This window comes from Streptomyces sp. NBC_00647, from assembly GCF_045207245.1.
Taxonomy (GTDB): domain Bacteria; phylum Actinomycetota; class Actinomycetes; order Streptomycetales; family Streptomycetaceae; genus Streptomyces.
In genome coordinates this window covers 1428195-1542702 of sequence record NZ_CP109040.1, presented here as the reverse complement: position 1 = coordinate 1542702, position 114508 = coordinate 1428195, and the positions used below count along the sequence as shown (strand labels likewise).

Annotated in this window: 99 protein-coding genes, 11 pseudogenes and 1 riboswitch (2 of these 111 only partly in view); of the genes and pseudogenes, 48 read left to right on the top strand and 62 right to left on the bottom strand. The window is 70.1% G+C overall.

The features are described 5' to 3' along the window. From dhaL to OG788_RS06770, 8 genes and pseudogenes are all read right to left on the bottom strand, one after another. Positions 1–159 (bottom strand): annotated as a pseudogene (gene dhaL, locus OG788_RS06805) (dihydroxyacetone kinase subunit DhaL); it reaches 440 nt to the left of the window's first position. Positions 160–237: 78 nt separating this feature from the next. Beyond that, positions 238–1230 (bottom strand): dihydroxyacetone kinase subunit DhaK, encoded by a 993-nt coding sequence (dhaK, locus tag OG788_RS06800; RefSeq protein ID WP_406369538.1) that lies wholly within the window; start codon positions 1228–1230, stop codon positions 238–240. Between the two features lie 326 nt (positions 1231–1556). Then, positions 1557–2738 (bottom strand): acyl-CoA dehydrogenase family protein, encoded by a 1182-nt coding sequence (locus OG788_RS06795; RefSeq protein WP_406369537.1) that lies wholly within the window; start codon positions 2736–2738, stop codon positions 1557–1559. 525 nt (positions 2739–3263) lie between these two features. Continuing rightward, positions 3264–3836: a TetR/AcrR family transcriptional regulator gene (locus tag OG788_RS06790; RefSeq protein ID WP_266755556.1), complete on the bottom strand. Its 573-nt coding sequence runs from the start codon at positions 3834–3836 to the stop codon at positions 3264–3266. A 294-nt stretch (positions 3837–4130) separates the two neighbouring features. Further along, positions 4131–5150 carry a Gfo/Idh/MocA family protein gene (locus OG788_RS06785; protein ID WP_406369536.1) on the bottom strand — a complete coding sequence of 340 codons (1020 nt, stop codon included), beginning with the start codon at positions 5148–5150 and terminating at the stop codon, positions 4131–4133. Positions 5151–5196: 46 nt separating this feature from the next. Beyond that, complete coding sequence (locus OG788_RS06780) at positions 5197–6123, bottom strand: ATP-binding cassette domain-containing protein (protein WP_406369535.1); 927 nt, start codon at positions 6121–6123, stop codon at positions 5197–5199. 8 nt (positions 6124–6131) lie between these two features. Beyond that, positions 6132–7208: an ABC transporter permease gene (locus OG788_RS06775; protein ID WP_406369534.1), complete on the bottom strand. Its 1077-nt coding sequence runs from the start codon at positions 7206–7208 to the stop codon at positions 6132–6134. Next, positions 7208–8227 (bottom strand): substrate-binding domain-containing protein, encoded by a 1020-nt coding sequence (locus tag OG788_RS06770; RefSeq protein WP_406369533.1) that lies wholly within the window; start codon positions 8225–8227, stop codon positions 7208–7210. The genes OG788_RS06775 and OG788_RS06770 overlap by 1 nt, the downstream gene beginning before the upstream one ends. Positions 8228–8519: 292 nt before the next feature. Here OG788_RS06770 and iolC point away from each other — a divergent pair, with 292 nt between their 5' ends. The 5 genes from iolC (at position 8520) to OG788_RS06745 (ending at position 14551) form a co-directional block, all read left to right on the top strand. After that, a complete protein-coding gene (gene iolC / locus OG788_RS06765; protein WP_406369532.1) occupies positions 8520–9512 on the top strand; it encodes a 5-dehydro-2-deoxygluconokinase in 993 nt (330 codons plus the stop codon). 37 nt (positions 9513–9549) lie between these two features. Further along, positions 9550–10434 (top strand): deoxyribose-phosphate aldolase, encoded by an 885-nt coding sequence (locus tag OG788_RS06760; protein ID WP_351554848.1) that lies wholly within the window; start codon positions 9550–9552, stop codon positions 10432–10434. Positions 10435–10900: 466 nt separating this feature from the next. Next, the gene (iolB, locus tag OG788_RS06755; protein ID WP_406369531.1) at positions 10901–11785 is read left to right on the top strand and encodes a 5-deoxy-glucuronate isomerase; all 885 of its coding nucleotides are present in this window, start codon (positions 10901–10903) and stop codon (positions 11783–11785) included. Continuing rightward, on the top strand, positions 11785–13656 hold the full coding sequence (gene iolD, locus OG788_RS06750) for a 3D-(3,5/4)-trihydroxycyclohexane-1,2-dione acylhydrolase (decyclizing) (RefSeq protein WP_406369530.1): 1872 nt from the start codon (positions 11785–11787) through the stop codon (positions 13654–13656). The genes iolB and iolD overlap by 1 nt, the downstream gene beginning before the upstream one ends. Before the next feature lie 91 nt (positions 13657–13747). Further along, complete coding sequence (locus tag OG788_RS06745; RefSeq protein ID WP_406369529.1) at positions 13748–14551, top strand: GntR family transcriptional regulator; 804 nt, start codon at positions 13748–13750, stop codon at positions 14549–14551. Positions 14552–14786: 235 nt separating this feature from the next. Here OG788_RS06745 and OG788_RS06740 read toward each other — a convergent pair whose 3' ends face one another. Continuing rightward, positions 14787–15947, bottom strand: a complete 1161-nt coding sequence (locus OG788_RS06740; RefSeq protein ID WP_406369528.1) for a Gfo/Idh/MocA family protein — start codon at positions 15945–15947, stop codon at positions 14787–14789. A 127-nt stretch (positions 15948–16074) separates the two neighbouring features. On the opposite strand from OG788_RS06740, the gene OG788_RS06735 reads away from it, so the two are divergent. Continuing rightward, complete coding sequence (locus OG788_RS06735; RefSeq protein ID WP_406369527.1) at positions 16075–17076, top strand: LacI family DNA-binding transcriptional regulator; 1002 nt, start codon at positions 16075–16077, stop codon at positions 17074–17076. On the opposite strand, the gene OG788_RS06730 is transcribed toward OG788_RS06735, so the two are convergent. The 3 genes from OG788_RS06730 to OG788_RS06720 form a co-directional block, all read right to left on the bottom strand. Then, positions 17024–17752, bottom strand: a complete 729-nt coding sequence (locus OG788_RS06730; RefSeq protein ID WP_406369526.1) for a TetR/AcrR family transcriptional regulator — start codon at positions 17750–17752, stop codon at positions 17024–17026. The genes OG788_RS06735 and OG788_RS06730 overlap by 53 nt on opposite strands. Before the next feature lie 43 nt (positions 17753–17795). After that, on the bottom strand, positions 17796–18491 hold the full coding sequence (locus OG788_RS06725; RefSeq protein ID WP_406369525.1) for a type 1 glutamine amidotransferase domain-containing protein: 696 nt from the start codon (positions 18489–18491) through the stop codon (positions 17796–17798). A gap of 218 nt (positions 18492–18709) precedes the next feature. Beyond that, complete coding sequence (locus OG788_RS06720) at positions 18710–19273, bottom strand: PadR family transcriptional regulator (protein WP_351554826.1); 564 nt, start codon at positions 19271–19273, stop codon at positions 18710–18712. A gap of 82 nt (positions 19274–19355) precedes the next feature. Here OG788_RS06720 and OG788_RS06715 point away from each other — a divergent pair, with 82 nt between their 5' ends. Next, positions 19356–19748 carry a nuclear transport factor 2 family protein gene (locus OG788_RS06715; protein ID WP_356749940.1) on the top strand — a complete coding sequence of 131 codons (393 nt, stop codon included), beginning with the start codon at positions 19356–19358 and terminating at the stop codon, positions 19746–19748. A gap of 52 nt (positions 19749–19800) precedes the next feature. Beyond that, complete coding sequence (locus OG788_RS06710) at positions 19801–20175, top strand: ferredoxin (RefSeq protein WP_406369524.1); 375 nt, start codon at positions 19801–19803, stop codon at positions 20173–20175. A 32-nt stretch (positions 20176–20207) separates the two neighbouring features. Here OG788_RS06710 and OG788_RS06705 read toward each other — a convergent pair whose 3' ends face one another. Next, complete coding sequence (locus OG788_RS06705) at positions 20208–20807, bottom strand: histidine phosphatase family protein (protein ID WP_406369523.1); 600 nt, start codon at positions 20805–20807, stop codon at positions 20208–20210. 179 nt (positions 20808–20986) lie between these two features. Continuing rightward, positions 20987–21077: riboswitch (cobalamin riboswitch) on the top strand. A gap of 62 nt (positions 21078–21139) precedes the next feature. Between OG788_RS06705 and OG788_RS06700 the strand changes: the two genes are divergently transcribed. Together OG788_RS06700 and OG788_RS06695 are read left to right on the top strand one after the other, a co-directional pair. Further along, positions 21140–21361: a CbtB domain-containing protein gene (locus OG788_RS06700; RefSeq protein WP_351554814.1), complete on the top strand. Its 222-nt coding sequence runs from the start codon at positions 21140–21142 to the stop codon at positions 21359–21361. Positions 21362–21504: 143 nt separating this feature from the next. Further along, positions 21505–21798, top strand: a complete 294-nt coding sequence (locus OG788_RS06695) for a hypothetical protein (protein WP_406369522.1) — start codon at positions 21505–21507, stop codon at positions 21796–21798. A 26-nt stretch (positions 21799–21824) separates the two neighbouring features. Here the strand turns inward: OG788_RS06695 and OG788_RS06690 are convergent, their stop codons facing one another. Together OG788_RS06690 and OG788_RS06685 are read right to left on the bottom strand one after the other, a co-directional pair. After that, positions 21825–22550, bottom strand: a complete 726-nt coding sequence (locus OG788_RS06690; protein ID WP_406369521.1) for a HEAT repeat domain-containing protein — start codon at positions 22548–22550, stop codon at positions 21825–21827. Positions 22551–23027: 477 nt separating this feature from the next. Beyond that, positions 23028–23543, bottom strand: coding sequence for a MarR family transcriptional regulator (locus OG788_RS06685; RefSeq protein WP_351554808.1), 516 nt, complete (start codon positions 23541–23543; stop codon positions 23028–23030). A 154-nt stretch (positions 23544–23697) separates the two neighbouring features. On the opposite strand from OG788_RS06685, the gene OG788_RS06680 reads away from it, so the two are divergent. From OG788_RS06680 to OG788_RS06670, 3 genes are all read left to right on the top strand, one after another. Beyond that, positions 23698–24213, top strand: a complete 516-nt coding sequence (locus tag OG788_RS06680; RefSeq protein WP_406369520.1) for a YceI family protein — start codon at positions 23698–23700, stop codon at positions 24211–24213. Positions 24214–24386: 173 nt separating this feature from the next. Further along, positions 24387–24719 (top strand): hypothetical protein, encoded by a 333-nt coding sequence (locus tag OG788_RS06675; protein WP_406369519.1) that lies wholly within the window; start codon positions 24387–24389, stop codon positions 24717–24719. Between the two features lie 86 nt (positions 24720–24805). Further along, positions 24806–25996: an acyl-CoA dehydrogenase family protein gene (locus OG788_RS06670; RefSeq protein ID WP_406369518.1), complete on the top strand. Its 1191-nt coding sequence runs from the start codon at positions 24806–24808 to the stop codon at positions 25994–25996. A gap of 19 nt (positions 25997–26015) precedes the next feature. On the opposite strand, the pseudogene OG788_RS06665 reads toward OG788_RS06670, so the two are convergent. From OG788_RS06665 to OG788_RS06650, 4 genes and pseudogenes are all read right to left on the bottom strand, one after another. Then, positions 26016–26123, bottom strand: a pseudogene (locus OG788_RS06665) (IS630 family transposase); the annotation flags it as partial. 193 nt (positions 26124–26316) lie between these two features. Next, positions 26317–26586 (bottom strand): transposase, encoded by a 270-nt coding sequence (locus OG788_RS06660; RefSeq protein ID WP_406369517.1) that lies wholly within the window; start codon positions 26584–26586, stop codon positions 26317–26319. 101 nt (positions 26587–26687) lie between these two features. After that, positions 26688–27524, bottom strand: coding sequence for an oxidoreductase (locus tag OG788_RS06655; protein WP_406369516.1), 837 nt, complete (start codon positions 27522–27524; stop codon positions 26688–26690). A 41-nt stretch (positions 27525–27565) separates the two neighbouring features. Further along, positions 27566–28537 carry a TetR/AcrR family transcriptional regulator gene (locus OG788_RS06650; RefSeq protein WP_406369515.1) on the bottom strand — a complete coding sequence of 324 codons (972 nt, stop codon included), beginning with the start codon at positions 28535–28537 and terminating at the stop codon, positions 27566–27568. 782 nt (positions 28538–29319) lie between these two features. On the opposite strand from OG788_RS06650, the gene OG788_RS06645 reads away from it, so the two are divergent. Then, positions 29320–32409 carry a glycosyl hydrolase gene (locus tag OG788_RS06645; RefSeq protein WP_406369514.1) on the top strand — a complete coding sequence of 1030 codons (3090 nt, stop codon included), beginning with the start codon at positions 29320–29322 and terminating at the stop codon, positions 32407–32409. A gap of 747 nt (positions 32410–33156) precedes the next feature. Here the strand turns inward: OG788_RS06645 and OG788_RS06640 are convergent. The 5 genes and pseudogenes from OG788_RS06640 to lgt form a co-directional block, all read right to left on the bottom strand. Continuing rightward, positions 33157–33732 (bottom strand): rhodanese-like domain-containing protein, encoded by a 576-nt coding sequence (locus tag OG788_RS06640; RefSeq protein WP_406369513.1) that lies wholly within the window; start codon positions 33730–33732, stop codon positions 33157–33159. Positions 33733–33922: 190 nt separating this feature from the next. Then, positions 33923–34666 carry a sulfite exporter TauE/SafE family protein gene (locus OG788_RS06635; RefSeq protein WP_406369512.1) on the bottom strand — a complete coding sequence of 248 codons (744 nt, stop codon included), beginning with the start codon at positions 34664–34666 and terminating at the stop codon, positions 33923–33925. Then, entirely contained in the window at positions 34663–35028 is a 366-nt protein-coding gene (locus tag OG788_RS06630) for a rhodanese-like domain-containing protein (RefSeq protein ID WP_406369511.1), read from the bottom strand. The genes OG788_RS06635 and OG788_RS06630 overlap by 4 nt, the downstream gene beginning before the upstream one ends. 47 nt (positions 35029–35075) lie before the next feature. After that, on the bottom strand, positions 35076–36434 hold the full coding sequence (locus OG788_RS06625) for a rhodanese-like domain-containing protein (RefSeq protein ID WP_406369510.1): 1359 nt from the start codon (positions 36432–36434) through the stop codon (positions 35076–35078). 1064 nt (positions 36435–37498) lie between these two features. Further along, positions 37499–38389, bottom strand: a pseudogene (gene lgt / locus OG788_RS06620) (prolipoprotein diacylglyceryl transferase). A 167-nt stretch (positions 38390–38556) separates the two neighbouring features. Between lgt and OG788_RS06615 the strand changes: the two are divergent. Continuing rightward, a complete protein-coding gene (locus OG788_RS06615) occupies positions 38557–39063 on the top strand; it encodes a MarR family winged helix-turn-helix transcriptional regulator (protein ID WP_406369509.1) in 507 nt (168 codons plus the stop codon). Between the two features lie 279 nt (positions 39064–39342). On the opposite strand, the gene OG788_RS06610 is transcribed toward OG788_RS06615, so the two are convergent. From OG788_RS06610 to OG788_RS06590, 5 genes are all read right to left on the bottom strand, one after another. Continuing rightward, positions 39343–39747: a DUF302 domain-containing protein gene (locus tag OG788_RS06610; RefSeq protein ID WP_406369508.1), complete on the bottom strand. Its 405-nt coding sequence runs from the start codon at positions 39745–39747 to the stop codon at positions 39343–39345. A gap of 243 nt (positions 39748–39990) precedes the next feature. Next, a complete protein-coding gene (locus OG788_RS06605) occupies positions 39991–40278 on the bottom strand; it encodes a metal-sensitive transcriptional regulator (protein ID WP_151468840.1) in 288 nt (95 codons plus the stop codon). A gap of 323 nt (positions 40279–40601) precedes the next feature. Then, the gene (gene trxA, locus OG788_RS06600; protein WP_406369507.1) at positions 40602–40964 is read right to left on the bottom strand and encodes a thioredoxin; all 363 of its coding nucleotides are present in this window, start codon (positions 40962–40964) and stop codon (positions 40602–40604) included. 372 nt (positions 40965–41336) lie between these two features. After that, positions 41337–42623: an MFS transporter gene (locus tag OG788_RS06595; RefSeq protein ID WP_406369506.1), complete on the bottom strand. Its 1287-nt coding sequence runs from the start codon at positions 42621–42623 to the stop codon at positions 41337–41339. Then, positions 42620–42832, bottom strand: coding sequence for a hypothetical protein (locus OG788_RS06590; protein WP_406369505.1), 213 nt, complete (start codon positions 42830–42832; stop codon positions 42620–42622). The genes OG788_RS06595 and OG788_RS06590 overlap by 4 nt, the downstream gene beginning before the upstream one ends. A gap of 70 nt (positions 42833–42902) precedes the next feature. Here OG788_RS06590 and OG788_RS06585 point away from each other — a divergent pair, with 70 nt between their 5' ends. Beyond that, a complete protein-coding gene (locus tag OG788_RS06585; RefSeq protein WP_406369504.1) occupies positions 42903–43580 on the top strand; it encodes an ArsR/SmtB family transcription factor in 678 nt (225 codons plus the stop codon). Positions 43581–43809: 229 nt separating this feature from the next. Here the strand turns inward: OG788_RS06585 and OG788_RS06580 are convergent, their stop codons facing one another. Together OG788_RS06580 and OG788_RS06575 are read right to left on the bottom strand one after the other, a co-directional pair. Continuing rightward, positions 43810–45507 (bottom strand): aminotransferase class V-fold PLP-dependent enzyme, encoded by a 1698-nt coding sequence (locus OG788_RS06580; RefSeq protein ID WP_406369503.1) that lies wholly within the window; start codon positions 45505–45507, stop codon positions 43810–43812. Beyond that, entirely contained in the window at positions 45504–45956 is a 453-nt protein-coding gene (locus tag OG788_RS06575) for an OsmC family protein (RefSeq protein ID WP_406369502.1), read from the bottom strand. The genes OG788_RS06580 and OG788_RS06575 overlap by 4 nt, the downstream gene beginning before the upstream one ends. A 289-nt stretch (positions 45957–46245) precedes the next feature. Here OG788_RS06575 and OG788_RS06570 point away from each other — a divergent pair, with 289 nt between their 5' ends. From OG788_RS06570 to OG788_RS06550, 5 genes are all read left to right on the top strand, one after another. Beyond that, positions 46246–47487: an NAD(P)/FAD-dependent oxidoreductase gene (locus tag OG788_RS06570; protein ID WP_406369501.1), complete on the top strand. Its 1242-nt coding sequence runs from the start codon at positions 46246–46248 to the stop codon at positions 47485–47487. Between the two features lie 34 nt (positions 47488–47521). Further along, positions 47522–47839: a TusE/DsrC/DsvC family sulfur relay protein gene (locus OG788_RS06565; protein WP_406369500.1), complete on the top strand. Its 318-nt coding sequence runs from the start codon at positions 47522–47524 to the stop codon at positions 47837–47839. A 40-nt stretch (positions 47840–47879) separates the two neighbouring features. After that, the gene (locus OG788_RS06560) at positions 47880–48353 is read left to right on the top strand and encodes a DsrE/DsrF/DrsH-like family protein (RefSeq protein ID WP_406369499.1); all 474 of its coding nucleotides are present in this window, start codon (positions 47880–47882) and stop codon (positions 48351–48353) included. 1 nt (position 48354) lies between these two features. Then, positions 48355–48648: a PIG-L family deacetylase gene (locus tag OG788_RS06555; protein WP_406369498.1), complete on the top strand. Its 294-nt coding sequence runs from the start codon at positions 48355–48357 to the stop codon at positions 48646–48648. A 597-nt stretch (positions 48649–49245) separates the two neighbouring features. Further along, the gene (locus OG788_RS06550) at positions 49246–50151 is read left to right on the top strand and encodes an alpha/beta fold hydrolase (RefSeq protein WP_406369497.1); all 906 of its coding nucleotides are present in this window, start codon (positions 49246–49248) and stop codon (positions 50149–50151) included. Positions 50152–50156: 5 nt separating this feature from the next. Here the strand turns inward: OG788_RS06550 and OG788_RS06545 are convergent, their stop codons facing one another. The 19 genes and pseudogenes from OG788_RS06545 to OG788_RS06455 all read right to left on the bottom strand — a co-directional run bounded on the left by OG788_RS06545 (position 50157) and on the right by OG788_RS06455 (position 69947). Next, a complete protein-coding gene (locus tag OG788_RS06545; RefSeq protein ID WP_406369496.1) occupies positions 50157–50609 on the bottom strand; it encodes a hypothetical protein in 453 nt (150 codons plus the stop codon). Then, entirely contained in the window at positions 50606–51064 is a 459-nt protein-coding gene (locus tag OG788_RS06540) for an RNA polymerase sigma factor (RefSeq protein WP_406376689.1), read from the bottom strand. The genes OG788_RS06545 and OG788_RS06540 overlap by 4 nt, the downstream gene beginning before the upstream one ends. A 537-nt stretch (positions 51065–51601) precedes the next feature. Then, complete coding sequence (locus OG788_RS06535; RefSeq protein ID WP_406369495.1) at positions 51602–54160, bottom strand: alpha-amylase family glycosyl hydrolase; 2559 nt, start codon at positions 54158–54160, stop codon at positions 51602–51604. A 172-nt stretch (positions 54161–54332) separates the two neighbouring features. Further along, complete coding sequence (locus tag OG788_RS06530; protein WP_406369494.1) at positions 54333–54815, bottom strand: carbohydrate-binding module family 20 domain-containing protein; 483 nt, start codon at positions 54813–54815, stop codon at positions 54333–54335. A gap of 431 nt (positions 54816–55246) precedes the next feature. Next, positions 55247–55726, bottom strand: a pseudogene (locus tag OG788_RS06525) (class I SAM-dependent methyltransferase); the annotation flags it as partial. Positions 55727–55988: 262 nt separating this feature from the next. Further along, positions 55989–57370: pseudogene (locus tag OG788_RS06520) on the bottom strand (rhodanese-like domain-containing protein). Positions 57371–57492: 122 nt separating this feature from the next. Then, positions 57493–57705 (bottom strand): annotated as a pseudogene (locus OG788_RS06515) (pyridine nucleotide-disulfide oxidoreductase); the annotation flags it as partial. A 459-nt stretch (positions 57706–58164) separates the two neighbouring features. After that, on the bottom strand, positions 58165–58686 hold the full coding sequence (locus OG788_RS06510; protein ID WP_406369493.1) for a DinB family protein: 522 nt from the start codon (positions 58684–58686) through the stop codon (positions 58165–58167). Between the two features lie 146 nt (positions 58687–58832). Continuing rightward, positions 58833–59039, bottom strand: a pseudogene (locus tag OG788_RS06505) (IS5/IS1182 family transposase); the annotation flags it as partial. Positions 59040–59124: 85 nt separating this feature from the next. Next, positions 59125–59874, bottom strand: coding sequence for an SDR family oxidoreductase (locus OG788_RS06500; RefSeq protein ID WP_406369492.1), 750 nt, complete (start codon positions 59872–59874; stop codon positions 59125–59127). Between the two features lie 54 nt (positions 59875–59928). After that, a complete protein-coding gene (locus OG788_RS06495) occupies positions 59929–60348 on the bottom strand; it encodes a CBS domain-containing protein (protein WP_406369491.1) in 420 nt (139 codons plus the stop codon). 506 nt (positions 60349–60854) lie between these two features. Beyond that, positions 60855–61733, bottom strand: coding sequence for a potassium channel family protein (locus OG788_RS06490; protein ID WP_406369490.1), 879 nt, complete (start codon positions 61731–61733; stop codon positions 60855–60857). A 96-nt stretch (positions 61734–61829) separates the two neighbouring features. Further along, positions 61830–64241, bottom strand: coding sequence for a glycoside hydrolase family 65 protein (locus OG788_RS06485; protein ID WP_406369489.1), 2412 nt, complete (start codon positions 64239–64241; stop codon positions 61830–61832). Positions 64242–64288: 47 nt separating this feature from the next. Next, positions 64289–65188, bottom strand: a complete 900-nt coding sequence (locus OG788_RS06480; RefSeq protein WP_406369488.1) for a universal stress protein — start codon at positions 65186–65188, stop codon at positions 64289–64291. A gap of 373 nt (positions 65189–65561) precedes the next feature. After that, on the bottom strand, positions 65562–66467 hold the full coding sequence (locus OG788_RS06475) for a pyridoxamine 5'-phosphate oxidase family protein (protein WP_406369487.1): 906 nt from the start codon (positions 66465–66467) through the stop codon (positions 65562–65564). A 161-nt stretch (positions 66468–66628) separates the two neighbouring features. Beyond that, the gene (locus OG788_RS06470; protein ID WP_406369486.1) at positions 66629–66916 is read right to left on the bottom strand and encodes a DUF1876 domain-containing protein; all 288 of its coding nucleotides are present in this window, start codon (positions 66914–66916) and stop codon (positions 66629–66631) included. Between the two features lie 11 nt (positions 66917–66927). Next, on the bottom strand, positions 66928–68316 hold the full coding sequence (locus tag OG788_RS06465) for a nicotinate phosphoribosyltransferase (protein WP_406369485.1): 1389 nt from the start codon (positions 68314–68316) through the stop codon (positions 66928–66930). Between the two features lie 39 nt (positions 68317–68355). Beyond that, complete coding sequence (locus OG788_RS06460) at positions 68356–68961, bottom strand: hypothetical protein (protein WP_406369484.1); 606 nt, start codon at positions 68959–68961, stop codon at positions 68356–68358. Between the two features lie 164 nt (positions 68962–69125). Then, positions 69126–69947: a universal stress protein gene (locus tag OG788_RS06455; protein ID WP_406369483.1), complete on the bottom strand. Its 822-nt coding sequence runs from the start codon at positions 69945–69947 to the stop codon at positions 69126–69128. A gap of 207 nt (positions 69948–70154) precedes the next feature. On the opposite strand from OG788_RS06455, the gene OG788_RS06450 reads away from it, so the two are divergent. The 8 genes from OG788_RS06450 (at position 70155) to OG788_RS06415 (ending at position 79311) form a co-directional block, all read left to right on the top strand. Then, entirely contained in the window at positions 70155–71024 is an 870-nt protein-coding gene (locus tag OG788_RS06450; protein WP_406369482.1) for a universal stress protein, read from the top strand. A 37-nt stretch (positions 71025–71061) separates the two neighbouring features. Next, entirely contained in the window at positions 71062–72537 is a 1476-nt protein-coding gene (locus tag OG788_RS06445; RefSeq protein ID WP_406369481.1) for an AAA family ATPase, read from the top strand. An 88-nt stretch (positions 72538–72625) separates the two neighbouring features. After that, positions 72626–73645, top strand: a complete 1020-nt coding sequence (locus OG788_RS06440) for an alcohol dehydrogenase catalytic domain-containing protein (RefSeq protein ID WP_406376688.1) — start codon at positions 72626–72628, stop codon at positions 73643–73645. Between the two features lie 69 nt (positions 73646–73714). After that, on the top strand, positions 73715–75505 hold the full coding sequence (gene acsA / locus OG788_RS06435; protein WP_406369480.1) for an acetate--CoA ligase: 1791 nt from the start codon (positions 73715–73717) through the stop codon (positions 75503–75505). Then, positions 75502–76593, top strand: coding sequence for a pyruvate dehydrogenase (acetyl-transferring) E1 component subunit alpha (gene pdhA / locus OG788_RS06430; protein ID WP_406369479.1), 1092 nt, complete (start codon positions 75502–75504; stop codon positions 76591–76593). Before acsA ends, pdhA begins: the two co-directional genes overlap by 4 nt. 2 nt (positions 76594–76595) lie before the next feature. Further along, positions 76596–77594 (top strand): alpha-ketoacid dehydrogenase subunit beta, encoded by a 999-nt coding sequence (locus tag OG788_RS06425; protein WP_406369478.1) that lies wholly within the window; start codon positions 76596–76598, stop codon positions 77592–77594. Positions 77595–77596: 2 nt separating this feature from the next. Further along, positions 77597–79063 carry a 2-oxo acid dehydrogenase subunit E2 gene (locus OG788_RS06420; protein WP_406369477.1) on the top strand — a complete coding sequence of 489 codons (1467 nt, stop codon included), beginning with the start codon at positions 77597–77599 and terminating at the stop codon, positions 79061–79063. Beyond that, on the top strand, positions 79060–79311 hold the full coding sequence (locus tag OG788_RS06415) for an acyl carrier protein (protein ID WP_406369476.1): 252 nt from the start codon (positions 79060–79062) through the stop codon (positions 79309–79311). Before OG788_RS06420 ends, OG788_RS06415 begins: the two co-directional genes overlap by 4 nt. Before the next feature lie 25 nt (positions 79312–79336). Here the strand turns inward: OG788_RS06415 and OG788_RS06410 are convergent, their stop codons facing one another. After that, a complete protein-coding gene (locus tag OG788_RS06410; protein WP_406369475.1) occupies positions 79337–79657 on the bottom strand; it encodes a CBS domain-containing protein in 321 nt (106 codons plus the stop codon). Between the two features lie 138 nt (positions 79658–79795). Here OG788_RS06410 and OG788_RS06405 point away from each other — a divergent pair, with 138 nt between their 5' ends. From OG788_RS06405 to OG788_RS06395, 3 genes are read left to right on the top strand one after another with little or no spacing between them, the layout of a single operon-like run. Further along, positions 79796–79996, top strand: coding sequence for a hypothetical protein (locus OG788_RS06405; protein WP_406369474.1), 201 nt, complete (start codon positions 79796–79798; stop codon positions 79994–79996). Beyond that, the gene (locus OG788_RS06400; RefSeq protein WP_406376687.1) at positions 79975–80211 is read left to right on the top strand and encodes a hypothetical protein; all 237 of its coding nucleotides are present in this window, start codon (positions 79975–79977) and stop codon (positions 80209–80211) included. The genes OG788_RS06405 and OG788_RS06400 overlap by 22 nt, the downstream gene beginning before the upstream one ends. Then, positions 80208–80828 carry a V-type ATP synthase subunit D gene (locus tag OG788_RS06395; RefSeq protein ID WP_406369473.1) on the top strand — a complete coding sequence of 207 codons (621 nt, stop codon included), beginning with the start codon at positions 80208–80210 and terminating at the stop codon, positions 80826–80828. Before OG788_RS06400 ends, OG788_RS06395 begins: the two co-directional genes overlap by 4 nt. 4 nt (positions 80829–80832) lie before the next feature. Here the strand turns inward: OG788_RS06395 and OG788_RS06390 are convergent, their stop codons facing one another. The 4 genes from OG788_RS06390 to OG788_RS06375 form a co-directional block, all read right to left on the bottom strand. Further along, complete coding sequence (locus OG788_RS06390) at positions 80833–81489, bottom strand: potassium channel family protein (protein ID WP_406369472.1); 657 nt, start codon at positions 81487–81489, stop codon at positions 80833–80835. Then, complete coding sequence (locus tag OG788_RS06385; protein WP_406369471.1) at positions 81486–82145, bottom strand: potassium channel family protein; 660 nt, start codon at positions 82143–82145, stop codon at positions 81486–81488. The genes OG788_RS06390 and OG788_RS06385 overlap by 4 nt, the downstream gene beginning before the upstream one ends. Beyond that, entirely contained in the window at positions 82142–84964 is a 2823-nt protein-coding gene (locus OG788_RS06380; protein ID WP_406369470.1) for a cation-translocating P-type ATPase, read from the bottom strand. Before OG788_RS06380 ends, OG788_RS06385 begins: the two co-directional genes overlap by 4 nt. A 219-nt stretch (positions 84965–85183) precedes the next feature. Beyond that, positions 85184–86056, bottom strand: a complete 873-nt coding sequence (locus OG788_RS06375; protein ID WP_406369469.1) for a universal stress protein — start codon at positions 86054–86056, stop codon at positions 85184–85186. Between the two features lie 267 nt (positions 86057–86323). Between OG788_RS06375 and OG788_RS06370 the strand changes: the two genes are divergently transcribed. Beyond that, positions 86324–87223, top strand: coding sequence for a universal stress protein (locus tag OG788_RS06370; RefSeq protein ID WP_406369468.1), 900 nt, complete (start codon positions 86324–86326; stop codon positions 87221–87223). Between the two features lie 503 nt (positions 87224–87726). Here the strand turns inward: OG788_RS06370 and OG788_RS06365 are convergent. Continuing rightward, the gene (locus tag OG788_RS06365) at positions 87727–88602 is read right to left on the bottom strand and encodes a universal stress protein (protein WP_406369467.1); all 876 of its coding nucleotides are present in this window, start codon (positions 88600–88602) and stop codon (positions 87727–87729) included. A 257-nt stretch (positions 88603–88859) separates the two neighbouring features. Between OG788_RS06365 and OG788_RS06360 the strand changes: the two genes are divergently transcribed. Continuing rightward, positions 88860–89678: a universal stress protein gene (locus OG788_RS06360; RefSeq protein ID WP_406369466.1), complete on the top strand. Its 819-nt coding sequence runs from the start codon at positions 88860–88862 to the stop codon at positions 89676–89678. A gap of 334 nt (positions 89679–90012) precedes the next feature. Here OG788_RS06360 and OG788_RS06355 read toward each other — a convergent pair whose 3' ends face one another. Both OG788_RS06355 and OG788_RS06350 read right to left on the bottom strand, forming a co-directional pair. Continuing rightward, the gene (locus OG788_RS06355) at positions 90013–90690 is read right to left on the bottom strand and encodes a CBS domain-containing protein (RefSeq protein ID WP_406369465.1); all 678 of its coding nucleotides are present in this window, start codon (positions 90688–90690) and stop codon (positions 90013–90015) included. Positions 90691–90714: 24 nt separating this feature from the next. Next, positions 90715–91116: a Crp/Fnr family transcriptional regulator gene (locus OG788_RS06350; RefSeq protein WP_406376686.1), complete on the bottom strand. Its 402-nt coding sequence runs from the start codon at positions 91114–91116 to the stop codon at positions 90715–90717. Between the two features lie 543 nt (positions 91117–91659). Between OG788_RS06350 and OG788_RS06345 the strand changes: the two genes are divergently transcribed. The 10 genes and pseudogenes from OG788_RS06345 (at position 91660) to OG788_RS06300 (ending at position 104741) form a co-directional block, all read left to right on the top strand. Beyond that, on the top strand, positions 91660–92730 hold the full coding sequence (locus OG788_RS06345; RefSeq protein WP_406369464.1) for a zinc-dependent alcohol dehydrogenase family protein: 1071 nt from the start codon (positions 91660–91662) through the stop codon (positions 92728–92730). Positions 92731–93412: 682 nt separating this feature from the next. Continuing rightward, the gene (locus OG788_RS06340; protein WP_406369463.1) at positions 93413–94393 is read left to right on the top strand and encodes a universal stress protein; all 981 of its coding nucleotides are present in this window, start codon (positions 93413–93415) and stop codon (positions 94391–94393) included. Further along, positions 94354–94902 (top strand): annotated as a pseudogene (locus OG788_RS06335) (cation-transporting P-type ATPase); the annotation flags it as partial. The gene OG788_RS06340 and the pseudogene OG788_RS06335, both read left to right, overlap by 40 nt. 124 nt (positions 94903–95026) lie before the next feature. Further along, positions 95027–95404 carry a cation transporting ATPase C-terminal domain-containing protein gene (locus OG788_RS06330; protein ID WP_406369462.1) on the top strand — a complete coding sequence of 126 codons (378 nt, stop codon included), beginning with the start codon at positions 95027–95029 and terminating at the stop codon, positions 95402–95404. Positions 95405–95729: 325 nt separating this feature from the next. After that, on the top strand, positions 95730–96455 hold the full coding sequence (locus OG788_RS06325) for a hypothetical protein (protein ID WP_406369461.1): 726 nt from the start codon (positions 95730–95732) through the stop codon (positions 96453–96455). 10 nt (positions 96456–96465) lie between these two features. Continuing rightward, positions 96466–96696: a hypothetical protein gene (locus tag OG788_RS06320; protein WP_406369460.1), complete on the top strand. Its 231-nt coding sequence runs from the start codon at positions 96466–96468 to the stop codon at positions 96694–96696. Positions 96697–96786: 90 nt separating this feature from the next. Continuing rightward, positions 96787–97937, top strand: a pseudogene (locus OG788_RS06315) (IS3 family transposase). A 51-nt stretch (positions 97938–97988) separates the two neighbouring features. Next, a complete protein-coding gene (locus tag OG788_RS06310) occupies positions 97989–98321 on the top strand; it encodes a DUF6308 family protein (RefSeq protein WP_406369459.1) in 333 nt (110 codons plus the stop codon). 1124 nt (positions 98322–99445) lie between these two features. Further along, positions 99446–103984, top strand: a complete 4539-nt coding sequence (locus tag OG788_RS06305) for a DUF6531 domain-containing protein (protein WP_406369458.1) — start codon at positions 99446–99448, stop codon at positions 103982–103984. A 13-nt stretch (positions 103985–103997) separates the two neighbouring features. After that, positions 103998–104741: a hypothetical protein gene (locus OG788_RS06300; RefSeq protein WP_406377035.1), complete on the top strand. Its 744-nt coding sequence runs from the start codon at positions 103998–104000 to the stop codon at positions 104739–104741. A gap of 234 nt (positions 104742–104975) precedes the next feature. On the opposite strand, the pseudogene OG788_RS06295 reads toward OG788_RS06300, so the two are convergent. The 3 genes and pseudogenes from OG788_RS06295 to OG788_RS06285 form a co-directional block, all read right to left on the bottom strand. After that, a pseudogene (locus OG788_RS06295) lies at positions 104976–105690 on the bottom strand (PP2C family protein-serine/threonine phosphatase); the annotation flags it as partial. Positions 105691–106059: 369 nt separating this feature from the next. Further along, the gene (locus OG788_RS06290; RefSeq protein ID WP_406369457.1) at positions 106060–107232 is read right to left on the bottom strand and encodes a serine hydrolase domain-containing protein; all 1173 of its coding nucleotides are present in this window, start codon (positions 107230–107232) and stop codon (positions 106060–106062) included. Between the two features lie 73 nt (positions 107233–107305). Next, positions 107306–107795, bottom strand: a pseudogene (locus OG788_RS06285) (transcriptional regulator); the annotation flags it as partial. Here OG788_RS06285 and OG788_RS06280 point away from each other — a divergent pair. After that, positions 107747–108400 (top strand): RNaseH domain-containing protein, encoded by a 654-nt coding sequence (locus OG788_RS06280; protein WP_406369456.1) that lies wholly within the window; start codon positions 107747–107749, stop codon positions 108398–108400. The pseudogene OG788_RS06285 and the gene OG788_RS06280 overlap by 49 nt on opposite strands. Before the next feature lie 368 nt (positions 108401–108768). Here OG788_RS06280 and OG788_RS06275 read toward each other — a convergent pair whose 3' ends face one another. Continuing rightward, complete coding sequence (locus OG788_RS06275; RefSeq protein ID WP_406369455.1) at positions 108769–110454, bottom strand: ribonuclease J; 1686 nt, start codon at positions 110452–110454, stop codon at positions 108769–108771. 519 nt (positions 110455–110973) lie between these two features. Here OG788_RS06275 and OG788_RS06270 point away from each other — a divergent pair. The 3 genes from OG788_RS06270 to OG788_RS06260 all read left to right on the top strand — a co-directional run. Further along, positions 110974–111771 carry an oxygenase MpaB family protein gene (locus tag OG788_RS06270; RefSeq protein WP_406376685.1) on the top strand — a complete coding sequence of 266 codons (798 nt, stop codon included), beginning with the start codon at positions 110974–110976 and terminating at the stop codon, positions 111769–111771. A 65-nt stretch (positions 111772–111836) separates the two neighbouring features. Further along, the gene (locus OG788_RS06265) at positions 111837–114116 is read left to right on the top strand and encodes a tetratricopeptide repeat protein (RefSeq protein ID WP_406369454.1); all 2280 of its coding nucleotides are present in this window, start codon (positions 111837–111839) and stop codon (positions 114114–114116) included. 119 nt (positions 114117–114235) lie between these two features. After that, positions 114236–114508: the start of a phytoene desaturase family protein gene (locus OG788_RS06260; protein WP_406369453.1), read on the top strand. 1293 nt of this gene lie beyond the right edge of the window; 273 of the gene's 1566 nt are visible here — the first part of the coding sequence; its start codon is at positions 114236–114238; its stop codon lies off the right edge, out of view.

Here is a 114508-nt window from a genome sequence, read left to right as displayed (position 1 = left end):
CTCCAGCGTGGCGGTCACGGCGGTGAATCCGCGCTGCAGATTGCTGCCGTGGTCGGCGTCACCGATGGGCGAATCCAGGTCGGTGAGCCACTGCGCCTCGCGGTTCACCGACGCGGCGGTCACCGTCATCCAACGGCGGAAGAAATCGGCGTCGAGCACGGAATCTCCTTGCGTCGTACGAACGTTGCCCTGGTGCCGGTTGACGCCGGGCGGCAGCCGGACTCGCGTTGACCGGATTCACACGCCCCAGCGCAGTCCCGGCGTCTTCACCGGCGCGTCCCACAGGCGCAGCAGCTCCTCGTCCACCTGGCACAGGGTCACCGACGCGCCGGCCATGTCGAGGGAGGTGACGTAGTTGCCGACCAGGGTGCGCGCCACGGGGACACCGCGCTCGGTCAGCACCCGCTGCACCTCCGCGTTGAAGCCGTACAGCTCCAGCAGAGGGGTGGCGCCCATCCCGTTGACGAGGACCAGCACCGGATTGCGCGGCACGAGATCTTCCAGGACGGCGTTCACGGAGAAGTCGGCGATCTCGCTCGAGGTCATCATCGCGCGCCGTTCCCGGCCCGGCTCGCCGTGGATGCCGACGCCCAGTTCCAGTTCCCCGGGCGGCAGGTCGAACGTCGGGCTGCCCTTGGCCGGAGTCGTACACGCGCTGAGCGCGACGCCGAAGCTGCGGGAGTTCTCGTTGACCTGCCGGGCCAGCGCCTCGACCCGCTCCAGGGGCGCGCCCTCTTCGGCCGCAGCTCCCGCGATCTTCTCCACGAACAGTGTCGCGCCCGTTCCGCGCCGCCCGGCCGTGTACAGGCTGTCGGTGACGGCCACGTCGTCGTTGACGAGGACCTTGGCGATCCGGATGCCCTCGTCCTCGGCCAGCTCCGCCGCCATGTCGAAGTTGAGGACGTCGCCGGTGTAGTTCTTCACGATGAACAGCACGCCCGCGCCGCTGTCCACGGCGGCCGCCGCCCGCAGCATCTGGTCCGGCACCGGGGAGGTGAACACCTCGCCGGGGCAGGCCGCCGACAGCATCCCGGGGCCCACGAATCCGCCGTGCAGCGGCTCGTGCCCGGACCCGCCGCCGGAGACGAGGCCCACCTTCCCCGCGACCGGGGCGTCCCTGCGTACGATCACGCGGTTCTCGACGTCCACCGTCAGCTCCGGATGAGCTGCCGCCATGCCTCGCAGCGCGTCCGCGACCACCGTCTCCGCCACGTTGATGAGCATCTTCATGGGAACCTCCTGGTGAGAAGAGTCGCCGGGCCCCTGTCCTGCACTGCCCACGTTAGAAGTGGGTCCGCCACATCGGCTACCGCGGGGCGGCGCCGCTTCGGGGAACGGGCGCCCAAGGGGCCCGTGCCCGTCCGTCGCGAACGTGGCCGACCGGCCGGACTGCCTGGCCGGCGAGCGGGTCGGCGGTGCGAGGAGCTCACTCTGGGAAGTATCGGCTCTCGGGCGGCGCTGGTCACGTGCGGAGACGTTCTTCGGTGGAGAAGGCGCCTCGGTGAGTACGCGCTCACCGAGGCGCGCACTCACCGGTCCCACGAGCTTCGGGCGCGCTAGCTGCCCGTCTTCCGCACCCGGAGGCTGCCGCGCTCGTCCTCCTTCAGCGCGCGGCCGATGATCAGGCGCTGAATCTGGTTGGTGCCCTCGAAGATCTGCATGACCTTGGCCTCGCGCATGTAGCGCTCGACCGGGAAATCGCGGGTGTAGCCGGCGCCGCCCAGTACCTGCACCGCGTCGGTGGTGACCTTCATGGCGTTGTCGGTGGCGATCAGCTTGGCGATCGAGGCCTCGGACTGGAAGGGAAGCCCCTCGTCCTTGAGACGGGCGGCGGCGAGCGTGGTGGCCCGGGACACCTGTACCGCCGCGGCCATGTCGGCGAGGACGAAGGCCAGGCCCTGGTGCTCGATGATGGGACGGCCGAAGGTCTCGCGCTCCCGCGAGTAGCGCAGCGCGTGGTCCAGCGCCCCCTGGGAGAGGCCGGTGGCCACCGCCGCGATGCCGAGCCGTCCGCAGTCCAGCCCGGCGAAGGCGATACGGAGCCCGTCGCCCTCCTCGCCGATCCGGCGGTGGGCGGGGACGCGGACGTTCTCCAGGCGCACGGTGGCGGTGGCGGACCCGGTCAGGCCCATCTTGTGCTCCGGGGGATCGGCCACCACGCCCGGCGTGTCGGCCGGGACGAGGAAGCAGGAGATGGCGCGCGAGCCCGTGTCGGCCGTACGGGCCATGACCGTGTAGAAGTCCGCGTGCCCCCCGTGCGTGGTCCAGGCCTTGGCGCCGTTGAGCACATAGTCGTCGCCGTCCCGGACGGCCCGTGTGCGCATCGCGCCCGGGTCGGAACCGGCATGGGCCTCGGACAGGCAGTAGGCGCCGAGCAGCTCGCCTCCGAGCATGTCCGGGAGCCATTCCTTCTTCTGCTCCTCGGTGCCGAACGAGGCGAGGGCGAAGCAGGACAGCGCGTGCACCGAGACGCCCACCGCGACGCTCGCCCACACGGCGGCGATCTCCTCGACGACCTGGAGGTAGACCTCGTAGGGCTGGTCGCCGCCGCCGTGCTCCTCGGGGTAGGGCAGGCTCAGCAGCCCGGCCCGTCCGAGCGTGCGGAAGACCTCGCGCGGGAACCGCTCCTCGGCCTCCGCCTCGGCGACGCGCGGGGCGAGCTCCTTCTCGGCGAGCTCGCGGGTCAGGGCGATCAGGTCGACGGCTTCCGGTGTGGGGAGCGTGCGGGTCGCGGGCATGGCGTGTCCTCGGGGTTACGGGTCGCGGCCCTGACGATTTTGATACGCCAGGCGATACAACAGTATCGTTTTTGGTACCGCCGGGCCATGGCGTCCCCCGATGGATCCACCGGTCCTCCGGCCGGCTCACGTGTTCGGGCACTCGCGGGGCTCGGACCCCCACGCGGTCAGGTGCCGGCCGGCCTCGGCGCCGACGTGGTGCGCGTCGAGCGCCCGCCCGGCCGGAGGCCGCGGCTCGCCCCCGACGGCCCGGCCGACATCGTCCGGCGCGACCGAGATCGTCCGGCGCGGCCGCCGGCCGGTCCTCGCCGATCTCAAGGAGTACGCGGGCGCGCGCTGATCAGGAATCGGCCGCGTGGGCCGACGTCCTCGTCGAAGGACTGCGCCCCGGATTCGGACCTGACGACCGCGGCGAGCGGGATCCAGGGCTCGTCCACGCCCGGGGCACGGGCGCCGGCCTGGGGCAGGAGGGCCGCGGCTGTCCGCCGGGCCGGGGTGTCCGCTGGGAGGCCGTCCGTGCCGAGGTCAGGGGGAAACGGCGTGGACGATGAGTGACGCCAGCTCGGCGTAGGCCTCGGCGTCGCTCAGCCCGGTGCGGGCGGCGACCTCGCCCCGCTGGATCTCCTGCATGGTGGCGGCCACGACCTCGCCGACGAACGCGGCATGCACGTCACGGAACGCCCCCGCGGCCACGCCGTCCGCGATCAGGTGTCTGATCCTGCCCGCGGCGAGGCGCGTGTTGGCCTCGTACACCTCGCGGGCCGGCTCGAACTGGGCCATGTCGTCGAGGAACTGCCGGGACAGCGGTCTCAACTGATGGGCGACCGCGTTCAGGTAGACCACCACCCGCTCGGAGGGCGCGGAGGTGTCGGCCACCTGCTTCTCGACCGCCTGGGCGGCCTCGCGGAAGTAGTGCTTCACCGCTTCCCGGACCAACTCCTGCTTGCTGCCCGCCAGCTGGTACAAGGTCGTCTTCGAGCAGTGGAGCCGCTCGGTCAGCTCGTCGAGGGTGAACGCTGCGAAACCCTCCGCCACCAGCAACGCGACCAGCCGCTCGAGCAGGTCGGTCTGGCGCGCTGTACGACGTGTGGACGGCATGATCTCAGCGTAACCGTTCCTACTCGCCCGTAACCGTCCCCCCTCGGGGGCTGTGATCCGGGGCGGGAGGCGCCGACCGGCGGTGGCCCCGGACACACGCTCCTTGCTCGCCGCGTACGACGCCGGGTCAAGGACTTCCTCGGGTACGTGCCGAGGAGGCGGCCGGATGGAGCGGCCCACCCCGGCCGACCGGTGCGGGGCGGGGCAGCGTGGTCGAGTGCGCCGGGGGCGTTCGTCCGGGCGAGCGGACCGCCGGCGCACTCGATGACGTCCCCGCGAACAGGGCGGCCCGGCTCAGCGGTAGAGGGCTGGCCGCTCGATCAGGTCCACCTCCGTGCGGCGGCCCTCGGCCTGCGCGCGGACGCCCGCCTCGCAGACGGCCGCCGCCGCGTACCCGTCCCAGCAGCTGGGCCCGGTGACCTCGCCGCGCAGCGTGGCGTCGACCCACGCCTGCACCTCGCGGTCGTACGCCTCCATGAACCGCTCCACGAAGTCCGGCGCGATCGAACCTCCCCACCGTCCGGCCGAGTTGACCAGCATCCCGTGGGCCTCGCCGATCCGTGCCGTGCCGTTCTCGCAGACGGCCTCGGCCTGCACCTGGTACCCGAAACGGCAGTTGGCGTAGATCTCCACGTCGACGAGCACACCTCCGTCCGTCTCCAGGACGACGAACTGCGGGTCCGGGAGTCCCTCGGGCGCGTTGCCGGAGGACCTCGGCTTCAGCACCGTGACCGCGGTGATCTCCTGCCCGAGCAGCCAGCGGGCGGCATCCATCTCGTGCACGACGGAGTCGTTGATGAGCATCTGCTCGGTGAAATAGGGCAGGACATCGGCGTTGCGATGCTGGTTGTGCAGCATCAGCGGGCGCCCCAACTCGCCCCCGTCCAGGAGTGACTTGAGCCTCAGGTACTCGGCGTCGTAGCGCCGCATGAACCCGACCTGGACCCGCCGGTGCCCGAGTGCGCGCTCCGCCTCCATCACTCGCAGCGCTGAGGCCGCGTCCGGGGTCAGCGGCTTCTCGCACAGGACCGGCAGGTCGTGCTCGAACGCGGTGAGCAGCGCCGCCTCGTGAGCGGGGCCGGGGGAGGCGATGACCACGGCGCCGACGTCGTCCGACGCCAGCGCCGAGGCCGTGTCCGTGTACGCGGTGCAGCCGTCGATGCCGTCGGCGAGCCCTTTGGCCCGCTCGGCGTCGATGTCCACGACCGCGCTCACCCGCGCCCCGCTGATGACCTCGGTGATCCGGCGGACATGGTCGGCCCCCATCCGGCCGGTGCCGATGACGGCGACCCCGAGTGTTCCGTGCTGGGTCATGTGGTCGGTGGTCCCTTCGCTGGTTCAGGTGCCGCGGCGGCGGAGGTCAGGAGGTTCCGTCGGGGGAGGCCGGTGCCGGTGCCGCCGTCGGGGCACGGAGGTCCTCCGCCTCAGGGAGCTCCTCGACGTCGACCCCGCGCACTTGAGCCAACTCGTGCTTGAGCGCGGCGAGTTCGGCTCCGCCCGCCATATGGTTGGTGAGTTCCTCCAGGCTCACCTCGCCGCGGTCGGCGCTGAGTTCGAGCGTGCCGAGCCGCAGCACGCTGAAGTGGTCGCCGACCATGTAGGCGTGGTGCGGGTTGTGGGTGATGAAGATGACGCCGAGACCGCGGTCGCGGGCGGCGGCGATGTACTTCAGCACGACACCGGACTGTTTGACGCCGAGCGCGGCGGTCGGTTCGTCGAGGATGAGGACGCGGGCGCCGAAGTAGACCGCGCGGGCGATGGCCACGGACTGGCGCTGGCCGCCGGAGAGCGTGCCGATCGGCTGGTCGAGGTCGTCGAGGACGATGCCCATGTTGCGCAGTTCCTCGTCGGCGGTCCGCTTCATCCGCGCGATGTCGAGACGGCGTACGGGCCAGGGTCCCTTCGTCATCTCGGAGCCGAGGAAGAAGTTCCGCCACACCGGCATCAGCGGCACGGTCGCGAGGTCCTGGTAGACGGTGGCGATGCCCTTGGCGAGGGCCTCGCGCGGGGTGCCGAAGCGCACCGCCGTGCCGTCCACCAGGAACTCGCCCTCGCTGTGCCGGTGCAGCCCCGAGATGATTTTGATGAGGGTGGACTTGCCGGCGCCGTTGTCGCCGAGGACGCAGGTCACCCGGCCGGGGCGGACGGCCAGCGAGACGCCGTGCAGGGCGCGGATGTTGCCGTACGACTTGCCGGCGCCGCGCAGTTCCACGATCGCCGCGGTGCCGTCCCCGGGCGGGGCGTCCGGGAGAACGGCGCCCGCGGTTCCGGATCCGTTGGTTGTCATGGGTCGGTTCACCTCCGGGTCGCCGTGCGGCGGACCCACAGATTGATGAGCGTGGCGCCGAGCAGCATCACGCCGAGGAAGGCCTTGAACCAGTCGGGGTTCCAGCCGGCGTAGACGATGCCCTGGTTCACCATGCCGAACATGAAGGCGCCGAAGACCGGGCCGATCGCGGAGCCGTAGCCGCCGGTGAGCAGACAGCCGCCGATCACCGCCGCGGCGATGTAGATCAGCTCCTGGCCGACGCCCTCGCCCGACTGCACCGTGTTGAACGAGAACAGCTGGTGCATCCCGACGAACCAGGCGCCGAAGCCGACCGTCATGAACAGCGTGATCTTGGTGAAGTTCACCGGCACGCCGACCGCGCGGGCACTGTCCTGACTGCCGCCGACCGCGAAGACCCAGTTGCCGTACTTGGTGCGCAGCAGCACCCAGGTGGCCAGCGCCGCGAAGACCAGCCACCACACGACGGTGATCTTCACCTGGACGCCGCCGACGTCGAAGGACGAGGCGAAGACCTTCCTCGCCTGGCCGAAACCGTCCATGTCGCTGATGTCGTCGGTGGCGACGTTGCCGGTGACCAGCTTGGTGACGGCGAGGTTCACGCCCTGCAGGATCAGGAAGGTCCCGAGGGTCACCAGGAAGCTGGGCAGCCCGGTGCGGATCATCATCCAGCCGTTGAACGCCCCGATCGCGAGGGAGACGACGAGCGCGACGATCACACCGGCCCAGACGTTCATGGTCAGTTGGTAGCTGAGCATGCTCGCCGTCAGCGCCGAGGCGATCACCGCGACACCCGCGGACAGGTCGAACTCGCCGCCGATCATCAGCAGCGCCACGGGCAGCGCCATGATCCCGATCGTCGACGACTGGTAGAGCACGGTCGCCATCGAACTGCCGGAGCGTACCGACGGCGCCGCGATCAGGAAGAAGACGAAGACGGCGACGGCGCCGAGGAACACCCCGACCTCGGGCCGGGCGAGCAGTCGCAGCGCCAGGGAGCGCTGCGCCGTCCGCCCGTCGGTCTTCCGGGGGCCGGGAGCCGGCGGTGCGGTCACCGCCGGACCGGCCTGTTGGGCCATGCCCATCACCGGGTGCCCTTCGAGGCGAACTTGGCGACGGTGTCGACGTTGCTCTTGTCGACGAAGGCGGGACCGGTCAGGACCGGCTGCTCCCCACCACCGCTGTAATTGCCGTTGTTCTTGTAGAGCCACAGCGAGTCGATCGCCAAGTAGCCCTGCAGGTAGGGCTGCTGGTCGACGGCGAACTCGATGGTCCCCTTGCTGATGGCGCCGGTGAGGTCCTTGTTGAGGTCGAACGTGGCGATCTTCGCCTTGCTCCCGGCGTCACCGATCGACTGCACCGAGGTCAGGGCGTACGGGGCGCCGAGCGTGACGACGTAGTCGATCGCCTTGTCCTGCTTGAGCTTCGCGGTGATCGTGGACTTCACGGACGGCATGTCGGTGCCGTTGACGTACAGGTTCTCGGTGGAGCCGCTGAAGGTCTTCTTCACGCCGTCGCAGCGCTGGGTGAGGCCGATGTTGCCCTGTTCCTGGACCACACAGACGACCTTCTTGGCCCCTTCCGAGTTGAGCCGCTTGCCGAGCGCCTCGCCCGCGACCGTCTCGTCCTGGCCGAAGAACTCCGTCAGTCCGAGCTTCTTCCAGTCGCTCAGACCCGAGTTGAGCCCCACGACGGGTATCCCGGCCGAAGTCGCCTTGCTCACCACGTCCTTCATGGCGTCCGGTTTGGCCAGGGTGATCGCGATGCCGTCGACCTTCTGGTCGATCGCGTTCTGGACCAGGTTGGCCTGAGCGCCCGCGCTGGGGTCGGCGGAGTAGACGAGCCTGATGTTGTCCTTGGCGGCGGCGGCATCGGCGCCCTTGCGGACGATGTCCCAGAACGTGTCGCCGGGCGCCTGATGGGTCACCAGGGCGACCGTCATTCGGGGCGTGTTCGCCTTGCCCGCGGCGGCACCGTCCCCGTTGTCCTCGGACTTCTTCCCGCCCGAGCTGCTGGAGCAGCCGGCGGCGAGCAGTGCGGACGCCGCGGCCAGGGCCACGAGGGGGGCGATTCTCCGGGAACGGGGGTGGAACGTGCGATCCATCTTTCCAGCACCTCACTGTGCGACCGGGGGAAAGGGAACGGGACGGCGCGGGGCGCGGGGCCCGTGCGGGACCCGGACGGCAGGTCCGGGCGTGACGCGTTGATGCGGCGGATTCGTTGGGACGGGATACAAGTCCCTGTCGCACCCCCGTGTCAATACTTTGTTAAGACATCATTTCAGGAGCAGGTCCGAATGTCCGTACAAAGTCTTGACAGAGGGGAGCCGGGAGTCCTACACCTAAGGGGCACCGGGCGCCCCGTTGCCCACATCCCCCGCATCAGGAGCGTCACGCATGCCTGAGTCCGCTCTACCCCGGGTCGTCGCCGCCGAGTCCGCAGAAGCCTTCGACCTCATCACCATGGGACGCATCGGCGTCGACCTCTATCCGCTGCAGACGGGTGTGCCGATCGCCCAGGTCGACTCCTTCGGAAAGTTCCTCGGCGGCTCGGCCGCCAATGTCGCCGTCGCCGCCGCTCGCCTGGGCCGGTCCACCGCGGTGATCACCCGGACCGGGCAGGATCCCTTCGGCTCTTATCTCCACCAGGAACTCAAGGAGTTCGGCGTCGACGACCGCTGGGTCACCCCCGTCGCCGCGTACCCGACACCGGTCACGTTCTGCGAGCTCTTCCCGCCGGACGACTTCCCGCTGTACTTCTACCGGCAGCCCAAGGCGCCGGACCTGGAGATCCGCACCGACGAGCTGGACTACTTCGCCATCCGCGCGGCCCGCATCTTCTGGATCACCGGGACCGGCCTGAGCGAGGAACCCAGCCGCTCGGCCACCCTCGCCGCGCTGAAAGCCCGGGCCAGGACCGGCATCACGGTCTTCGACCTCGACTGGCGCCCGATGTTCTGGAACAGCCGCGGAGCGGAGACGGCCCGCCCGTACTACGCCGAGGCCCTGCGCCACGCCACGGTCGCCGTCGGCAACCTCGACGAATGCGAGATCGCCACCGGAGTACGCGAACCACGGGCCTGCGCCGAGGCCCTCCTCGACGCGGGAGCCGAACTCGCCGTCGTCAAACAGGGCCCCAGGGGTGTGCTGGCCGTCCACCGCGACGGCACCGAGGCCGAGGTCCCGCCGGTGCCGGTGGACGTCGTCAACGGCCTCGGAGCGGGCGACGCGTTCGGCGGGTCCCTCTGCCACGGCCTGCTGTCCGGCTGGGAGCTGGAGCGGACGGTCCGGTACGCCAACGCCGCCGGCGCGCTCGTCGCCTCCCGCCTCGCATGCTCCTCCGCGATGCCGACCGGGTCCGAGGTCGAGAACCTCCTCGCGCGCGCCTGACCGGGCTGACCGACGCCACCCCTGAACGGAGCCTGACTTGAGTATCAGCATCCCCGACCTCGTCGCGGTGCGCGCCCGGCATCCGGAGGCCATCGCCGAGGCGGCCGCCCGCCGGGTCCGCCGCCCGCTGATCGGCGACACCGGCCGCCTGATGATCGTGGCCGCCGACCACCCGGCCCGCGGCGCGCTCGGCGTCGGCGACCACCGGCTCGCCATGGCCAACCGCGCCGACCTCCTCGAACGGCTCTGCGTGGCACTGTCCCGGCCCGGCGTCGACGGGGTGCTCGCGACCGCCGACATCCTGGAGGACCTGCTGCTCCTCGGCGTCCTGGAGAGGAAGGTCGTGATGGGCTCCATGAACCGCGGCGGGCTCGCCGGCGCCTCCTTCGAGATGGACGACCGCTTCACCGGCCACCGCGCCGAGGACATCGACCGGCTCCGCTTCGACGCCGGAAAACTGCTGCTGCGCATCGACTACGACGACCCCGGCTCCCTCACGACTCTGGAGAACACCGCCCGCGCCGTCGACGCGATGGCGGCACACCGACTGCCCCTGTTCGTCGAGCCGTTCATATCCCACCGCGACAAGGCCACGGGGGCGGTCCGCAACGACCTGAGCGCCGAAGCCGTCACCCGGTCCATCGCCATCGCCTCCGGCCTCGGCGGAACCTCCGCGTACACCTGGCTCAAACTGCCCGTCACCAGTGACCCCGACGACATGGCCGAGGTACTGGAAGCGTCCACGCTGCCCGCCGTGCTGCTCGGCGGGGAGGTCGGCACGGACCAGGAAGGGGCGTACGAGAGATGGCGCAAGGCGCTGCGACTGCCCACCGTGCAGGGAATGGTCGTAGGCCGCTCCCTGCTCTACCCCGCCGAAGGCGACGTGGAAACCGCGGTGGACACCGCGGTCGCCCTCCTCTGACCCCGTTGCGCAGCCGAACGGACAGCGGAGCCGGCTCCCCGCCCCTCGCATCACCCGGGATCCCCACACCGCCCGTTACTCCGCCCCCGGGGTCCGGGCCGGCCCTACAACCTTCTTTCGCCCCCTCCGCCCCTACCCGACCCGTACCTGGGGCTCCGCCCCAGACCCCGCTCCTCAAACGCCGGAGGGGCTGAGACTGCCGTCCGCCGGAGGGGCTGAGATTGCCGACCGGCGGAGGGGCTGAAAAGGGGAGACGCACCCGCAGCCGAAATGCGGCCGGAGGGGCCGTGCCGGTACATCCCTGATGTCCGTCGCTTACGTTCGGATCGAGCAGCGGCTCCCTCATGCACTCACGTCTGATCCAGCGGCGACGGACTGGGATGTACCGGCACGGCCCCGACCCACCCACCGGACCCGAACCGGACCCGAACCCGACCCGAACCCACCCCCGTAGAGGAGCCAGCCGATGACCACCACGCACCACCTGCCCGCCGGCAAGGCCCGCACCGACGCCTACGCCGTCGAGGTCACCCCCGCGACGGCAGGCTGGGGTCACGCCGGCCTGCGGGTGCTGGAGCTGGCGCCCGGCGGGAGGCACGTCCTCGACACCGGCGACGGCGAGTGGATCGTGCTCCCGCTGGCGGGTGCCTGCACCGTCGCCGTCGACGGCGAGACCTTCCGGCTGACCGGCCGGGCGAGCGTGTTCGCCGGGGTCACCGACTTCGCGTACCTCCCCCGCGACGCCGAGGTTTCGATCACCTCCCGCGACGGCGGCAGGTTCGCGCTCACCGGCGCCCGCTGCACCCGCAGGCTGCCCGCCCGCCACGCGCCCGCCTCCTCCGTACCGGTCGAACTGCGCGGCACCGGCGCCTGCTCCCGTCAGGTCAACAACTTCGGCGCGGCAGGAGTCTTCGACTGCGAGAACCTCATCGCCGTCGAGGTGATCACACCGGCCGGCAACTGGTCCTCCTTCCCGCCGCACAAGCACGACGAGCACCACCCCGGCGAGGAGTCCGAGCTGGAGGAGATCTACTACTTCGAGTTCACCGCCCACGAGGGCACCCCCGGCCTCGGCTACCAGCGCGTCTCGCCCTCCGGGAACGGCACCGGCACGGACGTCCTCGCCGAGGTGCGCGACGGCGACGTCGTCCTCATCCCGGACGGCTGGCACGGCCCCTCCATGGCCGTGCCGGGCCACGACATGTACTACCTCAACGTCATGGCGGGCCCCGACCCCGACCGCGCCTGGCTGATCCGCGACCACCCCGACCACGCCTGGATCCGCACCACATGGCCCGAGCAGCCCGTCGACCCCCGACTGCCCCTCTACACCGCCCCCGAGAGGTCATGATGAGCCCGACGACCCGCCGTCTGACGACAGCCCAGGCCCTGGTGCGCTTCCTGTCGGCGCAGTACAGCGAGCGCGACGGCGTACGCCACCGGCTCATCACCGGCACCTGGGGAATCTTCGGCCACGGCAACGTGGCGGGGATCGGCCAGGCGCTCCTCGAGGCAGGCGAGGACGCCATGCCGTTCCACCAGGGCCGCAACGAACAGGCCATGGTGCACGCGGCGGTCGGCCACGCCCGCCACCTCAACCGCCTCTCCGCCCAGGCCGTGACCACGTCCATCGGCCCCGGCGCCACCAACCTCGTCACCGGCGCGGCCCTCGCGACGATCAACCGCCTCCCCGTGCTCCTGCTGCCCGGCGACTACTTCGCGACGCGCCCCGCCGACCCGCTGCTCCAGCAACTGGAGCACCCCGTCGAGGCCGACGTCTCCGTCAACGACACCCTGCGCCCCGTGTCGAGGTACTTCGACCGTGTCACGCGCCCGGAGACGCTGATCCCGTCCGCGCTGAACGCGATGCGGGTCCTCGCCGACCCGGCCGAGACCGGCGCGGTCACCCTCGCCCTGCCGCAGGACGTGCAGGCGGAGGCGTACGACTGGCCCGAGGAGTTCTTCGCCGAACGCGTCTGGCCCGTACGCCGTCCCGCGCCGGACCCGGTCGAACTCGCCGCCGCCGTCCGGGCGATCCGCGCCGCGCGGCGCCCGCTGATCGTCGCCGGAGGGGGAGTTCACCACAGCGAGGCGGAGGAAGCGCTCAAGGCGCTGGTGGACACCACCGGCATCCCGGTCGCCTCGACCCAGGCCGGCAAGGGATCGCTGCGCCACGACCACCCGGCCGACCTCGGCGGCATCGGTCACACGGGGACCGCCGTCTGCGACGACATGGCCCGCACCGCAGACCTGATCATCGGCGTCGGCACCCGGTACAGCGACTTCACCACCGCCTCCACCACGCTGTTCCAGGAGGCGGGCGTGCGGTTCGTCAACCTCAACATCACGGCCTTCGACGCCCACAAACTGGCCGCCCGCACCCTGGTCGCGGACGCCCGGACCGGCCTCAGGGCCCTCACGGAGGCGCTGTCCGGCCATCGCGTCGACCCGGCCTACGAGGCCGAGTACCGCGCGGGCGGGGCGCGTTGGGACGCGGTGGTCGAGGCGGCCTTCGCGGCGGACGACTCCGCGGTGCCCACCCAGACCCAGGTCCTCGGCGCTCTCGACGCGGTCGTCGGCGACGACGACGTGATCATCAACGCGGCCGGTTCGCTCCCGGGCGACCTGCACAAACTGTGGCGGGCGCGCAGTCCGCGCCAGTACCACCTCGAGTACGGCTACTCCTGCATGGGCTACGAGATCCCGGCCGGCATCGGCGTCCAACTGGCCGCCCCGGGCACGCCGGTCTGGTCGCTCGTCGGCGACGGCACGTATCTGATGATGCCGACCGAGATCGTCACCGCCGTCCAGGAGGGCCTACCCGTCAACCTGGTCCTGATCCAGAACCACGGATACGCCTCCATCGGCGGCCTGTCCGAGGAGACCGGCGGCGAACGCTTCGGCACCGCCTACCGCTACCGGGCCGCCGACGGGACCTTCACCGGAGACCCGCTCCCCGTCGACCTCGCCGCCAACGCCGCGAGCCTGGGCATGGACGTCATCCGCGCCAAGACCGTACGGGAACTGCGCGACGCGCTCGCCGCGGCGCGTGCCTCGGACCGGCCGACCTGCGTCCATGTCGAGACCGACCCGGCGCCCACCTCGCCGCCCGCCGCGGCCTGGTGGGACGTCCCGGTCGCCGAGGTCGCCTCCCGCGAGGCCGCGTCGGACGCCCGCGAACGGTACGACGGTCATGCCGCCGACCGCCGGCGCCACCTCTGACCTCTCCCGCCGCCCAGGAACGGCGTTCGGCGCGGGGGCTCCCCGGCCTCGCGTGCCGACCGTCTCCGGGGCCGACCGTCAGGACGATGCGATGGCACAGGTTCCCGACCGCCGGAGCGCCCGATCGACAGGGGTGCCGGCCGCCCCGCCCGAGGGCCTCGACCTCGACCTCCTGCTCGACCGCAGCAGCCCTGTCCCGCTCTACTACCAGCTGGCGCGGCAGTTGGAGACCGCCATCGAGCGCGGCGTGCTCGTCTCCGGGAGTCTGCTGGGCAACGAGGCGAAGCTCGCGGCCCGGCTCGGCCTGTCCCGGCCCACGGTCCGCCAGGCCATCCAGACCCTCGTCGACAAGGGGCTCCTGGTCCGCCGTCGCGGCGTGGGCACGCAGATCGTGCACAGCCGGTTCAAACGCCCACTGGAACTGAGCAGCCTCTACGACGACTTGGAGAAGGCCGGGCAGAGCCCGACGACCCGCGTGCGGCACAACGCCCTCGAACCGGCGTCCCCCGAGGCCGCCGTCGCGCTCGGCATAGCGGAGGGCAGCGGCGTGCACCGCCTGGAGCGGCTGCGGCTCACCCACGGCCGGCCCGTGGCCGCTCTGCGCAACTACATCCCGGAGGGGCTGCTCGACGTCGACACCGTCCGGCTGGAGTCGACCGGCCTCTACCGGATGATGCGCGCCGCCGGTATCACCCTGCACAGCGCCCGCCAGTCCGTCGGCGCCCGCTCCGCCACGGCGCAGGAGGCCGGCCTCCTCGACGAGCCCGTGGGCGCGGCCCTGCTCACCATGCGGCGCACGGCCTACGACGACACCGGCCGCGCCGTCGAGTACGGCACCCACATCTACCGCGCGACGCGCTACGCCTTCGAATTCCAGCTGCTCGTCCGCCCATGAGACTTCGGCACCTGTGAAGCGGGCCCACCACGCGGCCCGTGAACCCGCTTCACCGGGCCGTTCGTGACCCGGGCTCACAGGGCCCCAACTGGAGCTTCCCGGAGCGGGCTTCAGGTTCGGCGCTTCCCGGAGCGGGCCCCGACCGGAGCCTTCCGGAGCGGGCTTCCGGAGCGGGCTTCCGGGGCGGACCTTCCCGGAGCGGGCCCCGGCCCGGGTCCGCCCTGGACGCCCCGGATCACTCGGCCCCGAGCGTCACCCAGCCGCCCGACTCCGCGGAGCGCGCCATCGCGTCCAGCGCGGTCGCGCTGCGGACCGCGTCGACCAGCGTCGCACCGTACGGCGTGTTGTCGGCGACGGACCGCAGGAAGGTGTGCGCCTCGACGACCTTGAGATCGTCGTAGCCCATGCTGTTCGCCGCTCCCGGCTGGAAGGCGGCGTAGTCCCCGGCCCCCGGACCGACGTACACGGTGCTGACCGGCTGGTCCTGGTACGTCGTGCCCCGGCTGACCCTCAGCTCGCCCATGCGACGGAAGTCCCAGAACACGGCGCCCCTGGTGCCGTGGATCTCGAAGCCGTAGTTGTTCTGCTCGCCCACCGAGACCCGGCACGCCTCCAGGACACCGCGCGCACCGGAGGCGAAGCGCAGCAGGCAGTTGACGTAGTCCTCGTTCTCCACGGGGGCCGGCTCGCCGCCCGTCGCGCGCGCGTGGCCCGCGGTCGCGCCGGCCGGGCGGGCCCGGAGGGGGAGGAAGACGGCCGTGTCCGCCGCCAGTGCGTCGATCTCGCCCAGAAGGAAACGGGCGAGGTCGACGCCGTGGGAGGCCAGGTCGCCGAGGACTCCGCTGCCGCCCCGCTCCCGCTCGTAGCGCCAGGTCAGCGCGCCCTCCGGATGCGCCGCGTAGTCACTGAGGAGACGGACGCGCGCGTGGGTGACGTCGCCGATGTCGCCGGAGGCGATCAGTTCGCGGGCGGCCACGACGGCGGGCGCGTTCCGGTAGTTGAAGCCGACCGTGCCCCGGACACCGGCCCTGGCCACCGCGTCCGCCACGGCCCGGGCGTCGCCGGCGGTCAGGCCCACCGGCTTCTCGATCCAGATGTGTTTGCCGGCCTCGGCCATGGCCACACCGATCTCACGGTGCAGGAAGTTCGGCGCGGCGATGCTCACGGCCTCGACGCGCGGGTCGGCGGCGATCTCACGCCAGTCGCGCACGGCGGTGGCGAAGCCGTACCGCGCGGCGGCCTCCTCGGCCCGGCCCGGCACCTCGTCGGCGACGGCGACCGGTTCGGGCCGCAGCGCGAGGTCCGGGAAGTGGTGGGGCACGCGGGCGTACGCCTGGGTGTGCACCCGTCCCATCCAGCCGAACCCCACGACGGCGACACCGAGCGTACGCACCATGACTGCCCTTCTTTGGACCGGTCCAACTGCCTCTCGATTCAGATTGAAGCCCACATAAGGACGCGTCAACCCCTTTGACAGGCTCACCAACCCTGTGGAACGGTCCAGAGGTGGAACGGTCCAGGTCATGAGAGCTCCGACGATTCGCGACGTCGCGGAACGAGCCGGAGTGTCGAAGTCGCTCGTCTCGCTCGTCCTGCGCGGCTCGGACCAGGTCCGCGAAGAGAAGCGGCAGGCGGTGCTGGCCGCCGTCGAGGAGCTCGGCTACCGGACCAACGCCGCGGCGCGCAGCCTCAGTGAGCGGCGCACCCGAACGGTCGGCGTGCTCCTCAACGACATGCGCAACCCCTGGTTCGTGGAACTGCTCGACGGGCTCAACTCCCGGCTGCACGACGCCGGTCTGCACATGCTGCTCGCCGACGGCCACCTCAACCGACGGCTCGGCGAGGACCTCACCCGGACCTTCCTGGACCTGCGCGTCGACGGTCTGATCGCCGTCGGCACCCTCCCGGCCTCCGAAGCGCTGCGCACGGCCGCCGGACGGATTCCGACCGTCGTCGCGGGCGCCCGGGAGCCCGAGCTGTCCGGCGTCGACATCGTCGCGGGCGACGACGAGCACGGCGCCCGCCTCGCCACCGAACACCTCGTGGGCCTCGGCCACCGGCGCATCGCGCACATCGCGGGCCATGGAAGGGCGGGCACGCTGCGCCGGCGCGGCTTCGAGGCGGTCATGCGCGAGCACGGACTGACCGGGACGGCCGTCGTCGAGCAGGGCGACCTGACCGAGGAGGGCGGCTACCGGGCGACGGTACGGCTGCTCAGCGCGCCCGAACGCCCCACCGCCGTCTTCGCGTTCAACGACATCGCCGCGATCGGCGCCCTCTCGGCCGCCGAGGAACTGGGCCACCGGGTGCCGCGCGACCTCTCCCTGGTCGGGTACGACAACACCTACCTCGCGCGCCTTCGCCACGTGTGGCTCACCACCGTGGACAACGCCGGCCAGGACATCGGCCGCCGCGCCGCGCATCGTCTGCTGGACCGTATCGAGGACCCCGCCCGCCCCGGCGAGGTCGTCCTCACCGCTCCGGCCCTCGAAGTCCGCGGCACGACGGGACCGCCGGGCGCCTAGGGCCGTCGATCGGATCAGGTCGCAGGGCGCGGACAGTGTCGCGGACGGGCGTGCCGGCCCCCACGTCCGCGGCATGATCCGGACGACAGCCCCAGGGTTCGCCGGCCGCATCCGCGGGTGTGCCGAGCAACCCCGTCAGCAGGGCGTCCGCGGCCGGAGCGAGCAGCCGCCCGCCGTCGGGCGCCGACTCCAGCCCGGCCACCAGCGCGAGACAGATGTCCGCGGCCTCGGCAGGCTCGACACCGGCCGGTGACCGGGCTCCCGTGTCCGCCGCGGTGAACAGCGCGATCAGCAGCCCCCGCAGATCACCGGTGAACGCGTGGCAGATGTCGCCGAACAACCGGGCCTTCTCGTCGAGGAGTTCGGCGGTGTGGGGGGAGTCCCCGGCCAGACCGCGCGCCAGGTCGAGCTTGGCGGCCAGGACGCCCCGGACGCGTTCGGCGTACGGGGCGTCCTCGGCGCCGGCCGCCCGGCGGGCCCGTAGGAGCGCCCGCTCGTGCAGGCGCCCGGCGAGGCGCCGGAAGGCGTCGTCCTTGCCGTGGACGTACTGGTAGACCGCCGACCGGGACACCCCCATGGCGGAGGCGATGTCGTCCATCGTCGTGCGCCGCACGCCGTACCGGGTCAGGCAGACGTAGGCGGCGTCGAGGACCTCGTCCAGCCGGTCACCGGGCATCGCTGGGACCGGCCGGGCTTCGCGGGCCGGGGCGTGTCATGGCTCAGGCCAGCTTCTTGAGCAGTTCCACGGCGAGCGGGGCCGACGAGGCCGGGTTCTGGCCGGTGACGAGGTTGCGGTCGACGACCACCTTCGGGGCCCACGGCTCGCCCTCCTGGAAGTCCACGCCCGCCTCGACGAGCCGGTCCTGGAGCAGCCACTTGGCCCGGTCGGCGAGACCGGCCTGGGTCTCCTCGGCATTCGTGAACGCCGAGATCCGGTAGCCCGCGAAGGAGTTGGAGCCGTCCTCCCGGGTGGCGGCCAGCAGCGCCGCCGGGCCGTGGCACACCACACCGAGCGGCTTGCCCGACTCCAGCGCGAGGGTGAGCAGCCTGCCGGAGTCGGCGTCGGCCGAGAGGTCCTCCATCGGGCCGTGGCCGCCCGGGTAGAAGACGGCGGCGTAGTCGTCGAGGTTCACCTCCGACAGCTTGAGCGGCTGCTGGAGCTCGGTCATGGACGCGAGGGTGCGGGCGACCTTGTCGGCGCCTTCCTGGCCGCCGTTGTAGTCGGGAGCCAGGCTCCCCTTGTCCACGGTCGGCACGACGCCGCCCGGGGTGGCGACGACGACGTCGTGCCCGGCCGCCTTGAAGGCCTCGTACGGTGCCGCGGCCTCCTCGGCCCAGAAGCCGGTCGGGTGCAGGGTGCCGTCGGCGAGCGTCCAGTGGTCGGCGCCGGTCAAAACGAAAAGGATCTTCGACATGGTGCGTTTCTCCGAGGGTGCGGGCCCGGACGGACCGGGGAGGGATCTTGGCCGTACGCCCTGACGTTCTGTGCGCGGATCGTCGGGGCGGCGATGTCTTCGACCGTATGCGCGCCGGACATAGGTGACCAATAGGGAACCCGCTCGCAGCCATAGGCCATCCGATGGGGGCGCGGGAATACCCGCCGGCCGCGGCGGCGGCCGGGGCCCGCGACCGCCTAGCGGGGCACGGACGCGCGCCGCTCCAGGACCCGCAGCGCCTGCTCGGCCCAGTCGATGATCGCCTGCTCGAAGGCGCGTCCCCCCAGGAGAGTGAGATACGGGCCGACGCGCTCGGCCCCGGCGAGGTACTCCTCCTCGGTACGGCCGTCGAGGAGGCGGGCGCCGATCCGGTCGTAGTGCGCCAGCTTGGCGCGCGCCGACTCCAGCCGCTCGGCGATCGCCGCCCGGACGGCGTCGGCGTCCCCCTCGTCGAGGGCGTACACCTTGACCATCAGCTCGTCGCGGATCGCGGTGGGCCTGGCGGGACCGGCGGTGAAGGCGGCCAGGGTGCCGAGGCCGGCCTCGGTCAGGGAGAAGACCCGTTTGTTGGGCCGGCGTTCCTGCCGCACGAGCCGGGCCTCGATGAGCCCGTCCGACTCCATGCGGTCGAGTTCCCGGTACAGCTGCTGCGGGGTCGCCATCCAGAAGTTGGCCACCGAGGCGTCGAACCCCTTGGCCAGGTCGTAGCCCGACGCCTCGCCCTCCAGGAGCGCGGCCAGAACTGCGTTGCGCAATGCCATCCTCCAAGGCTAGACGGCATGCACCCGCACGACTAATCTGATCCGCACCTAATCAATTAGTTGAGTATGAGAGGTGGGCGCGATGAACTCCTTCCGCAAGGCCGTGGAGGCCGGGGACCTCGGCGCGGTCGAGGAGCTGCTGGCCGACGACGTCGTGTTCACCAGCCCGGTCGCCTTCAAGCCCTACCCGGGCAAGGCGATCACCGCGGCCATCCTGCGCGGCGTCTGGCGCGTCTTCACCGATTTCCGCTACGTGCGCGAGATCGCCGGCGCCGACGGCCGTGACCACGCGCTGGTCTTCACCGCGAAGGTGGGCGACAAGGAGATCAACGGCTGCGACTTCCTGCACTTCGACGAGGACGGACTCATCGACGAATTCACCGTGATGGTGCGTCCGTTGACGGCCGCGCAGGCGCTCTCCGAGGCGATGGGAGCGCAGTTCGAGCAGATCTCCCGCGAAGCGGCCGGCGCCTGAGGTCTCTGCCCCCGCGCTGTTTGAACCGACTCCCTCCGGCTACCCGGCCGTTGTGACGACGACGACTTCCCAGCAGGAGCTCTTCCGGTTCCTCGAGGACCGCTTCGCCTGCGCACAGGCCTGCGCCGACTGCGCGCTGGCCTGTGCGCTGGGCGCGAGCCTCATGGATCCGGACGGGCCGAAGGAACACGACCTCGCGCGGCGCAAGGGCATCCAGTGCGCGGAGGCGTGCGAGGCGACCTGCCATGTCCTGTCCGGGCAGCCGGAGCAGAGCGAGCGGCGCATCCGCGCCCAGCTGGAGTGGTGCCGTGATGTCTGCCTGGAGTGCGCGGACGTCTTCGACAGGCACCCCGGCGCGGAGATCGCGGCGAAGACCAGTCGCACGTGCGCCCAGGCGTGCGCGGACTTCATCGCCACGTTGCGCTGAGGGCGCGGGCCCTCGGGTCCGGTCGACTCAGCTCAGTTCGGTTCGGCTCGGCTCGGCCAGACGAGCGGACGCCCGGCGCGGACGTTCCAGCGCCCCGCGCGTCCGCTGAACTCCGTGACGGTGAGCGGCGGCACGTCCACACGCCAGAACGCCGACTCCGGCGCCCCCAACACCCGTACCACCAGGGCCCGTACGACCTCCGGCTCCACGACCGCGACGGTGCGGCCCCCGTACTCCGCCGCCGAGTCCAGGCGCTCCGCGACCCGGTCGCAGAACGCCCGCACCGACTCCCCGTCGTGCGGTGCCGACGCCGGATCGGCGAGCCACCGGGCCACCGCCTCCGGTTCCTTCGCGCTCACCTCGGCCAGGGTCGCACCGCACCAGCGGCCCACGTCCAGACCGGCCAACTCCGGTGCGTCGACGCCGTCGTCGAGCCCGAGGGCTTCCGCGGTCTGCTGGCACCGCGCGGTGGGGGAGACCCACAGCCGGCCCCCGGCGGGCACGGCGCCCGCAGCGGCCGCCGTCCGGGCGGCCCGCAGGCCCGCGGCGTCCACCGGAGACCCGTCGTCGAAGCGGGCCTCACGCAGCGCCTCGCTGATCGCCGCGGAGATCAAGATCACTCGGCTCGTCATGCCATCACTCTCATACGTTCCTCATACGTTCTGGACCGTGCCCGGAGGCAAATACCTGATCCGGCAGGGCGGTTGCCGTGCTGCCCGGCGCACGGGGCGCACATGGTGCGGGGCGTGCGCGCCCTTGGCCGGGACCCGGCTTCGCGGTACGGTCGCGTGGATATTGACGACGGTTCGGCGGAAGCCCGGTGGAAATCCGGCACGGTCGCGCCACTGTAAGCCCAGCACACGTCGCTCCGGCCAGGGGTGATGGGTCGGGCCAAGTCAGACCCGTGGCTGTCGTCCTGTGCACCACCGAGATGGGACGCGAGTTCCCCAGGAGGTTCTGCCCCATGGCGCAGTCCGTCGCTCAGCCGACCGTCACCCCCACCGTCGTTCCCGCCAAGCTGCCGATCGGGTCGATCGTCCCCTGGGCGGCCTTCTTCGGCATCCTGATGCTGGTCCTGCTCTACTTCGTCGGCGCCGAACAGGGCGCCACCTCCCTCGTGTCGGGCGAGAACGTCCACGAGTGGGTCCACGACGCCCGCCACCTGCTCGGTTTCCCCTGCCACTGACGGCGACGAGGAACGCGCGGGCGGGCCCCGCCCGGACCGGCACCTGCCGGGCTCCGCCTCCCGCGGCGGCGCCCGGCCCCGGACGCGCCATTGACGGACCGCGGGCGGGTCCGGACGATGGCGTCCCTGCGGTTCTGCTGCGTGTGCGGGCCGTTCTCTCCGCCGGAGAGAACCTGGGGATCTGCGTCACGGCCCTGCTCCCGCTGACCTCGGCCGTGCTGGGCGCTCTCGACGCCGCGAGCGGCAAGGCGCTCTCCGCGGCCACGCTCGCGACCCTCGCCCTGCCGGCCGGCGGCCTGCTGGGCAGCAGGCGGCAGGTCGGGGAGTTGGCGGCCGAGGTACGGGCGCGTGCCGCCGGAGACGTCTCGTTCATCGGTGTGGTGTCCGGCTCGACGAGTCGCGGATGGCACGCTTCGCCGTCCGGGTGGGAAAGTTGACGACCACCCGGTCGGGCCGGGGGCCATCACAGATCCGAGGCGTCGATCCAACAAATCGTCGCTACCAGATCGGGAGCCTTGTCAGTCGCCTCGGCTGCCAGAAGTGCCCAATCCCGGCAGTCGGCCACGATCTGACCCCAGGACAACTGGCGGTCGATGTCCCAATCGATGCCCGGGCCGTGGCCTCCGAAGGCCCCGTTGTCCTGCCTGATCCGCCATACCTGGAAAGAGAGCACCGCCTGATCGTGAGCGGCAAGATCCTCGATGACTTCGGCAAGGTGAGCCGTCGGCCATGCCGGATCCAGGTTGTCCAGCGAGGCCCGCAGTGCAGCGGCCCGAGGCGGGATCACGATCTCGCGGGCTCCGAGATCGGCCAGTGCCCAGCGAAGTGCCACTCCTTCGCTGTCGTCGGGGGCCTCGCCTCGCTGCCGGAAGGCTTCATAGGCTCGTTGAAGAGCCGGCACGGCACGCTGGATCTCCAGGTCCGCCAAGGCTTCGGCCGCCCATTGGCGGACGGTGGCGTTCTCGCTGTCCAGCAGGTCGACAAGCACGTCTCCCGGCCGCGTGTCCTTCAGCGCTGTGAAGACCTCGATGGCGCAGAGCTGCCCGAAGGCCCCGAGGTGAGGCGCTGCCGCGATCAGCTCGTCCAGCACCTCTGGCCCCATGGCGATCAGCGCATGCTGGGCATCTTCTGCCACCTCGCTCGAATCCGCATCGAGCTCGCCGACCCGCTGAGTGACCGTGCTGTCCATGGCCACGAAGTCTGGCTCATCTCATCCACCCCGACCACTCAATAGTCCAGACGCCTCGTGCCCGCGACAGATGCGAGCCCTCGGTCCAGCCCGCTGGGACTCTCGGCTCGCGAGCACCGAGTGGCACGTGGTGGACACTGTCAGCCACACGAAAGCGCAGGTGAAACCGGCCTACCGCAGCGACAGATACAGATATCCGTCTGCTCATCCGTCGGAAACTCAACCGGCACCCCGGCGCTCCGGACAGTCGATCAACAACGACTGCCGAAGGCTCCGCCCAACCAGAAGCCCAGGTCAACGCCTCCCCAGGGCCCTCGTGGGTTTAGCGCCGGTTTTTGTTCCGATGTTCCTCAACCCCCGTGCCGGCCGTCGTGCTGGGCGCCGGCGCCGGCGTCGATGTTCGGCGGGTTCGCGTCGTGCCGCTGTCCGTAGGCTCCGTCCCGACTTCTGGCGAGCTCCGGGTTCGGTTCCCTGTTGCTACTTCTTCTGCTGGGTGGTGTGCTCCTCGGAGCCCTGGCTCGTCGGTAGCAGGTACTGCAACTGCGTGTACCGCTGGGCGCAGGCCGTTCGTGCGATGGCCTCGGCGACCGCGTCGGCGAGCGGGCGGGATGATTCGCTCAGCAGGATGCGGGCCTTGTCGGTGAGGGCCACTTCGACGCCGCGTCGGTCGCCGCATGCGGAGTTCTTGGTGATCAGTCCCGAGTGCTGCAGGCAGGCCACCTGGTAGGTCAGCCGCGTCTTGGGGCGGCCCAGCAGTTCCGCGATCCGTGTCATCCGCAGGCTGGAGCCGGGCTGATCGGCGAGCAGGCACAGCACCAGGAACTCGTCGTGTGAGACCCCCGTCGCGTCCTTCACCCGCGAGCGGAGCTGCTGCTCGATCGTGCCGGCCGCGGCCAACAGCCGCATCCAGGAGCGCAGTTCGGCGGGCAGCAGCCCGGTGTCGTCTGACGGCTCGCGTTCGGGGTGATCGGCGGGGGCGGGAGAGTCGGCCATGGTGTCACAGTCTAACGGTTGTCCATTTTTGGATAACCCGCTAGCGTGCGAGCAGTCATCCAAATTTGGACTACCGGAGCGGCGCAGTCCCGGCGCTCCGGTCGCGGACGTGGCTTCCCCGCTCCTTCCTCCTCACCCCTTCTGGAGAACTCCCATGACCGTCGTCATCGAAACCGGCCTGTGGCAGCTGGATCCCGCCCGGTCCACCGTGGCCATCGCGCATCGGACCATGTGGGGCCTGGTCACGGTGAAGGGCGTCTTCGGCAGCGTCACGGGAGAGGGTGAGATCAGGACCGACGGGACCGCCCACGGCGTTGTCAGCGTGGACGCCACGTCCCTGGACACCAAGAACGCGAAGCGAGACGAGCACCTGCGCGGCAGCGACTTCTTCGACACCGGAAACCACCCGACCATCTCTTTCGCCGTCCACGACGCAGCGGTGCCCCAGAACGACACCGCCGAGATCACCGGCCAGTTGACCGTCCGGGGTGCCAGCAGCCCGCAGACGGTCACCGCCCACGTCGCCGCGTCGAGTGACGACACGATCGGCCTCGCCATGGAGTTCACCGTGGACCGGGAGCAGTTCGGGATGGGCTGGAACCAGCTGGGCATGATCCGCGGCCGGGCCACCGTCACTGCGACACTCACCTTCGCCCGTACGGTCGCCTGAAGAGCCGGTGGGCCCGCCCCCTGAGCCGGACACGCGCAAGGGTGGCAGTGGTCCGCCAGGACGGCACCCGGTTGGGTCCTCGGTCTTCCGGCCCGCTTCGACGGCTTCCAGCAACGCCCGGGTCCGTGAGCGCTTTTGGGCGCATACCACACGGACACCGGTCGGCGCGACCGGTGGAAGCGGGCGAGGCTGCGCTTCGGCAGACGGGGCTGCGCCCCTCGATCGACCTGCTGCGCGAGCTGATGGAGAGACCGGGGGCCGGGGTCCGGGTCGAGGTGCGATTCCTGCCGTTCGTGCCGGCCTTCGGGCTGGTGGTGCTCGATCCGCGGCGGCCGGGCGGCATCATCCACGTCGACATCTCCTCGCACAGTCCCGCGAGCGGGGACGCGGTGTTCACGCTGCGTCCGGATCGCGACGGGCCCTGGTTCGGGCATTTCCACGCCGAGTTCGAGCGGGTAGGGGAGTACGGCCGCCCGGCCGGGCCCTCCGACGGGTTCCCGGGCTGAGCTTCCCCGTCATCTGCATTCCCAATTTCTGAAACACGTTCTACGGTGTGCGCCGTCAGGTCGGGCTCGGGGAGGCAGGAGGCGCCGTGCATCTCGAATACACGCCGGAGCAGCAGCGGTTGCGCACCGAACTGCGGGTCTACTTCGCTGAGTTGGTACCGGACAACGCCTACGCTCGGTACGGCGATCCGGCGGCGCAGAAGCGGTTCTACCGCGAGACGATCCGTCGGCTCGGCACGGACGGCTGGCTTGGGGTGGGCTGGCCCAAGGAGTACGGCGGGCGAGGTCTGAGCCCGATGGAGCAGTTCATCTTCTTCGACGAGGCGGCGCAGGCCGGGGTGCCGCTGCCGCTGATGGCGCTCAACACCGTCGGGCCGACCATCATGCAGTTCGGAACGGAGGAGCAGAAGTCGTTCTTCCTGCCGAAGATCCTCTCCGGCGAGCTCGACTTCGCGATCGGCTACAGCGAGCCCGACGCCGGGACGGACCTCGCCGCGCTCCGGACCAAGGCCGTCCGGGAAGGCGACGAGGAGACCGGCCATTACACGGTCGACGGCCAGAAGATCTGGACGACCAACGGCGACACGGCCGACTGGGTGTGGCTCGCCGTCCGCACCGATCCGGAGGCCCCGCCCCACAAGGGCATCACCATGCTCCTCGTACCGACCTCCGACCCCGGCTACTCGTGCACCATCATCAACACGCTCGCCTCGCACGACACCACGGCGAGCTACTACGAGAACATCCGCGTCCCCGTCACGCGCCGGGTCGGCGAGGAGAACAAGGGCTGGCGGCTGATCACCAACCAGCTGAACCATGAGCGCGTCACCCTCGCGGCGCACGGCACCATGGCCATCCGCGCCCTGCACGACGTCCAGCGCTGGGCGATGGAGACCAAACTCGCCGACGGCCGCCGCGTCGTCGACCTGCCCTGGGTTCGCCGCCTCCTCGCCCGGACGCACACCAAACTGGACGCCATGAAACTCCTCAACTGGCGGATGGTGAACGCCGTCCAGGAGGGCACGCTCACCCCGCAGGACGCCTCCGCCGTCAAGGTGTACGGCTCCGAGGCGCGCCGGGACGCGTACGCCTGGCTGATGGAGATCGTCGCGGCCCCCGGTGTCCTCAAGGAGGGCTCCGCCGGGGCCGTCCTGCACGGCGAACTCGAACGCGGCTACCGGTCGGCGGTGATCTTCACGTTCGGCGGCGGGAACAACGAGATCCAGCGGGAGATCATCTCGTGGATCGGACTGGGGATGCCCCGGGTGCGGCGCTAGCGCGCTGTGACCACAGACGTTACTGAGGTTGTGGCCGTGGTGTCATCAAGGTGAGGCCGGTTTCGGCGAGACATCCGTCGATGAGGTTGCTGCGGTACTGGATCTGGCGGAGACCGTGCCGGAGCGTGCAGCAGTCGGCACAACAGAGCAACATTGTGGGTGGTCTTCTCCGCCTCGATGAACGCGTACACCTCGCTCATCGACCGCTCTCCTGCGCGAAGAAGACCGCCGCTTTTCGCAGCACCTCGATCGTCTCCCGCCTGCTCGGCGGCCAGCCTCCGCAGCCGGCGCAGCTCTTCACGCTCGACCGTTGTCAGCTCTCACGGCATCCCCTGCCCGCGGTCGACCGTGTCCTGCTTGACCCAGTTCCGCAGCCCCTCGGCACTGACCCCGAGCTCCCGGGCCACCTCGGTGACGGTCTTCCTTGAAGAATGCACGAGCGCGACCGCGTGCCGTTTGAACTCCTCCGTGTACCGCCTGCTGCGGTTGCTCTTACGTCCGATCGCGCGGACGATCTCGGAGAAGAATGGCTCGGCGAACAGTCGCCAATCCGGAAGGGTTCGCCGTTGCTGCCGGGCCTCCCAGGGCATGCCGATGTTCTCGTGTCTCTCACCTGGGCGGATGAGATCGTTTGGCGGGCGAGGGGCCCCAAGGGGGCGTGGTGACCGGCGTCGAGTCGGCTGGCCGGTGGTCAGGTGGTGGTCCTGAACTGCATGCGCAGGTAGGCGTCGAAGACGCGGGCGCCCAGCAGGCGCCGGATGTGGATGAGGGCCTTCGCGGCGGGGGTGACCACATAGCGGGCCTTGGGGTGGGCGGCGGTGACGGCGCGCTCTATGACCTCGGCCACGGTCTCGGGCGGTGCGGACAGGGCCTTCGAGTCGTACGACCGGGCCATCTGCTGTTCGGCGGCCGCGTTCAGCGCGGCGTACGGACCGGTCGGGGCGGCGGATTCCGCCAGGGTGTCCGCTGCGGTGTCGCCGAAGGAAGTGCGGATCAGACCGGGCTCGATCAGGCTGACCTTGACGCCGAAGGGCGCGACCTCGAAGCGCAGAGCGTCACTGAGGGCTTCCACCGCGTACTTGCTGGCGTGGTAGTAGCCGCCCACGGGGAAGACGATTCGTCCGCCCATCGAACCAACGTTGACGATCCGGCCCCGGCCCGCCTGGCGCATGCCCGGCAGGACGAGTTGTGTCATCCGGGAGAGGCCGAAGACGTTTGTCTCGAACTGGCGTCGCACGCCGTCCAGGCCGGTCTCTTCCACTGTGCCGTACTCGCCGTAGCCGGCGTTGTTGACGAGGACGCCCACCGAGCCGTGCTCGGCCTCCACGGCCTCCACCGCCTGCTTCATGGACGTCTCGTCGGTCACGTCCAGGGGCAGGATGCGGGCTCCCGCATCAGCCAGGTCGGTCAGAGTCTCGGAACGGCGGGCGGTGGCGTAGACGGTCAGCTCCGGGCGGCGCGCCAGTCGCAGGGCTGTGGCGCGGCCGATGCCCGAGGAGGTTCCGGTGATCAGTACGGAGGTGGTCATGACGTTTCCTTCAGGGGTGTGGGGTGTCTGGGCGTGGTCGTTCATTCGAGTTGCTCGCCCGCGTGGTCCAGGCCGGCGACGATCAGTGCGACTCCGTGGCGCAGGCGCCGTACCGGAGCGTCGGTGTCGGTGAGGTCGGCCTCCAGCCCGCGGGTGAAGGCCAGGAGGAGTTCGGCGACTTCGAGGGCGTCCGCGTCCGGGTGGTCGGCGGCGACGGCAGCGCCGATCATGTCGCGCATCGCGGTGTTGTAAGCCTCGACCTGCTCGGCCGAGAGGCGGGTGTCGACGCCCAGCAGCTCCGCCGCGTGTGCGGGACTGTCGTGCCACAACCGCGTCGCCAGCCCCAGCTTCGCCTCCAGTGCCGCGGTCAGTCGGGCGCGCAGGGTTCCCCGGGTGTCGATCGCCGCGTGGGCGTCGGCCAGTGCGCCGTCGAGCAGGCGCGTCGCCAGTCGCCGGAAGGCGTCTTCCTTGTTGCGTACGTACTGATAGACCCCGGGGCGGGACATGCCCGCTTCACGCGCGATGTCGTCCATGGTCGTGCGCCTGACGCCGTGCCGCGTGAAGCACGTGTACGCCGCGTCCAGGATCAACTTGAGTCGCTCGTCCTCCAACATGCTGACAAGAATTGCATAGAATGTCAGAGTGTTCAAAATGTTCGTCGGCGCTGTGGCGTACCCACCCGATCCAGGCAAACCGAGGATCATGTTCCTCACCATGGCGCCCGCGCGGACCGAGGCGGAGCCTCGACCCTCCACCAACACCTGCTGCAGCACAGGCCGGAGCGTCGCCGATGGACGACGCCCGGGGGAGGTGAACGAGACCGGGCCCGGGGCCGGTTGCAGCTTCTCGGCGACGATTGTGGCCGGGACCAGCCGTTCCAGATTGTCGACGTCCGAAGCGAAGTCGGTGACCTGCCGGCAGCGGATGACCGACCAGTAGTGCCGGGAATATGCTTCTGGGCTGGCCTTTTTCTCCAGTATGTCCTGGCCGACACCATTGCGATGACCTCGCACGTGGAGTGCGTGGCGATTCTCCAACCTGCCCAGAAGGGCCTCTGACCTGCAAGTTCATCGCATGGCAGGAACTGCGCCGGTGGCAGTGTCCAGCATCGGTGAGAATTCCTGACGCTCACGAGACGCTTGATCCCGGTGTTCAGGTTCCCCTCTTCGGTCTTTGAGGACTTCGTCCGCGTCGCGCTCCCTGACGCCCTGGCGAGAGGTGGGCGGAGCACAGGGCTGTTGCCGACGACTCGAAGGCACTCCGCTCGTGATCGACCGGACGCAGGGCGGTGACTGAGTGTGAGGGCAGTCGGGCGGAATGGCGGACCACCTCGACGACAGGCTCCGCCAGTCGTCCACGCGCGGACAGGTATGTCCTCCCGCTCTCGGCAACCCCTTCGCGGCGCTGCCGACCGGAGTCGCGAACTGCCCCGAAGGGGAGCGGCTCGCCCTGAACCGGCTGTTCGTGTTCTTCTGCTGCTTCGGTCTTCAGGTGCGGCGGAAGCGGTCGGCGGGGTGGAGGGCTTCACCTGCGTGGACGTTCTGAATCCGCTGCTCGGGCCGGTGGACAAGTCGACCGTGGCAGTTGGCGGTTCGCCTTGCCGTACCCCGTGCAGCCTGTTGAAGAGGCGGCCCACGTACACCTTGCCGGATGAGACGTCGCACAGGGTGATGTCCTGGGCCCCTGGCGCGTGATTGCTCGGGTACCCGCGTCGGCTTGCCGCGAAGTATTGACCGTCAACCATCGGGGTCCTACGTTGACGCCGTCCTTGAGAGCGCTCTCAGAAAGGTTGATCATGAGATTCCGAAGACGCCTCGTCTTACTGTCGGTAGCCGCCGTGGCCGCCTCGGGCCTGTCGGTGACCGCCGGTGCCGGTGTTGCCTCCGCCGCCACCATCGGTGTGGGTAAGGGGAGTTACAGCGACGTTCGTCCGGCGGGGAGGCAAGGGCCCTCCGACAACGGCGGTCAGTCGGTCAAGCCGAAGGTCACGCCGGCCATGGCGGACAAGCCGGTGCCGACCAACGACTGGTGGTCCTCGCTGATCTTTCAGCGATTCTCCAGCAACCCGTGGTCCGAGAACATGTACGGCCACCCCCTCACCTACAAGGCGGTGTCCGGCGGTCTCGAGGTCGGCTACCCGACCACCCACCAGATTGTGGGCGGCGGCCGCCAGTACGAGTTTCCGCACCAAGCCGACCTGACCCTCGGCCTCGCGGGTCTCAACTCACCCGACGCCAAGGCGGACGGGTGGAGCGACTGGACCGTCACCCCCTACTGGAAGGACGGTGCGCGCACCCTGCGGGCGACCATTGGCCACGGCTCGCCGTACGTGTATGCCGAGGGCACCGGCGGCGCGGCGCAGATCACCGCGGCGGCCCCGCCGGCCGTCTTCGCCGACCGGGGCAACGTACTCGGCGTCACCATCTCCGGCCACGACTACGCGCTGTTCGCCCCGAGCGGCAGCGACTGGACCGTCTCCGGCAACGGGATCCGGGCCGACCTCGGCACCAAGGACTACTTCTCCCTCGCGGTCCTGCCCAGCAAGGAGGCGCTCGCCGACTACACGAAGTACGCGTTCAGTTTCGTCACCGGCTCCACGACCAAGTGGGACTACCAGGAAGGCGAAGGCAAGATCAAGGCGACCTACTCGCTGACCACCGAGGCGAAGGAAGGCGACGAGACCGGGACCCTCCAGGCGCTCTACCGCCACCAGTGGCTGCACACCACCGACGAGTTGACCGACTACACCTACGTCTCGTCGCGCGGTGAGATGAAGGTCCGAGAGGGCACCTCCTTCACGACGGTCCAGGACGTCAACGGCGTCCTGCCGGGGCTGCCCAGCGCCGCCGGCGTCGACAAGGCGAAGCTCAAGACCTACATCAATGACGTGCTGACCCAGGGCGACCCGCTGAGCGGCGCCGTCGACACCTACTGGACCGGCAAGGCCCTGGGCAAACTCGCCCAGCTCGTACCGATAGCCGACCAGATCGGCGACACCGCCGACCGCGACAAGCTCCTCGACCTGATCAAGGGACGTATGGAGGAGTGGTTCACCGTCGGCGGCCCCTCCGAGTTCTCCTACGACAAGGACTGGCGCACCCTCATCGGCTACCCAGCCTCGTACGGCAGCGACCTGGAGCTGAACGACCATCACTTCCACTACTCGTACTACGTGATGGCCGCGGCCATAGTGGCGCAATACGATCCTCAGTGGGCCGCCGACTCCGAATGGGGCGGCATGGTCAAGGAACTCATCAAGGACGCCGCCAACTCGGCCAGGGACGACGCCAGATACCCGTTCCTGCGCGGCTTCGACGTCTACGCCGGCCACAGCTGGGCCGCCGGCCACGAGTCCTTCGCCGCGGGCAACAACCAGGAGTCGTCCTCGGAGTCGATCAACCTCAGCGCGGGGCTGATCATGTGGGGCTCGGCCACCGGTGACAAGGCGCTGCGCGACCAGGGCGTCTACATGATGACGACCGAGTCGGAGTCGATCGCGCAGTACTGGTTCGACACCGACCAAAAGGTCTTCCCCGAGGACTTCACCCACGATGTCGTCGGCATGGTCTGGAGCAGCGGCGGCGCCTACTCCACCTGGTGGACCGCCAACCCCGAAGAGATCCACGGCATCAACTTCCTCCCTGCGACAGGTGGGTCGCTGCACCTGGCCCGCGAGAAGGGCATGCTCCGCCGCAGCATCGCCGAGATGGAGACGGAGAACGGCGGCCCGGCCGTCGAGTGGCGGGACATCCTCTGGGAGGCCCAGGCCCTGGCCGACCCGGACAGGGCCATGACGTTCTGGAACCAGTGGAACGGCGGCTACGTCCCCGAGGAAGGCGAGACCAAGGCCCACACCTACCACTGGATCGCCACGATGAACTCCGTCGGTGCGCCGGACATGACCGTCACGGCCAACATGCCATCGGCCGTGGTCTTCGAGAAGAACGACACCAAGACGTACGTCGCGCACAACTACGGTGCCGAGGCGTGCTCGGTGAAGTTCTCCGACAGCGGCGTCCTCAACGTTCCGGCAAGGTCCACCGCGTCCGGAGCGGGCGACGACACGCAGCTCGAAAATCTCTGCGGAACGGGCGGCGACACCCCGCCGCCGGACGACAGGAAGCCCACCGCACCCGGCACCCCGGTCCCGAGCGATGTCACCGACAACTCGGTCACCCTGACGTGGGCTGCCGCCGAGGACGACAAGGGCGTCAAGAACTACGACGTCTTCAGGGGCAGCGCGAAGGTCGCCACGGTCACCGAGCCCGCCTACACCGACACCGGGCTGACCCCAGGCACCGCGTACACGTACAGCGTCAAGGCCCGCGACACCGCCAACCAGGTCGGCTCGGCCAGCGGCACCGTGACCGTCACCACCACCGGTGACACTCCACCGCCGTACGTCACGGGCGACACCTTCTACCCGCAGTCCGGCGGCCTCCTCAGCACCACGGCGGACGCGACGCCGTCCTCCGACACGATCCAGTCCGCCGGCGGCACGAACAACGACGGCACGCCGAGCAATCCGCTCGTCTACGAGGTGAAGAACGTGAAGGGCACGTTGAAGGCGGGCGCCACAACGGCCCTCGACTTCAAGGTCGACGCGGGCACCGTCGTCGGGAACGCCCAGCAGGCCCGGGTGTCGTACGACCTGACTGGTGACGGGACGTTCGACCGTGTCGAGACGTTCCGCTACTTCGCCACGGATCCGATCTCCGGATGGGAGGCCTACTCATCGGCCCGGCAGGGCCTGCACTCCGCATCGGGCACGTTGGGTGACCTGAACGGCGGAACGATCCGCGTCGAGGTCTGGAGCGTATTGGGCAACACCCCGTCCACCCTCCAGGTGGGTTCAGGCTCCGTCCTCACCATTCCGTTCACCTGATCAGAGGCCTGTGAAGTGAGGTGACGGCGGGCACGCCACCTGAAGCAGCGTGAGCGTCCGGATGACCACGAAACCCGGATGCACAGCGCGCGGACGGCCCGGTGCTGGGGGCTCGGCGCCTCAGCTACCGGGCCGCTGCAGGGCGAGGGACGAGTCGCACCACAGTTCGCCCCCCCCCGTGCGGACGCCAACAGGTTGTCGAGGGGCGTTCGCCACTTTGCGGCACGAGGCCGGGTGACCTCGGCGGCCGGCGCGCGATGTGCGGCCAGGCGTGCTCACCGGAGAGCACACGACCGATCAGGACCGGGTCACCGGGCCGTACGGTCGTGCCGAGGGGCGAGGGACGCCAGGGGGAGAGGCTGCCGGCACGCCGAGAATCTGAGGTATCCGCTCATGAGCACGGTGGGCACGGCTTCGGCGCACAGTGCCAGTGCGGCGGCCGTAGCGGGACTGGCGAGCGGGTCTGACAACTGGCTACGAGGGCGAAGGAAGGCCCGCCCGATTTCGGTCGGGCCTTCGTCAACTACGGTGCTCCCGCCCCACCACACCAGACGGAGCCGTCCTTCCGCCCATGAACGTGGGGTGTGAGGCCGCTGAACCCATAGCGGCTGAAAGATGGTTGCGAGGCTCCCGCTTCCCGTGCCCGGCGACCGCGATCACCGTGACCGCCACAGTGTGGCCTGGGCGGCTGCGATCCGTACCGGGATCGGTACGGACACATTCGGGAGTGGTCGCAGCCTGCGTGTGTCAGCTGTTGCGCAGGCGGGCCAGCGTCGCGTCGAGGTCTGCCTTGCGGGGCCGGTTGTGGGGAAGCCTGGCGAGCATGGCGGCCATTCCGCAGCTGTTGGTCACGGCGGAGAAGACCAGGCCGCCGGCGATGCCGGCTGACAGCAGCCGGAAGGCCGGGTGGACGAACTCGCCCAGGGCCAGGCCGAGCAGGACGACGGAGCCGGCGGTGAGGCGGACCTGGCGCTCCATGCCCCAGGTCGCCTTCTGGGTGCTCTCGGGGCGGTGCAGGTCGTGGCCCTGGGCGGCCCAGGCGCCGGTGCCTCCGGCGAGGGTGGCGGTGTGGATGCCGTTCTCCGCGAGCATCCGGCAGGCGTTCTCGGAACGGGCGCCGGAGGCGCAGACGACGAGGACTTCACCGGTCTGGGCGGCGGTGCGGAGGTCGGGCAGCGCGCGGTCGAGCTGGTCCAGGGGGATGTTCAGGGCGCCGGAGATGTGGCCGCCGGCGTACTCGCCGGGGGTGCGGACGTCGACGATGGTGAGCTCGTGCAGGCGGGCGTGGGTCTGGTGGGGGTCGAGGGTGGTGGGGGTGGTCATGGTTGTTGTCATCCTTGTGTGTTGGAGTGTCCCGGCCGGAGGAGCTCTCGTGCCGATGGGGTGTGGGTGAGGACGTGGAGCGGTGGAACTCGGCCACCCGGTGAGGAGTTGTGCCGATCGGTACCGAAGGAACTGCGCCGGGCACAGCCGCGGGTGTTCGGGATGATCGGAGTCTTTGACCGTGAGCGGGTCAGACGAGCACGTCGACCAGCATGAAGACGGCGACTGCGAGGAGTACGTAGGCGAAGACCCGCTGAAGTGTCTGGCCCTTGAGCTTTTTCGAGAGCCGTTTGCCGTCCCAGGCGCCCAGGATGGCTGCCGCGGTGAACGGTGCGATGACGGCCCAGTCCAGCTGCATGCCCGAGCCGGCCCGTGCGGTGAGGGCTGCCATTGAGTTGATCGTGATGACCAGGAGGCTGGTGCCGACCGCCCGGCGCATGCTCAGTCCGAGCACGCCGACCAGCGCCGGTACTGCCAGGAAGCCGCCGCCCACGCCCAGGAATCCGGTCACCGCGCCGAGCCCGGCGCCGGCTGCCCCGGCCTTGCGGGGGTTCACCGGGCCGGGCGGCTCGGTACGCGCGGGGCGCAGCATCCGCACGGCGGCGAGTGCCGCGATGACGGCGAAGGCGACGGTCAGCATGGCGTCGGGCAGGTGGCCGGCGGCGGCTCCGGCGATCACCGCGGGCACGATGCCCGCGGCGGCGAAGAGCAGCCCCGTGCGCCAGGCCACGTTGCCGTCCCGGGCGTGCCCGGCCAGTGCTGTGACGGACGTGAGGGTGACGATGATGAGGCTGGCCGTCGTCGCCTGCGCCGGGGTGAAGTGGAGCAGGTAGATCAGGGCGGGGACGGCGAGGACGCTGCCGCCTCCGCCGAGTCCGCCCAGGGCCAGGCCGATGACGCCACCGGCGACGAGGGCGAGGATCAGGGCGGTCATGCTATCGAGCCGTCGTTCCCGTGTTTGTCGATGACGGCGTGTCCGGCGGCGGCCCACGCCTGCATACCGCCCTTCACATCGACGGCGTCGGAGCCGCGCTCAGCCAGCAGTTCGGCGGCCTGCTGTGAGCGGCGCCCGCTGCGGCAGATCACCACCAGCGGCCTCGCCTGGGCCCCGCTCGGCAGGGCCGCGCCCGCTGCCAGGCGGGACAGCGGCGCGTGGATGGCGCCGGGTGCGTGTCCGACGTTCCACTCGGTCTGCTCGCGCACGTCCAGCAGGACGGCCGGGGCGTTGGCACCCTGGGTGCGCCGGTGGGCCTCGTCCACGGTGACGCGGTTCGCGCCGCGACGGAAAAGGAACATCACACAACCTCTCGAAGAGTTCTCGGGTACGGGCCAGTTGGCTGCGGTCAGCCGGTGACGATGGTCAGTCCGGCCGCCTCGGCGGCGTCGAAGCCGTCGTCGACCGCCACCACGGCACGGCCGGACGCATCCAGCAGCGAGGCGGCGATACCGGCGCGCATGCCGCCGGCGCAGTGCACCCAGACGGTGCCGGCCGGTACCTCGCGGAGCCTCTTGTGCAGCTGGTGGATCGGAATGTGCACGGAGCCCTCGATGCGTCCGGCGGCCCGTTCGGAGTCGCGCCGCACGTCCAGGACGACGATGCCGTCCGTGCCCCGCTCGGCCAGGCCGGCGAACGTGGAGCGGGGGAAGGACGCGAGAGCGTCGCCCTCGGCCGTCCACTCCTGAGGCGTGCCGGTGGCGGCGGCCGCGGGGCGGTCGATGCCGACCCGGACCAGTTCCCGCTGCGCGGCGGCCAGTTGTTCCGGAGACTCGGCCAGAAGCGTGACCGGCTTGCCCCACGGAATCATCCAGGCCAGATACGTGGCGATCTTGCCGTCCGCCTCGAAGTTGAACGATCCAGCGACGTGGCCCTCCGCGAACGCGACCCGGTTGCGCAGGTCGACGACCCACTCACCGGCCGCGAGCCGCGCGGCGATCTCGTCGGCGTCCGCGACGGCCGGAGGAGTCAGGTCCACGGGCGCGGGACCGGCGGCGTTGGCCGGCCCCATGTACGTGTAGTAGGCGGGGACGGCGTCAAGGTCCGCGAGGAGCTGGGCGACGAACGAGTCCACGTCCGTCGTCAGAGCCGCGTTGACCGCCTTCTCCTTGCCGATCGTGGTGGCGTCCCCCTCGGCCTGCGCCGAGGAACAGAAGCTGCCGAAGCCGTGCGTGGGCAGCACGGACGTCTCGTCCGGCAGTTCGGCCGCCAGGCGGTGCGCGGAGGCGTGCTGGGCGCGGGCCAGGTCTTCGGTCAGGCGGGGCTCGACCAGGTCGGGACGGCCCACCGTGCCGATGAGCAGGGAGCCGCCGGTGAAGGCGGCCACCGGCTGCCCCTGGTCCTGCAGGACGTAGGACGTGTGGTGCGGAGTGTGGCCCGGGGTGGCGACCGCCCGAAGCTCCAGCTCGCCATCGACGGTGACGGTGTCGCCGTCGGTCACCGGGACCCGCGTGAACGACACGCGCGCCCCGGCCGGCACCAGGTAGGAGGCGCCGGTGACCCGCGCCAGCTCCAGACCGCCTGTGACGTAGTCGTTGTGGATGTGCGTCTCCACCACGTGCGAGATCCGTACCCCCCGGCGCGCGGCGGCCGCCAGAACCTGGTCGACATCGCGCGGCGGGTCCACCGCCACGGCCGTCTGCGTGCCGCCGGCCAGGTAGCTGCGGTTGCCCAGGCCCTCGAGCTCAATGGTGTCGATGAAGAACACGGAGATGCTTCCTTCCCGTCGAATGTACCCCCCGGGGTATATGCACCCTAACATTGGTACCCCCGGGGGTATTCCGTTCGGGGTTTCGATCTCGGTCCGGTCGTCGGCTGCGGGCCGCTGCCTGGTTGGTTCGCGCGCTGAGGCGCCAGCCGTGCTGCCCGCCGGCTTCGTGAGGCCGGGACCGGCCGCTGCCGCATTCCCTGGCCGACCGCAGGCCCTCCGAGGCCCGGATGCGTATTCGCCATCGCGGTCACGCCGCCGTTCAGCGTCCCCCTGGCGATCGCCTTGCCGGTACTGATGGCGACCTTGGTCCGCCTGGGGCTGGGACGCCTCCAACCCGGCCGGTGACACCAACCAGGCACTCAGTCCGATTGGCCACGCGCGGAAGTTGCCCTCGCCGGACCGAGGAACCACCGCGGAACTGATCCTCTGACAGTGCGCGGAGCCCTCGGCGGGGTGGCTTCCGGCAGGGGAAGGGCGGAGGATTGAAGCAGCCACTCAGTGGACAGACAGGCTCGCTTCCCCTGCCTCCCTTGCCTGGCTTCGGGCGCGGTGCCTGCCGCTCACGGATCATGCCCATCGACGTGAAACCAGGCATTGCCATGCACAGCACCTACGCGTTCATCCGCTGCGATGGCCGACTACAGTTTTGCGACGGCATCCCGGGGTCAGTTGGCATCCCGGGGCCAACGGACACTGAAGCCGGAGCCGGTCGCGGCACCACCGCCACTTTCACGATCCATCGCGCAGGCTGGGGCGGTCACGGTCTGCACGGCCCACATCATCGATGACCCCGGCCCCGACAGCACCTCGCCGCCCGAGACCCCGTCGGCAGCTGTCTCGTGTCTGCGCTGGGAGGGCCCGACCAGCACATACGCGGCAATCTGGTGATCGGCGGTGACCGAGCGGAGCCTGGCTTCGAGAGCCCCGCCCCCGATGGGGTGTTCTTGCGCCTTGGTAAGACTGCAGGGAACGCTGCGGGGCAGGCGGCAGCAGGCCGAGGCGCCGGTTTCGGGAAGAGCCGTCGGCTGGACCTTTTGATACGTCGGTGCCCGGAGCCGCGGTCAGACGCCCTTCCGGCCGGAAACGCCGGTCGCGACCGGCGGCACGGCCTCGTCGCCATCCTCCGCGCCGGGGTACGGGGCGAGGTCGCTCGGACGAGGGCGGCGGGTGGCGATCAGGTACACCAGCGCCCCGGTGAACAGCAGGAGGGAGACGTAGTCGTTCAGGCGCAGACCCAGGAAGTGGTTGGCGTGGTCGATGCGCAGCGTCTCGATCCAGGCCCTGCCGGCGGTGTAGGCCAATACGTAGCAGGCGAAAAGGCGTCCCCGGCGGAGCCGTCGGTGGTATCTGCCGTCCAGCCAGAGCAGGAGTGCCACGATGCCGAGGTCTCACAGCGACTCGTACAGGAATGTCGGGTGGTAGAGCGCGACCGAGACGCTGTCGGCGGGGCGGTGTGCCGGGTTTATGTACAGCGCCCAGGGCAGGTCGGTGGGACGGCCGAAGAGTTCCTGGTTGAAGTAGTTGCCCCAGCGGCCGATCGCCTGCGCCAGCACCAGTCCCGGTGCGGCGGCATCCGCGAAGTCGGACAGCTTGATGCCCCGGCGTCGGCAGCCGAGAAAGGCGCCGACTGCGCCGAGCGCCACGGCACCGGGAACGCCCAGACCGCCGTCCCAGATATACAGGGCGTGCAGCGGCTGTCGACCCGCGGCGAAGTACAGCTCCGGATCGGTGACGACGTGATACAGACGGCCGCCGAGTACGCCGAACGGCACGGCCCAGATCGCGATATCGGCGATGTCCTCCCGGCGCCCGCCCCTCGCTGCCCAGCGGCGTCCGGTCAGCCACACGGCGGTGAGGATGCCGGCCAGGATGCACAGCGCGTATGCGCGGAGCGGTAGCGGCCCGAGGTGCCACACCCCCTGCGAGGGGCTCGGCAGGTACGCCAGGTTCATGGACTCGACCGTTCTCACGTGCACGGGGGCCGGCTGGTGGGCCGCGACAGCTCGCCCGACAATACATCGGACACCGAACTATCCGGAATCGGCTGCGACCTGGCCGCTGCCCTTCCCTGCGACGCACGAGCTGCGGCACCCGTGTGCGATCCGGCTACCCTTGCCGCATGTCCGCGCAGCCCCACTCCGAGGTCTCCCTGCCCCGGCGCATCGGCGCGGTACCGGACGCCCGCCTGCTCACCGAGGCTGTCACCCGCCTGCGCCGCGCACTGCGCGCCTCCATCCGCACCGACTACCCGTGGGAACCCCTTCCCATGGCCCAGGTCGAACTGCTGCAGGTGCTCGGCGAGCACTCACCTGCCCGGATCAGCGACCTCGCTGGGCGCCAGCGGCTGGCGCCCAGCACGGTCAGTGGCCTGATCACGCAGATGATCACGGCGGGGCTGGTTACCCGCGATGTCGATCCCACTGACCGCCGCGCGTCCGTCGTCGCGCTCACCGCCGCCGGACGCGACCAGCTCGCCGCCTGGACCACCGCCCACGAACACCGCATGGACGTGGCACTCTCCGCCCTCGATGACGCCGCCCGGGCGGCGATCGCAAACGCACTGCCGGCGATCTTCCAATTGGCCGAGCGCCTTGGTGAGCAGACGGACGCCGCGACTGAGCGATGATCGAGACAGGGATTTCCGGGTCAGGCTCTTCCGCCGATGAGGAGAGCCGACCCGTCGGGTACGCCGCTGACGCCTGGGACAGGCGCTGAGGCGTGATTCGGGTGGTGAGGGGCGTTTTCGACGGCTGTCGGTTCTCGCCTGGTGCTGTTCACAGGCGTCGCGTGGCACCTGGTCACCGACACTGCCAGATGGACCGGGACCCGTAGGTGCGTCAGGTTCATCGTCGGTTCGCCCGGAGACTGGTGGTCGGAACGCGGGGTCTCTGCTCGTCGGGGGATCTCAGCTGTCGGTATCGGCTGCCGTAAGTGCGGCGAGGGCGGCATCGAGACGACGGGCGGCCTCCTCGGCGACGGGGCGCAGAGCGTCGAGCTCGCTGAGGGCGACCATGGTGTTCGGGTCGAGGGCCTGGACGGCCGTACGGTCGCCGTCCCTGCGGACGACCACGTTGCACGGGAGCAGCAGGCCGATCGAGCGGTCGGTCTCCAGGGCGCGATGCGCGAGGGGTGGGTTGCAGGCGCCGAGGATGACGTAGTCCTCCATGTCGTGGTCGAGCTTCGCCTTGAGGGTCGCGGTGACGTCGATCTCGGTGAGGATTCCGAACCCCTGCTCCGCGAGGGCGTCGCGGGTGCGGGCGACGGTGGTGGCGAAGTCGGTGTCGAGGTGCACTGTGCGGTCGTAGCGCATGGCGTCGGTCCTTCTCTTCGGCTGCTCGTAGGGCGCGGGACGAATAGCCCTTCATCAGCGAGGTGCTGGTGAAGTGCTTTCAGTCATTCCCACCCTTGTGGATACCTTCTGGGGTACCTGGATCGGCGTCACGGCCGTATGTCCAGAGGCACGCTTCAGCGGATCTTCGTGCTGCGGCTGCCGACCGTCGCCGGGTGCATGCTGAGCGACGCTGTCCTGTGACGGCGGCAGCGGCATGAGCCCTTACGCCAGCGACAGGAACAGTTTCTCCAGCCGGGCACGCATGACGTCCGTGTCCTCGCCGTTCTGCCGGCCGGAGTCGAGGTCTGCCACACACTGCTGCAGGCCGGTAGCGATGATCGCGAATCCTGCCCGGTCCAGTGCGCGGGACGCGGCGGCGAGCTGTGTGACGACGTCCTCGCAGTCGCGCCCCTCCTCGATCATCCGGATCACGCCGGAGATCTGCCCCTGCGCGCGGCGCAGCCGGTTCAGTACGGCCTTCAGGTCCGCACCCGCGAGTTCCAGTTCCACGATTACTCCTCGAAAAATACCCCTAGGGGTACTGTACGTCCCGTTTCGGGACGGCGTCGACCATCAAGAATCACACGCGCCGAGGTCGGCTCAGTCGCCTGCCGCCCTTGATGCCGAGCGGGCATGCACCCGCTCCGCGAACTCCGCGTCAGGGACACAGGTACTCTCGCCGCGTCCTGCCCGAGTCGCGACAGATTTGCGAGCCCTCCGCATTCTCGTCACGGGCGGCACCGGCGCCTGGGGCGCCGCAGTTCGCCGCTCCGCGTAACGGCTGAGCCCGGCGCTTCAGGACGCCCGCGGAGGCGGCACGGGTGTCCTGGGTGTCAGCTCGCCACCGCCGAGTCCGGTCGGCGCGCGTCCTTCATGTCCACGGCCCGAATCCCGCCGATAAGCTCCTCCAGCGCCTGCGGCGGCAGCGCGCCCGGCTGGGAGAACAGCACGGTCCGCTCACGGACGGCCATCAGCGTGGGGATGGAAGTGATCTGGAAGGCCCCTGCCAGTTCGGGCTGTGTCTCGGTGTCGACCTTGCCGAACACGATGTCCGGGTGGCGCTCGGCCGCCTTCTCGTAGATGGGGTCGAACATCCGGCACGGGCCGCACCAAGCCGCCCAGAAATCGATCAACACAATCTTCGAACCGGTGACGGTCTCCTCGAAGTTGTCCTTGGTCAGTTCGACGGTCGGCATGGGACCGGTCTCCTCTCATATACCCGGTGGGGTATCTCTTTCAACCGATGCCGGTCCGGGTTTGTTCCAGGCAGGACCCCAGAGGATCGGAATGAATTACCTCCGGGCCGGAGGGAGGCGTGGCACGCATTCAAACGCGCCTCGGCGTCCATGCAGGCGGCTCAGTGAGCCCGCAGGGCGCGAATGGCGTTCCAGGACCGTTCGGTGCCGTACCGCGGGTCGTTGCAGATTGCGAGCGCCTGCATGTTGAATCCCCCCGTGCGGCGGAACCGGCCCAGGGGTCTGTCGCGGCCGTGCCAGGACCGACGCCACGCGGCGGCTGGCGCGGACGGCAGGGCGGTTCGGCCTGCCGTCGGTTGTCTGTTCTCCGGGCTATCCGGCGCTGGGGCGGGTGTGGGTTTCGTACATGCGCGCCGCGACGACAAGTCCGGCGGCGGCGGTGAGGGCGGCGACGGCCCAGATGGCGGTGGTGAGGCCGAAGGCGTCGGCGAGGACGCCGGCGAGGACGGCGCCGACGGCGAAGCCTCCGTCGCGCCAGAGCCGGTAGACGCCGACCGCGCGGGCCCGCCAGGCGGGGTGGGCGACGTCGCCGACGACGGCCAACAGGGTCGGGTAGACCATGGCCGTGCCGGCGCCGAGCAGGACCTGGGCGACGGCCCAGACCGGGAACGCGGTGCCGACGGCGACCAGGCCGATGGCGGCAGCCTGCAGCAACATCCCGGCAGTGATGAGGTGCTTGCGGCCGATCCGGTCGGACCACCAGCCGGTGAGGATCTGACCCAGGCCCCACACGGCGGGGTAGAGGGCGGCGAGGAGGCCGATCTGGGCGATGGACAGGCCGTGGGCGACGTACAGGAGCGGGAAGATTCCCCAGGCGAGAGCGTCGTTGAGGTTGTTGACCATGCCCGCCCAGCTGGCGGAGGACAGCGACTTGTCCTGGAGGCTGGTGAGCCGTGCGATCTGTCCGGTGGTCAGTTCGCCGTGGTGGTCGGGGTTCGCCGGTGCGGGATGGCGGGCTGCCTCGGCGCGGGCGTGCTCGCGGGTCTCCTTCACCGCGAGCACGGACAGGCCCAGTCCGAGGGCGGCGTAGGCGATGCCGAGGAAGAACGGCTGGGGCCGCAGGCCCCAGTGGGCGGCGATGGCGCCGGTGGCCATGGCGGTGGCGGCCAGCGCCCCGTAGCCGGCGGCCTCGTTGAGGCCCATCGCGAGGCCGCGCCGGGCGGGGCCCACCAGGTCGATCTTCATGATGACGGTGGTGGACCAGGTCAGGCCCTGGTTGACGCCGAGCAGGACGTTGACGAAGACGACCCAGCCCCAGGTCGGCGCCCAGATCAGCAGCAGCGGTACCGGCAGCGCGATCAGCCAGCCCGCGACCAGGACCGGTTTGCGGCCGTAGCGGTCGGACCACGTTCCGGCGAAGAAGTTGGTGACGGCCTTGGTCGCGCCGAACGCCACGATGTACGTCAGGGCGGCGGTGTACGCGGACAGGTGGAAGGTCTGGTCGGCGAGCAGGGGCAGCACGGTGCGTTCCTGGCCGAGCATGCCGCCGACCAGGGCGTTGATCGCGACGAGCAGGGTGAACTGGGCGAGGTTGGCGCGCAGTCCGAGGTGTATGCCGCCACGGGCCGCCGGGGTGGTCGCGGGAGCGGGCCTGGTCACGCGCCGTCCTCCAGGTTTTGGCCGGTGGCCTTCGCCCGGTCGTCGGCGCCGCCGGTCGGAACTCGCCGGTCGGCCGCCTCGCGCAGCGCGCGCAGGTGCCGGGAGGCGTCCACGGCCAGGGTGCGGCCGTCGCCGAGGTCGACCAGGTAGGCGCTGTTGCCCAGCCCGTCGTCGGCCGGAGGTATCAGGTGCTCGTCGGTGAAACCCACGGCGTCCTCCGGATGGACAGGGTTGGGGTGGCCATCCCACCCAGCTACTCATACAATATTCCATGGATTTATGGAGGATGTCTTGGGAGACCCCACCCGCAAAGCGGAGCTGTTCGACGCCCTCGCCCAGACCGGCAAGGCCCTGTCCAACGGCAAGCGCCTGGAACTGCTCGACCTGCTCGCCCAGGGCGAGCGCAGTGTCGACGCCCTGGCCAAGGCCGCGGGGCTCGGCCTGACCACGGCCTCCGCCCACCTGCAGACGCTGAAGCAGGCCGGGCTGGTCATGACCCGCCGCAATGGGGTACGCATCCACTACCGCCTGGCCGGGGAGGACGTCGCCGCCCTGTACGCGCTGCTGCAGCAGGTCGCCCGTACCCACCGGGCCGCCACCGAGCAGGCACGCTCCGCCTACCTCGGCCCCGAGGACACCGAGCAGCTGACCCGCGAGCAGCTGCTGGAGCGCGTCAAGGCCGGCACAGCCACCCTCATCGATGTCCGTCCCTCCGCGGAGTACGCCGCCGGCCACATCCCCGGCGCCCTTTCCGTTCCGCTGGACCAGCTGGAAGCCCGGCTCGCCGAACTGCCCGACGGCGTGGAGGTCGTCGCCTACTGCCGCGGCACCAACTGTGTGCTCTCCCACGAAGCCGTCCGCCTGCTCACCAGCCGCGGCCACCGCGCCCTGCGGCTCGCCGACGGCATGCTTGAATGGCGCCTGGCCGCCCTCCCCGTCGAGGCCGGTGCCGCATGAGCGAGACCAGTTCGCGACTCGGGGACTGCCGGGGCGGGGCAGGGATGGCTTTCATGCCGGCCGCCCTCGACGGCTCAAACCGCTGCCCCCTGCGCTCGTACGCCACCTTCGGCCGGACCACGCACCTGGCCAGTGCCTCCGGGGAACTCTTGGCAACTCGGCGACGAACGCGTGCGCATGGTTGCCGAGCAGGCCGATTCACTGAACGGGCAAGATCATCCCACTGCCGTCAAAATCCGCTCCGATCCTCCCCGGGGGCCAGACAGACGGGTGGCAGCGGGAACCAGCGCATGCGCTCGAAGTCGGCCGGCAGTCCGGTGGGTCCGTCGTCCAGGTGGTCGGAGCGAGAGACGAGCACCTCGCGTGCACGGCCCAGTTGACCGGACAGCGTTTCCTCGCCCATCCGGTGGTGGCGGACGGACCGGGCGCTGATGCCTCCCTCTGCGCTGAACCGCAGGTCGGTCAGCCGCAGCAGGGGATCGGCGGTACCGGTGTGGTGGTGCCACTGTCCGTTGTGCGGGTCGAAGCGGTAGTCGGGCAGGAGCCGATGACCGTAGGTGGCGATCAGGTCGACCGCGTCGATCAGGTAGTCGCGGACGGCGTCGCTGATGAAGTAGTTGAAGTTGAGGCGGGTCCAGCCGAGTTTGATGCCGTCACAGCCGTGGACGACCTCGTCGAGCAGGGCGTCGGAAGTGGCCGCGTCGATGGCGAGCAGACGGTGGCCGTACGGGCCGGCGCAGGAGCAGCCGCCGCGGGCCTGGATGCCGAACAGGTCGTTGAGCAGGGCGACGACGTAGTTGTGGTGAAGGTAGGAGCGATCGCCGTGGCGGATGCGGAAGGAGATGATGGACAGGCGCCGGGCGTGGTGGTTGCCGAGGATCTCGATGTGCGTATGGGCGTCCCAGCGGGCCAGTGCCTGCCGCCAGTGGCGCTCTTCGGCGGCCTGGATCGTGTCGGTGCCGACTGCTTGTTTGAGGGCGAAGACCAGCCCGGCGCGAATGGATTCGACGATCGCCGGGGTGCCGCCCTCCTCGCGGGCGACGGGGTCGTCGAGGTAGCGGTGGCCGAGAGGGCCGACGAAGGCGACGGTGCCGCCGCCGGGCGCGGTGGGTACCGGGTTGCGGACCAGTTCACGGCGTACGACGAGGACGCCCGGCGTCTGAGGGCCGCCGACGAACTTGTGCGGCGACAGGAAGACCGCGTCCTTGTGGTCACCGGTGCCGGACGCGCTTTCTGCGACCCGGATCGGGATGTACGGGGCGGCGGCCGCGTAGTCCCAGAAGGAGAGGGCGCCGTGCGCGTGCAGCAGACGGGCGATGCGGTCGGTGTCGGTGAGGATGCCGGTGACGTTGGAGGCGGCGGAGAAGCTGCCGATGAGCCGCGGCCGGTCGGCGTACTGGACCAGTTGTGCCTCCAGCTCACCGAGATCGACGTGACCGTCCGGGTCCTCGTCGATGACCACGACGTCGGCGACCGACTCCCGCCAGGGCAGTTCGTTCGAGTGGTGCTCGTAGGGGCCGACGAACACGACCGGTCGTAGGGCCTGTGGAAGCGGGGCGGACCGACGGAGTCCCAGGATGCCGACCAGCTTGTTGACCGCCGCGGTGGCTCCCGAGCCGCAGAAGACGACGAGGTCGTCGTCGGTGCCACCGACCGCGTCATGGACGATGCGCCGGGCGTCCTCGCGCAGCCGGGTCGTCTGCAACCCGGTGCTCGAACTCTCCGTGTGCGTGTTGCCGTAGAGGGGCAGCACCCGCTCGCGCACGAAGTCTTCGATGAAGTCGAGGGAGCGGCCGGAAGCGGTGTAGTCGGCGTAGACGAGGCGACGCGGCCCGTAGGGGCCCTCCAGCACTTCGTCATCGCCGATGAGGCCGAGGCGGATGCGGTCCACGAACGGTGTCACTGGTGCGGCGATCGGCGTGCTCATGACGCCAGCTTGATGTCGATCTCGGGTGGCTGGTGCAGGGTGTTGTGGACCGTGCAGCGCGAGGCGACGGCGAGCAGGGCCGCGCGGCGCTGCTCGGTCAGCCCGGGCGGCGGAATGATCGTGACGTGCACGGAGGCCACACGGGCCGGTCGGTCGGTGGCCATCGTGAATTCCGTACGGACACGCAGTCCGGCCTGGTTCACGCTGTGGCGGTGGAGGAATCGGCCCGCGTAGAAGGCGACGCAGGTGGCCAGGGAGGCGGCGAACAACTCCGTGGGAGTGGGCGCGAGGTCCGAGCCGCCGGCCTCGAGAGGCTGGTCTACCTGGAAGTGATGGCCGCGGATGTCCACGGTGTAGATGTCGCGGTCGACGTGAGTGACCTCGAAGCGGTGCGCCTCCGCCTGCGGCGGTGGGCTTGTGGTGATGGCCTGGGGTGCGGTGCCGGTCATGGCCGGGCCCTTTCTCTTCGGCGTCGGCTGGTGCCAGTTCCAGTCGACCGCGAACCGCACGGCTGATCGAGAGGCCGACGGGGTGAGACCTGGCCCGTTCGGCCCTCGCGCCGGCCGCTTCAAAAGTATACCCTGGAGGGTATTTTTTCGGTGTATATGTGGCAGGCGTGCGGGGTGCGGCGTGCGGCGTGCGGGGTCGGAGAGGCGGAGCGAAGATATACCCGGGTGGGTACCGGTGTGGGACCAGTGGCCCATGCCAAGGCCTCATCTCCCCGACGACAGTGGGGACATGAGCACACGCATCGTGATACTCGGAGGCGGCACCGCGGGTACGCTGGCCGCCAACCGGCTACGCCGCATGTACGACGAGCACGCATGCCGGATCACCGTCGTGGACCAGGACGACGACCACGTCTACCAGCCCGGCCTGCTGTTCGTTCCCTTCGGCACGGCTGAACCGCGCCACCTCGTCCGGTCCCGCCCGCGTCAGCTGAGCGCCGCCGTCGACTACGAGCGGGCGAAGGTCGAGCGGGTCGACCTGGACGCGCGGACGGTGCACCTCGGCGGCGGCATACGACTGACCTACGACGTCCTCGTGGTCGCCACAGGAGCCGCACTCCTACCGGAGGAGACCGAGGGGCTGACCGGTCCCGGCTGGGGCGAGAAGGTCTTCACCTTCTACGACCTGCCCGGAGCCGTCGGACTGCACCACGTCCTTGAACGCTTCGAGCGCGGACGCCTCGTGGTGAACGTTGCCGATCTGCCGGTCAAATGCCCCGTGGCGCCGCTGGAGTTCGCCTTCCTGGCCGACTGGTACTTCCGGCGGCGCGGCATCCGTGACCGGGTCGAGCTGACCTACGTCACCCCGCTGGACGGCGCCTTCACCAAGCCCGTCGCGGCCAAGGCGCTCGGCGGGCTGCTGGAGCAGAAGGGCATCGAACTGGTCACCGAGTTCACGCTCGGAGAGGTCGACGGCGCAGGCGGCCGACTGGTCTCGTACGACGAGCGCGAAGTCCCGTTCGACCTGGCAGTGGTCGTGCCGCTGCACGGCGGCGCCTCGTACGTGGGCCGCTCCCCGGGCCTCGGCGACGAGCTGGGCTTCATCCCCGTCGACCAGCACACCCTCCAACACCCGGACCACCCAGAGGTGTTCGCGATCGGCGACGCGGCCGGGCTGCCGGCTTCCAAGGCCGGCTCGGTGGCGCACTTCGCGGGGGAGACGCTCACCCACAACATCGGCCGTTTCCTGGCCGGACAGCCGCTGGACGCAACCTTCGACGGACACACCAACTGTTTCGTCGAGACCGGCTTCCACAAGGCGCTGCTGATCGACTTCAACTACGACACCGAACCGTTGCCGGGTCACTTCCCGGCAGAGATCGGACTGCCGCTGCTGAAGGAGTCGCACGCCAACCACCTCGGCAAGCTCGCCTTCGAGTGGCTGTACTGGCACAGCCTCCTGCCCGGCCGGGAACTGCCCGGCATCGACTCGGCGATGCCCGAGCGCGGCAAACACCACGTCCACTCCTGAACGTCCGAGCGTCTGAACGAAGGAGAACGCAGCCATGCCCACAGCCACCTACGGCGAGACAGCCGTCCCTGTCGACGACGAGGGCTTCTTCACCGACTCCGCGCAGTGGACCGAACCCATGGCCGAGCAGATCGCCCGCGAGGCAGGCATCGAGACGCTGACCGACCGGCACTGGACGGTCATCCGCTTCATGCGCGCCCAATACGCGGAAAAGGGCACCGGCCCCACCGTGCGCGTCCTCGGCAAGACCTCCGGCGTGAGCGTCAAGGAGCTCTACCAGCTCTTCCCCAAGGGCCCAGCGAAGACCGCAGCGAAGATCGCCGGCATCCCCAAGCCGCGTGGCTGCATCTGACATCCCAGCCATCGTCCCTGCTATCGAGGAGCGTGCCGTCATGGCCGTAACCGCCACGACAGAGAAGGTCTCGATCATCGTTTCCAAGGGATCCCTGGAAGGGATCTACCCGGCCCTGATCATGGCCAACGGCGCTCGCGCCGAAGGCATCGAGGCCGATCTGTTCTTCACCTTCTTCGGCCTCGACGCCATCACGAAGAAGCGCTGGGAGCACATCAAGCTGGCCACCGTCGGAAACCCGGGCCTGCACCTGCCCACCCTGCTGGGCGGCATGCCGGGGGTGCCCGACCTGATCACCCGGTACATGGAGCGCAAGATGGACAGGCTCGACATCCCGCCCATCCCCGAGTTCATCGAGATGATCTCCGACACCGGCGCGGGCATCTACGCCTGCAAGGCGTCGGTGGACCTCTTCGAACTCGACAAGGACGACCTCGTCGAGCAGGTCCAGGGCATCATCACGGTCGGCGAGTTCTACGAGCGCGCAGCCCGCGGCCAGATCATCTACACCTGAGATGTCCGGCACCCTCCCCGGCCTGCCGGACGGAGTACGGCACGTACTGGCGGTGGTCGCCCACCCCGACGACGAGGTGTTCGGGCTGGGCGGCCTCCTCATTCTGCTGGCCGACGGCGGCACACTCACAGCGGTGCACTGCTTCACCCACGGTAGGACGTCCACCCCGCACGGCAGACCCGGCGACCCGCATACCGCTGGATCTGAGCATCCTCACCGACGCAGGGGTCACCCCCAAGCCCCCACCACGCGCGGGCGCGCGTCCCGGCGTCGCCGCGGCGACGCTCGCGGCTGAACGCGGCATCCCGCGGCCTGCCCCCCGGGGGGACCGGAGCGAGGGGCGCGTCGAACGAGGCATCGCCCTGCCCGTTTCCCACCCGGTTGGCATCGCCGGCAGCAGGACTCCCCCCGCCCCGAACGTGCCCGGAATGGCAGGCCCTGCGCCGCCGCGGTCTGATTCACACCACCGCAGGCCAGGGCCGCAACGAACTGCTCACCCCCCGCGTCCCCGAACAACTGCCCCAACTCGTCGATTCCGACCGCATCTTCGCCTGCGCCGAGCACACCTGGAAGTCCCCGGTCGGTACCCCCGCGCATCACCGCCGATACCTTCGCCGCCTGGACGCAGAAGGAGCAGATGAGCGCCCTCTGCGGATGCGGGCACTGGCAGGTACGCGAGACCGTCCCCGACACCTGGGAGCACGTTGGCATCCGGCCGCCCCGCCCCCGGTGACCGCGCCTTGCACTAACCCGCCGCGGGATCCCTCACCGAACGGACGCTGTGGAGCCGCGGCGAAATCAGAGGAGGCGGGGGAACGTTTCGGCTCGGCTTCTCCTCCTGACCCGCCGATGCGGTTCCGCAAGAGACCCGCCGAAGGCGAGAGGCGTTTCCATGGCATCGAGCACGACCTCGGGCAGGCCTACTGCCCCCAGAGCGCTCCCGGCCGCCGAGGGGGCGGAGCACCGATGGCTGGAGGTGAGCGGCGCCAGGTTGCACGTGGCCGAGTACGGAACCGGCGCGCCGGTCCTGCTGTTGCACGGTTTCCCACAGCACTGGTTCGCCTGGCACCGGGTCGCCGTGCTGGCGGCTGCCGGACACCGGCTCATCTGCCCGGACCTGCGGGGCTTCGGCTGGTCGGAGCAGACCAGGCGCGGCTACGACATCGAGGGCTTGTCCGACGACATGCTCGCGCTGATGGACGCTCTTGGCCTTGACCGGGTGGGCCTGGTCGGGCACGACTGGGGTGCCCACGTGGGCTTCCGGCTGTGCCTGCGGGCACCGGAGCGGTTCAGCGGCTACCTGGCGCTCAACATGGCCCACCCGTGGGCCCAGCACCGCGCGATCCTGCCGAACCTGTGGCGGCAGTGGTACACCGCCTTCATCGAGTATCCGGTGATCGGCAAAGTCGTGCTGCGCCGGTGGCCGGCGTTCATCCGCTTCCTGCTGCGCCATCAAGTCGCCGACCGGTCGGTCTGGCAGGTCGACGAAGTGGCCGAGTTCACCGCCGCCGCCCGCGTCGGCGCGCACGCCGGGCAGGCCATGTTCTGGCAGTACGTCGTCCGGGACATCCCGGCGCTGCTGCGCGGCGCGTGGCGCGGGCACCGGCTCACTGTGCCGACCGTGCTGCTGGGCGGCGAGCGGGACAACGTGATCCCCCCGTCCATGCTGGCCGGCGGCGAGGGCCATGCGGACGACCTCACCGTGCGCATCGTGCCCGGCGCGGGCCACTTCCTGCCCCAGGAGGCCCCACAAGCGGTGGCCGAGGCGATGAAGGAGCTGTTCGTGACGGGCTGCTGAAGCCGCTAACGTGCGGCCGCCCGGAGTGCGACTCTGCGGACGAATGCCTGCCCGCGGCGGGCCCCGAGCAGCCGGCCGTACACCGACTGGACCGGCCGCAGGACGGCGGGACGCGTCGCACCGAGCACCGCGAAGCGGGTGCCGTCGCCCTCCGGGGCGGCGGCCATGCCACCCACCACGAGGCGCGACTGCATCAGGCACCAGCCGGGAGCCAGCCGCACCTCGAAATCGCCGCGGACACCCAGCGGTCCCACCGCCCGGGCCGGCTTGCGATCGGCGTCACCCGGCGGGACGCGGAACTCACGCAGGAAGGGCACGAGGTGCGGCAGCTCACCCGCCAGATCCTCGGCGACCGCCCACACCTCGTCGTACGGCAGGTCCAATCGCTCCTCCGCGTACATCGCGGCATGCAGTCCTGCGGCCATCACCCGCAGCCGGGCCAGGCAGTCAACGCTCATCGCTGCCACGCCTTCCGGAACGCCGAACGAGCACGATGCAGACGGGACTTGACCGTGCCCGGCGCGATGTCCAGCACTTTGGCGGCACTTTGTTCATCCAGCCCCTCCAGCTCACGCAGTACGAGCACCGCGCGGTGATGCACCGGCATCCGCGCCAGCACGTCCCGCACCTGTACGGACAGCTCGCCGTCACCATGAGGGACGAGGCCGCGTAGGCGGGCCAGGTCATCCGGGTCGACGGCACGCTCGACAGCAGTGCGCCGCGCCACCCTTACCGCCTCGCGCACGGTGATCGTGCGCGCCCAGCCGTAGAACGCCTGCGGATCACGCAGCCCCCGCACTCCCAGGAAGATCGCCACCAGCGTCTCCTGGACGGCGTCCTCGCTGTCCGACAGGGCAATCGGTCGGCACAGCCGGGTCACGTACGGCGTCACCAAGGCCAGCAATTCGTCCATGGCCAGCACGTCCCCGGTCCGTGCGGCCCGTACCAGCACGGCCGCGGCGTCCCACGGCCGCTGGTCTTCTCCCCCCGAACCGTCCATCGCCTCGAGATTACCGTCCTGGTCTCACCCGCCGATCGTCCGCAGCCGCATCCCTTCCGGCCGTATCTCGGCGAACCTCTTGCCCTGGTTGACTGCGACGATCGGCAGGAGCGTCGCCGTCGCTGGAACGCCGATCTCGCGGGGTGTCGTCCCAGCCGGTGCGGGAACGTCGACCAGCCGTTCCAGCAGATGGTGGAGTGCGGCCTGGCCGTCGTCGGCGCGTTCCTCGTCGCTGAGCGGAAGCGGACGCTCGCCGGCATGCGCTGAAGGTTGTCCTTGGCCTGGCCGAGAAGAGGTTCCCCGCCGCGGGGGTGAACGCGACAACACACACCCGATGGTGACCGCCTGGTACCGCTGGTGGCTCTCACTGCGGTGTCCGAGTCGAGAGGCACCCCGAGGGGTGCCTCTCGACTGTCAGTCCGACCGTACTGTTCGAGACCCGCAGTGGTGTCAGTTCTTCTTGAAGACCGTCACCGCCAGGCTCGCGCAGGCGTTGTCGCTCGCGGCGACGGCGCCGGTGGTGTCGAGCACCTTCGTCCAGGTCCCCGGCGGCAGCGCCACGTTGTACGTGCTGCCGGTGGGGTTGTCGACGACGACGGTGTCGTAGGTCGTGGGCGCGGCGGGGTTCGAGCTGAAGCGGCCGATCACCACCGGGCCGTCGACGGTCGCGGACACCTGGTTGTGCACCGCGCCCCAGGTGGTGAGGCGCAGGGCCGCGCCGGCCTTGCGGAGCGCGATGGCGTCCTTGTAGTAGCTGAAGATGTTGGCGTTGGCGGTCTTGTCGCCCCAGTGGATCGCGTTGACGGCGTCGGAGGCGGCGTAGGAGTTCATCGCGGTCTGGTAGTCGCCGCTCACGACCTTGGAGCGGAGGAACTCGTCGCCCTCGGCGATGACCGGGACGCCCTCGGAGGTGAGGATCATGCCGACGGCGAACCGGTCGATGCGGCCGGCCGTTCCGGTGGCTCCGCCGGTCGCGCCGGAGTACGTGATCTTGTCGTAGAGGTTCAGGTTGTCGTGGATCGAGGCGTAGTTCATGGTCTGCTCGGGGTCCTCGGCGAAGGCCGGGGTCCACAGGTTGGAGACCGGGGCGGTGCTGTTGGCGTCCGTGGGTGATCCGCGCATGCCGAAGGCGATGGCCGCGGCGTTGCCGGTGCCGCCCATGTAGCCCATGGTGTTCGTGTCCGTGCCGCCGCGGATCGCGTCGCGGTAGACGCCGTTGAAGACGCCGAAGTGGGCGGGCGCGAGGGTGGGGAGGTTGCCGTAGCGGACCTTCTGCGGTTCCTGCGGATCGCTCGCGCCGCCGTTCCAGGGCTCCCCGTACATCATCAGCGTGCGAGCGGCGTAGGCGGTGTTGAGATAGTTGGCCCAGTTGTTGACGTTGTCGGTGTAGTGGACGCCGACCAGGTCGAACCGGAAGCCGTCGACGTTGTAGTCACGGACCCAGTGCTCCAGGGAGTCCTGGATCATGTGGGCGACCATCGGGTTGCCGTCGTCGATCGAGTTGCCTGTGCCGGACAGGTCGGTCGAGGTGTAGTACTTGCCGGTGATGTTGCCGAAGACGCTCTTGCTGAAGGTGTGGTTGTAGACGACGTCCATGACGACGCGGATGCCGTTCTTGTGGAACACGTTGACCATGTCCTTGAACTCGCGGATCCGGTCCTCCGGCGCCGTGAACTGCGAGAACTGCTCCTCGGGAACGTTGTAGTCCACCGGGTCGTAGCCCCAGTTGGGCACGGTGCTGCCGAAGTCGAACGAGGGCATGATCTGGACGGTGGTGACGCCCAGCTCCTTCAGGTGGTCGATGCCCGTCTTCGCGCCGTTCTCCGTCGTCCCGGTCTGCACCAGGCCGAGGAACTTGCCACGCTTGGCCGCGTCGACGCCGGAGCTCGCGTCGATGGTGAAGTCGTGGACGCTCAGCTCGTAGACGACCGCGTCCTCACGGTTCCTCAGGGCCGGGCGCGCCGCCCAGCTGCCGCCGGTGGGCGTCACGGCGGCGGTGTCGACGACCACGCCCTGGGAGGTGCCGGGGGTGGTCATCTGGGCATAGGGGTCGGGGACGGCCACGCCGCCGACGTGGAACTGGTACGTCTGATCCTTCAAGTCCCCGCTGACGACGGTCTGGTAGACGTTCGTGTAGCCGCTGAGGGTCGTCGGGCTGAGCGGGTGGCTGCTGCCGCCGACGCTGACGCTGACGTTGGAGCTGTCCGGCGACCAGAGCCGGAAGGTGGTGCCGGTCGGGGTGTAGAGCGCGCCGAGGGTGTTCAGCGGGGACGTGCTGCCGGCGTTGCTCACGACGGTGATCCAGTGGGTCGCCGAGTTGTAGGAGAAGGTGGTGGTCGCCCCGGCCGAGGGTACGTCGAAGGCGATGTCGGCGCCGTTCGCCGTGCCGCCCGCGCCGTAGTTCACGGTCCAGGACTGGCCCAGGGTCACCTTGGTGTTCCAACTGCCGGCCGGGATCGCGGTGGTGCTGTAGGTGTAGACGCCGTCGCCGTCGGGGTCGGTCATCTGCGTCGTGGCGCAGGTGGCGGACCAGTCCGCGCTGCAGCCGAGCTCGGACTGGTAGTCACCGGCCGCCGTGACAACGGGTCGGGCGGAGTCGTCGGTGACCAGGTGGGTGTTGGGGTCGTAGACGAAGTCGACGACCTCGCCGCCTGAGGGGACGGTCATCGAGATGTCCGAGCCGCCCGCTACGCCGCCCGCACCGTAGTTCTCGGTCCAGCTGTCATTGATCGCGATCTTGTAGCTGTAGCTGCCGCCTGGCACGTTGAACGAGGCGGTCCAGGTGCCGTCGGCCCGCGGGGACATCTGGGCCTGCGGGCAGTCCGGCTGCCAGTCGGCGGAGCAGCCGATCTCATTGTCGAAGGTTCCGGGCAGGGTGACCGCGCTCGGCGCGGCGGCGCTGGCGGGGAAGGAGGAGAGGGAGACGGTGCCGGCGCCCAGCAGGACGGCGGACACGCCGAGGGCTGCGGCTCTGCGCATTCCGGCGCGGGGGTGTGGTCTGCGACTCATGAAGGGGAGTGCCTCCGGGCAGGCCGAGGGTCGACAGGTACACGCAGCGGCCTGCGGCTGCCCGTCCTGCCGTTCTCGGGTGGGGTGGTGGGGGAGTCGGGGTGTGCGGGGGTGGGGACGTGAGCGCCGGGGAGCCGACGGGTCACCGGGGACCGGGAGTGATCGGCCGGTGTCAGCGCCAGGAGAGGGTGACGGCTCCGGAGGCGGGGGTGGTGCAGGAGCGGTGGGGGTCGCTCTCCCAGGTGATCGTTCCGTCCGGATTCTTCTTGATGTGCTTGTAGGCGAAGCTCGAGTTGGACGGCAAGGTCAGCGCGGTCGACCAGGTCGGGTAGTCGGCGGCCCAGAGTGGGACCACCGCGGCGGTGTTCCTGTTGCCCGGCGCCGGGATGGAGCCGACCACGTACACGTTCTGGCCGTAGTAGGTGTCGGGGTACTCGTCGAAGGCGACGGAGACCTGTCGGCCCGGCCGCAACTGCTGCCCGTGCAGGGGCTGTTGACGTCGACGGCGATCGCGTCCTCGGGCGCGACGGCGACGGCCGCGTTGCCGTTCGCGTCGACGGTCACGACCGGTCAGGTGCACGGACGCGACGGAGTTCCAGTTCCACCGGAACAGGTTGGCGATGACGTCGTTGCCCGTGCCGGGCGGCGAGGCCACTACGGGCGTGCTGCCGCCGACGAGGGCGAGCGGCGTGACGGCAGCGAGGAGGGCGGTGGAGGCGGGGGTGGCCTGCAGTTTTCGGGATCTGGGGTCTGGGAGCTGCGGGCGTGTGGAGGGTGAGATGCATGTGCGGCTCCGGGGGCAGGGCAGTGCTGTGGGTGGGACCGTCCGCGGCGACGGTTGCCGCGACTCCGGGACCCGACCCGGGAGCGCCGCACCGCGCGGGGAAGACAGTGCCACCGCGCGGAGGAGTCGACAAGACTCATGGAAGGATTTGCTGCAAGTTTCTACAACCCATTTCAGCTTGCTGTCGCTGCACCGCACCCCGAGCTTCGAGGGGAAGCCTGGACATCAGCGTCTCGAACGCACCCGGCATGCTCGATTCGCCTGGCATGCCGACCGATGCGCCTGGTCTGAGCGGGACGACGTCAACGGCGCACGGCCCGTACGAGGCCGTCGACGGCCGTACGGCTGTTGCCGTCGGCGTCGGTCACCGGGCGGGTGACCGTCTCGGCCCGCAGGATGTCGGCGTACGGCCGCCAGATGTCGGCCACCTGCTCGACGGTGTACAGCACACGCGCATCCTGTGGGCCGCCGTGACCTCGCTCGGGATTGCTAGCGTCGTGGCCGACGAGCAGCAAGGTTCCGCCCTCGCGTACGCCGGTAGCGGCCCGGAGCAGTACCTGGGCCATCGCGGTCCACGGGAGATGGAGATAGGCGATCAGTGCCAGGTCGTAGCTCGCCTCGTCAGGGGCCCAGGCACTCAGATCGGCGCGGACGGCGCGCATGCGCACACCTCGGTCGGCGGCCAGTCGCCCGGCCTTCTCCAGTGCCACGGCGGAGAAGTCGACGGCGTCCACGTCCCAGCCCCGTTCCGCCAGCCAGACCGCGTTGCGCCCTTCACCGGCGGCGATGTCCACCGCCCGCCCGGTCGGTTCCAGATCGGACAACTCCTCCTCGACGAACCGGTTGGGTTCCGCCTTCCACACCAGTTCGCTGCCGCGGTACCGCTCGTCCCAGCCCGCTGCGTCCATCTCGTGCACCTCATTCCTCCGCGTGAGCGCAATCCTCGTCCGTACGGGCGTCTTCCTACGGGTCCGCCTCGCCGTCCCTGTGTTCTCGGGACAGGCGGCGGCCCCTGCCTGCGGCCGCCGCCCGGTGTGCGGTTGATCAGGCGTCGGCCGGAACGGGCTGGGCGAGCCAGGCGCCGTAGCCGCCGAGCAGGTCGGAGACATCGGTGCGGCGCTGGTGGCGCAGCAGGCTGGCGGCGATGGAGGAGCGGTGGCCGCCCGCGCAGTGGACGACCAGGGGCCGTCCGGCCGGGATCTCGTCGGCACGACGGGCGAGTTCGGCCAGCGGGATGTGCAGTGAGCCCTCGATGAAGCCCTCCTCGCGCTCCGCGGCGTTGCGCACGTCCAGGACCAGCGGCGGCTCCTCGCCATCGAGAACCCGACGCAGCTCGTCGGCGGTGAGACGGCTGGCTTGCTCCATCTCGTCGGCCAGCGTGAGGAAGGCGCCCTCGGGTTCGCGAGGTATCCGCCGACCTTGTCGAAGCCGATGCGGGCCAGCCGGGTGACGACCTCCTCCTCGCGGTCCTGCGGCGCGATGACGACGACGTCCTGCTCCGGCGCGACGACCATGCCGGCCTGCTCGGCGAAGCGGCCGTCCGCAGGCACGTTGACCGAGCCGCGCAGATGGCCGGGCGCGAAGTCACGCGGCGAGCGGGCGTCGACCACGACCGCTCCCGCCGCGCGCCGCCGCATGAACTCCTCGACCGACAGCGGCCGGGGCGCGGCGGTCGCGTCGAACAGGCCGTGCTCCTTGCGGTTGAGTATGGCGTCGTAGACGAAGTACGCGGGCGCGGACGGCTGGCCCTCGGTGACCAGTTCGACGAACTTCTCTTCACTCATGGGCCGGCAGGCGTAGTTCGTGGCGCGCTGTTCACCGATGGTGGACTGGCGCTGGGTGGAGAGGTTCTTGCCGCAGGCGGATCCGGCGCCGTGCGCGGGGAAGAGCCGCACCGCGTCCGGGAGGGTCATCAGCTTGTGCTGGACGCTCTCGTAGAGCATGTGGCCGAGCTCGTCGGCGGTCACGCCGATCGAGGCGAGCAGATCAGGCCGGCCCACGTCCCCGATGAACAAGGCGTCGCCGGTGAGGACGCCGTACGGAACGGTGTCGTCGGCGTGCTCGTACACCAGGACGCTGATCGACTCCGGTGTGTGGCCGGGGGTTTCGAGGATCTGGAGAGAGACCTCGCCGAGGCGGATGCGCTCGCCGTCGGTCAGCTTGCGGATGGGGTATTCGGCCTCGGCGCGCTGTCCGCCGATCCAGGCGCTGGTGCGGTCCGCGAGCTCCAGGTGGCCGGCGAGGAAGTCGGCGTGGAAGTGGGTGTTGACGACGGCCTCGATCGTGAAGCCGTGCTCGGCGGCGTTGGTGAGGTACTCGGTGACGTCACGGCGCGGGTCGACGACGACGGCCCGGCCTGTGGTCTCGTCGGCGATCATGTAGGACGCCTGGGAGAGACAATCGAGGTAGTACTGGGCGAAGAACATCTTCGGGGCTCCACATCGGAAGGATTCGATTGCCCCAGGGGGTATATGGGAGGGTCTGGTCCGCCCCTGGTTTCGAGGGCGGGGTGACCGGCCCGGGTCGGGGGATGTCCCGGGCCGGGCGGTCAGAGGCGGCCGGTGAGCATGCCGTGCCAGTACACCGGCGGCAGGCCGTACCGCTTGAACACCCACATCGTGCGCCGCTCCTTGAAGGGGTCGATCAGCGGGAACGTGGGGGCAGGGTTCAGGTCGTAGTCGAACTCGGCGAGCAGCATCCGGTCGCGAGCGGTCACCAGCGGACAGGACGTGTAGCCGTCGTACCGGTGCGACGGAGCCCGGCGCGCGCGCTCCAAGGGCAGCCCCGGAGTGCTGCGCGCCTGCCATGGGCAGGCGGAGGGGATGTTCTTCCCGATGCGCAGCGTGCACGGCCAAGACGTGAACGACTGTTCGGCAGAAACTGCGCTACCGGCCCGCCGACGCCAGCCGGTCGCCAGGTAGCGCCGCAGGCCGCATCGGCGTGCCGCCCGGAATTGGGCGGTGTTGGCGGCGCTACCCCGGTCTCTGATCGCCGTCAGCCTCATGAACATGGCAAGGTGCGGCGTCAAAGGCACCGTGCGGGCGGCGGGGCCATCGTCTATTGCGCACCAGCGGAGACCGTGCCGATCCCGCACCCGAAGTCGCGGAAGCCGAGGCGGCATCAAACTGTGGCTGGCAGGACTGACTGAGGGCCTTCACGGTCGCCGCGTGTGATCGGCCACGGCGGGCGGCCGTTCAGCTTCACAACCTTGCGGTACAGGTCAGGGCGGGGTGCCCAGGGTGAGTTGGTCGCGGTGAAAGTCGAAGTGCTGAGTGGGGTACCGGTACACGTCTTCAAGGGCCATCGCGTCTTTGAAGAAGGGATCCCACCGCACGGGAAAGTGCATCCTCCGCGCCAATGTCGCCTCGGTCTCCGCTTCCAAGTGACGGGACAGGGCCGCAAGGGTGCGATCGAACTTCGCACCCATGCGACGGTGGTTGTACAGCCGGGAGCCGCCCACGGCCCCCAGATAGTTGATCACGTCGAACGGGCGTGTGGAGGCATTGAGCAACCTAGCCCAGGCACGGCTCGCGCCCGGCGGAAGACGGCCGAATAGACGCACCAGGGGCAGCAGTGCCAGCACGACGATGTAGCCGAAGAGCATGTGGTAGAGCAACTGCTCATTGGTCCAACGGGTTCCGCTGCTCCGGCGGCGCAGGTCGTCAGCGTCGGCCGCGTCCAAGAGTTGGTGGAACGTGGCACGGGCCTGCTGCAACTCCGCACGGACGACTTCCCGGTCCATCGTTCCCTCCTAGGCACAGCCGCTGGGACCGCCGCCTCATGGTGACGCTCGCCGAGGCGTCCGGCAACGCATTCGACCAGAGAGACCTTGTGGACAACGGACGGCCTCAGTGAAGGTTTGATTCTCGGTTGTCCGTTTCATTTGGTTTAGCTGTCACGCCAGTTCGGGGTGGACTCATGGGTGAGGCGGCGAGTCATGAGCTTGATGGCGGCCCGTTGGATCATGGCGGCTGAGCGGTGTGGGTGGGTTTCGTAGTCGCGGGCCAGGCGGCGGTGGTGCATGAGTCAGCCGAGGGTGCGTTCGATGACCCGGCGGCGGGGCTGGACGTGGAAGCCGCCGCTGTGGGGCAGTCTCGGGTTCCCACCGGGTTCAGTTCGGCCTGGCTGCTCTCGCGTTGGTGAGAGACGGACTGGTCGGCGACCTGGTGCTGCAGCCGCATCAGTGGTCGGGCGTCAGAGCGGTCGGTGGGCCGGCGGTGACGCCGCCGTCCAGGATGAACTCCGTGCCGGTGGAGTAGGTGGCGTCGGCGGCGATGAAGAGCACCATGCGGGCGACCTCCTCGGGCTCACCGAACCGGGGAAGGGGCTGCGCGGCCGTGAAGGAGTCGTCGAAGTCTGCCGTCATCGCGGTGCGCACCGCACCGGGATGGACCGAGCACACACGGGTCCCGTCCGGGGCCAGTTCCAGTGCCGCGGCCTTGGTCAGGCCGCGCAGTCCCCACTTGCTGGCCACATAGGCTCCGATTCCTGCGTAGCCGGTGATGCCGGCGAGTGAGGAGATGTTCACGATCACGCCTCCACCCGCCCGACGAAGGGAAGGGGCAGCCGTACGCATGCCCAGCCAGGAGCCCTGAAGGTTGACGTCGAGGACACGGCGGAAGGATTCGAGGGGCTGTTCCTCGATGGTTCCCCATTCGAGGATGCCGGCGTTGTTCACCAGCACCGAGACCGGGCCCAGCTCCCGCTCCGTCTCCGCCACCACCGTCTGCCAGCCGTCCTCGGCGCTGACGTCCAGGTGCGCATACCGGGCGGGGTCACCGAGTTCGGCCGCCAGTTCTTCTCCCTCGGTGTCGAGGACATCGGCGACCGTCACCGCCGCCCCTTCAGTGGCGAAAAGACGTGCTACGGCGGCCCCGATCCCTCTGGCTCCACCGGTGACGATCGCCACTCGCTCGTTGAGACGTCCCATTACGACCTCCTGAACCGATGCTCGACGAAGACTCGCCGGGGAATGACAGGTCGGTCAGGAGGTCGCGCAGACGATCTCGACGAAGTGGCCCACCCGGTCGTCGGGAAGGTGACGTGCGAGGTCCGCCTCGCTGATCATGCCGACGAGGTGATGGTCGTCGATCACCGGCAGCCGACGGATCCTGTGCTGTTCCATGGTGTGCAGGACCTGGTTGACATCGGCCTTGGCATCGATCGTGATCGGTTTGCCCTGCTCCAGCTGGCCGGCGGTCATGGTCCTGGGGTCCTTGCCCCTGGCGAGACACTTCACCACGATGTCGCGGTCCGTGATGATCCCGTGGAGTCGGTCGTCCGGCCCGCAGACCGGCAGGGCCCCCACGTCCAGTTCTTTCATCCTGCGCGCCGCGTCCTGAAGCGTTTCGCTTTCCTGCACGCAGGTGGCACCGGCGTGCATGATCTCCTGGGCAGTCGTCATGGTGTGTCCTTCCGGCGTCGTTGTCGGCGCGGGAGGAGCTCGTGGAGTCTGACCCGCCCCGGCCGATCTCGTCCTCATGACCAGTGTCGGCTCCGCACCTCCCCTGCGCATGCCGGGCAAGAGACGGCCACGTCACCGCGTGGCGGTGCGCTCGACGACGTCCCTGGCCGCCAGCGGGCTCCCACAAGGCGGGCGTTCCGGTCTCAGTCGCGTCTGGAGCCGCATGACGACATGGCAGAGGCCGGACAGGGCACAGGCGATCACCGGATCGAGAGGCTCCGTACCCAGCAGGTCCTGGAGGGGAGGCAGGTAGACGCCGGCTGCCTGGAGGCCGAGGGCCGTTCCACCGCGATCAGCAGGAACGGGTTGGGCAGGCTGCCCGGGCGAGCCCGGGAGTCGAGTGCCCCGCCGAGCTGAGTCGCCCCGAGAACCAGGAAAATCATGGACTGTCAGGGGCATCCGGTCTCCCATGCCCACGCCGGCCGCAGGGTGCCAGCCTTGCTCGTTCACGGCTGAGCGCCGTCGCGGCCGTGGTCGGCGGCGTAGGCTGCGAACACGTCGGTCGGCGGGCCGCCCGTGTGGAGGAAGCGCTGGTCGAGGATGGAGGCGAGGTCCTTCAGCGCGCCGGAGAGCAGGGCACCCGCCAGTCGCACCTCAGGTAGTCCCGCGCCCTGCCCGCGCTGGGCGAGCACGGCGGCGTAACCGACCATGGCTGCCAGCGACGAGTGGTCCTCCCCGTCATGGAAGTAGTACGCCTCGGCGTACTGGGTGAAGTCGATGCGGACACGTGCGACGTCGGTGGCCAGACTGTCCAGCAGTAGCGCGCCCGCGGTGCAGTCGATCTGCCGCGTCATCGGATCCGCGTCACGCAGCAGGGCCAGCCGGACGGCCAGTACCCTCCTGCGGGTCAGCGCCGGATAGATCTCCAGCACCCAGGAGACGGTGGCCGTCAGGAGGGCGAAACCGATGAGGGCTTCGAGCGGTGAGACCAGACGGAGCCAGCCCTCGTCGGGTGCGATGTCGCCCAGTCCCAGGGTGGCCACCGTGACGAGCGACAGGTACACGGAGTCGAGCAGTGCCGGCTGCTGCGCTGCCTGGGAACCGGGGGAGAAGGTGAACGCCCCGGGCATGTGGGGCCAGTAGACGATCGCCCAGCCGAGTACGACGGTGACGGCCCACATGCTCACGACCGTGACCATGGCGAGCGGCCCGACGAGCCCGACTACGCGGCCGGGCGTGCGGAAACGCTGGGCGAGGCGCCACAGTGCTGTCATCACGAGGCGGCTCAGGCCACCGTGGCGTGTGGGGTGCCAGAGTGTGTGGAACAGGTCCCGCAGGGTGACCATGACGAGCCCGGCACCGGCCAGCGAGACCAACCACTTCATCCGCGTCTCCCACGGCCCTTTGGCATGAAACGGAAACCTGCCTTGGAGCCTAGGCCGTGTGCGGCGCGTGACGGTGCGGATGCGGGTACGCCACGCTCATTCGCTCGGATCATCCGCCTTCAGAACGAGCGTGCAGGTCTCCCCGGGCGCCACGGTCACGGCCCGGTCCGCCAGCACCACGCGGATCGCCGACTCCTCCGAGTCGGGCACGCTGATCTGCAACTGTCCGCTCAGGCGCCGTATGCGCACACCCCAGTGGCCGCGATAGCGCAGCGAGAATCCGTACTCGGAGAGCGCCGGAAGAGGCACGGGGTCCAGCCACAGGGCGTCCTCGCGTGTCTCCAGGCCCGTCAGCCCACGCTGGACCAGGTCGAGGGTTCCGGCCATGGCCCCGAGGTGGATGCCTTCGCCGGTCGTGCCGCCCTGGATGTCGGCGATGTCCGCCTCCAGGGCTTCCTGTACGTAGTGCCACGCCTCGGACCGTCTGGCTCTGGCGAGGACCAGGCCGTGGACGAGGCCGCTGAGTGTGGAGCCGTGGCTGGTGCGCCGCAGGTAGTAGTCGACTGTCCCACGCCAGACCTCGTCATCCAGGTCGTAGCCGAGACGCTCGAACAGGTGTCGCAGCTCGCCGGGTGAGAACAGGTAGCCGAGCATGAGGACGTCGGCCTGCTTGGACGCCTTGTAGCGGTTGACCGTGTCGCCCTCGGCCTCCAGGATCCGGTCCAGCCGCCGGATGTCGTCGTGGCGCGTCCGGTAGGCGTCCCAGTCCAGCTCGGCCAGATCGTCGTAGCCCTCGAACTGGCTGATGACGCCACGGTGGAACGGCACCCACAACCGTCGGGACACCTCCTCCCACTTCAGCGGTTCGTCACCGTCCAGCCGGATGCGATCGCGCAGCTCCTCCCGGCGCCATGCGGGAAGGCGCCGCAGGAGGTCCAGGGCGCGGCCGAGCACCCAGGCGGCGGTGACGTTGGTGTACGCGTTGTCCTCCAGTCCCGGCAGGACGGCGCCCGGGTAGGAGTCGTGGTACTCATCGGGGCCGACGACTCCACGGATGTGGTAGCGCTCCGTCTCGGGGTCGAAGGCCGCGAGATCCGCCCAGAAGCGGGCGATCTGCAGCAGGATCTCCGCACCCCGGGTGTGCAGGTACTCCGTGTCGCCGGTGGCTTCGCAGTACTGCCACACGTTGTACGCGATCGCCGAGCCCACGTGGTGCTGGAGCCGGGAGTGGTCCGGCAGCCAGCGGCCCGAGGCGGGGTTGAGATGCCACTCCTGGGTCTCCTCACGGCCGTCGCTGCCGCTCTGCCAGGGGTACATCGCCCCGCTCCGGCCGATCGCGGCGGCGGCTTCGCAGGCCCGCGGGAGGCGCCGGTACCGGTAGTTCAGCAGGGCCCGGGAGACCTCCGGGAAATGCAGGTTGAGGTACGGCAGGACGAACAGCTCGTCCCAGAACACGTGGCCCCGGTACGCCTCGCCGTGCAGCCCCCGGGCCGGGACGCCCACGTCCAGGTCCGCCGTGTGCGGGGACAGCGTCTGCAGGAGGTGGAAAAGGTGGAAGCGCAGGACGCGTCCGGACCGGCCGGGCACCTGGATCTCCGCGCGCCGCCACAACCGCTCCCAGACCGAGGCATGGGAGTTCAGCAGGGTCGCGAAATCCGCGGCCGAGGACACCCGGTCGACCGCTGCCCCGAGGGAATCGCTGATCGCCGTGTCGCGTGAAGTGTGCAGCGCCACGGTCTTCTCCACGGCGACGGGACGGCCGGGAGCGAGCGGGACCACCAGGCGGTGAACGGCACGGTGGCGACCCGGACGGAGTTCCGACGAGGTCGGTGGCCGGTCGGTGACGACCGTCCGGGCGGCCATGGCGACACTGATGTCGGAGGTGTTGGTCCGGCAGGTCAGCCAGACGGTGTGAGGTTCCCGCGCCCCGGTCCGCACCTGTGTCAGCTGGTGGTGGTTGAGGGCACGGTAGCGGTGGACATTGCCGTTGAGCACCTCGCCGTCGAGGCAGGACTCGATCTCGACCTCTCCCGACCAGTCCTCGGCGGTGAAGACCGTCCGCAGCGCGGCCAGGTGAGGATCGCCCATGTGCACGAGGCGGCTCTGCTCGACGGCGACCACGCCGACTTCCCCGTCCTGGTGGCGGAAGGCACGGGTGAGCGTGGCGCGGCGCAGATCCAGGGTGTGCCGGTGGTCCAGGAGGGCGTGCGGATGGGGGGAGAACCAGGGGCCCCACGCTCCCTCGGCGCGGCGCAGGCGGAACCGCAGGAGCAGCCAGTTCGGGAGGTTGACCAGGTCCTCGTTCACCACCTGTCGTCCCGCCACGGTCGACTCCGGGCGGTTGTAGCATCCGGCTGCGTAGGTTCCCGGGTAGTGCACCACGCCCGCCCGGCACTCAGGCACCGCGCCTCTTGTGGCGAAGTATCCGTTGCCGAGCGTGCAGAGCGATTCCCGCAGCCGCTCGGCAGCGGGGTCGTATCCCTTCCACTCCCACGTCCACTCCGACATCCGTAGCCCTCCTCAGTTCGGAAGCCGCGGGAGCTGCACGGCGAACCTCAGACCCGATGAGGGACGACGGCGACCGGGCACGCGGAGTGGTGCAGCAGGGTGTGGGCGACACAGCCGAGTTGCAGACCGAAGTGCCCGTGTCGGCGCAGAGCACCGACGACGAGCAGGTCGGCATCGGCCGATGCCTCCAGCAGGACACGGTGGGCGGGGCCCTCGACCGCGCGGCGGCTGACATCGACCTCGGGGTGCTCCCGTACGACCTCGCGCAGCGCGTCGTCGAGGGTGGCCGAGACTTGCTCCTCGGGCGCCACGGCGGCGTCCGCCGCGAGCCGGGGGTCCCCCGGGACGGACTCTGCGGGAGGGGAGCCCGGTTCGTGAACCGGACTGCGCCAGGTCCGTACGGCGGTCAGGGCGCAGCCCCGCACCTCGGCCTCTCGGGCGGCGAAGCGTACGGCACCCGTGCCGCCGGTCGCATCGCCGACTCCCACCACGACCCGGCCGAGGGCCCCCTGAAGGTTGCGCTCCTCGCCTCGGACGACGATGACGGGGCACATGGCGCGAGCCGCCACCATGAGACTGACCGACCCCAGCAGCAGCCCGGCGACCTCGCCGCGCCCGCGAACGCCCGTGACCAGGGCGAACGCCTCGGACCCCGCCCGAAGCAGTGTGGACACCGCATCGGCGGCCACTACATCGGCGGACACCTTCACCTCGGGGTCGCGGAGCCTGGCTCGTTCCGTGCAGGAGGCGACGATGTTCTGCGCCATGACCTCTCCGGCGGGACGATCGGTGCTGAGGGAGGGCCGGGCTCTTTCGTAACGCTCCCAGCGGGAGGCATGGACGAGCCGCAGCGACAGACCGTGGCGGGCCGCTTCGTCCACCGCCCAGTCGACTGCCAGCAGACTGGATTCCGATCCGTCGACGCCCACGACCAGGGGGAGTTCCATCGGGCCACCGCCTTCCGTCCCGTTGCTGACAAAACCCCTGTGAATACCGTCGCACCGCCCGCGCGCCGACGCGACATACGGGCGGGCGCTCGGACCGGGTGGCGGTCGGCGGGTTGCGATGCGCTGGCGCGCCACGCCCCGGATCAGCATCTGTCAGAGCTTTCCGAGGAGGGATGGTGACCGCAGAGGAGCACATCACCGCTCGCGGGACTACGGTCCACCTCGACGTCTGGGCGTGAACCCGGGCCGTGGACAGTCCAGGGTCAGGCTTCGATGTCGAGTACCTCCGACACAGGGCGGCGCCGTGTGCCGGGACCGTTGGGGCCGTATCCCAGGCGCAGGACGGAAGCACTCTTCGGTGGCCCGCGCCGGGTCATCCATCGGCCGGAGTGATGCGGCGGCCCGTGAGGTGTGCGGGCCGGATCGACACCCACATCTCGCGTTCACCGCCCGGCCATGGCGTGGTGTGGGCGAGTTCGGTGAGCCTGCGCATGGCGTCAGACTCCGTCACGACGCTCGCGGGGCCGACGGCGAGGACGCTCCAGCCCTGGCTGAGGGCCTCGTCCATGTGATCGATCTCGAAGGCGACCTCCGTTCCGATGGATGCCGCGGGTGTGGAGTTCGGCGCGGTCCGGAAGACGATCGCGTCATCGACGACCTCGTAGTTGACCGGCACGACTGCCGGGCGGCCGTCGGCCGCTGACACCGCGATGCGCCCAACGCCGTGGGTGGAGAGCAAGGTGCGGCATTCCTCCGGGCCGAGGTCCCGCAGCTGAGGATGCAGCAGCGCCTGTCCTTGGCCGGGTGGCAGATCCATTCCTCCGCCGCGCAGCATGGTGACGGTGGTGCCCAGCGCGTCGGCCAGCCTGATGAGGGTCGCCACACTCGGGTCGGCAGGCCGTTCCTCCAGGTACTCCAGGTAGCCGGGGGACATACGGGCGCGGCTGGCCGTCTCCTCGCGGCTGAGTCGCTGTCTCCGGCGTTCGACGGCGACACGTCGGCCGATGTCGCCGGGGCCGGGTGCCCCGGGCGGCATGGCCTCCGCCTCGGCCGTGTCGGAGCCGGAGGGGGCTTGGGCGCTCCCGGGCCGGCCGTGTTCGAGATGGCGGATGTGTGCATCGGGCCCGGGAAACACGAGCGTCACTTCGTCCGTGTCCGACCAGCGCACGTCGTAAGGAGGCGTTCCGTCCTTGTGATGGAGTCCGACGATCTCGCCGTCGCGCTTGGCGGCGTCCCTCGTGCGTTCGATGACGAGTTGGTCGCCGAGGTGAGCTCGCATGGCGTCCGCCTCTCCTCAGAATGGTGCTGTATCCAACGTGCCACGCGCGACGATCGGCCGCACGGGACCGATGAGCAGGGGAGGCTGCCCCGCCTCGCTCCCGCTCGGCCGTCGACCGACTCAGCCGGTGATCTCGATGCGCTGAGCCTTTCCCTTCTCCGTCACGTGGGCCACCCGGCGGCCTCCCGGCCGTGTGGCTGCGGTGCGCCCATGCCCTCGATGTCGCGCGCAGCGGTCTTCTGCAACTGTCGGGCCAGGTCGTTCATGGCCCGGCCCGCGGCCAGTTCGTCGCCGATCTCCGGCACGTCCACGTCCGCCGGACTGCAGTGCGCGCTCCCGTGACCGGTCAGTTCCCTGGTGCCGGTGTCCAGGGTCAGACGCGCCTTCGTCGTTCCCTCTTCGTCCTCGAACAGGTGAAGACGAACCTTCCATTCCAACGTGTGTGGCATCGCTCTACTCCCTACCTCGGTATGGACCGATGCGATCCTGCTGGGGCTCGTTCCGGGGCTTGCCGTGCGGGGACGGCCGGCATCTGGTCCTCGATGCGTTGCCGGACGTGGGCCGTGAGTACGCTCAGCCGCCCGGAGGTTGTCGCGCGGGGCGCGACCGGCGCCCGGATCCGGCGGGCGGCCGAGGGCAGCTCTCCCAGGTCCGCGGAGAGCCTCTCCCGGCACTCGTCGAGCGTGGGCCTCCTGCCCGTGCGCCGCCCGTTCAGCATCACCGTCTCCAGCAGCGGAACGCCGTCGTCGGGGGGCAACTCGTCGGCGAGAGCGATCTCGTCGGCGCAGCCGGGGCGGCGGAACACCTGCTTGCGGCCGGGTGCCGTCACCTTCGCCGACGAGAGCTTCATCACCGGGTGGCCGTCGAACTCGACCAGCTTGTAAGCGGAGTCCAGGTACGGCGCGTCGGCCGAAACGCCGATGCGGGTGCCCACGGCGTACGTGTCGATCGGTGCTCCGGAGCGGACGAGGTCGTCCACGGAGTATTCGTCGAGACCGCCACTGGCGATGATCCGCACGTCCGGCAGGTCCACGTCGTCGAGGATCGACCGGGCCCGTGTCGCCAGGTCGCCGAGGTCACCGCTGTCCAGCCGCACGGCGGAGCCGGGCCCGCGGTCCAGGTCCCGCAGGACACGTGCCGCGACGCGGACACCTTCGTCGGTGTCGTAGGTGTCCACCAGCAGGGTCACCGGGCCGGGGTGGCACCGGGCGAAGGCGCGGAACGCGTCCTCCTCCGTGGCGAACGCCTCCACGAAGGAGTGGGCCATCGTGCCGACGGCGGGTATGCCCTCAGCAGTGGCCGCCGCCACGTTGCTGGTCCCGGCGAAGCCGACCATTGCACCCAGACGAGCGGCCTGGAACCCCGCCTGCGGACCGTGGGTGCGCCGCAGGGAGAAGTCGACCACCGGGCGACCGGCCGCCGCGAGCACACAGCGTGCGGCCTTCGAAGCGATCGCCGTCTGATGGCTGAGTCGGTTGAGCACATACGACTCGACCAACTGCGCTTGCGGAAGAGGTGCGGTCACTTCCAGCAACGGCTCACCCGCGAGCACGATCCGCCCTTCCGGTACCGCCCGCACCTGGCCGGTGAACGTCAGGCCGAGCAGCGGCGCCAGGTCTCCTGGTGGCCGGTTCAGCGCGGCAGCGAAGGCGTCGACGTCCTCGGGGCCGACATGAAAGTCAGCGAGGTAGTCGAGTGCCGACTCGAGCCCCGCCGCCACCAGGAACCCGCGTTCAGGGGGCAGGGCGCGGACGAACAGGCTGAACGTCGCCGGGCCGGTCATCCCCTCCCGCAGGTAGGACATGGCCATCGTGACTTCGTAGAGATCGGTGGTCGTCGCATCCGACATCGGTGTCACCTCCTGGGCATCCGGTCGGTCTCCTGCTCGTCACCGGCGGAAGCGCGCGGACCACTGCGGTTCCACCAGATCCCACTCGGCGTCCCACTGCGCATACCTTCTCCGGTCCAGGACCAGGCGTATGCCCGCCCAGGCCGCGTAGGACCCGGCAGCCACGCCGAACGCCGCCATACCGCCCACCATCCAGCCAGTTGTCGTCGCATTGAGAGCGCTCGCAGGCGGACTGGTGACGGTTTCCTCCCGGGTCACCCACACTCGCACGGTGGCGCCCTTGGGCGTTCCCGGCTTCACCAGGGCCGCTCCCGTTCGCACGACACCGTTGGCGTCGGTCCAGCGGACCTGCGCCGGTCGCTTCGCACGGTCGTCGTCGCTCTTGACGCCCGTCGTCAGTCGGGCGGTGACCTGGTGCCGTTCCGCCGCCTGGGCTCGGACGGTGCGCATCGATGCCGCGTACGCGGTCAGTCCCGCACTGACCGCGGCGGCCGGCAGCCCGAGGACGAGAACGACCATCAGGATGCGGCGGAACCAGTATTCGCACCTGTCGGACGTGCGTCTCAGGGAGTTCGCGCCCTTGGGCGCGTGATCGCCCCGCCTGGACGGCGGACCGGATGCGTACGGCGAACCGTGTGCGCTCATGAGTCGGCCTCCAGCAACTCGCCGGCCGTCCCCCGCCACCAGCTCCCACCGTCGACCGGCAGTGGGTCCGGGGCACAGGGCCGAAAGTCCCTGTCGGGCCGGCTTTCGGCCCAGACCCACCGGTCGCCGGCCCGGTTCGCTTCCGCAGACCGTGGTCATGTCGGTCATATCTGGGGTACGACCGCGACGGGACACGGCGCGTGATGCAGTAGCGCGTGATTGATCAGGCCCAGTTGCAGGCCCGGGTGGCCCTGGCGCCTGCGGGCGCCGACGACCAGCAGGTCCGCCTCCGATGCCGCGTCCAGCAGCGCTCGACGGGCCGGGCCCTCGATCACCCTGGAACTCACCCGGGCGTCGCGATATCGCTCCGCAAGGCCGCGCAGGGCGTCGTCGAGGACCTGGGACGGCGGGCGCCGATGGGCCTCCATGGCATACCACGACGGAGCCGGCCGCGTGGTGAGAGTCCTGGATGACGGATTCCAGGCGTGCACCGCCGTCAGCCGGCAGCCCCGCACGTGAGCCTCCCGCAACGCGAACTGCAAGGCCGTACCGCTGCCCTCCCCCTCCTCGACACCGACGACGATGTTCCCGAACCGGCCGTCCCTGTGCTGAGCGGCCCCGCGCACCACGACGACCGGGCAGTCCGCCCGGGCTGCCACGGCCAGGCTGACCGCGCCCAGGAGCATTTCGGTGAGGTCTCCGAGCCCTCTGGACCCGAGCACCAGCGCGAAGGCGTTGCGTCCCTTGTCGACGAGGGCGGCGGCGGCGTCCTCGTGCAGCACCTCGCTCGACAACTGCACCGTGGGAGCTCTCTCCCTGGCGCGTTCCGAGGCGGCACTGATCACGTCGGACGGCTCGGGGTCACCGGCCGCCGCATGCACGAGGTGGAGCGGCACGCTGTGCCGGACCGCCGCGTCGGCGGCCCAGTCCACCGCCTCCAGACCTGGTTCGGACCCATCGATGCCGACCACCAGGGGAATCGCCACCGCACCTGTCTCCTCTCGCGGCGGTGTCACGCGTCGGCCTCCTCCTCCACGGCTCCACATGCGCCGGGGAGTGGATTGGGGTACTCCTCGAAGCAGAGAAGCACCGTGCTCGGGCATGTCGGCGACGTTCGGAGCGTGCACGGCATCGGACACGTTCACCGTCATCCACCGTCGTATCCAGCTTCGTACGAGACGGAGGCCGCCGCCATGCAGCCAGTCATCACCGTGGGCCTCGACGGCTCACCCGAGAGTCTCGCCGCCGCTCACTGGGCAGCCGCCGAGGCCGAGAAGCGCAGGCTCACGCTGCGTCTGCTGCACGCGTGGCCGCTGCTGGCGCCGGAGCCCGCGCACGCTTCCTCCGAGGTCGATCAGAATTACTGGGCGAAGCGTCTCGTCCACACCGCGAGGGCCGAACTTCAAACTCGCCACCCGGGCCTGACCGTTGTCGGGAGCCTGGTGGCCGACGACGCCCAGAACGCTCTGCTCCAGGCGGCGTCGGAATCCGAGATGATCGTGCTCGGCTCACGGGGGCTGGAGCCCGTCGAGAGCTACTTCCTGGGCGACGTCAGCATGCCGGTCGTGGCCCGGGCGGAGCGGCCGGTGGTACTGGTCCGCGCCGAAACCTCCGTGGAGGGAACACCGCCGGCACCCGCGAGCCGCGTGGTCGTGGCCCTGAAACTGAACGGATCCTCCGACGACCTGCTCGACTTCGCGTTCCACACCGCTGCGGCCAGGGAGGTTCCGCTGGTGGCTGTGCACGGCCGAAGCGTGCCGCTTCACGCGCGCGTGCCCTGGGGGGTGGACCACGACGCCACCGAAGAGATGACGCGGGACGCGCAGAAGGAGCTGAGCAAGGCGCTCCGTCCCTGGCGCGAGAAGTACCCGCAGGTGGACGTGGCCGACAGCATCCGTCTCGCAAGCCCCGCCAAGGCCGTCGTGCAGGCCGCCGAAGGCGCCGCGCTGCTGGTCGTCGGCCGGCGGGCACACCGGCACGGTGTGGCACCCCACCTGGGTCCGGTCGCCCACGCCGCCATCCATCACGGGCGCTGCCCCGTCGCTGTCGTCCCCCATGACTGAGCCCGGCCACCACGGGCCACAGCCCCCACGCGCGGAGGTGTGCGAGACCCATACCGCGATCGTGTTCTTCGCCGGGGACCGCGCCTACAAGGTCAAGAAACCGGTGGACCTGGGATTCCTGGACTACACCACGCGGGCGGCGCGCAGGCACGCGTGCGAACGCGAGGTCGCTCTCAACCGCCGCTTCGCCCCCGACGTCTATCTGGGCCTGGGTGAGTTCCGCAGCCCCGACGCCGAGGCGCCCGAACCCCTCGTGGTGATGCGACGCATGCCCGCGGACCGGCGGCTCTCCCGCCTGGTACGAGAAGGGGCGGTCCTGGACGACGTCCTGCGGGCCGTCGCCCGGCACCTCGCCGCGTGGCACGCGGAGGCGCCCCGCGGCCCGGACGTGGACGAGCAGGGCGCGAGAGACGCCCTGTCGTCACGGTGGGAGGCCAGCTTCGCGCAGGTCCACGCGCTGGCCGACGACGGCTCCGTACCCGAGGGGATGGCGGAGACGGAACAACTGGTGCGCCGCTATCTCGCGGGACGCGAGCGGTTGTTCGCGTCCCGTATCGAGCAAGGGCGGGTGGTCGACGGCCATGGTGACCTGCTCGCCGAGGACATCTTCTGCCTCGACGACGGCCCCCGTGTCCTGGACTGCCTGGAGTTCGACGACCGGCTGCGCTACGTCGACGGCCTGGACGACGCCGCCTTCCTCGCCATGGACCTGGAGCGGCTCGGCGCCCCGGAGGCCGCCGCGTACTTCCTCGCGCAGTACAGCGAGTACTCCGGTGATCCGGCTCCCGCGTCGCTGTGGCACCACTATGTCGCCTACCGTGCGTTCGTCCGTGCCAAGGTCTCCCTGATCCAGGCCCGTCAGGGCGCGCCGGGCGCGGAGTCGGCGTCACGCCGACTGGTCTCGACGACGCTGCGCCACCTGCGCACCTCTGCCGTCGGCCTGACCGTCGTCGGCGGGCTGCCGGGCAGCGGGAAGTCCACCCTCTCCGGTGCGCTGGCCGACCGGCTGGGGGTGACCCTGCTCAGCAGTGACCGCGTCCGCAAGGAACTGGCGGGTATTCCCGCGGAGCAGTCCGCGGCGGCCGGCTACGGCGAAGGGCTGTACACACCCGAGTGGACGGCCAGAACCTACGCCATCCTCCTCGACCGGGCAGCCGCCCTGCTGTCCGCAGGCGAGTCTGTCGTTCTGGACGCCACATGGTCCGACCCGACGCAGCGTGAATCGGCACGGCGCGTGGCCGAACGTACCAGCGCCGACCTGGTCGCCCTGCGCTGCCACGTTCCGGAGGACGTGTCAGCGGCCCGCCTGAGCACGCGCGCCTCCGGCCCGTCCGACGCCGATCTCGACATCGCCACCGCCATGGCGGCCAGGGAGCCCGCGTGGTCCGAGGCCGTCGCCGTCGACACCAGTGGCACGTTGGATTCCGCGGTCGCCCGGGCGTTGGCAGCCGTACGTCCCTGGGGCACCGGCCAGGCCCCGGTCTTCCGCCGCCCCTACATGGAGCCGGACTGAGGCAGACGCACGACGACACGGCGGTCCGTGTTGCCGGGGTGTTCCGGTGGGGTGACCGTGGAGGTGGGGGAGCGAGGGAGTGAGTAGCGTGCGAGCGCTCGTCTATCACGGCCCGGGGCACATCTCCTGGGACACCGCCCCGGACCCTGCGATGGAGGAGGCGACCGACGCGATCGTGCGGGTCGACGCCACCACAGTCTGCGGCAGTGATCTGCACATTCTGCGAGGAGACCTCCCTGAGGTGAAACCGGGGACGGTCCTTGGCCACGAGGCCGTGGGCGAGGTTCTGGAGGTCGGCCGTGATGCTCACGGTCTGCGCCCGGGCCACCAGGTGACCGTCTCGTCCTGCGGCCGCTGTCAGGCGTGCCGGGACACCAGGCGTGGGCAGTGCAGCGAGGGCGGTGGCTGGATCCTGGGAAACCAAATCAACGGAACCCAAGCCGAGTTCGTGCGGGTCCCCTTCGCCGAGCACTCCACCCACCGACGGCCTCCCGCGATCCCGCTCGACGACGGGCTTCTGCTCGCCGAGGTCCTCCCCACCGCCTACGAGGTCGGGGTACGGAACGGACATGTCGGCCCTGGAGACATTGTCGTCGTGGTGGGCGCGGGTCCCGTCGGTCTCGCCACGGTCGCCGTCGCGCGGCTCTACTCACCCCGTCGGATCATCGTGGTGGACCTGTCCGAAGCCCGGCTGGAAGCCGCCGCCCGCGTGGGGGCCGATGCCGCCGAAGTACCGGGGAGGATGATCGCCGAACTGTCCGAGGGACCGGGCGCCGACGTCGTCATCGAGGCATCGGGCGAACCGGACGGCTTCGTCCTCTGCACCCAGGCCGTCCGGGCGGGAGGACACATCGCCAACATCGGGACGCACGGCAGACCGGCCACGCTGCACCTCGAGTCCCTGTGGCGGAAGAACGTGACGATCAGCACCGGCCAGGTGGACACGTCCTCCACACCGTGGCTGATGGAGCTGCTGAGGTTCGGATACCTGACCGTCTCCCGGCTGGTCACCCACACCTTCGGCCTCGACCGGATGGAGCACGCCTACGAGGTGTTCTCGCAGGGCGCCACCACAGGTGCCCTCAAGGTCGTGCTGCACCGGGAGTGAGAGGAGCCCTGAAGCAGGAGCCCGAACGGGCCAGCCGGTCCATGGGACGCAGTGCCGGGAGGAGCACCGATGACCTGGGAAACCATCCGCAAGAACACGACATCGGTCGTCCCACCCCGTCTCGCCGACTACGAGCGGGCCTGCTCGGACTTCACCTGGGCACAGGCGCGTACCGAGCTGGCCGGGCTGCCCGGCGGCGGCCTCAATATGGCCCACGAGGCGGTCGACCGGCACGCGGCGTCCGATCACGCGGAGAGGGTCGCCCTGCGTTGCGTCGCCCGGGACGACTCCGTCGCCAGCGTCACCTATGCGGAACTGGCCCGCCGTACGGCGCGTTTCGCGAACGTTTTGCGGTCACTCGGCGTCGGCCGCGGGGACCGGGTGTTCACCCTGCTCGGCCGCTGCCCCGAGTTGTACACGGCGGTGCTCGGAGCCTTGAAGAACACCAGCGTGCTGTGCCCGCTCTTCTCGGCCTTCGGCCCCGACCCGGTGGAGCAGCGGCTGCGGCTCGGTGACGCCCGTGTCCTGGTCACCACCGCGGCCCTGTACCGGCGCAAGGTCGCCGAACGGCGGGCCTCGGTTCCGGGACTGGAACACGTCCTGATCGTGGGGCCCGGCGCCGCGGAACTGCCCGGCACCGTCTCCTTCGACGACGTGATGGCCGCCGCCCCGGACACCTTCACCATCCCGCCGACCTCGCCCGACGACATGGCCCTGCTGCACTTCACCAGTGGCACCACCGGCACCCCCAAGGGCGCGGTCCACGTCCACGAGGCCGTCGTCGCCCACTACGCCACAGCCGCGTACGCCCTCGACCTGCACCCCGAGGACGTGTACTGGTGCACCGCCGATCCCGGCTGGGTCACCGGCATGTCGTACGGGATCATCGCCCCGCTCGTCCACGGTGTGACGGTGGTCGTCGACGAGGGCGACTACGACGCCCGGCGCTGGTACCGGATCCTCGGCGAACAGCGGGTCGGCGTCTGGTACACCGCCCCTACGGCCCTGCGGATGCTGATGCGCGCCACACCGCGCCAGGGCCCGTACGACCTGCCGCGCTCCTACGACCTGTCGGCCCTGCGCTTCATCGCCTCCGTCGGCGAGCCCCTCAACCCGGAGGCCGTCTTGTGGGGCCAGGACGTGCTGGGCCTGCCGGTGCACGACAACTGGTGGCAGACCGAGACCGGTTGCATCGTGATCGCGAACTTCGCCGCCTGTGAGATCCGGCCCGGCTCGATGGGGCGGCCAGTGCCCGGCATCGAGGCGACCGTGCTGGAACAGGGCGAGGACGGCCGGGCCCTGGTCACCGACGGCCGGGTCACGCAGGTGCGAAGCCCCCAGGTTGAGGGCGAGTTGGCGCTCCGGCCGGGCTGGCCGGCGATGTTCCGCGGCTATCTCCACGACAAGGAGCGCTATGACGCCGCGTTCGCGGACGGCTGGTATCTGACCGGTGACCTGGTGCGCCGGGACGCGGACGGTTGGTACTGGTTCGTAGGGCGCGCCGACGACGTCATCAAGTCGGCCGGCCATCTGATCGGCCCGTTCGAGGTGGAGAGTGCGCTGATGGAGCACCCTTCGGTGGCCGAGGCCGGCGTGATCGGACGGCCGGACCCGGTCGCCGGGAACGTCGTCAAGGCGTTCGTGTCGCTGCGCCCCGGTGTGCCGCCGACTCCGGATCTGGAGCGGGAGCTGCTCGCCTTCGGCCGCCGCAAGCTGGGACCAGCCGTCGCACCCAGGGAGATCGCGTTCGACCAGAACCTGCCCAAGACCCGCAGCGGGAAGGTGATGCGCCGCCTGTTGCGCGCACGCGAACTCGGCCTGCCCACGGGCGACCTGTCCACCCTGGAGGGATCCTCATGAGCCCGGCCCGCCCCACCAGCGCACGGAAGGATCCGGCTCCCCGGAAGGCCGGCAAGAAGATCAAGAAGATCGCGAAGTCCAAGCGGAAGACGGGCGCCGGATCTCCGTCCGACCGTCCGGCCGCCGGGCACCGGACGGATCTGCTGGAGGCCATGCTGCGCATCCGGCGCTTCGAGGAGCGGTGTGTCGAGCTGTACAGCGCCACGAAGATCCGGGGTTTCGTCCACCTGTACATCGGCGAGGAGGCCGTCGCTGTCGGCGTCAACGAGGCACTGACACCCGAGGACGCGGTCGTCGCCACCTACCGCGAACACGGCCACGCCCTGGCCCGCGGGATCACGGCCGAGGCCGTCATGGCGGAGATGTACGGCAGGACGACCGGGTGCAGTGGCGGCCGGGGCGGTTCCATGCACCTTTTCGACGCGAGCCGGCGCTTCTACGGCGGCAACGCGATCGTCGCGGGCGGACTTCCCCTGGCCGCCGGTCTCGCACTCGCCGACCGCATGCGCGGACAGGACCGAGTCACCTGCTGCTTCTTCGGTGACGGAGCCTTCGCCGAGGGCGAGTTCCACGAGACGGCCAACCTTGCGGCACTGTGGCGGCTTCCCTTGCTGCTCGTCTGCGAGAACAACCTCTACGCCATGGGCACGGCCCTGGCTCGGCACGAGGCGCAGACCGACCTGGCCATGCGGGCCGCCTCGTACGGCATGGTCGCCTGGGCCGTCGACGGCATGGACGTCGAGGCCGTGGAACAGACCGCACGTCGGGCCGCCGAGGCCATCAGGGCCGGTGCCGGGCCGCACTTCCTCGAACTTCGCACCTACCGCTTCCGTGCCCACTCCATGTACGACCCGGACCGGTACCGCGACAAGGCCGAGGTCGAGCGGTGGAAGCACCGTGACCCGATCGACCGGCTCCTCGACCGCATGCGCGAGGACGGCGACCCGGTCGACGAGGAACTCGCCGGGATCGAGCGCCGGGTCGCCGCCGAGGTCGACCACGCCGTCGAGGCGGCCGAGCAGGCGCCCGAGGAGCCGGTCGAGCATCTCCTGCACCACGTCACCAGCGCACCGGCGGAGGCGAGTTGACCATGGGTGACGGTAAGCGGCTGGAGGCGGCGAAGACGACCTACCGGGAAGCGATGCGCGACGCGCTCCGGGACGCCCTGCGCTCCGACGACCGCGTCTTCCTGATGGGCGAGGACGTGGGCCACTACGGCGGATGCTTCGGCGTCAGCCTCGGCCTGCTGGAGGAGTTCGGCCCCGAACGCGTTCGCGACACCCCGCTGTCGGAGTCCGCGTTCGTGGGCGCCGGCATCGGCGCCGCCCTGGCCGGGCTGCGGCCGATCGTCGAGATCATGACCGTCAACTTCAGCCTGCTCGCTCTCGACCAGATCCTCAACAACGCCGCCACCCTGCTGCACATGTCGGGCGGCCAGTTGTCCGTACCTCTGGTCATCCGCATGACCACAGGCGCCGGACGGCAGCTCGCCGCGCAGCACTCGCACAGCCTGGAGGGCTGGTACGCGCACATCCCCGGAATCCGCGTCCTCACCCCCGCCACCCTCGAGGACGCGCGCCACATGCTCGCTCCGGCGCTCGCCGATCCCGACCCCGTACTGATCTTCGAGCACGGAAGTCTCTACAACGTCTCCGGCGAACTCCTCCCGGCCACCGCACCACAGGATCTGGATCACGCGGCGATACGCAGGCCCGGCACCGACATCTCCCTGATCACGTACGGAGGTTCGCTGCCCAAGACCCTCGCGGCGGCGGACGAGCTGGCCGCCGTGGGCATCAACGCCGAAGTGATCGACCTGCGTACCCTCCGGCCCTTTGACGCGCAGACCGTCGCTGCTTCCGTGGCCCGTACCCACCGTGCGGTGGTCGTCGACGAGGCATGGCGGACGGGAAGCTTCGCCGCCGAGGTGTCCGCCCGTATCGCCGAGGAGTCCTTCTACGAATTGGACGCGCCCGTCGAGCGGGTGTGCAGCGCGGAGGTGCCCATGCCCTACGCCCGGCAGCTGGAGGAGGCCGCCCTGCCGCAGACCGCCGACATCGTCGCGGCCGCCCACCGGGCGGTGGACTGACCATGGCCGAGTTCACCATGCCGTCCCTCGGCGCCGACATGGACGAGGGCACCCTCCTGGAATGGCTGGTAGGGCCCGGCGACCTCGTCCACAAGGGGGATCCGGTCGCCGTCGTCGAAACCGCGAAGTCGACCATCGAGGTGGAGTGCTTCGAAACCGGAACCATGGCCGAGCTGCTCGTCGAGCCCGGCACGACGGTGCCGGTGGGCACACCGCTCGCGCTGATCGGGGCGACGGCGGAGACCTCCGGGGAACCGGAAGGAGCGGGGAAGCCGCACAGGACCCGGAAGCCACGCCAGGTCAGGCAACCCGAGGGCCCTGCAGAAACTGGGAAGACCGAGAAGGCGGAGAAGCGACGAGCGGCCCGTCGCACACCGAAGAAGCGCGAGCCTGCCAAGCATCCGTCCCCGCCTCCCGAACCCGCCACAGTCCCGGCCCCGGTACCGTCCACAGCTCGGCGGGGTGGTCACATGGAGGTGGGCCCGCTGGTCCGGCATCTGGCGGAGCAGAGCGGCGTCGACCTGGAGACGCTGCATGGTTCCGGAACCGGAGGAAGCGTCACCCGAACCGACGTCGAGAAGGCGGCGGCCGCCCGGCAGCCGCGCCTGCGTGTCACCCCTCTCGCGCGGCGACTGGCCGCCGAACTGGGCGTCGACCTGGCCACGGTGAAGGGCACGGGCAAGGAGTCGGCCGTCCGTGCCGCGGACGTACGCCAGGCGGCCCCGGGGCCTGTGACCGAGCCCCCGTCCGCGCATGCCGGCGCCCCCGTGGCACGTCCGTCCGCCGAGCGCCTCTCGGCAGACCGGGGGACCGCCATGCGCCGGGCGATCGCCGGTCTGATGAGCCGCGCCAACCGGGACATTCCCCACTACTACCTCTCCACGACCGTGGACTTGGCCGCCGCGATGGACTGGCTCCACGAGCACAATCGGCGCAGCCCGGTCGGTGAACGGCTGCTTCCCGCCGCTCTGCTGCTCAAGGCGGCGGCCCTGGCGGCTCGGGACGTACCCGAGCTCAACGGTTCCTGGACCGACGACCACTTCACGGCCGGTGGGGGCGTACATCTCGGCGTGGCCGTGTCGCTGCGGGGTGGAGGTCTCGTCGCCCCCGCACTGCACCACGCCGACACCCTGGCACTCCCGCAGTTGATGACGGCCCTGAAGGATCTGGTCACCCGGGCCCGTACGGGCAGACTGCGGGGCTCCGAGGTGTCGGACGCCACGATCACGGTCACCAACCTCGGAGATCAGGGCGTGGAGACCGTGTTCGGAGTGATCTACCCGTCGCAGGTGGCCCTCGTCGGTTTCGGGCGAGTGGTCGACCGGCCGTGCGCCGTCGACGGCCTGCTGGGCGTGCGGCCCATGGTCACGGCGACCCTCTCGGCCGACCACCGAGCGACCGACGGTGCCGTCGGTGCCCGCTACCTCACGGCGGTCACCCGCCTCTTGCAGAATCCGGAGCAGCTGTGAACATCGACCGAACCGACGCACTGGACATGGTGAGGGAATCGATCTCTCGGGTCGTTCCTGGCGCCGACGTCGCCGCACTGAGGCCCGACGATGCGTTCCGTGACGCGCTGGAGATGGACTCCCTGGACTTCCTGAGTTTCGTCGAGGTCCTCAGCGAACGGTCCGGCGTCCGCATCGAGGACGAGGACACGCTCCGGTTGACCACGCTGTCCGACAGTGCCGACTTCCTCGTCGCCCGCACAGGGTGAGACGCCCTCCGTGGACCCGAACGATTCAGACCGCTTCGGTGTCGTCGACGACACCCACCACATCGTCGATGTCCCCTACCGAGGCGAGCAGTTCGGGGACGAGTGCCGCGTCCACTCTCCCTGTCACGGTCACCACGCCGTTCTCCACGGCGACCCCGACAGCGCGTGGATCCAGCAGATGTCGGCCGACCAGGGACTCGACCTCGGCGAGGATCTCGGCGTCGTCACGGATCAGGGCACGCAGCAGATCGTGACGGCTCACCACACCGACGAGCCGACCGTGACGGTCGGTCACGGGGAGGCGCTTCAACCGGCCGTGCGCGGCCTTCCACGCTGCGTCCGCCACCCTCTCTTCCGGGTGGACGCTGCGGACGCATCCGCGGGCGGCCCGGCTCCGTCACGTGCTGCCGGTGCTCACCATGCCCGCGGGTGACATCACCCATCCCGTACCCGACCTGACCGGCTACATCACCGAGGACAGATCGTGCTCTCGCCGGAGACCCACGCGCGGGGGGTGTACCCGCCGCTGGACGCCCTGTCCTCCCTCTCCCGGCTGATGCGCAAGGGCGCCAGCCCGGGCCGTACCCGTGACGACCACCTCGACGTCGCCGCCCAGCTGCTGGCCGCCCGGCCCGAGTCCGGCAGGTTCGTGACCTCGCGGATCTGGTCGGCCTGGCGGCGCTGAGCCCCACCGACCGCCGCTACCTCGACTTCGACGAGGCGTTCCTGCGGGACTTCGCCGACCAGCGCAGCGACGAGTCCCGCAGCCTCGACGCCTCGTTGGAACGCGGCTGGCAGGCCCTGCTCACGCTGCCGCGCGGCCAGCTCTCCATGCTCCCCACCGGGCTCCTCGACGCCCACGGGGCGAGGGACGGACCGGACACGGAGGCGTCCCGATGACCGGCGCCCGCCGTACACCGCCCGGTCGGGCGGGACGGCTGCGACTGCGGCACAGCCTCGATGTCGCCGAACGCGGAGCCGACCTGCGGGAGCAGATGCTCCGTATCCTGCGCTCCGAGCACGAGCGGCTGCTGAGCGAGGAGAGGTCGGCAGCCCGTGCCTGGCGGGACCTGCTGTCCGAGGCCGAGGACTGGCTGCTGAGAGGGCTCTTCCTGGGCGGGGAACAGGCCCTGGACGCGGCCGCCGCGGGTATCGGTCCCGCCCAGGTCACACTGCGCTGGACCACCTCCATGGGGGTACGCCACCCTGCGGCGGCCGCTGTGTCCGTACCCGCCCGATCACCCACCACCGCCGCTCCCACGAACACCGCCCTCGTGCACGCCGAAGCGGCCTACGGTCGTGCCCTGCGCGCCGGCGGCGAGTACGCCGCCGCTCATGCTGCCGCCGAACTGCTGGGCGCCGAGGTCATCAGCACCCGGCACCGGGTCCGTGCCCTGCGGCGCCGCTGGATTCCGCGCCTGCGGGAGGCGCTCGACCGGGCCGACCTCGCCCTGGAGCAGGCCGAGCACGAGGACGGCGTCCGGCGGCGCTGGGCGGCTCGGAGCCCCGAGCGGTGACCGTTCACTGGAACGCCGCGTGGATCTCCTGCTCGGTCGCGTTGTGCGAGACGAGCAGGATCTCGTCACCGGGTCGGAGCCGCACAGCCGGATCCGGAACGGTCGGTTGTCCGTCGCGGACGATCGTGGCGACGACCGTCCCTTCGGGCAACCTGACGTCGCCCAGGGCGTGTCCCGCCGTCCTGGACTGCGGTGTGATGGCCGTTTCGATGACGTCGACGCCGGCCTTGCTGAGCCGCAGCAGGGCGACCGTGTCGGTGGCCCCGGTGGCCTCCTCGATGAGGGAGATCAGCGGGGTGGCGGCCGGGACGGCGACGTCGACGCCCCAGCGCCCGTCGAACAGCCAGGCGTTGTCGGCGTCGTTGAACCGGGCGGCCACGCGGGGCACCGAGAACTGCCGTTTGGCGAGCAGGCTGATGACGAGGTTGTCCTCGTCGTCCCCGGTGGCGGCGATGACGAGATCGGCGGTGAGAGCGCCGGCGTGTTCCAGGAGGGTGGGTTCACAGGCGTCCCCGGCGATGAGCCGTACCGGGACGCGCCCTTCCAGTTCGGCGACGCGGTCGTCGTCGGCGTCGATCAGCGTCACCTCGTTGTGGGCGGCGCCGAGCACCTGGGCGATCTGGGTACCGAGCCGTCCGGCCCCGGCGATGATCACGTTCACGTCCCCAGCTCCTTGTCGAGAAAGCCGCGCAGCCTGCCGAGCGCTGTCGCGGCGACGGCGAAGGTGACCAGGTCGCCCACCCGCGCGGGTGTGCTGTGCGCGGGGACCAGGGAGCGGCCCGCCCGGGTGACCTCGACGACGCGGATCTCGCCGTCGACCTCGAACTCGGCCAGCGGCCGCCCGGTCAGATAGGCCGGCAGTTCGGAGCGGTAGAGCAGGGTCTCGCCGTTGCCGAAGCTGATTTCGGGGGAGAGGTGGCGGTGCAGGAGCATCTGGTGGATCTGGTGGACCGTCCAGCGGACGCTGGCGATGGTGGGGATGCCGAGTTCGCGGTAGATGTCGGCGCGGCGGGGGTCGTAGATGCGGGCGAGGACGTTCGGCACCCGGTAGGTCTCCTTCGCCGTGCGCGCGCTGACGATGTTGCTGTTGTCTCCGGAGGTGACGGCGACGAAGGCGTCCGCGTGCTCGATACCGGCCGCCTGAAGTACGGCGCGGCTGTAGCCGTTGCCCTCGTGGAACCGGATACGGGGGCTTTCGGGCAGCCGCCGGGCAGCCTTGGGCCGCCGGTCCACCACCTGCACGTCGTGCCCCTCGGAGGCGAGCAGGCCTGCGAGGGTGGCGCCCACCCGTCCGCAGCCGACGACGATCACCTTCACGGTTGTGCTCCTTTCGGGCGGTCGGCGCGGCGGCGCAGCCACCACTTGCGGACCTCGTCCGCGATCAGGGGCAGGGTTCCGAGCCCGGCCAGTACCGCCCAGTCGGCGGCGTCGAGCGGGGCGGTGTTGAAGACGTTCTGGAGCAGCGGCACATAGCTGATCGCGGCCATGAGGGCGATGCCGAAGCCGCCCGCCGCCAGCAGGGCCGGATTGGACAGCAGCCCCACCTTCAGGATGCTCTGCCGGTCGGTGCGCACCGCGAGCGCGTTGAAGAACTGGCTGAGCACGATCCCGGCCTGGACCATGGTGATCGCCTCCCGGTAGACGGGCGTGTCCTTGGTGAAGTCGTCGAACGGGATGCCCGAGGATCCGACGTGCCAGAAGAAGACGGCGGTGACGCACAGCGCCTGGATGCCGCCGAGGAACAGGATCCGACCCACGACAGCGGCTGAGAACAGCCGTTCCCGGCGGGAGCGGGGCGGGCGCTCCATCACGTCGGGCTCGGGCGGCTCGGCGCCCAGGGCCAGGGCGGGCAGTACGTCGGAGCCCAGGTCGATCGCCAGGATCTGCACCGCGCTGATGGGTACCAGCGGGAAGCCGGCGAAGGTCGCCGCCAGGATCGGGACCAGCTCTCCGATGTTGTGGCTGAAGAGGTAGACGAGGAACTTGCGGATGTTCTGGTAGACCGCCCGGCCGAGCCGCACCGCCACGGCGATCGAGGCGAACGAGTCGTCCAGGAGCACCATCGAGGCCGCCTCCCGGGCCACGTCGGTGCCCGACGCTCCCATCGCCACGCCGATGTCGGCGTGTTTGAGCGCCGGGGCGTCGTTCGCGCCGTCCCCGGTGACCGCCACCACCTCGCCCCGCCGCTGGAAGGCGGTGACGACGCGCATTTTGTGCTCCGGACTGACCCGGCACAGCAGCAGTTCGGACGGTTCGGCGAGCAGCGAGTCGAGCGCCTCCTCGTCCATCGCGTCGAGCCGGGCGCCCGTCACCACGACCGGATCCGGCCCCCGTACGATCCCCACCCGCCGCGCGACGGCCTCCCCGGTGAGCGGGTGGTCGCCGGTGACCATGACGATGCGGATTCCGGCCCTGCGGCAGGCGGCGACCGCGTCGGCGACCTCCGGACGCGGCGGGTCGAGCATGCCGACCAGTCCGAGCAGCGTGAGTCCGGACTCTGCCTCGTCCTGCGCCGGGCGGGACCGGTCCAGCTCCCGCCGCGCGACGGCCAGCACCCGCAGCGCCTGCGACGCCAGCGCGTCACTCGCCGCGAGGACCGTCGCCCGCTCCTGCTCGGTCAGAGGCCCGCGGTGTTCCTCCCACTCCACGTCGGTGCAGCGCGCCAGCAGCTCAGCCGGCGCTCCCTTGACGCATGCCTGGTAGCCCGCGCCGTTCTTGTGCACCGTGGTCATCAGCTTGCGGTTTGAGTCGAAGGGGAACTCGGTCACGCGCGGAGCCGCGGCCTCCTCCGCGCCCGGGTCGAGACCGGCCTTGGCCGCGACGACGAGCAGCGCTCCCTCCGTCGTGTCGCCGAGCACCCTCCAGCGCTGCCTGCCCTCGGGCGGAACCAGGCGGGCGTTGCAGCACAGGCCCGCCACCCGGAGCAGTTCACGTACCGGCGCCCCATCGGCGACCTCCCCGGCCGGGGCGTACCCCACGCCGGTCACCGGGTGCACCGCGCCCCCCGCCCATACCCGGGTGACAGTCATTTCGGCCTGCGTGAGCGTTCCGGTCTTGTCGGTGCACACCACCGTGGTCGAACCGAGCGCCTCCACCGCCAGCAGTTTCTTGATCAGAGCACGGCGGCGCGCCATCCGCCGCACGCCGATCGCCAGGGACACCGAAAGCGTGGCGGGCAGCCCTTCCGGCACCATCGCCACCATCACCCCCAGCGCGAACACGAACGTGGGCACCAGGGACTCCCCGGTGGGCAGCCGCACGGCGAACATCAGGGCGCCGATCGCCAGGGCAGTCCCCGCCACCCGGCGCGCCATGGAGGCCACCTGATGCTGCAGTGGGGTCTTCTGCTGCGGGGCCGCTGCGGCCAGACGGTAGATCCGCCCGAACTCGGTCGTCGCACCGGTGGCGAAGACCACGACCCGTCCGGACCCGGCGACGACGTCGGTTCCCATGAACACGCAGTTGCGGGCCTCCAGCGGCGGCCCGGCCGCCACCGGATCGGCCGTACGGCCCACGGCGTTGCTCTCTCCGGTCAACGGCGCGTTGTTCACCGCCAACTCGTGCGCCTCGACCACCCGGCAGTCCGCCGGCACGGCGTCCCCGGCCTCCAGCACCACCACATCCCCCGGCACCAGATCCCGGGCAGGCACCTCCAGCCGTCGACCGTCACGCAGCACCCGGCAGGCATGGGGGACCATCGCCTCCAGCGCCTGAGCCGTCCGCTCGGCCGAGTACTCCTGCGCGAAGCCGATGGCGGCGTTCAGCACCACGACGCACAAGATCGCCACCGCGAGCTGAAGAGTGCCCACGTCACGCGGCTCCTGAAGCCCGTAGGCCAAGAACGTGATCACCGACGCGACCAGCAGCACGACCGCGAAGAGGTCCGTGAACTGCGCCCCCAGCTGCCGCCACACGGGGCGGCGCCTCGTACGCGGCATCTCGTTGGCCCCGTACCGCTCCAGCCCCGCCCGTGCCCGATCCGCCGACAAGCCGCGCCGTGAGGTGCCCAGCGCGGTGAAGACGTCACCGGCGGCGAGTTCCCGTACCGGAGGACGTGGACCGGAACCGGACGTGGCGTCGACCGCCGCGTCCGCCCCTCCGCCCGGCACCAGCGGGTCCGTACCGGTGCGCATCATCCGAACCCGTATGGCGCCGAGGTCCTCGGTTCCGGCGGAACCGGTCGGTTCGCGCGGAGGGCCTTGCGTGAGGTTTCCATCACGGACTCCAGTGAGTTCGGCGGCCGTCCCCCGCCGGTGTGCCGCCCCCGATCGTCGGCGGGGCTGCTCCTCATCCTGTGACGGGTCGGCCTGCGCCACCAGGGCCGTACGGGGCAGGGAACCGGCCCGATCGGCGCCTCACACCGGGACCATGATGACGGGGCAGTGGGCGTGGTGCAGCACACCCTGGCTCACCGAGCCCAGGAGCATGCCCGTGAAACCTCCGTGCCCGCGGGTACCGACGACCAGGCCCAGCGCGTGTTCCGAGGCTTCCGTCAGGACTCGCACCGGGTGGCCGAGGACGACTTCGTGGTGCAGTTCCACTCCCGGGTGCCTCGCGGTCCGGCCCGCGACCGTCTCGGACAGCACACGGCGGCACTCCCGCACCGCGGCGTCCTCGTCCAGCACGCCGAGGAGCGGCGGATGCCACACGTACAGGGCCCTGAGGGTCGCTCCGCGCAGGGCCGCTTCCTCGAACGCCACATCCACCGCCGCGGACGCGTGCGGACTGCCGTCCACGCCGACGACGAAATACGCGGGCTCCTGGGTGATGTGCTCCGGCTCCGGAACGACGACGACCGGGCAGGGAGCGTGGGCGGAGACAGGCAGCGACACGGAGGCGGAGGTGAACATTTCGCGCCGGGTGCTCAGATGCCAGGAGCCCACCACGACCAGCGAGGCGTTCCGCGCCTCCTCCCGCAGAACCCACGCGGGCTCTCCTTCCGCCAGCACCGTCGACACCTCCACCGTCGGCCGCCGGGACTCGACGAAGGCGACCGCCTCCTTGAGTACCTCGGCACCCGCCTCGTGCAGCGTCCGGTTCCACTCCTCCCAGGACGGCAGTGCCTCGCCAGAGCTGTATCCACCCCTCGGTACGCCCTGGGCGTGGACGAGCCGCACCGGCAGGCCACGGCGTTCCGCCTCGTCGGCGGCCCAGGCGAGTGCCAGCCGCTTCGAGGTATCGGGGTCGACGCCCACGACGATCGGCTCACGTCCGTGCGTACCACTCATGGCACCTCCGCAGATTCCCGTGCCGCCGTCCGTTCGCTGTCCTTCCAGCGTGACCCCGGCCGTCGGGAGCCGCCATGTCACGGTCTCGCGGGGGCTCATCCGGCGGTTCGTGGCTTTGCGATGCCAGGCCGGGTGGCCGAGGTGGACGGCCGCGCGATGCGCAACCGCTTGATGCGGGGCGTCGCAGCCTGGTGGAGCCTGGAAGGAGCGAGACGGGACAGTCGGCGCCGGGCCGGACAGGTCTGCGGCGGTTATGGAGGTGCCGTGATGGACCTGGTCGTCGTGGGGGTGGACGGCTCGCCGTCAAGCCTCGACGCGGTGCAGGTCGCGGCAGCTGAGGCCGGGGCGCGCGGCGTGGGACTGCGGCTGGTGCACGCCTTCGTGTGGCCGTCGGTACACCTACCACCAGGCGGACCCCCGTGGAACCCGGCCATGGCGAGGGTGAGGGAGTCGGTGGACGGCACGCTGATCGAGGCTGAGGAGCGAGCCCGCCGAGCCGTGCCGCAGGTGAGTGTGGTGCGAGAGGTGGCCGTCGGTGAACCGCTGATGGTGCTGGAGATCGAGTCGCGGACCGCCTCGCTCGTCGTGGTCGGCAGCCGGGGCCTGAGCGCGTTCGGCAGCCTGCTGCTCGGTTCCACCGCCGTGCATCTGGCCGCGCACGGCCGCTGCCCGGTGCTGGTGGTGCGCGGCCGGCCCGACCCGAGCGGTCCCGTACTGCTGGCGGTCGACGGCTCACCGGCGGGCGAGGGAGCCGTTGAGTTCGCCTTCGCCGAGGCGTCGCTGCGCGGCGTGGACCTGGTGGCGCTTCACGTCTGGAACGCCCGGAGCGAGCGGGCCCACGAGGGCCCTGGTGATCCTCTGAACGCGGTGGCGGACATCGAGGGGCTCCGCCAGGACGAGCAGCGGTTGTTGGACGGGATTGTGACCCCGTGGCAGGAGCGTCATCCGCGGCTCGCCGTGGAGCGGCGTCTGATGCGTTCCGGTGTTCGCCCGGCGCTGATCGAGGCGAGCCGGGACGCGCAACTCGTCGTGGTCGGCGCCCGCGGCCGTGGCGGCTTCACGGGCCTGCTGCTCGGCTCGGTCAGCCAGGCACTGCTGCATCACGCGCAATGCCCGGTCGCCGTCGTACGAGCCAGCGAGCGGTTAGGACCGCAGGGCGGTGAGTGACGGATGCTGGAAGACAGTGATCGTTCACCGCCCCGGTGCACCTGCTGCGGTCTCGCTCTCGGCGCGGAGGCGATTCGTGACGTCGACCTCCACTGTCCGCTCCATGGGGATCGCCTGCATGCCACGCGTGCTGGGTGCATAGACCCGGTGAACGAGGCGTGCCCCCAGCTGCCTCCGCTGAGAGGCACGGCCCGCGCTCGTGCCCCGGTGCCTCCAGTGGGCCGACTCGATCACCGGTGTCGTCATCACCGTTGACGGCCTGGAAGCCCGCTCGTCGCGACGGGCGGGCACGGCCGCCGCGGAGGGAACACCCCCGAGGGCTGACACCTGGCGCTTGGCGCTGCCAGAGGTCCCGGCAGCGGGGCGTCGGCTGTTGCGCAGGGGTGCGGACGCTGTTGCGCAAGGGGGGCGAGGCTGCGGATCTCGTCCGGGGTGCCCGTCGTCACCGTCTCCGGCCTTACCGGCCGAGTGCGTCCGCCACCACCGGCTCCCCGTGGCGGCGCTCACTCATGAGGGATGACGGCGACTGGGCAGCGCGCGTGGTGGACGGCGGCCTGGGCCACGGGACCCAGGCGGGGTGCCGGGGCGTGGTGGCTGCGTCGGCCCACGATCAGGAGTTCGGCGCGTTCGGCGGCTGCTACGACGACCCTGGCGGGGCTTTCGAGGCGGATGTCCTCCGTCACGGCCACGCCCGGAAACTTCTCGCGCCAGGGGCGGAGGGCCTGGCTCAGATGTTTCTGCGAGTCCTGGATGATCTCCTGGGTCACGGTGTGGTCCACGCCCCACGGGGCGTACGCGTGGATCGGGATCCCGCGGCCGTGGACGGCGCGGAGGGGCACGTCCCGACTTGCTGCGGTTGTGAAGGCGAATTCGAGCAGGTCGTCGCACGGGCCGTGCAGTTTCAGCCCCATCACCACTTCGCCTGCTGCACCTGACTGAGACGTCGAGGGCCGTTCTGCACGCTTGTCTGCGCGTACGAGGACCACGGGCCCCTCGGCGCTTGCCACGACGGACATGCCGATGTCACCGAGGAAGTAGCTCTCCACAGAAGTCAGGCCGCGCGAGCCGAGCACGAGTATCTCCGACTCGGACGCCGCTTGGATCAGTGCGTCCTGCGCGTCGTCGGCGACCAGGTTGCCGACGACGGTGAGGCCCGGGTGGTGCGCCTGGAGTTCCGTCCGGGCGTTGTGCATGAGCCGCCTCGCCCAGTAGTTCTGGTCGATTTCCGAGGGGACGGCGGTCGGTTCCGGTGCCAGCAGGGGCCACGCGTGCAGCAGGCGCAGGGTGAGCTTGCGCCGCTGGGCTTCGTCGGCGGCCCAGTGGGCAGCGGCGAGGCTCTCGGGTGAGCCGTCGAGGCCCACGGTGAGGACTCGTTCCATGGCGACTGCCTCCGTCTCGTACGAAGCTGGAAGGACGGTGAGTGTGGCCGCTGTCCGGACTGCTGCGGTCTCGGTGAGTCTTTGGCCGTGCGAGAGCCGGCTGTGGGACGTAACCGGAGCAGCGCATGAGCATCTGTGTCGGCGAGTCGAGCACGGCGCTTCTCCCTTGAGGAGTACCCCAGATCGCCTCGCAGCGCATGTGGCCCCGGGACGCGGTAAGGGACGGGCATGAAGTCCGGCATGAGGAGGCGGAAGCAATGGCGGTTCCCCTGGTGGTCGGCATCGACGGGTCCGAGGCGAGCCTGGAGGCGGTGGACTGGGCCGCGGACGAGGCGGCCCGGCACGGGGTGCCGCTCCGCCTCCTGCACGCGGCCCCTGCGGACGACGACGCGTCAGACCTGGTCGCCGCAGCCTCGGAGCGCGCCGGCAAGAGTGCTCCTGCGGTACAGCTGTCGAGTGTGGTGCTCTCCGAGGACGCGGCGTCTGCGCTGGTCGGCGAAGGACGCAACGCTCTCGCTCTGGTGGTCGGGTCCAGAGGGCTCGGAGGTCTCACCGGGCTGCTCCTCGGATCGGTCGGCCTGGCTGTGGCGGCCCGTGCCGACTGCCCGGTCGTCGTCGTACGTGGCGGGGTCGAGCACCGCCACAGCCGGTTCGGGTGCGTCGTCGTCGGAGTCGAGGCCGGGGAAGGCAGCGGTACGGCCGTGGAGTTCGCGTTCCGTGAGGCACACTTGCGGCGCTGTAGGCTCCTGGCGGTGCATGCCTGGAGCGTCCCCGTGGGGAACCCCGGGCCTCCGGCCCTGTCCGGCTACGCTCTCAAAGCCCTCGACCGCCCGCCTGCCCAGGTTCTGGCCGACGCCCTGCACCGCTCCGAACAACGGTATCCGGACGTGCCGGTGAGCAGCGAAGTCGTCGAGGGCCCGGCACGACGGGCGCTCCTGGATGCCGCGTCCGCCGCTGATCTGCTGGTTGTCGGAGCCCGCAGACGACAGGGGCACGTCGGTCTTCAGCTGGGCCTGGTCAACCATGCGGTGCTGCACCACGCGCCGTGTCCGATCGCGGTCGTTCCGCAGATATGACCAGGCGGAGCCCTGAGGGGCCGGTGGTCTGTCGGCGGGGGCTGGCCTTTGGCCCTGTGGACCGAGATCGGCCGCCATGGGAACGTGGCGAGGAATCAGCCGTGGTGGGGGGACGCACCACGCAACGGCTGAAGGCCAGACCATGAGCGCACAGGATTCGCCGCACACGCCCGGCCCTCTCAGCCGCACCGAAGAGCGCCCGCCCGAGGCGCGAACCCGCACGGGGCACCGCATTACTTCGGTCGAGAGGTGAGTGAGAACCTGCTCGACCGTGCAGTGACTCGCGCCGACGCAGACCCCCGTTCGACCCTTGTCGCGGCGCCGCCCTGCCGACTCAGCGCGCGTCTCGTGGCCCGGCCGGAGTTGCGGACTCGCCGGTGAGTTGGGGCTCGACGTCCACGACGCCCTCCACGGCGCGCACGAGGCGCACGGCGACCGAGATGAGCGAGGTGTCGCGGATGTGTCCGCGGAGGGAGACGACTCCCTCGTGCACGTTCACGTGGATGGCGTGACTGAAGGCCGGGAAGAGGTAGGACACCACGGTGCGGCGGACTTCCTCCTCGATGTCCTCGTCCGGCCGAAGGAAGACCTTCAGCAGGTCTGCACGGCTGACGACGCCCTGGAGCATGCCGAGGTCGTCGACCACGGGCAGACGTTTGACGTGCCGGACGGCCATGATCCTGGCTGCCTGGGCCAGGGTGACGTCAGGGTGGACCGTGATGGCGGGGGCGCTCATGAGTTCTTCTGCCGTTGCTGAGCCAGCCTTGGCGACGTCGGACAGACGCCGACGTTGTTCGACGAGGCTCGGGTCGCTGTCACGGAACTCCTCCTTGGGCAGCAGGTCGGCTTCGGATACCACACCGATCACGCGGCCTTCGCCCTCAAGGACGGGCATGGCGCTGACCTTCCACTGCTCCATCGTTCGGACCATCTCTTTGAAGGGCGCGTCACGTCCCACAGACACGACCGTCTGAGTCATCACATCGCTCACGATGTGCGGGGTCTGCGGCACTTCGAAGCACCTCGTCTCGCCTTGTCACGGAACCTCGCCCGCACCGTGGGGCGCGTACAGGTCGAGCAATCGCACCCGGGCTGACCTGAGCCGGCGCGCGAGCACGCCGGAGACATACGTACACAGCTCGTGATCCAGCCCCGAGTCGTTCGCGCACATCTCACGAACTGCCGACGCGTCGAACTCGTAGGCACGCACCGGGCTGCTGGCCTCGGCCCCCAGATGCCAGTGATGGGGAGGGACCAGCCAGGACCAGCCCAGCAGCCTTCCGGCACCAAGGGTCTCGACGACCGCTGCCCGCCTGCCAGGCACTTGAAGGTCGAGAGCGACCGTGCCCGTGTGGATGATCCAGAAGCGGTCGGCCTTGCCGCCCTCGTTGAAGATACGCTCGCCTGCCTCGAACGACACCTCACGGGCGAGCGCCATGAGCTGTTCGCGATGCTCCTTGGTCAGGGTGCCGAAAACGCCGGTCCTCGCAACCACGGTGGTCGTCCCTTCTCCGTGACCTAGAAGTGGAGAGGGGCTCCTGTCCGGTCACGGACTTCTCATCACGCGGCCGATGCGAAAGGCATGGCGGGGGTGGGACCCAGCGGCGTCTGCTCCCGGCCGCATGACTCCACCATCGCCGCAAACCGGCGTGGCGCAACCCGGGCGGAGGCACTCCGAGGCTCGAAGCGCGTGTCGCCGTGGGGCCAGGGCGGTGCGACGGTCGTGATGCACGGTGCGGTGGGTCGCTCGGCCCGAAGGGCTCCGCCCGCTCAGGCGATGGGGATTGGCCTGCCTCTGCGGACGGCGGCCGTCAGGGGCAGGCTGGAAGACGAGGTCACTTCGCTCGAAGGCGGCCGCCCAAGTGCGTCCCGCCATCGTCGACGTCGCTGGTTCCCAGGGGCAGCGGGTGTCCGCGCGTAAGGGACCCCGTCGCTGTCGGACCCCGCGACAAGCACCTGGAAGGTGCAGGAAGGGATCGTCATGAAAGCACTCGTGTTCCACGGCCCCGGCGAGTCCGCCTGGGAGGAGACCGAGGATCCCGGCCTCCAGGAGGCGACAGACGCGATCGTCCGCGTCGACGCCGTGACCATCTGCGGGACCGACCTGCACATCCTCAAGGGCGATGTGCCGGAGGTACGCCCCGGCACGGTGCTCGGGCATGAAGCCGTCGGCGAGGTCGTCGAGGTGGGCAGTGACGTGCGCAGTGTCCGCCCCGGCGACCGCGTCCTGGTCTCGTGCATCACGGCGTGCGGCCGCTGCCGATTCTGCCGGGAAGGGGCATACGGACAGTGTCGCGGCGGCGGAGGCTGGATCCTCGGCCATCTGATCAACGGGACCCAGGCCGAGTACGTCCGTGTGCCGCACGCTGACCTGTCCGTGTACCCCCTTCCCGGTGCGGTGGACAGCAAGGACGCCGTCCTGCTGGCCGACATCTTCCCCACCGCCTACGAGGTGGGTGTGTTGAACGGACGCGTACGGCCCGGAGACACCGTCGTCGTGGTCGGAGCGGGACCCATCGGGCTCGCCGTGATCGCCACCGCCCGGCTGTACACGCCCGAGAAGATTATTGCCGTGGACCTCGCGCCGTCCCGGCTGGAGGCCGCGAAGCGCCTCGGCGCCGATGCCGTGGCCGTCGCGGGTGAAGAAGCCGAGCAGCTGGTCGCCGACCTCACCGAAGGGCTCGGAGCCGATGTGGTCATCGAAGCGGTCGGGGTGCCGGAGAGTTTCGAGACGTGCACGCGCATGGTGCGGCCTGGCGGGCATGTGGCCAACGTCGGCGTGCACGGCAAGCCCGCGACGCTGCACCTCGAAGACCTGTGGATCAAGAACGTGACGATTACCACCGGCCTGGTCGACACGCACTCCACTCCCATGCTGCTGCGCATGCTGGCCGCCGGCCGTCTTCCTGCGGCGTCCATGGTCACTCACACTTTCCCGCTGGACCGTATGGAAGAGGCGTACGACGTCTTCTCACGGGCCGGCGACACCGGTGCGCTCAAGGTAGTTCTCGGCGGGGAGCAGCACGATGCCCTGACGATCCGGGCGTCATGACAGGAGGAAATGATGGCCCGCGGCCGTGCGCTGCGGCGGCACTGCCCCACGGCTGCGCGACGGCCTTGCACGGGCCGATCTGGCGGCGGAGCAGAGCGAGGACGCGGTCCGGCGGCGGTGGGCCGCCGGGCACGTGCTCGCCGCCGGTGTCTCCCGCCGCGCCGGGCCTTCCTGAAAACCGGTGGCTCAGCCCGGGGGTCTCACGGCTGTCACTGGAATGCCGCGTGGATCTCCTGCTCAGTGGCGGTGTGGGAGACCAGGAGGACTTCCCTCTCAGCTCGGATTGTGAACGGCGGTGTGGGACGGTGGCTTGTCCGTCCACCCTGGCGTCGTACGCATCGCGTGTCAGCCGACATCGACGAGTCGTTCCCTCCGGACAGCCCATCCCGCGTTACGGGGATCCGGACGAGGTTGCCCACATGGCGTGTTCGTCGTCGCCGAGGCCACCTTCTCGACGGGCACCGAGTTCGTCCTGGCCGGCGGCGCGGCCACCGGCACTCCGGCTGTTCTGCCGGCCGCCCGCTGACGAGAACGCTGGGCTCCGTCGGCCCAGGGGCATGGGGCGGCGGGCGAGCCCGTCCAGGGAAAGAGTGGCATGGGACAGGCCACGTGCAGGACCTTCGGCCCTGCACAGAGGCTTGCTGGCCCTGGCCCTCGTGCGGCCGCGATGACAGCGTGAACGGTGCGCCCGTCCGAGCGTCACTGGACGGGGCATGGCCGAGGACATTACGGCGATGCCGAGCCCACTCGTTGCAGGGCGTTCCCCACGACGGATGAGGTGGCAGGAGGAGCCATGAAGGACACCGCTGTAAGCAATGAGGTGATCGTCGGAATCGATCCGCGCCAGCAGTCCGTTCCGGCGCTCGCCTGGGCGGTCGACGAGGCTGTCCGTAGGAGGTTGCCCCTCCGTCTGGTCGTGGCGGTACCGCCCCTGCCCGGCGGGCAGCACATCGACGCACCGTGGCGTCGCAGGATGCTCCGGGTCGAGGGCGAAGGCGCCCTTGCCGAGGCAGTCGACACGGTACGGGCGCTGCATGCGGAAGTGCCCCTGGCGACGGAACTGCTCGACGGCACGCCGTCGGTGATGCTCTGCCAGAAGGCGGCGCAGGCCCGGATGGTCGTCGTCGGTTCCCGTCGGCTCAGTCGACCGGAGGAGCTCTTGAGCGCGGGCTCGGTGGCCGTTCCGGTCAGTGCCCAGGCGGACTGCCCGGTCGTCGTGGTCAGGGAGCCGGAGCACGTGGGGGAGCGGCATCCCCATCTCGTCGTGGGTGTCGACGGCAGCGAATCCTCCAGGGCCGCCGTGGAGTTCGCTGTAGAAGAGGCAGCGCTGCGTGGCGCTGCGCTGCGCGCCGTGTGGGTGTGGCGGCGGCCGGTGGTGTCCTTCGGTGACGAAGCGGTGGGGCTTGAGGAACGGCACCGGATCCTGTCCGAGACCGTAGCGGGATGGGCGGACAAGTACCCGGATGTGGAGATCACCCGTGAGGTTCTGCGCGGCCATCCGGTGGAGGAACTGGCTCTCGCTTCGGCCGGCGCCCTTGTGGTCGTTGTCGGCAGGCACGGGCGCGGGGGGTACTCCGGGATGAGGCTGGGGTCGGTGGTTCATGGCCTGCTGCACCGGGCGGAGTGCCCGGTGATCACCGTGCCAGCGTCCCGGCATGGCTGAGCCGGGACTCCGGCCGTCGAGTGAACCGGAACCGGACGGGAGAAGCCGTGTCACCTGCCCGGACGGACACCGCTCCGGCGTCGGGCGCCGGTGACACCGGGCTCAGCCATGAGGAGGCGGCGCGTCGCCTGACTCGGTACGGTCCCAACGAAGTGACCGCCGAACGTTCCGTTCCCCTGTACGTACGCGTGGCGGCGCAGCTCCGCGATCCGCTGATCATGGTGCTGCTCGCGGCCGTCGTCCTGACCCTGGCGATCGGCGACCACGCCGACTCCGTCGTGATCGCGCTCGTCATCGTGGTGGATACGACCGTGGGCGTGGTGCAGGAGATCAGAGCCGATCAGGCGGTCGCAGCGCTGTCGGCGCTGTCGGCACCGAGCGCGCGTGTGCTCCGTGACGGCGCCGCGACGGAGGTGCCGTCCTCGGCGGTGGTGCCGGGCGACGTCCTGTTGCTCGGCGAGGGCGACATCGTGCCTGCCGACGCTCGGCTCACGGAGGCGTCGTCGCTTCTGATCGACGAGTCCATGTTGACCGGCGAGTCCGTGCCCGTCGACAAGGCTGTGCCGTCCCGCGGGCCGGATTCCTCCGGGCGACCGGAATTGGACGCCTCAGGGCCCCAGCAACACCGCGGCATTGCGCGCCGGCACGATCGTGGTCCGCGGCAGAGGTGTGGCACTGGCGACGGCCACCGGGAAGGCCAGCGCGCTCGGAAGAATCGCCGAACTGCTGGACACGCGTCCCCAGACCATGCTCGCGGCGCAGCTGGGTGTCGTGCTCGGGCTGCGGGACCGTCTGCTGACCCGGGAGAACCTGTTCCTGCCGGCGGCGGTGGCCGTCTCGGCCGGGCTTGCGGTCGCTGCCCTGTATGTGCCCTTCCTCCGCGCGGTGCTCGGCACGGTAGCGCTCGGCTGGACAGAGATCGCCCTGGCGGCTGCGGCGGGCGGACTCGGCCATCTTGCCGCGCGTGTAGGGGGCGCGGGCAAAGGCGGTGGTCGGCGACGCCAGTGGTGAAGGATTGACGCCGATCGGATCCATGAGGTCGGCAGGTCAGCGGGCCGGGCTCGCTCGCGGTTGGGGCGCTGACGGCGTCGTGGCCGGTGGGCACCGGGACGCACGTGTCGGCCATGCCCGCCCAATTCCAGCTGGAAGCGGTGGGCGGTGGTGGCTTCGGGGGCGAGGAGCGCGGTGACAATTCCCCATGGGAGTCGTGTCGGCTCCTGCTTCGCATGGGTGTGGGTGAGGCACGTGATCTCGTTTCCACCGAACGAGTGTTGGTGTTTACCTCCGAGGGCGTGCCCAGCTGCCCTTGGTGTGAGGCGAGGTGCAAGCTGCTGGCATGCCCGATGACGAGGCGCAGCTCACCCCTCCGGAGCCATTGCTGCAGGTGATCGCCAACCTCTCGCGCTTCCATCGAGAGCATGAGGAGTACTACTCGCAAGCGCCTTTGCAGCAGGCGGGCGAGCTCCAGGCGCGGTCTCGGGCGCTGAAGTCACTGGCCGACCGGTGGAGCGTGGTCGAGGCCGGTGAGCAGACGTCGCCGATCACGTTCGCCGGCACGGAGGACCTGAATGCGCCAGGGCTCGTGGCGGAGTCGGGAATCCTCTTCATGGAAGGGGAGGGAGAACCTGCCGAACTCCAGAGGCTGAAGCGCCAAGTCGCCCTGCTCGCCGATGAGACCCAGCAGGGCGGTGACTGGCTGGCCCAAGCGATGGAGCAGGCTTGGGGCATGGCGGGAAACTTGGCTGCCTATCCGGCCCTTGCCGACCTGCTGGGAGAGCGGCACCGGATCATCGCCAATGACTGGCAATCGGCGGGCATACAGGCTCTGGTCGCGCGACTACTGCGCCGGGCCCTGGACCTGCTGGCCCAGGTCGACTTCTCGCCGACAGCACTTCGGGCCGACCTGCGAGGCGAGCGGAAGGCCCCTGCCTATCTCTATTCGGCTTCCGAGCTGCTCGACAGGGCTGCCGACCTGATGGCGGAATCAGCAATTCTTGTGCATGAGAACGAGAGGCGCTGGCGCGTGTTCCGTGCCCGAGTTCGTGAGCTGCAATCCGAGTAGGCCGGAGAACGTGGTGCGACTCCGCCGTGCGCTCGGCGGAGTATTCCTGCGCGAAGCCGATGCCGGCGTTCAGGAGCACAACTCCGAGGATCACCAGGGCCAATTGCAGGGTGGCGGAATACCGGGGCCATCCCAGCAGGTAGGCGAGGAAGGTGGTCGCCGCGGCGACGAGCAGCACGACCGCGAAAAGGTCGGTGAATTACGTGACCAGCCGACGCCACACATGGTCATGGAGGTCTGATGCAGGTTTGGGTGACATCTTGACCTGCCCCAGGTCCTGGGTTCCAGTTCTGGTGGGTAACTGACAGTCCTTCACGGAAGGCTGGCAGTCATGCCTCGCCCTTATCCTCCGGAGTTCCGGGCACGTGCCATCGCGCTGGTCCGCGCCGGCAAGCAGACCGTGGTCGAGCTCGGCATCCATCCCGTCACGTTGTCGAAGTGGTTGCGGCAGGACGACATCGACAACGGGCGGCGACCGGGAACGCCGTCGAGCGAGTCCGCTGAGCTGCGGGCCGCTCGCCGGCGGATCCGTGAGCTGGAAACCGAGCTGGGGATCGTCCGGCAGGCGGCGAAGTTCCTTCACGAGGACAAGCCCCGCCCAAAAGGCTCTACCCGGTGATCGACCGACTCGTCGATGCCGGGGCACCGGTCGATCGATGCTGCCGGATCCTTGGCGTCACCCGGCAGAACTACTACAAGCACAAGCGCACACCGACCACACCGCGGCAGCTACGGCGGGACTGGCTGACCGGGCTGATCCGGGAGGTCCACGTCGCCTCCCATGGCACCGACGGCTACCGCCGTATCCACGCCGAGCTCACCATGGGCATGGGCATCCAGGTCTGCTCCAGGACCGTGTCGGTGCTGATGACGCAGGCCGGGATCCACGGCCTGCCCGGACTGGTGCGCGTGAAGCGCCTGCGTGGCATCGTCACCGCCGAGGACCTGGTCAATCGCAAGTTCCATCGGCTGCGTCCCGACGAGCTGTGGGTCACCGACATCACGCAGCACCGGACCAGGGAAGGATGGGTCTACTGCCCTGCGGTCCTGGACGCGTTCAGCCGCAGGATCGTGGGCTGGTCCATCGACTCCAGGCAGGACTCCACCCTCGTGGTCAACGCGTTGGACATGGCCATCCGCAACCGCCGCCCTGAGCCGGGCGGGATAGTTCACGCCGATCACGGAACCCAGTTCACCTCCTGGGTCTTCGGGGAGCGGATCCGCTCCGCCGGCCTTCTGCCGTCGTTCGGCACCGTCGGGGACGGCCTGGACAACGCGATGATGGAGTCGTTCTGGTCCTCGATGCAGATCGAGCTGCTCAACCGCCGGCGGTGGAAGACCCGGGTCGAACTGGCCAACGCGATCTTCGAGTTCATCGAGATCTTCTACAACCGCCAGCGACGACACTCAGCATTGGGTTATCGCACCCCCATCGAGTACGAACTACTCTCCGAGAACGACACCACCCCGGCTGCTGGTTAGTCACCAAGCCTGGAGCCCAAATGGTGGGGCAGGTCAAGATGTCACCCGATCGTGCGGCAGACCCAACGGCCTCGGTGGCTGCCCGTCTACGATCAGGTAGTTCGCTGCGTTCTCGGTCGGCCGAAGTCATTCTGGCTCGACTTGCATGGCGCGCTGCGTGCTGACAACCATGCGCTGCACCGTGAACTGACGGCCCTACGACAGTCCGCCGACGTACCCGCACTGTCAGTGCGCTGCGGGTCTGCGACGTGGTGCTCTGGATGCACCACCGTACGGATCATCAACAGAGAAGCTGTATCGGGACCTGAGTCCGTCGGCCACACCCGAGAGAGCCTTCCCCTAGGAGGGCAGATGATCCCCTGCTGCCGCCGTTACACCCCGTGACCTGCGGTGTACCAAAGTGCCAACTATCTCTCTGATTCCGCACCCACAGTTGCTGAACCTAGTTGGCATCAACACAGGTCACGAACGTTGCCTGGTGCCAACTATCGATCCTGGTCACACGCGCTGTGACGGCCTGCTGCAGCTACTTGGCATCAGCGCAGGCCACGAACGTTGCCCAGTGCCAACTATCGATCCTGGTCACACGATGTGACGAAGTCTCTAGTTGGCACAGGAGCGGGATGGCCGGCATCGGCCGAGGGCGCGGACCGGAGGGTAATGAGCCTGGGTTGCAGACTGACTGAGGCCTTTGAGCCTCACGCCGAGGTTGGCCCCGGGTACGATTTCGTGGATGCGGACCCGGAGGCCGGCCTCCCCTGGGAGCACAACAACCCTGGTGGTCGGCCGAGGTTCACCTGCGCCGAGGCGGCAGCCTGCTCAGCCGCTTCAGTGCCGCGGCTGCCATGCCGCAACACATGCGGTCTGTTCTCGGCGATGTCGCCCAGGCTGTCCTGCTGCGGGGAATGGTCTGTGGCGTCTGCGGCACGGCACTGGTTTCCTCATTCGAGCGTTGGGCGAACGGCGGCAGTCCGTACCCGCCTTCGCCGTTCGCCCAGGGGCGTCGGCGTACGGTGTGCCCTTTTCTACGGAGACTGGGCCTCGCGCAAGTGCGCAGCCCGTACCCGGATCTCGAGGTTGCCCGTCTGCGCCAAGGCAGCGGGCCGGTCGCAGGCGGTAGCGAGGAGGTCGGAGTACCTTTTGAGGCGGCGCAGCAGCTCGCGTTTGCCGCCCTACTCCCTTCGCACACGGTCACCTCGTCGGACGTTCCGAGTTCGGCGAGGCGTGAGCCGCACCAACCGGCCTTCTCATCACGACAGATACCGAGTCCGAGGTCTGGCTTCACGGCTTGCGCATGCGTCCCGAGGCGGCCGCCGTCCCGAGTGCGAGCTCGGCCAGGGTCGTCACGCGAGTTTCCCATCGAACGTCAGTACCGAGTAACTTCGCATGTTCGTATGTGTGGTTGACGGCGTTGGCGTGACGGGGGTTGCGTGGTGGCGGGGTATCGGCCCACGGATTGGCATGTGCTGGACCTGGAGAGGGACCCGACGCCGGGGGATCCGGTTCGGGTGAAGTCGCTTGCCAGGAGTCTGCACGACTTCGCCGATGACGTGCAGGACGCGTTGCGGTTGGTGAAGGGGATGGCGGAGGAAGACGCTGTCCTGACGATGGCGGGCAGGACCGCAGAGGTGTTCCGGGACGAGTTCTCGGGTGTGCCGAAGAATTTGAAGAAGCTGAAGAAGTCGTACGACCTGGCGGGTGACGCGCTGGCGGCGTACTGGCCGAAGCTGGAGCGTGCGCAGGCCCTCGCGGACAAGGCCCTGGCCGACGGGCGGGAGGCCCGGGCCGATCTAACGTCCGCCAAGTCCCGTCTCTCGTCGGCCGATTCGTGGGTTATTCGCGCCAACAAGGAAGCCGACAAGTACAAGGAGGACAAGGGCGCGGGCAAGGATGTGCCGAAGCCGGACGAGGCGAAGGTGCGTGCGGCGACGCGGGACGCGCAAAGTGCCAAGGCTGCGCACACGTCGGCGCAGTCGGATGTGACGTCGGCGCAGAGCGCGTTGGACGCGGCGAAGAAGATGGCCGCGGATGCCCGTCAGATGCGTGAGGACGCGGCGGGTGAGGCGAAGCGCAAGATCGATGATGCGTCCGACGCGGGGATCCGGAACCGTAAGTGGTACGAGGAGGTCGGGGACTGGTTCGTCGACAACTGGGACACCATCGTCGCCGTCTGCAAGGTGGTTGTCGCCGTCCTGGGGATCATCGCGATGATCATCGGTGGGCCGATTCTCGGGACGATCGTGCTGATCGCCGCACTGGTCGTCCTCGCGGACACCTTGAGCAAGTACGCCAAGGGGCAGGCGTCGCTGTGGGATGTGGCGTTCGCCGCGCTGGACTGCATACCCGGCATGAAGGGCCTGACCACGCTCGGGGGTCTCGCCAAGGGGCTCAGGTCGCTGGGCAAGCTGGGCCTCAGAGGCATGCTCAAGGGCCTGAAGAGCGGGCTGCGCAGGGGCGCGGACGACGCGGTGGCCGCCGGCAAGCCCGCCAAGGGCCGGTGCAAGAACGGCGACCCCGTCGACATGGTCTCCGGCGAGATGCTCATGACGCAGACGGACGTCCTCCTCCAGGGAGTGCTGCGTCTGGGTGTGGCGCGAACTCATGTCTCGACCTACCGTTCGGGGCGCTGGTTCGGGCCCTCGTGGGCATCCACGCTGGACCAGCGCCTGGAACTCGACGACGAGGGCGTGCTGTTCGCGACAGAGGACGGGATGATCCTGGTCTATCCCGTACCGGTCGGCGCGGACGCCGTCATGCCGGCGGAAGGCCCGCGGTGGCCCCTGGCCTGGGACCGCGAGCGGCCGGGCGCCATGCTCATCACCGACCCGAGGACGGGTCTGACCCGGCACTTCGCCCCGGTCGGCCGGAACCAGCGGCACGACACCGCCTTCACGCTTCCCGTCACGGCCGTCTCGGACCGCAACGGGAACCGTGTCGACTTCGACTACGACGCCTCCGGCACCCCGACCGCCATGCGACACTCCGGCGGCTACCACGTGATCGTCGAGGCGGACGGCGTGCGCGTGACGGGGCTCGGGCTTCGCCGGTCCGATGGTGAGCCGACGCCCCTGGTGCGATACGGCTACAAGGACGGAAACCTCACCGAGATCTACAACTCCAGTGGCCTGCCGTACAGGTTGACCTACGACGGCGACGACCGGATCACCTCCTGGACCGACCGCACCGGGGACTGGTACCGCTACGAGTACGACACCTTCGACCGGGTCGTCAGGGGCACCGGCGTGGACTCCGTACTGAACTGCGTCATCGCCTATGACGAGGAGGAACGCACCACGCGGTACACCGACTCCCTCGGCCGCAGCACGACGTACCGCCACAACGAGCGGCTCCAGCTCGTCTCCACGACGAACGCCCTCGGCGAGTCGGTGACCGCCGAATGGGACCGGTTCGACCGCCTGGTCTCCCAGACCGACCCGCTCGGCGGGACCGTCCGCTACCGGCACGACGCCGCCGGCAACGTCACCGCCGTCGTCCGTCCCGACGGGACCTCGGCCGAGGCGACGTACGACGAGCTGCACCGGCTGGTGCGGGCGGTCACTCCGGGCGGAGGGGTCTGGCGGAACGTCTACGAAGGCGCCAACCATGTCGCCACGATCGGCCCGACCGGTCTGGAGACCCGGTACGCCTACGACGAGCACGGCGGCCTGGTCGCCGCCACGGACCCGGCCGGCCGGACGAGCCGAGCCCGCTGCGACGGCGCGGGGCTGCCCGTGGAGTTCACCGACGTCCAGGGCGCGGTGACCACGATCGAACGCGACGACTTCGGCAGGGTGTCCGGCGTCACCGACCCGCTCGGCCGCACCACACGCCTGGGGACGACGGTCGAGGGCCGGACCGTGTGGCGTCGGGGTCCCGACGGGCACCGGGAGACCTGGGAGTGGGACGCGGAGGGGAATCTGCTCGCCCAGACCGACCGGGCCGGACACGTCACCTCCTTCACGGTCGGACCCTTCGGTCAGGTCGCGGCGCGGACGACGAGCGACGGCACCACCCTCTCGTTCGGCTACGACACCGAGCTGAACCTGCTGAGCGTCACGGATCCGCACGAGCGGTCCTGGCAGTACACGTACGACGCGGTGAATCGGCTGATCGAGGAGAGCGACTTCACCGGCCGGACCCTCGCCTACCGGCTGGACGCCATGGGCACGCTCGCGTCCCGGACAAACGGCGTCGGCGAGATGGTGGAGTTCGGCCGTGACGTACTCGGCCGGCTCACCGAGATGCGGCACGACGGCCTCTCGATCCGCTTCGCCTACGACGCGGCCGGGCGTGTGGTACGGGAGAGCGGCCCGGAGGTCACCGTCGAGCGGGAGTACAACGAGCTCGGCCTGCTGCTGTCCGAGAGCATCGACGGCAGGACCACCCGATACGCGTACGACTCCCTGGGGCGCCGCGTCCTGCGGCGCACCCCCACGGGCATCGAGTCCACCTGGACGTACGACGGCGCCGGTCGTCCCACCGCGCTCGACACCGACGGACACCGCATCACGTTCGGGTTCGACGCCTGCGGGCGGGAGACCGAGCGGGGGCTGCCCGGCGGCGTCACGCTCGACCAGTCCTGGGACATCGCGGGCCGGCTCGGCGCCCAGCACCTGGTCCGCGGTTCCGCGGACACGCTCCTCCAGCGGCGTGAGTACACCTACCGGCCCGACGGCATCCCGACCGGCATCGAGGAACTCACCGGGGGAGAGAAGCGGTTCGGCCTCGACCCGCGGGGCCGCGTCACGGCGGTCGACGGACGAGGTTGGACCGAGCGCTACCGGTACGACGAGGCGGGCAACGTCAGCCGCGCAGCGCTCCCGGGGACGGACGCCACCGACGCGGACCGCACCCACGCCGGCGACCGGATCACGCACCGCGGCCGCACCCGGTACGAGCGGGACGGCGAGGGCCGCGTCGTGCGCTCCGTGCTGCGCCTCCTCAACGGGCAGCAGCGGACGCAGACGTACACGTGGAACAGCCGCAACAGGCTGACCGGGACGACGACCCGGGACGGCGAGCGCTGGACGTACCTGTACGACTCCGTCGGGCGGCGCGTGGCGAAGCAGCGACTTGACGACGGGGGAGCCGTCGCCGACGAGATCCGCTTCTCCTGGGACGGTACGAGGCTCATCGAGCAGGTCACCCGCGCCGGCCGGGCCACGTCGTGGGACTACCGCCCGGGCGGCCACCAGCCGGTGGCCCAGCTCGACCGGCCCGGCGCCGGCCGGGATGCGCGCTTCCACGCCATCGTCACCGACCTGTCGGGCGCGCCGTCCGAGCTGGTCTCCGCCGACGGTGAGGTGGCCTGGCAGCCCCGCACGACCCTGTGGGGGGAGCGCCTCCCCGAGCGGTTCCAGGGCGCCGGCACCGGGGAGATCGAGTGCCTCCTGCGCTTCCCCGGCCAGTACGCCGACCGGGAGACCGGGTGGCACTACAACTACGAGCGCCACTACGACCCCGCGACGGCGCAGTACACCAGCCCGGACCCGCTCGGCCTGGCCGCCGGCCCCAACGACAGCGCCTACGTGCCCAATCCCTACCGGTGGATCGACCCGCTGGGCCTGTCCTGGCAGGACCCGAACAACGGCATGCGGTTCGGGCGGGACCCGGCCCTCCCGGAGGGTGAGCGCGAGTACACGCGCGACAATCAGTACCCTTCCGAATACCGGACATCCACCCACGACTACATGGTCGAGAACTACACCGACGAGGGCCGGGCGCTCGGAGGAGTACCGCGTGACGCGAACGATGTGCGAGTCCCGCGCGATCAGCTCACCTGGCGCAACGGCAACGACGAGCTGATCTGGGACCCGACCGCCGAGAACCCGAAGCCCTTCAACCGGACGGTGACCTACGAGCATCTGGACCCCGTGGTCCAGCACTGGAACCGCGAGGGACGCTTCAGTGACAGGGCGGCGCGCAACGGCTTCTACAACAACACGGATCATTTGGAACCGATGGACTGGAGCGAGAACTCACGCGGCGGTGGCCGTATGACGGACACCTACATCCAGGAAGTCGGGGAGGGCTACTCATGCACCTGATCGTGGAGGAATCATGGACATCCGTGCCGTAGTGAGCGGCTTCCGCAATGTGGAGCCGCTTCCCGGCCCGGCGGACGCCTGGCACTGGTCACCCGCTCCGGGGATCGACTTCGCGGGCGCGCTCTCCGCGGACGGTCAGCGGCTGCTCCAGCTCAGTGCCCGCAATTCGTACGACCAGGAACTGGCCGTCGCCACACTGGAGTTCGCGCGGGAGCACGAGGAGGACATCTTCGCGGGCCATCCCCATCTGGGCACGGCCGGCGGATTCGCGGCGCCCGGGGGAAGGCGGTTCGACGTGGTCGCGGGGGTGGGGCCGCAGGTGCACGGCTTCTACCGGGTCGAGAATCCCGACCTCACTCCGTACGTCCGCCTGACGTTTCCCGCCTATTCCTGCGAGTTCTCCGGAGACGAGACCCTCGAAGAGGCCGTCTCCCGGTACCGCATGCTCAAGATGAACAACTTCGACCGCGAGCCTCTCCCCTTTCTCAAGATGCGCTACACCAATACGCGCACCCGGGGCCGGAGCAGCAACCCCGGACGCGGCCTTACGGAACCGAAGCGCCTGCTGGAGGAGCTTCGGCTGATGGAGGGCGGTGAGGGCAGCTTCGTCGAGTTCGAGAACCGCCACGGCAAGGTGTGGCGGGTCGAGTGGCACGGAGCGTGGTTCATCGCGGAATGGGAGACACCGGACGGCCGGCCCCGCGAGATCGGGGGCGACGACCTCCTGTTGTTCGCACAGAGCCGGTTGACCGAGTAGGCCGTGCCGAAAAGAACGCATTCCCTTCGCCGGCGGCCCAGTTGGAATGCGCCTCTCGCTGCCGCACGGTCGAGCGTGTCGACGGGCACAGGGGCGGGCGGCGGCGACCCGGCCGGTTCGCTCCGGGCTGACGGCTGATAGAAAGTTGCAGGTCACGCCGGAAAACGTGCCGGGCCGCGACGGGTCGGCCGAAGCGGGGGGTGGAGCGGTCTCAGGGTCATTGTCCGCAGGTGGGGACGGGGCGGAGGCGTCGGCGAGGTTGGCGCCGGTGTCGGCGTCCCGATGGGAGTGGCCGATGCCGTGCCAGTCCAGACACATGACGGTCGCGTCGTCCTGCAGGTGACCGTGGTTGGCGTCGACGACCGTGGCGATGAGGGTGCGGGCGGCCTCGCGGGGATGCAGCGCGCGGGTGCGGACGATCTGTCCGGCAGATCGAGGCTGTTGGCGTTGCGCTCCAGCATGCCGTCGTCAGCATCACCACCCGGTCGCCCGGCCACAGGCCCAGCGACTGGACCCGGTAGCTGCGCGGTGCGTGGAAGCCGAACGGCATATCGATCTTCGGAGTGATCTCCCGCACCTGTCCGTCCCGCATCCTCAGTGGCCAGGGGTGCCCGGCGTTGATGAACTCGGCGGTGCCGTCGAGCAGGCTGATGCGAAGGAGCTGCCCGGTGACGTAGCCGTGGCGGCTGTGCTCGCGCACGGCCTGATCGCCCTGTTCGGCGAGGCCAGCGCCGGCCCGCCGTGCCCGGCGCAGGGCGCCCACCAGGAGAGTTGCGAGCAGAGCGGCATCGACATCGTGGCCCATGGCGTCGGTGACGGAGAGCTGGGCCGTGTCCCGGTCGATCACGTAGTCGAAGGTGTCACCCCCGACGTGATCGGCCGGCTCCAGCGCCCCGGCGACCGCGAACTGGGCCGCCTCACATGCCAGTGATGCCGGGAGCAGCCTTAGTCTCACAGCTCGTCCGGACCCAGATGGGCGGGTACTGCGTCCAGGACACCTCGATGATGCCGTCCCATGACTATCCCCCGTGACGGGGTCGATGTCGCGGCGGGTGGGCCGGAAGACCACGTCGGATCAGGAAGCGGGTCCATCGCCGAGCTGCGCGCCGCACTCGGCCCGTCCGTGACCCGCCAGACCACACGTCCGCCGACTACCTCGTGCGGGTGTGTCGTGGGGGCTTTCGGCCAGGGTCCGCCTTGCCCGCTGGGGCCATTGACTGAGTGTCAGCCGTCCAACGGAGCCGTTCGTAGTCCGCGACGGCCCTTTCCCCAACGGCTGGAGTCAAGAGGCCGGTTTGCCAGTCTCAGTTTCGATCCGTCACGCCAGTGACTTCCGTACTGCGTCGACCAGTGAAGTTGCACGCATGTCGTCGGCCCCTCCGATGATGTTGTTCATCGCGTAGCCGAAGGCGATGCCGTGCTCAGGATCGGCAAAGCCGAGTGAGCCACCTCGTCCGGTGTGGCCGAAGGCGCTCGGGCCAGTCATGGGGTTGGTCTGGGTAGGCAGCATGTACCCGGAGCTGAACCGGCTCGGGATCAGCATCACCTGGTCCTTCCCGCTGGCCTGCTCCTTGGTCGCCGAAGCCAGGGTCTCCAAGGTCAGCAGGCGCACACCGTCCACCTCGCCGATCAGTGCGGCGTACATGCGCGCCAGTCCACGTGCGGTGCCAATGCCGTTGGAGGACGGGAGTTCCGCGGCCTGCACCTTGGGCGAGTCGAAGTCGATCGCGGCGGGGTCGGTGACGGCGTACGCCCTGTTGCTGAATGACTCCGGATCCCGCCAGGCGGCAACCTGTTCGCGGAGTTCCTCGGGAATCGACTCGGCGGGCACGGTGGTGAGGTCCACGGCTGGTCGCTGGTACACCATGCGGCTCACCCGGTCGCGTTCATCCGCCGGCAATCCGATGAAGAAGTCCAACCCGAGGGGAGCGGCGATCTCGTCGGCGAAGAAGCGGCCCGGCGTTCGGCCGGACACTCGGCGGATCACCTCGCCGACCAGCCAGCCCCACGTTCGACCGTGGTACCCGTGCGCAGTGCCGGGCGTCCACTGGGGACGCTGCGCGGCCAGGGCGGCCGCCATCGGGTGCCAGGCCAACGCCTCGTTCAGCGGGACCGGTTGGTCCAGCGCGATCAACCCGGCCTGGTGGGACAGGAGCCAGCGCACCGGGATGTCCGCCTTGCCGTTCGCCGCGAACTCCGGCCAGTACTTCGCCACCGGCGCGTCCAGGTCCAACGCGCCGCGCTGGGCCAGCATGTGCGCCGCTGTCGCGGTCGCCCCCTTTGTGGCCGAGTAGACCAGTTGCAGAGTGTCTCGTGTCCACGGACGACCGGTTTCCGGATCGGCGATGCCACCCCATAGGTCCACCACCGGTCGGCCGTGCTGGTACAGGCATACCGCCGCGCCGATGTCCCTGTGCTGGGAGAAGTTTGCCTCGAACGCCTCACGCACCGGTTCGAATCCAGCCTCGACCTCGCCGTCGATCGTCGTCATGCCGTCCATCCTGGCATTTGGATCGACTACTCCGGCGGGGCGGGCTGGCGCTCGAAGTGCGAGACGGTGACTGTCAGGCCGCGATGGAAAGCGCCTCAAGACGCTCGCGGAACTCGCGGACGGCGGAGACGGACTTGCGCGGATCGAGTCGAGCGTTGAACTCCTTCATGCGGTCCAGAGCCCGTACGGAGCTGACCCTGCTCTCCAAGAGCCCGGTGCCGTAGTTCGCGGCGTCCAGAGCCCCCCTCCAGGTCGCCGCCGGCGAGCCGTGCCTCCGCGAGGCGGCTGGACCGTACGGCCTTGTCCCGAGGAGCCGCGGTCTCCACGGAGGTCTCCAGGGAACGCGTCGCGCGCTCCACCTGCCCGGAACGCAACAGGACCTTGCCCTCGGTCGACTTCAGCTGTGCCTCGCCGAACCAGTTGAGCCAGTCAGGGTTCTCCTCCGCCGAGCGGTGCTCCCAGAGGGACGTGGCTCGGTTGAGCGCCGTTCCGGCGTTCCGGTGGTCGCCGTCGCGTGACAGTGCCTCGGCCTTGTGCAGGTAGAGAGACCCCCCAGTGGTGGGGTAACGCCGCTCCTGGCGAGGTTAACGGACTGCCCCAGGGGCTGTGGGTGGAAGAAGAAGACGCGATCCGGTCATCAGGGCGAATCTTCTACAGCACCACTCCCCAGGCGGGCACCTTCCGGGATTCCGCCGTCGAGGCCGACAAGATCGCTCCCCGCCCGCTACGTCAAGGCCCCAACAAGGGCAAACCCACCATCGACACGCACATCCCCGCCTGGAACCCAGGGCTGGTGGAAATCGCGGTCTTGGGCTGCCACCCGGATGCCGGCGACTCACCCGAAGCCCTCGCCCTCGCGGTGCACCAGCTTCGCCAAGCTCCCGACTATCTGGACGCACTCTCCCTACCGCTGCCCCTGCACTTGGCGAGCCTAGCCCAGCACTACGTACTGCCGACGGTCGCCGAGGGCGAGACAGAGGAGACCCCTCTGGAGGAGCCGGTTGCTGACGAGGTAGAAGGCACCGCCGATGGGCAGCGGGTAGTCGCGGCGCTAGGGGTGATCGCGGAGGAGGCGAACACCGAACCGGCAGACGTGGATCCGGAATGTGCGGAGGATCCCGGTCTCGCGCAAGCGCCTGAGGAAGAGCAGCTCGTGCTGTTCTCCTGAGGGAGCGAGTGAAGCTGGAATGAGAGAACCAAGCTTTTACCGGTGACATCGATTCAGAAAGCGTCGTCCGGCAGGTTGCGGGTGTCGCCCGGTGCCATGGGTATTTGCGGCCTGGCCTGGGGCAATCCGCTGAGGGCGACGCGCACCTGTTCGTGACGCTCCCAACGTCTCACGCCGTGCTTCTGGATCTGAGAAACCGCTCCTGAACTGCGTCTTCTCCCGATGCCGTCCCCTGAGACATCTCTCCGATGACTCATCATGTGGAGTGTGTTGCCACCCCGGCCTCCCGAGGCGGCTGCTGACTCCCGTGCCCGGCTTCGATATTCGCGTGGCCGGGCACGGAAGGCAGGGGGCCGTGCTGCCGGGGCTCAGGCGTCGATGATGACGGGGATGATGAGGGGCCTGCGGCGGTAGGTGCGAAACGCCCAGTTCGCCACGGCGCGGGCGATGAGCTGTTCGAGTTGGATCGCGTCCCCGATGCCTTCGTCGGCAGCGGTGGCCAGGGTCTTCTCGATGACGGGGATGACCGGCTCGAAGGTGGTGTCGTCATGGGCGAAGCCGCGGGCCAGGAAGTCGGGGGCTTCGGCGAGGGCGCCGGTGTCGGCGTCGACGATCGCCACCACCGTGACCACACCCTCTTCCCCAAGCGTGCGGCGGTCCTTGAGGGAGGCTTCGGTGACGCCGCCGACCTCCATCCCGTCCACGTAGACGTAGCCTGCGGGGACCTTCCCGGTGATGGACGCACGGCCGTCGACGAGGTCAACGACGACGCCGTCCTCGGCGATGACGACCCGGTCAGGGTCGACACCGGTACGGATGGCGAGGTCGCCGTTGGCCTGCAGGTGGCGCCATTCGCCGTGCACAGGCATGACATTGCGGGGTTTGACGATGTTGTAGCAGTAGACGAGTTCGCCGGCGCTGGCGTGCCCGGAGACGTGGACCTTGGCGTTGCCCTTGTGGACCACGTGGGCGCCCCACCGGGTAAGCCCGTTGATGACGCGGTAGATGGCGCTCTCGTTGCCGGGGATGAGGGAGCTGGCGAGCAGGACGGTGTCGCCCTTGCCGATACGGATCTGGTGGTCGCGGTTGGCCATCCGTGACAGCGCGGCCATCGGTTCGCCCTGGGAGCCGGTGCACACCAGAGTGATCTTGTGGTCCGGGAGCTTCTCCAGCTCCTTCGTGTTCACGACCAGACCGGAGGGGACCTTCAGATAGCCCAGGTCACGGGCGATTCCCATGTTGCGGACCATCGACCGGCCGACGAAGGCGACCTTGCGGCCGTGCTGGTGGGCGGCGTCAAGGACCTGTTGGATGCGGTGCACATGGCTGGCGAAGCTGGAGACGATGACGCGGCGCGGCGCGGTGCGCAGCACCTGCTCGATCGCCGGGTTCAGCTCACGCTCGGAGGTGGTGAAGCCGGGTACTTCGGCGTTGGTGGAGTCGGTGAGGAACAGGTCCACGCCCTCCTCGCCGAGGCGGGCGAAGGCACGCAGATCGGTGATGCGGTCGTCGAGAGGGAACTGGTCCATCTTGAAGTCGCCGGTGTGCAGCACCAACCCGGCGCCGGTGCGGATCGCGACCGCGAGGCCGTCCGGGATGGAGTGGTTGACCGCCACGAACTCGCAGTCGAAGGGTCCGAAGCCGCGCCGGTCGCCCTCCCGCACCCGCACCGTGCGCGGCCGGATGCCGTGTTCCTTGAGCTTGGCCTCCAGGAACGCCAGCGTCAGCTTGGAGGCGACGATGGGAATGTCGGACCGCTCGCGCAGCAGGTAGGGCACACCGCCGATGTGGTCCTCGTGGCCGTGGGTGAGTACCACGGCCACGATGTCGTCCAGCCGGTCCCGGATCGAGGTGAAGTCCGGCAGGATGACGTCCACGCCGGGCTGGGTCTCCTCGGGGAACAGCACGCCGCAGTCGACGATGAGCAGCTTGCCCGCGTGCTCGAAGACGGTCATGTTGCGGCCGATCTCACCCAGGCCGCCCAGGGCGATGACCCGCAGCCCTCCTTCGGGAAGGGGTGGGGCGGCTTTCAGGTCGGGGTGCGGGTGACTCATACCCTGACGGTACCCGGAGAGCGGGACGGCGTGATCCATTGCCTGTGTGATCTCTTCGTCCCGACGGAGCGGGGCACCCGCACCGGGTGCGCCGGGGCGAGCAGGTTGCAGCGGGGGCGAGGGCATGGCTGTGCCGCGTGTCGACGGCCCCCTGGTCACGGGTTCGAGGGGGATGAGGCCATGACGGCCGTCTGCCGCGACCGTCCAGTCGGCGGGCTACCGGACGTGAGAGGTTCGAGACGTCCGAGTCCGAGAGCCGCATGGAGTCAGCGCCTGCAACAGAGCTCCTGGAAGTGGCCGGCCCTGACCACGGGCCTGACCACGGGCCCCGACCACGGGCCCGACCAGGGGCCCGAACCTGGCCTGTTGTCAGACCGTGACCGGTGGTCAGGTCCGGGCATCACAGCAGTTCAGGCGCGCTCGCGTGTGCCAATTGGCAATCCCGGGCACACTGGCGGAGTGGACCCCACCGGAGCCGGTGACCCCGGGCTGTTCGGTCCCGACTCGGTCACCTGGCAGATGCACGGCGACCCCATGATGTGGGTCGCCGGGGTCCGCGCGCTCTACCTTCAGGCCCTCCACCCGCGCGCCGTACGCGGCGTCATGCAGAACTCCGACTTCCGGAACGACGCCTGGGGCCGGCTGATGCGCACCGCGAACTTCGTCGGAACGACGACGTACGGGACCACCGAGGCGGCGGAGCGGGCGGGGGCCCGGGTGCGGAAGATCCACCGGATGCTCACCGCCACCGACCCGGACACCGGCGAGCGCTACGGGGTCGACGAGCCCGAACTGCTGCTCTGGGTGCACTGCGCGGAGATCGACTCCTATCTGCACGTCCTGCGACGCTCCGGCTTCCGCCTCACGGACGCGCAGGCCGACCGCTACATCGAGGAACACCGGGTCGGCGCGCGGCTGGTGGGGCTCGACCCGGACCGGGTGCCGGCTGACCGGACCGAACTGGCCGCGTACTTCGAGCAGGTGCTCCCCGAACTCGCCGCGGGACCCGAGGCCCGCGACGTGGACGACTTCCTCTCGCGTCCGCCGGTCCACCCGCTGCTCGTACCGGCGCGCGCACTGCTGTGGCGGCGCGTGGCCCGGCTCGCGTACGCCGCTCTGCCGCCGTACGCCCACGCGTTGTACGGCAGGCCGGCGCCGCCGCCCGCCGCGGTGACCCGGGGTCTGCGCGTCACGGGCACCACGCTGCGCTGTGTCCCCGCACGGCTGCGCTGGCAACTCCCGCCCAAACACATTCTCTCGGCCATGTCACGGCTCGGCCCCGGCTCGCGACCGGCGCCGTACAAAGTCGGCAGATAGCTCGTCATACTGGACGGGCCGGGGGAGGGCTCGAGGCTGAGCAGTGACGGGGGCGATCACACCAGATGGCGGAGAGCAGGCTGATCCAGGGCCGGTACCGGCTGCTCGACCTGATCGGGCGCGGCGGCATGGGCGAGGTGTGGCGGGCGCGGGACGAATCGCTGGGCCGCCAAGTGGCCGTCAAGTGCCTCAAGCCGCTCGGCCCGCACCACGACCAGTCCTTCACCCGCGTCCTGCGCGAGCGGTTCCGGCGCGAGGCCCGGGTCGCCGCGGCCCTTCAGCATCGCGGGGTGACCGTCGTCCACGACTTCGGAGAGTCCGACGGCGTGCTGTACCTCGTGATGGAACTGCTGGAGGGAAGCAACCTCGGCCAGCTCCTGGAGGAGAACAAGAACCATCCGCTCGCCGTCGCCCTGGTCGTCGACATAGCCGACCAGGTGACCGCTGCCCTCGCCTACACCCACCAACAGGGCATCGTCCACCGCGACTTGAAGCCCGCGAACATCATGCGGCTGACCGACGGCACCGTGAAGATCTGCGACTTCGGCATCGCCCGCCTCGGCCACGACATCGGATTCACCTCACGGCTCACCGGTACCGGCATCGCGATGGGCACCCCGCACTACATGTCACCGGAACAGATCGGCGGCTCGGAGGTCGACCAGCGCAGCGACCTGTACTCCTTCGGGTGCGTGCTCTACGAAATCGCCACCGGGGCACCGCCCTTCGACCTCGACGACGCCTGGGCCGTCCTCGTCGGCCACCGCGACACCGTGCCCGAGCCGCCCCGCAGCCACCGGGCCGAACTCCCCGAGTACCTGGAGCGGATCATCCTCGACCTGCTCGCCAAGCGGCCCGAGCAGCGCCCGCGGGACGCCCGCGAACTCGGCCGCCGCATCAGCGCCGGGCGCGCCACGCCGATGTACGTGCCGACGGTCGTCACCCCGGCTCCGCCGCCCCCCGCCGCCGGTGGGCGGCCCCCGGCGCCTCGGGGCACGTCCCGACCCGAGCAGCCGCCCTCCCGGGAACCCCGGCTGCCGTCCTGGACCCAGGGCATGACCACCGGCCACAAGGCCACCGGCGCGGGACTGCGCGTCACCCCGCCGGACGCCTCCGCCGGCCTGACCGGCGAGTGGATCGCCCGCCCTTCCACGGCCGTGACGTCCCAGCCGGTCCGCAGCGAACGGCGCACTCCCGCACCCGAGTTGCTCACCACCCTGGCGGGGCGGCACAACGCCGGGCTGAGCCTCGGGCGGCTCGGCCGGTGGACCGAGGCGGGAGAGGTGCACCGCTCGGTGGCCGCCGAACGGGAGCATCTGCTCGGGCCCGACCACCCGGACACCCTCGCCAGCCGCTACGAGGTCGGCTTCACCCTCAGTCGCACCGGGCGCCCCGCCGAGGCGCTGCGCGAGTACGCCCGGGTCGCCCTGGCCAGGGAGCGGGTGCTCGGCGCCGAGCACCCCGAGACCCTGGCAGCCCGGCAGGAAATGGCCTATGTGCTCGGCCAGTTGGGCCGCCACTTCGAGGCGCACCAGGCCTACGGCGCGGTGCTCGCCGTACGGGAGCGCGCGATGGGCCCCGACCACCCCGACACGCTGCGCTGCCGCCACAACCTCGCCTTCAACCTCAGCCGCCTCGGGCGCCTGGAGGACTCGTACCGCATGGCGAGCGAGGTCGCCGCCGCCCGCGCCCGGGTGCTCGGCCCGGCCCACCCCGACACGCTCGTGACGCGCTACGAAGTGGCCTACGCGCTCGGCCAGTTGGGACGCTGGCCCGAGGCGCTGCACACCTACCAGGAAGTGGCCGCGGCCCGTGCGCAGGCCTTGGGCCCGGACCATCCGGACACACTCGCCGCGCGCTACGAGGTGGGCATCAGCCTCGGCCGGCTCGGCCGCAGCGCGCAGGCGCTGGAGCTGTACCGCTCCCTCGTCGACGACCGCACCCGGGCACAAGGGGCCACGCATGCCGAGACGCTGCGCGCGCGGCACGGGCTCGGCGTGAACCTCGGCCGCCTCGGCCGCTGGGAGGAGGCCCTCGCCGAGTCCCGTGACGTGTGCGCCATCCGCGAGCGGGTGCTCGGCGCCGACCACCCCGACACCCTCGTCAGCCGTCGTGAGGTGGCCGTCGGGCTCGGCTGGCTCGGCCGCTGGGCCGACGCCCTCACCGAGTACCGGCGCGTCGCCGCCGCCCGCGAGCGGGTCCTCGGTGCCGACCACCCCGACGCCCTCGCCAGCCGCAACGACGAGGCGCACTGCCTGGAGCAGCTGGGGCACGGGCAGGAGGCGGTGGAGCTGTACCGAAGGGTGGCCGCGCTACGACAGCAGCGGGCCGCCGGAGGCCGCTGACCCCGGAGCCCACCCGGCGACGACCCCGGAGTCCGAGATGTCCTCGCCCCCTCGTACGGCCGCCCGCCGCTTGCCGCGCACCCCTGGCCGACGTAGATCATCACGTGCTACGAAGAACCATGCCTGCACACGAGCAATATGACGCCGTGATCGTCGGCGGAGGCCACAACGGACTGGTCGCCGCCGCCTACCTGGCCCGGGCCGGGCGGTCCGTGCTGGTGCTGGAGCGCCTGGGGAGCACCGGCGGCGCCGCCGTCTCCACCAGGCCGTTCGCCGGAGTCGACGCCCGTCTGTCGCGCTACTCGTACCTGGTGAGCCTGCTGCCCCGGAAGATCGTGCGGGACCTCGGTCTCGACTTCCGGGTCCGTGGCCGCACGGTCTCCTCGTACACT

What these genes read in the sequence shown, in the direction of transcription:
- OG788_RS06560 (WP_406369499.1), top strand. Translation starts at nt 47,880, where the DNA reads ATGGCCGTAACCGCCACGACAGAGAAGGTCTCGATCATCGTTTCCAAG.
- OG788_RS06450 (WP_406369482.1), top strand. Translation starts at nt 70,155, where the DNA reads ATGCAGCCAGTCATCACCGTGGGCCTCGACGGCTCACCCGAGAGTCTC.
- OG788_RS06635 (WP_406369512.1), bottom strand. Translation starts at nt 34,666, where the DNA reads ATGACCGCCCTGATCCTCGCCCTCGTCGCCGGTGGCGTCATCGGCCTG.
- OG788_RS06500 (WP_406369492.1), bottom strand. Translation starts at nt 59,874, where the DNA reads ATGGGACGTCTCAACGAGCGAGTGGCGATCGTCACCGGTGGAGCCAGA.
- pdhA (WP_406369479.1), top strand. Translation starts at nt 75,502, where the DNA reads ATGAGCCCGGCCCGCCCCACCAGCGCACGGAAGGATCCGGCTCCCCGG.
- OG788_RS06725 (WP_406369525.1), bottom strand. Translation starts at nt 18,491, where the DNA reads ATGTCGAAGATCCTTTTCGTTTTGACCGGCGCCGACCACTGGACGCTC.
- OG788_RS06300 (WP_406377035.1), top strand. Translation starts at nt 103,998, where the DNA reads ATGGACATCCGTGCCGTAGTGAGCGGCTTCCGCAATGTGGAGCCGCTT.
- OG788_RS06655 (WP_406369516.1), bottom strand. Translation starts at nt 27,524, where the DNA reads ATGACCACCTCCGTACTGATCACCGGAACCTCCTCGGGCATCGGCCGC.
- OG788_RS06345 (WP_406369464.1), top strand. Translation starts at nt 91,660, where the DNA reads ATGAAAGCACTCGTGTTCCACGGCCCCGGCGAGTCCGCCTGGGAGGAG.
- OG788_RS06475 (WP_406369487.1), bottom strand. Translation starts at nt 66,467, where the DNA reads ATGCGAGCTCACCTCGGCGACCAACTCGTCATCGAACGCACGAGGGAC.
- OG788_RS06480 (WP_406369488.1), bottom strand. Translation starts at nt 65,188, where the DNA reads ATGGAACTCCCCCTGGTCGTGGGCGTCGACGGATCGGAATCCAGTCTG.
- OG788_RS06785 (WP_406369536.1), bottom strand. Translation starts at nt 5,150, where the DNA reads ATGACCCAGCACGGAACACTCGGGGTCGCCGTCATCGGCACCGGCCGG.
- OG788_RS06730 (WP_406369526.1), bottom strand. Translation starts at nt 17,752, where the DNA reads ATGCCCGGTGACCGGCTGGACGAGGTCCTCGACGCCGCCTACGTCTGC.
- OG788_RS06690 (WP_406369521.1), bottom strand. Translation starts at nt 22,550, where the DNA reads ATGGACAGCACGGTCACTCAGCGGGTCGGCGAGCTCGATGCGGATTCG.
- OG788_RS06705 (WP_406369523.1), bottom strand. Translation starts at nt 20,807, where the DNA reads ATGACGAGCCGAGTGATCTTGATCTCCGCGGCGATCAGCGAGGCGCTG.
- trxA (WP_406369507.1), bottom strand. Translation starts at nt 40,964, where the DNA reads ATGCCGACCGTCGAACTGACCAAGGACAACTTCGAGGAGACCGTCACC.
- OG788_RS06460 (WP_406369484.1), bottom strand. Translation starts at nt 68,961, where the DNA reads ATGAGCGCACACGGTTCGCCGTACGCATCCGGTCCGCCGTCCAGGCGG.
- OG788_RS06715 (WP_356749940.1), top strand. Translation starts at nt 19,356, where the DNA reads ATGAACTCCTTCCGCAAGGCCGTGGAGGCCGGGGACCTCGGCGCGGTC.
- OG788_RS06485 (WP_406369489.1), bottom strand. Translation starts at nt 64,241, where the DNA reads ATGTCGGAGTGGACGTGGGAGTGGAAGGGATACGACCCCGCTGCCGAG.
- OG788_RS06275 (WP_406369455.1), bottom strand. Translation starts at nt 110,454, where the DNA reads ATGAGTCACCCGCACCCCGACCTGAAAGCCGCCCCACCCCTTCCCGAA.
- OG788_RS06465 (WP_406369485.1), bottom strand. Translation starts at nt 68,316, where the DNA reads ATGTCGGATGCGACGACCACCGATCTCTACGAAGTCACGATGGCCATG.
- OG788_RS06535 (WP_406369495.1), bottom strand. Translation starts at nt 54,160, where the DNA reads ATGAGTCGCAGACCACACCCCCGCGCCGGAATGCGCAGAGCCGCAGCC.
- acsA (WP_406369480.1), top strand. Translation starts at nt 73,715, where the DNA reads ATGACCTGGGAAACCATCCGCAAGAACACGACATCGGTCGTCCCACCC.
- OG788_RS06290 (WP_406369457.1), bottom strand. Translation starts at nt 107,232, where the DNA reads ATGACGACGATCGACGGCGAGGTCGAGGCTGGATTCGAACCGGTGCGT.
- OG788_RS06395 (WP_406369473.1), top strand. Translation starts at nt 80,208, where the DNA reads ATGACCGGCGCCCGCCGTACACCGCCCGGTCGGGCGGGACGGCTGCGA.
- OG788_RS06640 (WP_406369513.1), bottom strand. Translation starts at nt 33,732, where the DNA reads ATGACCACCCCCACCACCCTCGACCCCCACCAGACCCACGCCCGCCTG.
- OG788_RS06370 (WP_406369468.1), top strand. Translation starts at nt 86,324, where the DNA reads ATGGACCTGGTCGTCGTGGGGGTGGACGGCTCGCCGTCAAGCCTCGAC.
- OG788_RS06325 (WP_406369461.1), top strand. Translation starts at nt 95,730, where the DNA reads ATGCCCGATGACGAGGCGCAGCTCACCCCTCCGGAGCCATTGCTGCAG.
- OG788_RS06700 (WP_351554814.1), top strand. Translation starts at nt 21,140, where the DNA reads ATGGCGCAGTCCGTCGCTCAGCCGACCGTCACCCCCACCGTCGTTCCC.
- iolC (WP_406369532.1), top strand. Translation starts at nt 8,520, where the DNA reads ATGCCTGAGTCCGCTCTACCCCGGGTCGTCGCCGCCGAGTCCGCAGAA.
- OG788_RS06720 (WP_351554826.1), bottom strand. Translation starts at nt 19,273, where the DNA reads ATGGCATTGCGCAACGCAGTTCTGGCCGCGCTCCTGGAGGGCGAGGCG.
- OG788_RS06660 (WP_406369517.1), bottom strand. Translation starts at nt 26,586, where the DNA reads ATGCCCTGGGAGGCCCGGCAGCAACGGCGAACCCTTCCGGATTGGCGA.
- OG788_RS06510 (WP_406369493.1), bottom strand. Translation starts at nt 58,686, where the DNA reads ATGGACCGGGAAGTCGTCCGTGCGGAGTTGCAGCAGGCCCGTGCCACG.
- OG788_RS06545 (WP_406369496.1), bottom strand. Translation starts at nt 50,609, where the DNA reads ATGAGCGTTGACTGCCTGGCCCGGCTGCGGGTGATGGCCGCAGGACTG.
- OG788_RS06780 (WP_406369535.1), bottom strand. Translation starts at nt 6,123, where the DNA reads ATGACAACCAACGGATCCGGAACCGCGGGCGCCGTTCTCCCGGACGCC.
- OG788_RS06735 (WP_406369527.1), top strand. Translation starts at nt 16,075, where the DNA reads ATGAGAGCTCCGACGATTCGCGACGTCGCGGAACGAGCCGGAGTGTCG.
- OG788_RS06770 (WP_406369533.1), bottom strand. Translation starts at nt 8,227, where the DNA reads ATGGATCGCACGTTCCACCCCCGTTCCCGGAGAATCGCCCCCCTCGTG.
- OG788_RS06470 (WP_406369486.1), bottom strand. Translation starts at nt 66,916, where the DNA reads ATGCCACACACGTTGGAATGGAAGGTTCGTCTTCACCTGTTCGAGGAC.
- OG788_RS06585 (WP_406369504.1), top strand. Translation starts at nt 42,903, where the DNA reads ATGGAGGATGTCTTGGGAGACCCCACCCGCAAAGCGGAGCTGTTCGAC.
- OG788_RS06360 (WP_406369466.1), top strand. Translation starts at nt 88,860, where the DNA reads ATGGCGGTTCCCCTGGTGGTCGGCATCGACGGGTCCGAGGCGAGCCTG.
- iolB (WP_406369531.1), top strand. Translation starts at nt 10,901, where the DNA reads ATGACCACCACGCACCACCTGCCCGCCGGCAAGGCCCGCACCGACGCC.
- OG788_RS06550 (WP_406369497.1), top strand. Translation starts at nt 49,246, where the DNA reads ATGGCATCGAGCACGACCTCGGGCAGGCCTACTGCCCCCAGAGCGCTC.
- OG788_RS06490 (WP_406369490.1), bottom strand. Translation starts at nt 61,733, where the DNA reads ATGAAGTGGTTGGTCTCGCTGGCCGGTGCCGGGCTCGTCATGGTCACC.
- OG788_RS06570 (WP_406369501.1), top strand. Translation starts at nt 46,246, where the DNA reads ATGAGCACACGCATCGTGATACTCGGAGGCGGCACCGCGGGTACGCTG.
- OG788_RS06745 (WP_406369529.1), top strand. Translation starts at nt 13,748, where the DNA reads ATGGCACAGGTTCCCGACCGCCGGAGCGCCCGATCGACAGGGGTGCCG.
- OG788_RS06420 (WP_406369477.1), top strand. Translation starts at nt 77,597, where the DNA reads ATGGCCGAGTTCACCATGCCGTCCCTCGGCGCCGACATGGACGAGGGC.
- iolD (WP_406369530.1), top strand. Translation starts at nt 11,785, where the DNA reads ATGAGCCCGACGACCCGCCGTCTGACGACAGCCCAGGCCCTGGTGCGC.
- dhaK (WP_406369538.1), bottom strand. Translation starts at nt 1,230, where the DNA reads ATGAAGATGCTCATCAACGTGGCGGAGACGGTGGTCGCGGACGCGCTG.
- OG788_RS06425 (WP_406369478.1), top strand. Translation starts at nt 76,596, where the DNA reads ATGGGTGACGGTAAGCGGCTGGAGGCGGCGAAGACGACCTACCGGGAA.
- OG788_RS06615 (WP_406369509.1), top strand. Translation starts at nt 38,557, where the DNA reads ATGTCCGCGCAGCCCCACTCCGAGGTCTCCCTGCCCCGGCGCATCGGC.
- OG788_RS06685 (WP_351554808.1), bottom strand. Translation starts at nt 23,543, where the DNA reads ATGGCCGACTCTCCCGCCCCCGCCGATCACCCCGAACGCGAGCCGTCA.
- OG788_RS06610 (WP_406369508.1), bottom strand. Translation starts at nt 39,747, where the DNA reads ATGCGCTACGACCGCACAGTGCACCTCGACACCGACTTCGCCACCACC.
- OG788_RS06575 (WP_406369502.1), bottom strand. Translation starts at nt 45,956, where the DNA reads ATGACCGGCACCGCACCCCAGGCCATCACCACAAGCCCACCGCCGCAG.
- OG788_RS06265 (WP_406369454.1), top strand. Translation starts at nt 111,837, where the DNA reads ATGGCGGAGAGCAGGCTGATCCAGGGCCGGTACCGGCTGCTCGACCTG.
- OG788_RS06740 (WP_406369528.1), bottom strand. Translation starts at nt 15,947, where the DNA reads ATGGTGCGTACGCTCGGTGTCGCCGTCGTGGGGTTCGGCTGGATGGGA.
- OG788_RS06375 (WP_406369469.1), bottom strand. Translation starts at nt 86,056, where the DNA reads ATGAGTGGTACGCACGGACGTGAGCCGATCGTCGTGGGCGTCGACCCC.
- OG788_RS06790 (WP_266755556.1), bottom strand. Translation starts at nt 3,836, where the DNA reads ATGCCGTCCACACGTCGTACAGCGCGCCAGACCGACCTGCTCGAGCGG.
- OG788_RS06365 (WP_406369467.1), bottom strand. Translation starts at nt 88,602, where the DNA reads ATGGAACGAGTCCTCACCGTGGGCCTCGACGGCTCACCCGAGAGCCTC.
- OG788_RS06350 (WP_406376686.1), bottom strand. Translation starts at nt 91,116, where the DNA reads ATGGCGCTCGCCCGTGAGGTGTCGTTCGAGGCAGGCGAGCGTATCTTC.
- OG788_RS06555 (WP_406369498.1), top strand. Translation starts at nt 48,355, where the DNA reads ATGTCCGGCACCCTCCCCGGCCTGCCGGACGGAGTACGGCACGTACTG.
- OG788_RS06645 (WP_406369514.1), top strand. Translation starts at nt 29,320, where the DNA reads ATGAGATTCCGAAGACGCCTCGTCTTACTGTCGGTAGCCGCCGTGGCC.
- OG788_RS06270 (WP_406376685.1), top strand. Translation starts at nt 110,974, where the DNA reads ATGCACGGCGACCCCATGATGTGGGTCGCCGGGGTCCGCGCGCTCTAC.
- OG788_RS06630 (WP_406369511.1), bottom strand. Translation starts at nt 35,028, where the DNA reads ATGTTCCTTTTCCGTCGCGGCGCGAACCGCGTCACCGTGGACGAGGCC.
- OG788_RS06775 (WP_406369534.1), bottom strand. Translation starts at nt 7,208, where the DNA reads ATGGGCATGGCCCAACAGGCCGGTCCGGCGGTGACCGCACCGCCGGCT.
- OG788_RS06580 (WP_406369503.1), bottom strand. Translation starts at nt 45,507, where the DNA reads ATGAGCACGCCGATCGCCGCACCAGTGACACCGTTCGTGGACCGCATC.
- OG788_RS06495 (WP_406369491.1), bottom strand. Translation starts at nt 60,348, where the DNA reads ATGACGACTGCCCAGGAGATCATGCACGCCGGTGCCACCTGCGTGCAG.
- OG788_RS06565 (WP_406369500.1), top strand. Translation starts at nt 47,522, where the DNA reads ATGCCCACAGCCACCTACGGCGAGACAGCCGTCCCTGTCGACGACGAG.
- OG788_RS06680 (WP_406369520.1), top strand. Translation starts at nt 23,698, where the DNA reads ATGACCGTCGTCATCGAAACCGGCCTGTGGCAGCTGGATCCCGCCCGG.
- OG788_RS06380 (WP_406369470.1), bottom strand. Translation starts at nt 84,964, where the DNA reads ATGATGCGCACCGGTACGGACCCGCTGGTGCCGGGCGGAGGGGCGGAC.
- OG788_RS06795 (WP_406369537.1), bottom strand. Translation starts at nt 2,738, where the DNA reads ATGCCCGCGACCCGCACGCTCCCCACACCGGAAGCCGTCGACCTGATC.
- OG788_RS06540 (WP_406376689.1), bottom strand. Translation starts at nt 51,064, where the DNA reads ATGGACGAATTGCTGGCCTTGGTGACGCCGTACGTGACCCGGCTGTGC.